Here is a 115,343-nt window from a genome sequence, read left to right on the forward strand (position 1 = left end):
CGGACGATGTACCAGTCCTTTTTCCGGCAGAAGCTGTTCCGCAGGTGTTCGTCAAGCCGGGTGAACGTCTCACCAAAGAAGTGGAGGGCTGCCCGGATAAAGATCCCGGATCCATCATGGATGAATTCTGCAATCTTCGTCGGATCATCGAAGAAACTTTCCTGGATTTGTACCAGTTCAGGAATCCCGCTCTGGCCAAACTGTAGTATACTTTCAAGCATAGGGGGTACCTCTTTTCTGTGCCGGATTGTTGTGTGGTGCATTAATCTTAGCACAAAAGGGGGTATCCCTTTTTATATACTGTATTCCTACGAAAACTTTACACTAGCAGAGAGGAGCGGCATGAAGATCACACAGATGAAAATCAATGGAATAGAACAGCCTGTGGGATATCTGCTGGAGGGGATCCGCGCGTCATGGAAGGTGACGGACACGGTCTCGAAAAAGGCAGTATATGTCGGCCTTTCCGTTTCGGCAGATCCGGATTTCAGAGAACTTCTGTTCCATGCGGAAAAGGATGCCGTATCGTCCATCGAAACCGTGATCCCGCTGGCGCCGGATCCAGGAACGATCTACTACTGGAGGGTTGAGGTGACGGGGGACGCGGGGGACAAGGCGACGGGGATCTCCACCTTCGAAACGGGCAGAATGGGGCGGACATGGGCGGCAGAGTGGATCGCCGCTCCGGACGAAGCCTCCTGTCACCCGATTTTCGCAAAGACGTTTGAGACGGCAGGTTCGGTCAGGCGGGCAAGGCTCTACATCTCGGCGGCCGGTCTTTTTGAGGCCTTTCTGAATGGGGAAAAAATACAGGACGAATATCTGACCCCTTATCTCACGAACTATGAGCGGAGACTGCAGGTTATCACGCTGCCGGCGGAGGACTGTCTGAGGGAGGGAAGCAACCGGCTGGAGATCGTCCTCGGCAGGGGGTGGTTCTCCGGTCTGTTCGGGCTCGAGCTGCAAAGAAACAACTATGGGGATCGCATGGCGGCCATCGCGGAGCTGGAGCTGATCTATGACAACGGCAGCAGGGAGAGCATCCTGACCGATGAGACATGGACGGTCAGGGGCTCCGATATCAGGGATTCCGGCATCTATGACGGCGAAACCATTGATCGCCTGCTCTATGAGGGACGGGAAAACAGGGAGAGGCCGGTGAGCGTGATACGCGAGTACAGGGACGGCACGAGGAACCTGACAAAAGAGCGTCTGCGGGATCGGCTGTCGCTTCCGGTAAGAGTACAGGAAACGCTTCCGGTCAGGGAAATCATTCACACGCCGGCGGGAGAAACGGTTCTGGATTTCGGACAGAATTTGGCCGGATTCGTCTGTTTTCAGGCAGATTTTGAAAGAGGGACGAGGATCCTGCTGGAATTTGGGGAGATCCTGCAGCAGGGCAGCTTTTACCGCGGCAATTACCGGGACGCGGTTTCGGAGTTCCGGTATATCTCAGACGGACGGAAAGAGGAGGTGCGGGCGCATTTTACCTTCTTCGGATTTCGCTATGTCAGGCTGAGCGGCTGGCCGGGGGAGCCAAGGGCCTCGGATTTCACCGGCTGTGTCCTGTATTCCTCCTTATCGAGGAGCGGATGGATCGAGACGGGGCACCCCGGGATCAATCGGCTCTACGAAAATACGCTGTGGAGCCAGAAATCCAACTTTATTGACATTCCCACCGATTGTCCTCAGCGATCCGAGCGCCTTGGCTGGACCGGGGACGCACAGGTCTTTTCTCCGACCGCAGGCTATCATATGGATACGCGGGCCTTCTTTCACAAGTATATCTGCGATCTGCGCGACGAGCAGAGCATCCTGGGAGGCGCCGTACCCAATTATATCCCCAACCTCGGTCATAAGACGGATGCCGGCCCTGTGTGGGGCGACGCGGGAACAATCCTGCCGTGGAATCTGTATCGTTACTACGGCTCTCTGGACGAGCTGGAGCAGCATTTCTCCATGATGCGGGACTGGCTGGACTGGCTTGTCCGTCAGGACGACGCGGATTCCCATAAAGCAAAGCGCCTCTGCGATTTCGGTTTTACATTCGGCGACTGGCTCGCGCTGGACGGTCCGACGGAAACCAGTTTCAAGGGGAGCACGGACGACTGCTATGTCTCCACGGCCTATTACTGTCACTCCGCGGAGCTTGTGAGGGACGCGGCGGGGCTGCTCGCGCAAAAGGCGGAGCGGGAGGGCAGAGCGCAGGCGGCGGAGCGCTATTCCCGGCTTCGGAAGGTCTATGAGAGATTGGCGGAGGAGATTCGGAGCGCTGTCCTGAACGAATATTTCACTCCGTCGGGACGGCTTTCCGTCGATACGCAGACAGGCCTCATCCTTGCGCTGAAATTCGGACTCGGCGCCGATCGGGAAAAGCTTGTCGCGCAGCTCCGGACCAGACTGAAGAAGGATCTGTATCGGATCAAGGGCGGTTTTGTGGGCGCCCCGCTTCTGTGTACTGTGCTGGCCGAGAACGGAATGACGGATATCGCCTATGATTTTCTGTTTCATGAGCAGTTTCCGGGGTGGCTTTATGAGGTGAATCTCGGCGCCACAACCATTTGGGAGCGCTGGAATTCGGTTCTCCCGGACGGGAGCGTCTCGCCCACGGGAATGAACTCTCTGAATCATTATTCCTACGGCTCCGTCATGGAATTTGTCTATGCCTATGCCGCGGGGATCCGTCCTGTGACGCCGGGCTTTGCGGAGGCGCTCATCGCGCCGGAGCCCGACGCGAGACTGCGCTTTGTCAGGGCCGCCTACGATTCGGCGGCAGGAAGGTATGAGAGCGGCTGGACGCTGCATGAGGACGGCACGCTCACGGTGAGCGCCGTCATTCCGTTCGGCGCGAAAGCGACGGTCATCCTGCCCTCTGACCCGGAGCACAGGACGCTGTCTCTGGAAGCCGGCTCCTATTGCTGGAGCTACCGGCCGCAAAAGGATCTGCGGACCATCTTCGGCTGGGATACGCCGATCCGGAAGGCGGCGGAATTCCCTGCCGCGCTGGCGATCCTTGCGAGGCTGACGCCTCCGCTGGCGGGAATGTGTCATGATCCGGAAATGGGCTGCCATTCTTTCCGGGATGTTGCCGAGATGACCTATATCCCGGTGGATCCGGCAGGCCTTAGACAGGCCGTGTCGGAGCTGTCGGAGCTCCGACACGGCGATTTGTGTCGAAACCCAAATGGCCCCTGATTGCAGCCGTAAAACCGCCTGCGCGGATCTCTCAGCAAACGAAAATGCTGTCAGGGAAAGGGACGGCACGAGCCGCAAAGCGGCTCGGCGCCCTGCGCGCCGGCGCAGGGTGCTTTACGGCGCGTGCCTCGCATAAAGCGCTCCGGCAAGGAGGGAAAATGAAATATCTGTGTAATCCGATGAATCTTCCGTACCGGTATCAGATTTTTGAAAGAAAGGGCCGGTGCTTTGCCAGCAGAGAGGCGGCGGACCCGTCGCTGATCGAGTTCAGGGGGGAGCTATTATTTATTCCTCTCTATGACGGGCGGCTTTTACACCAGCGGGGCTCTCAGCGGCTGGGAATATCACAGGCTGCCGGAGGGAATACCGGTCTATGATTATGCGCCGGATGTCTGCGTGATCGGGGAATATCTGTATTTCTGCGCTTCCAGGCGCTTTGAGAACAGCGATTACTATCGGACAAGGGATCCGATCAGCGGCTCCTCCGGGGCCCTTTACTCCCGCAAAAAGCAACCCCTATTCCTACCATCCCGGCGGCTTTATGACCGGCGCGGGACACGGCTCGACGCTGGAGGACCGGCAGGGATGATTCTGGCATATCTCCTCCATGCACATCAGCAGAAATCATGATATGGAGCGCCGTCTGGGCTTGTGGCGGGCAGGCTTCGACGAAGAGGGGGAACTGTTCTGCGATCAGTATCTCAGGGACTGGCCGAGGCGGCTTGACGCAGAGCCGTGGTCTGGACCGGAGTGGATGTTGCTGTCCTACGGCAAGGCGGATACCGATCTTCCTCACGAGCTGATCGTGTCAGAACCGGGCTGGGAGCTTCGATATGTGAAGATCACGGTATGTGGGGTTCCGTTTCATGGACCGGCCTGCATGTCGGGGCTCCGGATCTTCGGAAGCTCCGCCGGGAACGCTCCGGCGGCGCCCGTCTACTCTCTGCGCAGGCTGTCCGAGCTGGACTGCGTGGCGTCATGGGAGCCCGAGGAGGGCGTGAATCATGTCGTAAGCTGGGGACACTCCCCCGATAAGCTGTACCACAGCTACACGATATTCGGAAAGGGAGAGCAGAAAATCGGGGTCCTGATCCGTGGGCAGAGGACTTTTTCCGCGTGGACGCGTTCAACGAATGCGGGATTACCAAGGGGGAGGTAAAAGAGCTATAATAACATGACCGGGGCGCCCTCTCTGAATACGCGGCGCGTGCCCCGCTTTCATCGCGGGCGGCTCATGACGGCCCGCAGCAACCGGCAGAGGGCGGAGCGTTCGCCGCGGCCGGAAAAAGGGAGAGAATATGTACACAGCAGATGAAAAACGATACGACACCATGCAGTACCGGCGCTGCGGGAGGAGCGGCCTTCTTCTGCCCTCAATTTCGCTGGGCTTCTGGCACAACTTCGGGGATACCGGTGTGTATTCCAACATGGAAAAAATCTGCTTCACGGCGTTCGACAACGGCGTCACGCACTTTGATCTGGCCAATAATTACGGGCCGGAGCCGGGGAGCGCGGAGCGGAATTTCGGCCGGATTTTCGATGAGAACTTTCGGGCTTATCGGGATGAGATGATTATTTCGACCAAGGCGGGCTATGATATGTGGCAAGGCCCCTACGGGGACTGGGGGAGCCGGAAGTATCTGCTCGTGAGTCTGGATCAGTCGCTTCGGAGAATGGGGCTGGATTATGTCGATATTTTCTACCATCACAGGATGGATCCGGAGACGCCGCTCGAGGAGACGATGGGCGCGCTGGAGCAGGCCGTGCGGAGCGGAAAGGCTCTGTATGCCGGGCTTTCAAATTACGACGGCGAGACGCTCCGACGCGCGGCGACGATTCTGGAGGAGCGGCATGTGCCCTTTGTCATTAACCAGAACTGCTACAATATTCTGAACCGGACAATCGAAAAGAATGGACTGAAAGAAACCTCGCAGCGGATCGGGAAGGGCCTGATCTGCTTCTCGCCGCTGGCGCAGGGGATGCTGACGGATCGCTATCTGAACGGGATCCCGGCGGACAGCCGCGTCTGCACCGACGGGCGCTTTCTCCGCAGAGAGCAGCTTACGGAGGAGCTCATCGGCAGGCTCCGGGGCCTAAACGCGCTTGCCGCGCAGAGGGGACAGACGCTGGCGGAGATGGCGCTGGCCTGGATTCTTAGGGACGGCGCCGTGACCTCGGTTCTTGTCGGCGCGTCGAGGCCGCAGCAGCTTCTTGACAATATCCGGGCGGCAGAAAATACCTCGTTTACAGACGAGGAGCTCCGGGAGATCGACCGGCTTTCGCTCGATTCAGCCGAGCAGAGGTGAAGCATGGCAGGGACGGGCGAAGGCCCGTCCCTTTTACTTGCAGACGCCCCTGGATTAGTGTAAACTAACAAAAATGAAAGTCCCGCGCGAGGCGGGAGGACGGGAGGACGAGGCAGGGAAAGCTATGGGTGAGAGAGCTATGGATGAAAAACATCTCGGCAAATCGAAGGAAGATTATCTGGAAGCGATTCTGATGCTGAATAAGAAAAAAGGCTGGTGCCGTGAAATTGATGTTGCGGTGCATCTGAGCTTCTCCAAGCCGAGCGTCAGCATTGCTCTCAGCAAGCTGGAGAGCGGGGGCTATATCACGCGGGAGAACTCCGGCGAGATCCGCCTCACGCAGGAGGGACTGCGGATTGCGGAGGCGACGCTGGAGAAGCATGAGTTTTTCAAGTCCGTATTCATGCGTCTTGGCGTGGCGGAGGCCGCGGCGGAGACGGATGCCTGTCTTGTGGAGCATTCGATCAGCGAGGATACGTTCGAAAAAATCCGCCGCTATGTCGAGGAGGCGGAGAAGCGGCGCTCCTCCGACGGCAGCCCGCGCTCTGATTCGGACGCCGATCCGGTTTCTTCCGGCTAACAAAGATTATTTTGTGCTAAGCTCGGAAGCTGGTTATGATAGGACTGTCAATACGGAGGGTGCGGAGCCTGCGGTTCGAATGCGGTTACGGCGCCGGGTTTTGTATACAATGGAGGGAAAATCATGAACGGATGGGGAAAGCTCGGATTATGGGCGGGCGGAGTGCTGTTCGGAACGGCCGGCATCGCCGTTCTCAGCTCGGAGGATGCGAAAAAGCTGTATACGCATGTCACGGCGGCGGCCAAGCGCGGCGGGGACTGTGTGATGAAGACCGTGACAGCGATACGCGAAAATTGCGAGGATATCAGCGCGGCTGCGGATGATATCAACGAGGAGCGGGCAAGAGCAAAGGAGGAGCGCGAGATCGCGGATGCGAGAGCAAAGCTCGAGGAATACGGGGCAAAACAGTCTGCCGGGGCGGATGAGTCTGCTGTGTGATGCGCTATGAAATGCAGAATTATGCATGAATCCCCGGGCCGCATGCGTATTCATGCGGTACAGAGCCGGATGACGCCTGCGCAGGCGGACATTCTGGAATATTATCTGAGAGATCTTCCTTTTGTGAGGGAGGCCAGAGTTTATGACCGTACCGGCGATGCCGTGATCCGCTACGGCGGAACGGAGGCGGGAATCACAGACGCGGGGGCGGAGCGCTGCCGGGAGGAACTGATGGCGGCGCTCGGGCGCTTTTCCTATGAGGATGAACATGCGCGGGCGCTTGTCCCGGAGCATACGGGACGCGGCCTCGAGCGAAAATATGAGGAAAAACTGGTTTTTACCGTAATCGGGCGGGGACTGCGCAGACTGCTCTTTCCTGCGCCGCTTCGTGCGGTATGGGCGGTGTTTAGAAGCGTTCGCTTTATCGCAAGAGGGCTGTCTGCTCTTCGGCGGGGAAAGCTGGATGCTTCGGTGCTTGACGCGGCGGCAGTGGTTGCTTCTTTGCTCCGCGGAGACTTTGCTACGGCGGCCTCTGTTATGTTTCTCCTCGATGTGGGAGAGCTTCTCGAGGAATGGACGCACCGCAAATCAGTGGACGACCTGGCGCGTTCCCTGTCGCTCGGAATCGACAGGGTATGGCTTCTGACGGAGGCGGGAGAGGTTCTGACCGATGTCCGTGACGTCTGCGAGGGAGACCGGATCTGCGTCAGAACGTCGCATGTGATCCCTCTGGACGGCCGGGTAGCGGGCGGCAGCGCGACGGTGAATCAGTCCTCCATGACGGGAGAATCTGTGCCCGTGCCGAAGACGGAGGGCGGCTATGTCTATGCGGGGACGGTCGTAGAGGAGGGTGAGATTGTCGTCTCGGTGACAAAAAAGACGGGCTCCGGAAAATATGATCAGATCGTCCGCATGATCGAGGAGACGGAGAAGCTGAAGTCCGGCGCGGAGACGGATGCGTTCCGTCTCGCCGACCGGCTGACCCCGTGGTCGCTGTTCGGCGCGGCGGCAGCATGGCTTCTTACGCGGAACGTGAACCGGGTTCTCTCTTTCCTGATGGTCGATTTTTCCTGCGCTCTGAAGCTCTCGATGCCGCTCGCCGTGCTGTCGGCGATCCGCGAGGCGCGCAGTCGCGGCATAACGGTCAAGGGCGGCCGGTTTCTGGAAACGGCGGCAGCGGCGGATACCATCGTCTTTGATAAGACGGGAACGCTGACGCATGCCACGCCGTGCGTGGTGCGGATCGATACCTTTGGCGGGCGGAGCGAAACCGAGATGCTGCGGACGGCAGCCTGTCTCGAGGAGCATTATCCGCATTCCATCGCCAATGCGGTTGTGGAAGCGGCGAGAAAGCGCGGCATCATTCATAAAGAGATGCATTCTGAGGTGCAGTATGTCGTGGCGCATGGCATCGTCAGCGCGATCGGCGGCAAGAGGGCTCTGATCGGAAGCCGTCACTTTGTCTTTGAGGACGAGCACTGCTCGGTTCCGCAGGGTGAGGAAGAAAGGCTGGCGGCGCTCCCGGAGGAGTTTTCGCAGCTGTATCTCGCGATCGACGGGGAGCTTGCCGCGGTGCTCCACATTTTTGATCCGCTTCGCGCCGAGGCGGCCGAGGTGATCGGCGAGCTCCGCCGTCTGGGCATCCGCAGGGCGGCGATGATGACCGGTGACAATTTCAGAACCGCCGCGGTGATCGCCCGCAGTCTCTGTATTGATGAGTTCCGTGCGGAGGTCCTGCCGGAGGATAAGGCGGCGTTCATCCGCGCGGAGCATGCGAAGGGGCGCAGGGTGATTATGATCGGCGACGGTGTCAACGATGCGCCGGCATTGTCCGAGGCGGACTGCGGCATAGCGGTCAGTGCGGGCGCGGCGATCGCGCGGGAAATCGCAGACATCACGATCACGGCGGACAGCCTCCGGGAGCTGGTTCTTCTGCGCAGGCTCTCCATGGAGCTCATGCGGAGGATACACCGGAATTACCGTTTTATCATTTCATTCAATGCGGGCCTCATTTTTCTGGGGGCTCTGGGAGTTCTCCCTCCGGCGGCATCGGCGCTTCTGCACAATACGGCGACCGTAGTGACCGGAATGCGGAGCATGACGAACCTGATACATGATGAATCCGGCAGAAAAAACTGATGGAGGGAAATCATGAAGTGGCATAAATTTTTCGCGTGGGTGGCCGTGGTGTGCTTTATCGGCGCAATGATAACAGGCTATCAGAAAAAGTAACGGGGAGAGCCCCGCCCGCGGCTCAGAGCGGGGTGAGCTCCGCAAACAGCTCAGTTTCCGTCATCTCATGCAGCGCACAATCCGCATCCTCGCCGCGGGCCGCAGCGGCGAGGAACGCATTTCCTGCGCGGAGCCAGAACAGGGAAAAGAGCTCCGGCGTTCTTATGCCCCGCGCATCCGGGACCGGGATGCGGTGGATGCCGTTCTCTACGGGGAGGACGTCCGCGGAGGAGGCGCCCATGGAAAAGCCGAGGCCGGTCGCTTTCATGACGGCCTCCTTGGCGGTCCAGAGCGAAAAAAATGCGTCCGCTTCGCTGCCACAGTCCGCGCGGCTCCGGAGCCACTCCTGCTCGCGCGCCGAGCAGATCATGCGGCGGATGTCTTTTTTGAGCGCACGAGGCGTCTCGATGTCAACCCCGATCTCGCATGAGGACGAGACGCCGGCGAGAACGAGACTGCCGGAATGAGAAAGACTGAAAAAAACAGAGCCGCGGGAGGCGGACGGCTTTCCCTGCGGCGAGAAGCGCAGGTCGCTGTCCTCGAGGATTCCGGCATAGCGGCGCAGCATCAGCCCGCCGACAAGGCTTCTGGCCCGGTCGGCGGGATTTTTTATGCGGCGGAGACGCTCCCGGCGGTATGCGGGGAGGAGAGAAATAAGCTCTTCCGACGGAGCCGACAGAAAGGCCGAACTCACATGACACAGATAGAGAAGCATGGTATGATTCTTTCTTATAAAAACAGGCTTTTTTGCACTATCTGCATTGTACGACAGATCGGGTCAGACAGAGAAGAGGGAGAGAACATATGACGGAAAAAGTCGTTCTGGTCGGCATTCCGGCGGCGGAGAAGCGCAGAAAATACTTTGAGGAGCGGGCGGCCGGAGGAAATTTTGCCTGTTCCTTTCGCTATATCCCCGCCTCCGAGGTGACGGAAGCGGATCTGCGGGACGTCAGCGCGGTGATCGGCAATGTCAGTCCGCCGCTCCTCGCGGCGGCGCCGGAGCTCGAATGGGTTCAGCTCAATTCCGCGGGAGCGGATCCCTATGTGAAGCCGGGAATTCTCCGGCAGGAGCAGGCGCTGACCTGCGCTTCGGGTGCCTACGGACTCTCGGTTTCGGAGCATATGCTCGCGCTGACGTTCGGGCTTGTGCGAAAAATGGGCTTTTATCACCACAATCAGGAGCAGCGTCTCTGGAGGACGGAGGGGAGCGTGACCTCGATCGAGGGAGCGACAGTGCTGGTTCTGGGTCTGGGGGACATCGGCGGCAGCTACGCGCGGAAAATCCGTGCGCTAGGTGCGCGCTGTGTCATCGGCGTGCGCCGGACAGAGAGCGCAAAGCCGGACTATCTGGATGAGCAGTATACGATGGAGGCGCTGCATGAGCTTCTGCCGCGGGCGGATATTGTGGCGATGGCGCTGCCCGGCGGCTCCGGAACGACCCATGTCATGAATGACGAAACGCTGCGGCTTATGAAAAAAGGAGCGTATCTCATCAACGCGGGGCGGGGCAGCTCTGTGGATCCGGAGGCCCTGCGGGCAGTTCTGGAGGAGGGGCTGCTCGGCGGCGCGGGGCTTGATGTCACGGAGCCGGAGCCGCTTCCTGCCGATGATCCGCTCTGGGACATGCCGAACGTCCTCATCACGCCGCATGTCGCCGGACAGTTTTTCCTGCAGGAAACCTTTGAGAGAATTGTTCGCATTGCGGGCGGCAATCTGGAGGCGTGGACGCATGGAAAGGAACTGACGCATCAGGTAAACCGTTCCGCGGGATATTGATCGAATGGGCCGAAAGAAAAAAGACAATATTCAGTTTCGATATTATGACCTGCCGCAGAAAGAGCACTGCCTTGCCCTGCTGGGACCGTCATGGGTTCGCCGGTATGGGGAAGGGATCGATTATCTGCATTTTCATAATCTGCTGGAGATCGGTTACTGTCGGCAGGGGACGGGGATTCTTACGCTGAACGACCGGTGTCTTCCGTATGAGCCGGGAATGATCAGCGTGATCCCCAGAAATTATCCGCACAATACGGACAGTGAGGAGGGAACACAGAGCTTCTGGGAATATCTGTTTCTTGATCCGGAGGAGCTGCTCCGTTCGCTGTACCCGGAAAACGAACATTACTGCCAGCACATGCTGTCTCTTATCAATCGGGACGCTGTGCTCGGAAAACAGAATCAGTACCCGCAGCTTACGGCCGTCGCCCTTGCAGCGATGGAGGAAATGCGTCACAAGAGAGAGTTCTATGTTGAAGCGGTTGAGGGACTTCTCCGGGTGCTGCTCTTTGAAATTGCACGGATTGCGGGGCGGCAGCCGGACGAGGGGGATTCCTGTCCCTGCTCCGGGCGGATGTGCGGCATGACGGTGATTCATCCGGCGCTTGAATATATTCAGACGGAGTATGCGGAGCCGGTACGGGTCGAGAAGCTTGCGGGGCTGTGCAGCATGAGCGAGACGCATTTCCGCCGGCTGTTTGTGGAATATATGGGAATGACGCCGGTTGACTATATCAATGCCGTCCGTATCCGTATGGCCTGTGAGCGGATGAAGCGCTCGGATGAGGCGATGAACGATATTGCCGTCCGCTGCGGTTTTCTCACGGTGTCGACGTTCAACCGGAATTTCAAGAAGTTCATCGGTGTTACGCCGTACCAGTGGAAAAAGGATCCGGCGAACTTTGAAAGCACGCTTCTTAAATTTCATATTTCCGCGGAAAAGGGCTGGTGATCCTCCGGCATCGGGGCTTTCTTTTCTTTCGGGTGAAAGCGCGGCACCGGCGCATGGCACCTTTCCTAATTTGGGGCCCGCGTATATAATAAATATGATATATTCATCCACTCAGGGAGGAGATTGGTGGGAAAAATCATGCGGAGGCGCTGATTTTTCCCACAGCGGTTTGTGCCGAAGCCCAAATCGCCTTTGATTGCAGACGCAAAATCGCCTGCGCGGACCTTTCAGCAAACGAAAAATGCTGTCAGGTAAAGGGACGGCATGAGCCGCAAAGCGGCTCGGCACCCTGCGCGCCGGCGCTGGGTGATTGCGTCGCGCGCCTCGCACGAAAGTGCTTCGGCATGGAGGAGTTTTATGCAGAAATTCAAACCGGTCAAAGAGGGCAAGGTGCGTGAGATCTATGATGCCGGCGACCGCTTGATCATGGTCGCGACGGATCGCATTTCCGCGTTTGACGTCATTCTTAAGAATCAGGTCACAGACAAAGGAAAAGTGCTGACGCAGATGTCCCGCTTCTGGTTCGATTATACGAAAGATATTCTGCCGAACCATATGCTGAGCTGCGATGTGGAGGATATGCCGGAGTATTTCCAGAACGAGCGCTTTGCGGGGAGATCCATGCTGTGCCGCAGGCTGACGATGCTGCCGATTGAGTGTATCGTCCGCGGCTACATCACGGGGAGCGGCTGGGAGAGCTACCGGAAGAACGGCACGGTCTGCGGAATCCGCCTGCCGGAGGGACTTCAGGAATGCGGCCGACTGCCGGAACCCATCTATACGCCCAGCACCAAGGCGGAGATCGGCGATCACGATGAGAATATCGACTTTGAAAGTAGCGCCGTGGTTCTTGAAAAGGCGTTTCCGGGACGAGGCAGGGAATATGCGTCCGCGATCCGGGACTGTACGATCGCTCTCTATAAGAAGTGCGCGGATTATGCGCTGACAAAGGGAATCATCATTGCGGACACCAAGTTTGAGTTCGGTCTGGATGAAAACGGGAACGTGGTGCTCGCCGATGAAATGCTGACGCCGGACAGCAGCCGTTTCTGGCCTGTTGAGGGCTATGAGCCGGGAAAGAGCCAGCCGTCCTTTGACAAGCAGTTTGTCCGGGATTGGCTGAAAGCGAATCCGGACAGTGACTATGACCTGCCGCAGGAGATCATAGACCGGACGATTGCGAAGTACAAGGAGGCTTACCGCCTGCTGACGGGAAGGGAGCTGGGGGAGTGATTTCTCCCCCGGCGCCGGGGCGATATGCGGTGCGGAGAACCTCTGCGGCGCGGCTGTCATCGGGGAGGCAGTATGGCTGGCCATTATGTGAGAAATATATGGAGAAAGCTGAATCCGCCCGAGTTCGACGCATACAGGGCGGATTTGGAAAAAGAAAATCTGCAGTGCCTCGCAAGATTTCTTATCTTCGGATGTCTCGCGAGCGCCCTGTCTCTTGCGGCACAGATTCTGTGGCTGCCGCTGCCAGGGTATGGGCACTGCATTGAGATGGCGGTGTATTTTATCCTGTCTCTCGCCGTGTTCTTTGCCTTTTATGAGTCGCTGCGCCGCAACGCGACGCTGGCTCTATATATATGGATTGCCATTACGCTCTTCTGGGAAATCGTCCACGGAGCGATCTTTGCGCCCGAGAGGGAGACATTCCTGTTTTTCTTTCTTCTGCTCGTTCTTCCCTTCCTTCTTCTGGATAAGCCGATCCGCGTGCTTGTGCTGATATTGATGATGTCGGCGGTCTATGCGGCTGTGGATATCCGGACAAAGGAAAACGATATTCTCCGCTATGACATGCAGCATCTTTGCGTATGCTCCGTGTCGTCGCTGTATCTGAACTACACGCTGCTCAGCCGGCGTCTTACCAGTCTGGGGAGAAGCTCTGAGGCACAGGAAAACGCGGAGCACGATCCGCTGACCGGGATCTGCAACCGGCGCGGAGGCGAGCCGCAGATCCGAAAGCTCGTGTCAAGGTCGCAGACAGGAGCGTTCATCCTGCTGGATATCGATGATTTCAAGCAGATCAATGATAATTTCGGCCACGATGTGGGGGACGAGGTTCTGAAGTCTGTCGCGGCCGTGCTGGCGGGCTCGTTCCGCGATTCCGACGTGGTCATGCGGATGGGAGGAGACGAGTTTGCCGTCTATGCCTTGGGAATGGACGACTACCGGGGCGTGCAGAAAAGGCTCGCGTCCCTGCGTGAGGCGCTTCGCTCCGTTACGCCCGACGGGAGAGAGGACCATCCGGTGACGGTCAGTGTGGGCTGCGCCATCAACAACGGCAGCTACCCGGCCTATGATGTGCTGTACCAGATCTGCGACGGCCTGCTCTATGAGACGAAGCGGAACGGTAAGGACGGCTACCGGATACGGAACAGCGAATACCGTGAGGCGGATGCTGGTAAAGCGACGGCGTGAGGAGAGGAGCGATGGTGTGAGAAGCAGAAAGAAACGTGAGAGAACAGCCGGCAGACGGATCCGGAGAATTGCCGCGGTTGTGATTCTGGCGCCGCTCCTTATTCTGGGCGCTGTGCTGGGCTGGCTTACGCTTGCCGAGTACCGCCCGGCGGATGTGGAGGCGCTCGAAATACGATACGGCGGGGAGAATGCCGACGCGGCCGCGCAGACGGCAGCGGGAGCTCCGGTGTCGTCCGGGGATGCCCTGAAGATCATGACATGGAATATCGGTTATGGCTGTCTGGGCGATAATGCCGACTTTTTCATGGACGGCGGCACGCATGTGAAGACGGCCGACCGCCATCGTCTTGCAGAAAATATGGAGGCCATTCTTGAGGAACTCCGGCAGGAGGCCCCGGACGCGGTGCTGCTGCAGGAGGTCGATGCCGGTTCTGCAAGATCGTATAACCTTGACGAGACAGCTCTTCTGCACGCGGCCTTTCCGGAGCAGGCGGGCAGCGTGGCGCCCAATATGCGCGTTCCCTTTATTCCGTATCCCATTCCGCCCATCGGTAAAGTGGATGCGGGCGTTATGACTCTCAGCCGCCTCCGGGTCACGGATGCGGCGCGGCTTCAGCTTCCGGTTCCCTTTACATGGCCGGTGCGGATTGCAAATCTGAAGCGCTGCCTGATGGCGAGCCGGATTCCGGTTGTGGATGAAAACAATGCGGAAACCGGGAAAGAGCTGGTTCTGGTCAATCTTCATCTGGAGGCCTATGACAGCGGCGAGGGGAAAGCGGCGCAGACGGCGATGCTGCGGGATTTTCTCAACGAGGAGGCGGCAAAAGGCAATTACGTGATTGCCGGAGGGGATTTCAACCAGCGTTTTTCCAGTGTTGATCCGTCGCTTTATCCGGAGTTGGAGGGAATGTGGCACTGCGGTGAGCTGGATGTGAGTGAATTCGGCGATGAATGGGACTTTGTGACGGACGCCGGAACGCCGACCTGCCGCTCTCTTGACAAGTCCTATGTGAATGCGGACGGAACCGCGCCGTCTCACGATCCGTCGGCGTTTCAATTCTATGTGATCGACGGCTTTATCATTTCCCGGAACGTGGAGCTTGCCGATGTGAGAACAAAGGATCTGGGCTTTGCGCATTCGGATCATAACCCGGTCGTTATGCAGGTGACGCTGCGCTGAGAAATCTGTGCCATGTATGAAAGACGTGCGGGCCGCCATGCGGAGCTCAAAATGCTACGCATTTTTCGCTCTCGGGCTGCGCCCTATGGACTAAATTTAACAGACATGTCCTTACGTGCAGGCACGACGTACATGTCTGTTAAATTTAGTCCGCATGGCTTTGTTTTGTGATATAATCCATAACCATAAATCATGGCTTGTGGGCTGTCTGTTTATGATGCGGATTCCGCACAGGCGTTTCGGCATGGAGGGGACTATGGTCAATTTGGAGAAAGAGCTCGGCGGAAATGAGTATCCCGGCAGAGGAATCGTGATTGGCCGGACGGCGGACGGAAACCGGGCGGTCATTGCGTATTTTATTATGGGGCGCAGCGCCAACAGCCGCAACCGCGTTTTTGTGACGGACGGAGACGGAATCCGGACGCAGGCGTTTGATCCCTCGAAAATGGAGGATCCCAGTCTCATTATCTATGCGCCGGTCCGTGTCTACGGAAACAAGACCATTGTGACGAACGGCGATCAGACGGACACGATTTACGAGGGACTCGACAGACAGCTTACCTTTGAGGAATCGTTGCGAGAGCGGGAATTCGAGCCGGATGCGCCGAATTACACGCCTCGTATTTCCGGCGTGCTCCACATCGAGGGCGGTCAGTACAATTATGCCATGTCCATTCTGAAGAGCAATCACGGAGACCTCTCCGAGTGTCAGCGCTTTACCTTTGCCTATTCCAATCCGCGCCCGGGTGAGGGACATTTCCTTCATACGTATATGGGAGACGGGAATCCGCTGCCGAGCTTTGAGGGCGAGCCCACGCCGGTGGCTCTGGATGAGGAGCTGCTCTCCTCCATCGATGTCTTTGCAGAGAGAGTATGGAACGCGCTGAATGAGGAGAACCGGGTTTCACTGTTCACTCGCTTTATTGATCTTAAGACCGGTGCCTTTGAGAGCCGCATCGTGAACAAAAATACCTGAAAACCGTGTCGGAGGTTTTATATGAATGAACTGGAACTGAAATATGGCTGCAATCCGAATCAGAAGCCGTCCCGCGTCTGTATGGCGGACGGCGGCGAGCTCCCGTTCCGGGTTCTGAATGGACGCCCGGGCTACATTAATCTGATGGATGCGTTTAACGGCTGGCAGCTTGTACGCGAGCTGAAGCGGGCGACGGGGAAGCCTGCGGCGGCCTCTTTCAAGCATGTTTCCCCGGCGGGTGCGGCAATTGGCCTGCCGCTCACGGATATCGAGCGAAAGATATACTGGGTGGAGGATATGGGCGAGCTGTCCCCGCTGGCCTCGGCCTACGCGCGTGCGCGCGGCGCGGACCGCATGAGCTCGTTCGGCGATTTCATTTCTCTGTCGGACGTCTGTGATCTGGACACGGCAAAGCTCATTCACCGGGAGGTATCCGACGGCGTCATTGCGCCGGGGTACACGGAGGAGGCGCTGGCGCTCCTCTCCTCCAAGAAAAAGGGCGGCTACTGCGTTCTGGAGATCAATCCGGATTATGTTCCCGATTCGCTGGAACGGAGGCAGATTTTCGGCGTTACTTTTGAGCAGGGGAGAAACGATCTGCACATCAGCGATGAGCTGTTTGCGAATATTGTCACGAAGAACCGCGAGCTTCCGCAGAGTGCAAGGGACGATCTCGCCATTGCGCTGATCACGCTGAAATACACGCAGTCCAATTCGGTCTGCTATGTTAAGGGCGGTCAGGCCATCGGCATCGGGGCGGGGCAGCAGTCGAGGATTCACTGCACGCGTCTTGCAGGCTCCAAGGCGGACAACTGGTATCTGCGGCAGAGCCCGCAGGTGCTGTCGCTCCCATTCCGTCCGGACATCCGCAGAGCGGACCGGGACAATGCGATTGACCTCTACATTGGCGAGGACTTCATGGACGTTCTCGCGGACGGACGCTGGGAGGCCGTGTTTACCGAAAGGCCGGAGGTTTTTACCGCGGAGGCGAAGCGGGCGTGGCTTGACGGAAATACGGGCGTCTCGCTGGGCTCGGATGCGTTTTTTCCGTTTGGGGACAACATCGAGAGAGCGTTCCGGAGCGGTGTCCGCTACATCGCGGAGCCGGGCGGCTCGGTGCGCGACGATCATGTGATCGCGGCGGCGGATTCCCACGATATGGTGATGTGCTTCACCGGAATACGGCTGTTCCATCACTGACTGCCGTGCGGGAGAGGGGAGCTGGTGCCGAAGATCTTCGGCACGGCTGCTGATATGTGCGCCGTACAGAAAGAAAAGAACATACGATTATGAGAATTGGAACAGGATATGACGTGCACCGCCTTGTCGAGGGCAGAGAGCTGATTCTCGGAGGCGTTCATGTGCCATATGAAAAAGGTCTGCTCGGCCACTCGGATGCGGACGTCCTCGCCCATGCGGTGATGGACGCGCTTCTCGGGGCGGCGGCGCTGGGCGATATCGGCAAACTCTTCCCCGACAGCGACGAGAGCTACCGGGGAGCGGACTCCCTGAAGCTGATGGAGCGGGTCGCCGGGCTGCTTGGTGAGAACGGCTTTATTATCGAGAACGTCGACGCGACGGTGATTGCGCAGGCGCCCAAGCTCCGGCCCTTTATCGACGCGATGCGCGCTAATATGGCGGCGGCGCTCGGCATCGACGTATCGCAGGTCAGCGTCAAAGCGACGACGGAGGAGCATCTGGGCTTTACCGGGAGCGGCGAGGGGATGGCGTCTCAGGCTGCGGCGCTCCTCAGTACGGCGATGGAGGCCTGTTCGCAGGTGGTCGGTCCGGACGCCCCGGCGGGCGGGAGGTGTCCCGGCTGCGGCGGCTGTGCGGCAGGACAATAAGGATGGCAGAAATGGAAATTTATAACGACCTCTCAAAACAGAAAGAAGAATTTCGGCCGATCACGCCCGGCGAAGTAAAAATGTATGTCTGCGGGCCGACGGTGTACAACCTCATTCATATCGGAAACGCCAGACCGATGATCTTTTTTGACACGGTCCGGCGGTATTTCGAGTACCGGGGCTACCGGGTCCGCTTTGTCTCGAATTTTACGGATATCGACGATAAGATCATCCAGAAAGCCAACGAGGAGGGCGTCGACGCCTCGGTGATTTCCGAGCGCTACATTGCGGAGTGCCGGAAAGATATGGAGACGCTGAACGTCCGCACCGCCACGGTTCATCCGCAGGCGACGCAGGAAATTCAGGGGATGATCGACATGATTCAGAGCCTTGTCGACAAGGGCTTTGCCTATGCGGCGGCGGACGGCACGGTGTACTACCGGACGAGAAAATTCCCGGAGTATGGCAAGCTCTCGCACCGAAACGTCGATGATCTGCGCTCCGGGGCCCGGACTCTTCTGGTTACCGGCGAGGATCAGAAAGAGGATCCGCTGGATTTCGTACTATGGAAGCCGAAAAAGGAGGGGGAGCCCTACTGGACCTCTCCGTGGTGCGACGGGCGCCCCGGCTGGCATATCGAGTGCTCGGTCATGAGCAAGCGGTATCTCGGCGACACGATGGACATTCACGGGGGCGGAGAGGACCTGATTTTCCCGCACCATGAAAATGAAATCGCGCAGTCCGAGGCATCGAACGGGGCGGAATTTGCGCGTTACTGGATGCACAATGCGTTCCTCAACATTGACAATCACAAGATGAGCAAATCTGCGGGAAACTTCTTCACGGTGCGCGATATCACGTCGCAGTACGATCCGAATGTGGTGCGCTATTTCATGCTGACCGTGCACTACCGGAGCCCGCTCAATTTCAGCAGGGAGCTTATGGAGTCGGCAAAGACCTCCTACGAGCGTATCTGCAACTGCGCGGCGAACCTCGCCTATCTCGAGGAGCGCGCGGCAGGAACGGACGCGGGAGCGGAGGGGCGTACAGCACGCACAGCGGCGGAGGCGGCTTCGCTTTTTGCTCCGGCGGCCGGCATGAGCGAGGCGGAGACAGGGCTTCTTTCCGAGGCCGACGCATTCCGTGTCCGCTTTGAAAAGGTCATGGATGATGATTTCAATACGGCAGACGCCATTTCCACCGTGTTTGATCTTGTCCGCTGGATCAATATTCATGCCGATGAAAACAGCTCGCTGCCGTTCCTTACGGCGCTTCACAGCGCGCTGCTGACCTTTGCCGATATCCTCGGGATCCGCATTGAGAAAGAAAACGAGGCGGACGATACTCTGGCTTCCTACGTGGAATCGAAGATTGCCGAGCGGCAGGCGGCGCGGAAAGCGCGCGATTTTGCGCTTGCCGATGCGATCCGCGATGAGCTGCGGGATCGAGGAATTTTTCTCGAGGATACGAAAGACGGCGTAAAATGGAAGAAAGCCTGATCCTCCGGTATTTTCCGGCCCAAAAGCAGGACATCCGGAGCTACTCGCCGCTCGCGCTGGCATTCATCGGCGATGCGGTCTTTTCGCTGGTGATCCGGGCGATTGTGCTGGCAGGGGGAAACCGCCCGCCGGAAAAGCTCCACAGGGAAACGAGCCGCTATGTCTGCGCGGGTGCGCAGGCGGCGATCGGCCGGGCGCTGCAGTCTCTTCTTACGGAGGAGGAGCGCAGCGTCTACCGGCGGGGGCGCAACGCGAACCCGAATCATAAGGCAAAGAACGCCACGGAAGAGGAATATATGGAGGCGACCGCGCTGGAGGCTCTGTGCGGCTGGCTCTATCTGAAAGAAGAACAGGAGCGCCTGCTGGAGCTGATCCGTGAGGGCATGCGTCTGGGAGGATATCTTTGAGAGACAACAGCAGGAAAAAATCGGATGCGGCCTTTTCTTCGCGCCGCGGAGAAAAGGATACGCTCTGCATTGAGGGCCGCAATGCGGTGATCGAGGCGCTGCGGGCGGGACGGCCCGTCGATCGTCTCTATGTGCAGGACGGCTGCCGGGACGGCGCGGTGCTGACGATCCGCCGGGAGGCGGCGAAACGGGATATCGTCACGCGCTTTGTCACAAAGGCACGTCTCGATCAGATGTCGGAGACCGGGCATCATCAGGGTGTGATCGCACATGCGGCGGCGTATCATTACAGCGAGCTTGACGAGCTGTTCCGCAGAGCGGAGGAGCGGGGAGAGGATCCGTTCTTCATTCTTCTTGATAATATCGAGGACCCGCACAATCTGGGGGCGATCATCCGGACGGCGAATACGGTCGGCGCGCAGGGTGTCATCATTCCGAAAGACCGTGCGGCGGGGCTCACGGCCACCGTGGCCAGAACCTCAGCCGGGGCTCTGAATTTTACGCCGGTCGCCCGCGTCACCAATCTGGTGGGTACCATCGAGGAGCTGAAAACGCGCGGGCTTTGGTTTGTCTGCGCGGATATGGACGGGGAGCCCATGACGCGGCTGAAGCTGAAAGGACCGATCGGCCTTGTGATCGGGGCGGAGGGAAGCGGCGTCTCCCATCTGGTGCGGGAAAAGTGCGATATGATCGCCTCGATTCCGATGAGGGGCGAGATCGAGTCGCTGAATGCGTCGGTCGCCTGCGGCGTTCTGGCGTATGAAATTCTTCGCCAGAGAACGGACGGATAAAAGCGGAAACGCCGGGCGGCCGTCAGGGCCGGACGGCAAAACTGCGGTCAGGAGAAGCGAAGAGACGTCGGAGGGAGGCGCAGGCGGCTTGCACAGGGAGCAGTACGGCAGATTTTCCGATGAGGAGCTGATCCGCCTGCACAGGGACGGGGATCCTCACGCGCAGGAGGTTCTGATTGCGCGCTATAAGGAGATGGTCCGCCGCCGGGCGGATTCCATGGCGGCGCCGACGAAAAGGCAGGGCGTTGAAAAGGCGGAGCTGATTCAGGAGGGAATGATCGGCCTGTTCCGCGCCGCGCAGGACTATGACTGCGGGCGGGACGCCTCCTATCGAACCTTTGCCGCGCTGTGTGTGGATCGCCGGATGTATACCTATATCCGGAATCATGTCCGCCTGAAGAACATGCCCCTCAACAGCGCGCTCTCTCTGCAGGCGCAGATCGCAGGCGAGGACGGGAGCGAGGAGAGCGGCGGCACGCTGGAGGATATTCTGAGCGAGCAGAATGTGCGTCATATGCCGTCCGGCGCGCTCGGGAAGAGCCCGGAGGAGCAGCTCATCGCGGAGGAGAGAATGGAAACGCTCCTGCTCCGCATGGAGGAGACGCTGAGCGACTTCGAGACGGACGTCTGCTATCTGATGCAGACCGGAATCGGCTATGCGGAGATCGCGCGGATTCTGAACCGCGACGCCAAGTCCGTCGACAATGCGATTCAGAGGGTACGCGGCAAGCTGCGGCGGATCCTGAAAGAGAGGGAACGGTGAGTGGGGAATATCCGCCAAATAACCCTTGCATTTCCCTGATTTCCTGTGTTATCATGAATGAGCTGTTCTGAGAGACAGACAATTACAACAGGTTTCTGTTGATGGATAGAGAGGTGAGAAGCATGAAGGAAGGAATTCATCCCGAGTATTATCAGGCAACTGTTACCTGCAACTGCGGCAACACGTTTGTGACCGGCTCTACGAAGCCTGAGATTCACGTAGAGGTCTGCTCCAAGTGCCATTCGTTCTACACCGGCCAGCAGAAAGCGGCGGCGGCCAAGGGACGTATCGACAGATTCAATAAGAGATACGGTGTCAAGGCTGACTGATTTTAACAGGGTCGACATGCAGAGAGGTTGGGGCGGCTGTCCCAGCCTTTTTTGTGTTTTGTGACAGGCGGAAACGGACGGGGACGGAAGCGTATGGCAGAGCAGCGGGAAAAACAGAAGCGGCAGAGACAGGAGAAGCGGCCCGGGAGACAAAAGCAGCATTACTCCGGCATCGGCGGACAGGCCGTGCTTGAAGGCGTCATGATGAAGAACGGCAGCATGTACGCGGTGGCGGTGCGCAGGCCCGACGGGCAGATTGAGACGGAGGTCGACGAGTACCACGGGCCTCTCGAAAATACGATCTGGACAAAGCTTCCCTTTGTCCGCGGCGTATTCGTCTTTCTGGATTCTCTGATTCTCGGGATGAAGAGCCTCAGCTTTTCGACCTCCTTTTATGAGGAGGAGACGGAGGAGCCGACAAAACTCGACCGGGCGCTCGACCGGATCTCCGGCGGCAAGGGGGAAAAGCTGATCAAGACCTTTACCATGGTGATGTCGTTTCTCTTTGCCATCGGACTTTTTGTCGTTCTGCCGCTCTGGGTTTCCGAACGGCTGAACGTGTTTATCCGCAGCGCCTCGCTCATGGCGATCATAGAGGGCGTTCTCCGTCTCGTCTTTTTTCTTGTCTACATCGTGGCGATCAGCGCGATGAAAGACATCCGCAGGCTGTACCAGTATCACGGCGCGGAGCATAAGTGCATCAACTGCCTGGAGAGCGGGAAGCCGCTGACCGTCCGCAATGTGCGGCGGAGCACGCGCTTTCACCGGCGCTGCGGGAGCAGCTTTCTGATTCTGGTGGTGCTGGTGAGCATCGTGCTGTTCTTCTTTATCCGCGTGGACAGCCGCGTGCTGCGTCTTCTCCTGCGCTTTGTCCTGATCCCCGTCATTTCGGGAATTTCCTACGAGATTATCCGGCTCGCCGGACGCGGGGACAACTTGTTTCTTCGCGTTCTTTCGGCACCGGGGCTCTGGCTTCAAAGGATCACGACAAAGGAGCCGGACAACGAGATGATACGGGTCGCGATTGCCTCGGTGGAGGCCGTCTGCGACTGGAAGCGCTATCTCCGGGAGGAGTTCGGCTATACAGAGCAGGAGCTCGAGGAGTCTCTATGACGTACAGGGAGCTCTATGAAAGCGGTCTGGCGGCGCTCCGGTCGATGACGCCGCCCGATGAGGACGCGGCGCTGGATGCCCGGCTTTTTCTCGAGGCGGTGTGCGGAACCGATCAGCAGACCCTCCTGTGCCACGGGGAGAGGCCGGTTTCCGCGGAGGAGCGCGGCGCCTATGAGGGGATGATCGCGCGCCGGGCAGCGCATGAGCCGGCGGCCTATATCCTCGGCAAGCAGTATTTTATGGGACTGCGCTTTCACGTGACGGAGGCGGTGCTCATTCCGGAGCAGGATACGGAAATCCTTGCCGAGGAGGCGCTCCGGGAGCTTCACGACGGAATGCGGGTGCTCGATCTCTGCACCGGGAGCGGCTGCATTCTGCTGAGCCTCCTGCACTATTCCAATGATACGAGCGGCGTCGGAACCGATCTCTCGCCGGGAGCCCTTGCTGTGGCAGAGGAAAACGCGCGGGCTCTGGGGCTTTCGGACCGCTGCTCCTTTCTGGAGGGCGATCTCTACGACGCGCTTCCGGCAGAGCGCTCCGGGCGCTTTCACCTTGCGGTGTCCAATCCGCCGTATATCGCGTCATCGGTGATACCGACGCTGATGGAGGAGGTGCGTTGCGCCGAACCGCGCATGGCGCTCGACGGCGGAGCGGACGGACTCGATTTTTACCGGAGGATCCTTGCGGGGATCCGCGGCAGGCTTGCGACCGGAGGGCTGCTTCTTATGGAGATCGGCTATGATCAGGGAGAGGCGGTGTCCTCGCTCATGCGGGAGCAGGGCTTTCGGGAGCTGCGGGTCGTAAAGGATTACGGCGGGAGGGACCGCGTCGTCCGGGGCGAGCTCGGCGGATAAAGGCAGGTGTACCATGCAGGATTCGATGTTGAATAAATTGCAGGCGCTCTCCGTGCGGAGCGAGGATATCACCCGCGAGCTGGCGGAGCTGGGGACGGCGAACGATCAGGGACGCTTCCGCTCGCTGATGAAGGAGCAGAATGAGCTTCGCCCTCTCGTGGAGACGTTTTCGGCGTATCAAAGGGCGCTCCGCGACATGGAGGATTCGCTTTCGCTCATGGAGGGAGAAACGGACCCTGAAATGAAGAGCATGCTCCGGGAGGAGCTGGCGGCGGCGAAAGCGTCGGCGGCGGAGCGGGAGGAGGAGCTGCGGGTTCTCCTCCTGCCCAAGGACCCCAATGATGAGAGAGACGTCATCATCGAGCTTCGGGCCGGGGCGGGCGGCGACGAGGCGGCGCTGTTTGCGGCCGAGCTCTATCGGATGTACGTTCATTATGCGGAAAAACGCGGATGGCGCGTCGCCACGGAGGAGTATGAGGAGATCGGGATCGGGGGAATGAAAAACGTCACCTTTACGGTTTCGGGGCAGGGCGCGTTCTCGCGCTTCAAATATGAGAGCGGGGTGCACCGCGTACAGCGTGTGCCCGAGACGGAATCGGGCGGACGGATCCACACCTCGACCTGTACCGTGGCCGTCATGCCCGAGATTTCCGACGAGATCGGGCTGGATATTCCGGCGTCGGATGTGCGCATGGATATCACCCGCGCCTCGGGGAACGGGGGGCAGGGCGTGAACACCACGGATTCCGCGGTGCGCCTTACGCATCTGCCGACCGGCATCGTGATCTATTCCCAGACGGAGCGCTCCCAGCTTCAGAACAAGGCCAAGGCATGGGCGCTGCTGCGCTCCAAGCTGTATGATCTGGAGCAGCAGAGGCGCCATGACGAGGAGGCCGATCTGCGCCGCAGTCAGGTGGGGACGGGGGACCGCTCCGAGAAGATCCGCACATATAATTTCCCGCAGGGACGTGTTACGGATCACCGGATCAAGCTGACGCTGCACCGGATCGAGGATATTCTGGAGGGCGATCTCGACGAGCTCATTGATGCGCTGACCGCCGCGGATCAGGCGGCGAAGCTGCTCAAAATGAGCGAGCGGGAATCGTCCGTGTTATGATAAAATAAGCGCAGGCATAAACGTGCCGGCCGTTCTCCGTCAGAGTGGCGGGGAGCGGGCCGGCTTTTCCGTATCGTGCGGGGCGCTGCGCGTCTCGCACCAAGGTGCTTCGGCATGGAGGAATCGGATGAGCGATTCACTGGGAGAGCTTGAAAACTGCCGGTCTGAGATCGACGAAATCGACAGGCAGATCGTGGCGCTGTACGAGCGGCGGATGAGCGTGTCCGAGCGGGTCGCCGCGTATAAGATCCGGACGGGGAAGAAGATTCTCGATCCCGCGCGGGAGCAGGAAAAGCTCCGCACTCTGGAAAGTCTTGCGCACGGCGGCTTCAATCAGAGAGGCGTGCGGGAGCTGTTCCAGCAGATCATGTCCATCAGCCGGAAAAAGCAGTATCAGCTCGTGCAGGAGAGCGGCGGCATGAGCCGTCTTCCTTTTATCCCGGTGGATCAGATCGGGGGAGCGGAATGCCGCGTCGTCTATCAAGGGGCGAAAGGCTCGTACTCCGAGGAGGCGCTGCGCCGGTTTTTCGGGAGCGAAAGCGCCAGCCTCGCGGTGGAGAGCTGGCGGGACGCCATGACGGCCATCGAGGAGGGGAGCGCCGATTACGCGGTTCTTCCGATTGAAAACTCCACGGCGGGCATCGTCTCGCAGATATATGATCTGCTTGCGGAATATGAAAACTACATTGTCGGAGAACAGATTCTGCCGGTCCGGCACTGCCTCATGGGGGTTCCGGGAACGACGCTCGATTCGATCCGGACAGTGTATTCCCACGCGCAGTCACTGATGCAGAGCGAGCGTTTTCTTTCGGAGCATGCCTCATGGCAGCAGGTCAGCATGCAGAACAACGCCTTTGCCGCAAAAAAAGTAGCGGAGGACGGCGATATTCATGCCGCGGCGATTGCGGGGGCCTATGCGGCGGAGGCGTACGGGCTCGGGATCCTCGCGGAGGGGATCAATTCCTCCGAGACCAATTCAACCCGCTTTATCATCTGCACCAATCAGAAAGTATTCCGCCGGGACGCGTGCAAGATCAGTCTCTGCCTTGAGATTCCTCACGAGAGCGGGTCCCTGTATCGGATATTGTCGCATTTTATTTATAATGATCTCAGTATGAACAGGATCGAGAGCCGTCCGATCGAGGGGCGGAACTGGGAATACCGTTTTTTTATTGATTTTGAGGGGAACCTCGGGGACAGCGGCGTGCGAAACGCGCTGCGCGGCCTCCGGGACGAGGCGAGAAATCTCAGAATTCTGGGCAATTACTGAGTCCGGCTGCGGCACCGGCAGGCAGTTTGCGGGGCAAGGCCGGATAAAACGAAAGCGGGGGAATCCATGGCAGTCAATACCTTTGGGGCGATCGACGTCGGCTCCGACGAAATCACGCTGACCATCGCGGAATGCTCTGTAAAGAAAGGCATCCGCATCATCGATCAGGTGACGCACCGCATCAATCTGGGGACAGACACGTTCCAGACAGGAAAAATCAGCTACCGGCATGTGGCGGAGCTCAAGCGTTTGCTCGCCGAATACCGGCGGATTATGGACAACTACGGCGTCACGGACTATAAGGCCTACGGCACAAGCGCGATCCGGGAGATGGTGAACCGGACGGTCGTTCTGAGTGAAATCGAGCAGCAGACGGGCATACATATCGATACGCTGTCCAACTCGGAGCAGCGCTTTCTGGATTATAAGTCCATTGCGGCAAAGGGTGAGGGCTTTGCCCGGATCATCGAGAAAGGGACGGCCATCGTCGACATCGGCGGCAGTTCCATCCAGATATCGCTCTTTGACAAGGACCGTCTGGTGACGACGCAGAATATGAAGCTCGGCGTGCTGCGCCTCCACGACCAGATGCACAACATCGACGCGGGGGCGAACCGCCGGGATTATATCATCGAGGAGCTGGTTAATTCGCAGCTTCGGGTGTTTACGAATTTGTACCTGCAGGACGGGCGGATCCCGAACATCATCATTGTCGACGACTATATTTCCCCTGTTGTGCAGAAGCGGGAGATCTCGGGAAAGGAGACGCCGGGTTATATCGGGAGCGCCGAGTTCCTTGCGTTCATGGACATGGCGCACGGCATGAATCCGCAGGATCTGGCGGCGCGTCTCGGGATTCCGGACGACAACATTCCGCTCTTTTATCTGAGCGGTGTGCTGATCCGCTGCATTGTACGGGCGTTCGGTACGGAGCTTCTCTGGGCGCCGGGCGTGACGCTCTGCGACGGAATGATCTACGAGTATGCTGAGGCGCATCGCTTCATTCCCCCCACGCATGATTTTGAGGAGGATATCATCGCCTGCGCGGAAAACATTGCCAGACGCTATATGGGGCTGCGCGAGCGGCGGGAGGCGATGCAGAATATCGCTCTGAAAATCTTTGACAGCACGACGAAGTACCACGGGCTGGGGCGGCGCGAGCGTCTTCTGCTCCGCATTGCTGCCATCCTGCATGACTGCGGGAAGTACATCAGTATGACGGGAGCCGCGGAGTGCGGTTATAACATTATCCTATCGACGGAGATCATCGGCCTCTCGCATGTGGAGCGGGAGATCGTGGCCAATGTCGTCCGCTTCAATCACACGAGCTTCATCTATTACAGCGATCCGAATCTGGTCACGGATCTGGACAGCCGCGCCTATCTCGTCATTGCGAAGCTCACGGCGATTCTTCGCATCGCGAACGGCCTTGACCGCTCGCATACGCAGAAGTTCAACGATGTGCGCATCCGTGTCGCGGACGACCGGATGAATATTCTTGTCGGAAGCGATCAGGATCTGACGATGGAGAAAGGGCTGTTTGATCGGCGGGCGGACTTCTTCGAGGAAATTTTCGGGATACGGCCGGTGATCCGGCAAAGCAAAGGGAAAGTGTAACATGAGGGAGAAGTTTGAAAAATCACGCAGATGCGCTGATTTTTCAAACGGCGATTTGGGCTTCGGCATGGGGAGTATCATGGCAGGGGAAAAGAGCAGGATCGACTATTCCGATCCGAAATACTACATTAACCGGGAGCTGAGCTGGCTGCAGTTCAATCAGCGGGTTCTCAGCGAGGCGAGGCGGCGCGACAACCGCCTCTTCGAAAGGCTGAAATTTTTAAGCATCACTTCGTCGAATCTGGATGAATTTTTTATGGTGCGGGTAGCTTCGCTCAAGGATATGGTGAGCGCGGGCTACCGCAAGCGGGACATTGCAGGCATGACCGCGGGGGAACAGCTCGAGGCGGTGCTCGCCGCGACGCGCGACTTCGTGGATATGCAGTATTTGACGTACAACCGGAGCCTCCTGCCGGCGCTTGCGAGTGAGGTCGGTCTGGAAATCGTGCCTTACGAAAGGCTCACGCCGGAGGAGGAAGAGGCGGTCAGCGGCTACTACGAGGAGGAGGTCTATCCGACGCTCACGCCGATGGCGGTGGACTCGTCTCGTCCGTTTCCGCTGATCCGCAACAAAACACTGAACATCGGGGCACTGCTCCGCCGCAAATCCGCCGGACGCAGCATTCTGTTCCGGGCAGGGCGGGGAAAAAAGAAGATTGCGGAGGGGGATGAGGCACTGGATTTCGCTGTGGTGCAGGTGCCGAGCGGTCTTCCGCGGATCAGGGTGCTTCCGTCCTCTCCGGAGGGCGGAACGCGGATCATTCTGCTGGAGGAGATCATCCGGCACAATATGCCGACGCTCTTCCTCAATTATGACGTGGTCTGCTGCTATCCGTTCCGTCTGATGCGCAACGCCGATCTTTCCATCGATGAGGACGAGGCGGAGGATCTTCTGAAAGAGATCGAGAAGCAGCTCAAGCGCCGGCAGTGGGGCGAGGCGATCCGTCTTGAGGTGGAGGATGGCATGGACGACCGGCTCCTCGCCACGCTGGAGCGCGAGCTTGCGGTGCAGCCCAATGAAATCTTTCGGATCGACGGGCCGCTGGATCTGACCTTTCTTATGAAGATGTACGGCCTCCCCGGCTTTGACGGGCAGCGAGAGCACCGCTACGCGCCGCCGCAGGAGGTGCCGGAGATCCCCGCGGGCGCGGATGTCTTCGAGGCGATCCGCAGACAGGACATCTTCATGCACCACCCTTATGAGAGCTTTCAGCCGGTCGTGAATTTTGTCGCGCAGGCGGCGGTGGACCCGGCAGTGCTCGCCATCAAGCAGACGCTCTACCGGGTGTCCGGAAATTCGCCGATCATCATGGCGCTCGCCAGAGCGGCGGAGAACGGAAAGCAGGTCATGGTGCTGGTCGAGCTCAAGGCACGCTTTGACGAGGAGCACAACATCGGCTGGGCCAAGACACTCGAGAAAGCGGGCTGCCATGTGATCTACGGCCTTGTGGGACTGAAAACCCACTCCAAGATCACGCTGGTCGTGCGCCGGGAAGAGGACGGCATCCGCCGCTACGTCCACCTTGCGACAGGAAATTACAACGATTCCACAGCGAAGCTCTATACGGATGTCGGCCTTTTTACCTGCAAGGAGCCCTACGGCGAGGACGCCACGGCGGTCTTCAACATGCTCTCCGGATATTCGGAGCCGCGGCGCTGGAACCGTCTCAGCATGGCTCCTCTGTGGCTGAAAGACCGTTTTCTCTATCTCATTGGCAGAGAACGGGATCATGCGCGGGCGGGAGAGCCGGCGCATATCATCGCCAAGATGAATTCGCTCTGCGATCCGGCCGTCATGGAGGCGCTGTACGAGGCGAGCGCCGCAGGCGTGAAAATTGAGCTGATTGTACGGGGCATCTGCTGCCTGCGGGTGGGGATTCCCGGTGTGTCGGAGAATATTACGGTGCGTTCCATCGTGGGAAATTATCTGGAGCACAGCCGCATTTTTTACTTCGAGAACGGAGGACGGAGCGAGGTTTACGCGGCCAGCGCAGACTGGATGCCCCGCAACCTTGACCGCCGCGTGGAGCTGATGTTTCCGCTGGAGGATGAGGCGATCCGTGAGAAAGCATACGCGATTCTTTGCCGACAGATCATGGATACCGAGCAGGCTCAGGTCATGACCGACGAGGGCGTATATGAGCGCGTGGATCGTCGGGGCAGAAAATCCTGCAATTCGCAGCTCGAATTTTCTGCGGAGGCGGTCGCGGCGGCGCAGCATGCCGCGGCGGTGAATACCCGTATTTTTGTTCCGGAAATGCGGCCGAACGGCTGAGGCTGAAAGAAACGCGGACGGCGGAAAATTTTGCGGAGGACGGTTATGTATGACAAGGCGGTAATTCAGTGCTTTCTGGAAAAGCAGCTTCAGCTGTTTCCCGAGGAAGTCGCGGGGACGCCCGAGGAGGCGGAGGCGTTTCTGGAGGATTGCCTCGCCGTGGTCGCAGACAGCGCGGAGGAGGTGCTGGAATATTTTGAGGAGGCCGGGGCGGATCTGGACGGCGCGACCGCGGAAACCATCGTCGGGGAGGCGGAGGTGTTTGCGGTGGGCGACGGGCGCTACCTCATCGTGGAGGGCTGAGGCAGGCGGCTCCGGAGCTGTCAGGAGAAAACCATGTACCATTGTGTGATCAATGACGATTTTGATCTGGCGAAAATTGCGGACAGCGGGCAGTGCTTTCGCTGGGAGCGTCAGTCTGCGGAGGGGGAGGAATACCGCATTATAAGCGGGGATCGATCCGTCTATGTGACAAGGATCGGAGAGCGGGAGTTCTCGTTTTCCTGTGATGAGGAAGAATTTCACGCGTTCTGGCGGAGCTATTTTGATCTGGATACCAGCTACCGGGAGATTCGGGCGGGGATTGACAAAAAGAAAGACCCGTTCCTTGCGCAGGCGGCGGAAAAGGAGCAGGGAATACGCATCCTCCGGCAGGACCCGTGGGAGACGCTTGTGAGCTTTATCATCTCGCAGAACCGGAACATCCCGACCATACGCCGCTCGATCGAAAGGCTGTGCGGGCTGGCGGGCGAGAAAAGGATGGATGCTCGGGGCTGCGTGTTTTATGCCTTTCCGGTGCCCGGGGCGGTGGCGGCGCTGGGAGAAGCGGAGCTTGCAGATTGCCGTCTGGGATACCGCGCGTCTTATGTGCACGGCGCGGCGGAGGCCGTGCGGAGCGGGGCGATTGATCTTTCATCTCTTATATCCGCAGCGCCGGAGGAGCAGGAGCGGGCGCTGACATCGCTTCGCGGCGTCGGCATCAAGGTCGCAAGCTGCGTCCGCCTGTTCGGACTGCACAGCCTCGATGCGCTTCCGATTGACGTATGGGTGCGGCGCATTCTCGACAACGAGTACCCGGACGGCTATCCGTTTGAGCGAAACGCACCGTTTAACGGCGTCATGCAGCAGTACATGTTCGCGTATTACCGGTTGCAGGCAATGTCTTGAAAACGTTGCTTTCTCCCGCAAAATATTAAGAAAAAATAAAACTGCAAATTCATACTTGCATTGCAAACGGATTGTGCTATGATATCTCACAGAGTTAGCACTCGTACCGAATGAGTGCTAACAAAAGAAATCGGTCAATACTAAGATTTTCATTATAAGAGGAGGCAGCAGCATGAAGTTAAGACCTTTAGGTGACAGAGTTGTTTTGAAGCAGCTGGAAGCGGAGACCACAACGGCGTCCGGAATTATTCTCGCAGGCGCGGAGAAAGAAAAGCCGCAGCAGGCCGAGGTTATCGCTGTGGGACCCGGCGGTGTGGTTGACGGCAAGGAAATCAAGATGGAAGTGAGCGTCGGCGATAAGGTCATCTATTCCAAGTATGCGGGGACCGAGGTCAAGTTCGGCGAGGACGCCTACATCGTTGTGAAGCAGAACGACATTCTGGCGATCATGGACTGATCTGCCGCTGTCCGCCGCCGGAGATACCGGCGGCGCAGAGACTCTGATTTATCAAAATATTTGAATTTGGAGGCGCTATTATCATGGCAAAGGAACTGAAGCACGGAACAGACGCAAGGGTCGCTCTTGCAGAGGGAATGAACAAGCTGGCGGACACCGTAAAGATTACGCTGGGGCCCAAGGGCCGCAACGTGGTGCTCGATAAGAGCTACGGCGCGCCGATCATCACCAACGACGGCGTGACCATTGCCAAGGAGATTGAGCTGGAGGACGGCTTTGAGAACATGGGCGCGCAGCTCGTCAAGCAGGTCGCAGAGAAGACCAACGACGTTGCGGGCGACGGCACCACGACGGCGACGGTTCTCGCGCAGGCGATGATCAACGAGGGCATGAAGAATCTGGCGGCCGGCGCGAATCCGATTATCCTGCGCAAGGGAATGAAGAAAGCGACGGATGCGGCGGTGGAAGCGATCAAAGAGATGGCGACACCGGTCAACGGCAAGGCTCATATCCAGCAGATCGCAACCGTTTCCTCGAGCAGCGAGGAGGTCGGCGCGATGATCGCGGACGCGATGGAAAAGGTTTCCAAGGACGGTGTTATCACCATCGAGGAATCCAAGACCATGCAGAACGAGCTGGAGCTGGTCGAGGGCATGCAGTTTGACCGCGGCTACATCAGCGCGTATATGTGCACCGACACGGAGAAGATGGAGGCGAATCTTGAGGATCCCTACATTCTGATCACAGACAGAAAGATTTCCAACATTCAGGACATTCTTCCGGTGCTTGAGAACGTTGTGAAGATGGGCGCTCCGCTTCTCATCATTGCGGAGGACGTCGAGGGAGAGGCGCTCACCACGCTGATTCTGAACAAGCTCCGCGGCACGTTCAATGTCGTCGCGATTAAGGCTCCGGGCTATGGTGACAGGAGAAAAGCGATGCTGCAGGATATCGCCATCCTGACCGGCGGCGAGGTTATCAGCTCCGAGCTCGGCCTTGAGCTCAAGGATGCGACTATGGAGCAGCTCGGCCGCGCGAAGTCCGTCAAGGTCAACAAGGAAAATACGGTCATTGTCGACGGCGAGGGTACGAAAAAGGATATCACGGACCGCATCGCGCAGATCAAGAACCAGATCGAGGAGACCACTTCCTCCTTTGATAAGGAGAAGCTGCAGGAACGTCTGGCGAAGCTCGCGGGCGGCGTCGCGGTGATCCGCGTCGGCGCGGCGACCGAGACCGAGATGAAAGAAGAGAAGTACCGCATGGAGGACGCTCTGAACGCGACCCGCGCGGCGGTCGAGGAGGGCGTTATCTTCGGAGGCGGCTCCGCATATATCCACGCTTCCGGCAAGGTCGCTGCTGCGATCGAATCGCTGGAGGGCGATGAGAAGACCGGTGCAAAGCTGGTTCTGAAAGCGCTGGAGTCCCCGCTGTATCAGATTGCAGTCAATGCCGGACTGGACGGCTCGGTGATCGTCAATAAGGTCAAGGAGTCCGAGGTCGGTGTCGGCTTCAACGCCTATACCGAGGAGTATGTCAACATGATCGAGGACGGCATCCTTGATCCCGCAAAGGTCACCCGGACCGCGCTGCAGAACGCCTGCTCCGTGGCTTCCAGCTTCCTGACCACTGAGGCGGCTGTCTCTACCATCAAGGAGCCCGCTCCGGCTGCTCCTGCAGCCCCGGCAGGGATGTACTAATTAAGAGAGCCATACACTAAGCGGCAAGAAGCCCCGCAGGCGCAAGTTTACTTGCACTCAGCGGGGCTTCTTGCCGCTTATGCACGGCGACCGCCGTGTGTAGCGAGCATCGAATGACGCGAGCTACATGTATGGCTCTTTATCGCTTATGCACGGCGACCGCCGTGTGTCCCGGCCGTGTGCAGCGGGCGCGGAGCGGCGCGTGCAAGTTGACGTTTTTTTGAAACAACCGTATGATAAGAATTAAATTTTCTGCGTGAAATCGATTACGGCAGTGCGAGGACAGTCATATTTATGACAGAGCGGAAAGCAGTCGGGAATTTGGAAACCCATATGTCGTCGGAGGCGGCGGTGATGGCGCAGGCCACACCGGCGCTGTTTGCCGCGGCAAAACGCCGGGGAGCGAACGAGAGAAATGAGCTCGACCGCCGCATCCGCACGGCGTCGGGGCGTGCGGGAATCGGCTTTGACGACGGCCGCATCGAGAGCATCGCGGAATTTGTGGGCCCGGAGATCCTGTACCGGGATCTCATTGAGCGCGTCCGCAGGTACCATCCCTCCGACGATATTTCGCTGATCGAGAAAGCCTATCATGTGGCGGACAAGGCCCACGAGGGGCAGCTCCGAAAGTCCGGAGAGCCTTATATCATTCATCCCCTTTATGTCGCGATCATTCTGGCCGATCTGGAAATGGACAAGGAGACGATCGCGGCGGGGCTTCTTCACGATGTGGTGGAGGATACGCTGTTCACGCGGGAGGAGATTGAGGAGGGCTTCGGCCCCGACGTCGCGCTCCTTGTCGACGGCGTCACCAAGCTGTCCAAGCTCGAATTTGCCAAGAACTACAACAGCGCGGCGGACGGCCCCGATACCAAGGAAAAGACGGCGGAGCAGCTCGAATATCAGGCGCTCAATCTGCGCAAGATGTTCCTTGCCATGGCGAAGGACATCCGCGTCATTCTGATTAAGCTGGCCGATCGTCTTCACAATATGCGCACGCTGGTGCATCAGCCCCCGGAGAAGCAGCAGCGCATTGCGCAGGAGACGCTGGATATCTATTCGCCGATTGCGCAGCGCCTCGGCATCAGCCGCATCAAAGTGGAGCTCGACGACCTCTCTCTGAAATATCTCAAGCCGGACGTCTACTACGATCTTGTCGAGAAAGTGCATGAGCGCAAGCAGGAACGGGAGCGCTATGTGCAGGAGATTGCGCAGGAGGTCGAGGACAAGATGCGGGAGTCGAACATCGACGCCCGTGTGGACGGCCGCGTCAAGCACTTTTTCAGCATCTACAAGAAAATGGTCAATCAGGGCAAGACCCTCGATCAGATTTACGACCTGTTTGCCGTCCGCATCATTGTGAGCACGGTCAAGGACTGCTACGCGGCGCTCGGCGTGATTCATGAGATGTATACGCCGATGCCCGGCCGCTTCAAGGACTATATCGCGATGCCGAAGCCGAATAATTACCGCTCGCTTCACACCACGCTGATCGGCTCGACGGGACAGCCCTTTGAAATTCAGATCCGCACCTATGAGATGCACCGTGAGGCCGAATACGGTATCGCGGCGCACTGGAAATATAAGGAGGCCAGCAACGGCGCCCCGGTGGATTCCTCCGAGGAGGAAAAGCTCACATGGCTCCGGCAGATCCTTGAGTGGCAGCAGGACATGCCGGACAACAAGACGTTCATGGACGGCCTCAAGTCCAACCTCGATCTGTTTTCGGACGATGTGTACTGCTTTACGCCGAACGGAGAGGTCAAAACGCTCCGTGCGGGTTCCACGCCCATTGACTTCGCCTATGCCGTGCATTCCGCGGTGGGAAACCGGATGATCGGAGCGCGGGTCAACGGCAAGCTCGTCAACATCGACTATCAGATTCAGAACGGGGACCGTATTGAGATTCTGACCTCGCAGAATTCCCGCGGCCCGAGCCGGGACTGGCTCACGGTGGCGAAGAGCCCTCAGACCCGCAATAAAATCAATCAGTGGTTCAAGCAGGAGTTCAAGGAGGAAAATGTTGACCGGGGCAGGGAGCTGATCGCGGCCTACGGAAAGGCCAAGGGGCTGAACCTCCCGGAGCTTCTTGTCCCTGAATATATCGGTGTGATCCAGCGCAAGTACGGCTTCCGAAACTGGGAGGCGGTGCTGGCGGCCATCGGGCACGGCGGCCTCAAGGAGGGGCAGATCGTCAATAAGCTGCAGGAGCTTTACGACGCGGACCACCCCAAGGTGCTGACCAACGAGGAGATTCTGCGTCAGGTGGAGGAAAGCGCGGCGGCGAATGCGGCCCGCATGGTGCCGCGCGGTGCGAATCCCATCGTGGTCAAGGGCATTCATGATGTCGACGTTCATTTCTCGAAGTGCTGCAATCCGGTGCCGGGGGACGAGATTGTCGGCTTTGTCACGCGCGGGCGGGGAATTTCCATTCACCGCACCGACTGCATCAACATCATTCATATGCCGGAGATCGACCGCGGCCGTTTCATTGAGGCGGAGTGGGAATCCGGTGCGGACACCACGAGCGATAAGCCGTTCGAGGCGAAGCTGGCGGTCTATGCCGACGACCGGAGCGGGCTTCTGAATGACGTTTCCCGCGTATTTACGGAAATGGGGATTAATATCACCTCCCTGTCGACGCGGACGAGCAAGAGCGGGCGGGCGACCATGGAAGTGACGTTCCGTGTCCGCGGCAAGGGCGATCTGACCGTCATCGCGGACAAGCTCCGGCAGGTGCGGAGCGTTGTGGATGTCGAGCGCGGTAAGGGCTGATCACCGCAGAAATGCAGAAGATGAAATGGAGAATGCGTATGATCCGCATTGGCTGCTATGAGGTCGGAATGCTGCCGACGAATACCTATTTTCTGTACCGGGAGGGCGGGACGGACTGCGTCGTCGTGGATCCGGCGGATCACGGCGGGGAAATTTATGCTTCGCTCTGCGGCGAGGGTCTTTCCGTGCGCGCCATTCTCCTGACGCACGGGCATTTTGATCATATCTGGGGCGTGGAGGAGCTGCGGAAGCTCTCCGGGGCGCCGGTCTGCGCGTGGGAAAAGGAAAGACGCCTCCTGTCGGATCCGCAGCTCAACGAATCGGCGTCCTGCGGGCGTCCGTGCACCGTGGCGCCGGACCGCTGGTTCCGGGACGGCGAGAGTTTTACCTTTGCGGGCATCGGCTTTACTCTTCTGGGGACGCCGGGACATACCGAGGGGAGCTGCTGCTATTATGTCAGCGAGGAGGGACTGCTTCTCAGCGGGGACACTCTCTTTCAGCTCTCGGTCGGACGCACGGATCTCCCCACCGGTTCCATGAGCGAGCTGGTCCGGTCGATCCGTAGCAGGCTCTACGGGCTTCCGGAGAAAACCCGTGTTTTCCCGGGACACGGGCCGGAGACCGATATCGGGACGGAGATGAAGTTTAACAGCTATCTGGCGTGACGGCGGATTCGGACAGGGCGGCGGAGGAACATGGTGATAGTGTGAAAATTGCGACGGTGAACAAGGATCTGTACCGCTATGAGATACATGCGCTGATCAAGGCCTTTTATCCGGAGGAGGATGTAAAGGTCTTTGTCTTTGCGGACAGTCCGGAGGGAGAGCTGCCGGGGTCGGCGGACAGCCTGTCGGCAGAGCTCAGGAATTATATCAAAGAGCACGGCGGGGATCCGAAACGGGATGCCGCGCTGTTTCTTTGCGTACATTACGGGGAGAACGGATTGACCGTCCGCGCGGCAGGGCGGTGCTTTGCACCCCTCCCGGAGGAGCTTCCGGAGAGCTTTTCCGGGAGCTTTGACAGGAAGAGCCCGGCGCTCGGAACGGCGCTGAAGCACATGCTGTACCGGCTTCTGTCGGAGCTTACCGGGGCCGTGCTCCCGTGGGGAGAGCTGATCGGAATACGGCCGACCAAGCTCGCGATGGAGGCGCTTTCTGACGGGGCATCCCGGGAGGAGGCGGCCTTTCGCATGATGCGGGAGCACCGCGTCAGCCGGGAAAAGGCGGAGCTCGCCGCGGATATTGCGGTGAGGGAGAGGGAGATTCTCTCCCGCATTCGCTGCGAGGACGGGTACAGCCTCTATATCGGGATCCCGTTCTGCCCGACGACCTGCCTCTACTGCTCTTTTACCAGCTTTCCGCTGGCGGCGTGGAGCGGCGCGGTGGACGACTATTTGGATGCGCTGGAGAGGGAGATCCGCGAGACGTCCCGCATCATGCGTGGGCGGCAGCTCCCGGACACTGTCTACATCGGGGGCGGAACGCCGACCACGCTGGAGCCGGCGCAGATGGACCGGCTTCTCCGGGTGATCCGCGAATGCTTTCCTCTGGAGGGCCTCTTGGAATTTACCTGTGAGGCGGGGCGGCCTGACAGCATCACGCGGGACAAGCTCCGGGTTCTGAAAAATCACGGGGTGAGCCGCATCAGCGTGAATCCGCAGACGATGAACGACCGGACACTCCGCCTGATCGGGCGGCAGCATGACGCGGAGCAGACGGTGCGTGCCTTTTACGAGGCGCGGGAGGCCGGCTTTGACAACATCAATATGGACATTATTCTGGGGCTTCCCGAGGAGACGGAGGGGGACGTCCGCCATACGGTCCGGGAGATCGGGCGGCTCGCTCCGGATGATCTGACGGTGCACTCTCTGGCGCTCAAGCGGAGCTCCAGAATGCAGGAGTGGATCGAGAGAAACGGCTTCCGCGCCATCCGCAACACCGACGAAACCATGCGCATTGCGGCGGAGGGTGCGGCCCGCATGGGCCTCGTTCCCTACTACCTCTACCGCCAGAAGAACATGTCCGGGAATTTTGAGAACGTGGGCTACGCGAAGCCGGGAAACGGGAGAGAACCGGCGCGCTACGGCATCTACAATATCCTCATTATGGAAGAACGGCAGACCATCCTTGCTCTGGGAGCCGGAGCGATCACGAAGCGGGTATTTGCGGACGGACGCATCGAGCGCTGCGAAAATGCCAAGGACGTCACGACCTATATGGAAAACATTGGGGAAATGATCAAAAGAAAGAGGCGGCTTTTCGAGGAGGAATGGATCCGGCCGGAATAAACCGGCTGAAATTGCACAGAAATTTTGTTAAAAATTCAGAAATTACGTAAAACCGCGTTGGAATACTCTTGCCAACGCGGTTTTTTTGTAGTATTGTTCACAAGCGTTGGGGTGCCGCTGTACCGGCGCGCTTTCATTATCGTAAAAAGAAAGATTTCAGAAAAATTTCAGGAAAAGAAATTCAGGAGCAGTATCATTCATGGCAAAAAATCTGATCATAGTGGAGTCTCCGGCCAAGTCCAAGACAATCAAGAAATTTCTCGGCGCAGGCTATGAGGTCGTAGCCAGTCAGGGGCATGTGCGCGATCTTCCGAAGAGCCAGATGGGCATTGACGTTGCGCATGACTACGAGCCGAAATATATTACCATCCGGGGCAAGGGAGAGCTTCTGGCGGCGCTTCGCAGGGAAGTGAAGAAAGCGGATAAGATTTATCTTGCGACGGACCCTGACCGGGAGGGGGAGGCGATCAGCTGGCACCTGCTCTCGGCGCTGGGACTGGACGGGAAAAGCGCGGGGAAAAAGGTCTCTCGCATCACATTCAACGAAATCACCAAAAATGCGGTCCGGGAGGCGATACGGCATCCCCGGGATATCGACATGAATCTTGTGGACGCGCAGCAGGCGCGCCGCGTCATGGACCGTATGGTGGGATATCGGATCAGCCCCCTCCTCTGGGCCAAGGTGAAGCGGGGACTTTCGGCAGGCCGCGTACAGTCGGTGGCGCTTCGCATGATCGGTGACCGCGAGGAGGAGATCGGGAGCTTTATTCCGCAGGAGTACTGGAGCCTTGACGCGGTATTCGGGGTAAAGGGCGAGAAAAAGTCGATCACGGCGCATTACTACGGCGCGGCGGACGCGGGAACCGGGCACAGACAGGATATCCCGGACAGAGCGGCGGCCGAGGCCATTCAGAGCGAGCTTGCGGGAGCCTCGTTCCGCGTGTCGGAGATCCGAAAGAGCGAGCGGACGACGAAAGCGCCCCTGCCGTTCACGACCTCGACGCTGCAGCAGGAGGCCAGCAAGACCCTGAATTTCTCGACGCAGAAGACCATGCGCATCGCGCAGCAGCTCTATGAGGGCGTCGACATCAAGGGACAGGGGACCGTGGGTCTTATCACCTATCTCCGTACCGACAGCGTGAGAATTTCGGAGGAGGCAGGGACCGCGGCGGCGGACTACATCGGCTCCGTCTACGGAAAAGAATATATGGAGGCCTTGCAGGCGGTGAAAAAGAACGGCCCGGTGCGCTCGCAGGACGCCCATGAGGCCATCCGCCCCACGGATATTCTTCGGACGCCCGATTCTGTCCGGGCGGACCTTGGCCGGGATCAGCTCCGTCTGTACCAGCTTATCTGGAAGCGTTTTACGGCCTCCCGCATGAGCGCGGCAAAGTACGAGACCACACAGGTACGCATCGAGGGCAAAGGAAAGAAGCGCAGCCACATCTTCACGCTGTCCGCCTCCCGCGTCGTTTTCGACGGCTTCATGCGGGTCTATACCAACGACGAGGAGAAAGGGCTGAACGCCGGGACGGCGAAAGGGATCGATGAAAATTCCGTCCTTACCCTGCAGGAATTTCTTCCCGAACAGCACTTCACCCAGCCGCAGCCGCATTATACCGAGGCGTCTCTGGTGCGGGCGCTGGAGGAGCAGGGGATCGGACGCCCGTCGACCTATGCGCCGACAATCACGACGATTCTGGGCCGCCGCTACGTGGTAAAGGAGGATAAGAACCTCTACATGACCGAGCTGGGCGAGATCGTGAACAACATGATGAAAGAGGCGTTCCCGCAGATCGTCGATCCGCGCTTCACGGCAAATCTGGAAAGTCTTCTGGACGGCGTGGCGGACGGAGAGGTGAAGTGGAAGACCATCATCGAGAACTTCTATCCTGATTTGGACGAGGCGGTGAACAAGGCGGAGCAGGAGCTGGATCAGGTGCGGATCGCCGATGAGGAATCGGATGAAATCTGCGAAAAATGCGGCCGCCGCATGGTGATCAAGTACGGACCTCACGGGAAATTTCTCGCCTGTCCCGGTTTCCCGGAGTGCCGGAACACCAGACCGTATTTCGAGAAGATCGGCGTTGCCTGTCCGCAGTGCGGCAGGGATATCGTCATCAAGAAGACGCGGAAAGGCCGGAAATATTACGGATGCCTCGGGAACCCGGAGTGTGATTTCATGGTATGGCAGAAGCCCTCGAAGAAGCGCTGTCCGGTCTGCGGAGGTCTTATGCTGGAGAAAGGGCAGAAGCTCGTGTGCAGCAATGAGGAATGCGGGCACATGGAGGAACGGCAGCAGGAGGAGAACGGAAGATGAACAATGTGATTTTACTTGACAGGACCCGGAAGATCGGCAAGCTGCTTCACAACAACAGCACCGGCAAGGTGGTGTTCAGCGATATCTGCATGGTGCTCGCGGAGATTCTGAAATCCAATATCTATATTATTTCGAGAAAGGGCAAGGTGCTCGGCATCGGCCACGGCGGGGACGTGCCGGTTCTCGGAGAGCTGATCGAGGAGAATATCGGCGATTTCATCGACAGCGCGCTCAACGAGCGGCTGCTCGCCGTCCTTTCCACCAAGGAGAACGTCAGCCTCATGACCCTCGGCTTTGAGAGAGAAGAAAACGCGGAGCGGCATGCGACCATTTCTCCCATCGAGATCGCGGGCGAGAGACTCGGCACGGTGTTCATGTACCGGAGCGGCGCGGAGTATGACATCGACGACATCATCCTCTGCGAGTACGGGACAACGGTCGTGAGCCTCGAGATGCTGCGGGCTGTCACGGAGGAAAATGAGGAGGAGAACCGCAGGATCGCCGTGGTGAAGTCGGCCATCGGGACCCTCAGCTATTCCGAGATGGAGGCGATCGTCTGTATTTTTGACGAGCTCTCGGGCAAGGAGGGCATCCTCGTCGCCAGCAAGATCGCGGACAAGGAGGGAATCACGCGCTCGGTGATCGTGAACGCGCTGCGCAAATTCGAGTCGGCGGGCGTTCTGGAATCCCGCTCCTCGGGAATGAAAGGAACCTATATCAAGGTGCTGAACGACGCGGTCTATTCGGAAATCGACAGCATCCGGAAGCAGATCCGGGCGCACTGACGCGCCATGACGGTACGGCGGAATGGGATCTGGGGACAGACGCAAAAACGGATTTCAAAATAGAGTTCAGACCGGCTTTCTGCAAAGACTTACAGAGAACCTTTGGCGCGCGGCACGGGCGGAGTCCGGGGTAGCGGCGCTGATTCTCGTGCTGGCGCTGGCGGTGCTCGCCGCGTTCATCCTCATCGCGGCGCTTCCTGCGTGGAAGAGGCATCTTGAGGATGTCCGCATGACCTACGACGTGCAGAGCGTCGTCACGGCAAAGGACGTGGCGAAGATCACGTATCTGCAGGACGGGGAGAGCGGACTTGTGACCTATTATTACGATGAGCTGACGCACTGCTGCCTGTCTCGGGAGAAGATCGGCACGATTGTGCCCTACGGCCGCTCGTTTGCGGAGCAGAACCGGAACGGGGAAACCGGCGCGGCCGGGATCCCGAATCTGGGCGAAGAGGGAGGCGCGCAGCTTCTTGCCGTTATTGTCGGGGAGGAGAGCGTCCGCGCCCGCTGGACGGGAAAGACGTGGACATATTACGACTATACGCTGATGAGCCGGGAGGAGCGTGCGGCGCTCCGCGGCTCGGAGCTTGCGGAGATGGACCGCGATTCCGCAAGACGCGCCGCCCGTGCTGCCCGCGCGCGCTATGAGGAGGACAATGCCGAGGCGCTGCGCCGGGGCGAGGAGCCCGGGCCAGTGGTCTATCGCTATGATATCTTTTCGGATACGGCGATACCGGAGGAACAGTCGAGCGAGGAACAGGCAGGCGGAGAGCAGCCGGGAGAGGCGCTTCTTTCGCCGGTGCCGGTTCCCTACGGCGTCTTGTTCTCCGGCGTGGTGGAGGTGCGGATTCAGGGAACGCAGATCGAGACGGTCTGGAGGGAGGAGCTGCCATGACGGGAACACTGTTTCCGCCGGAGTTTCTTTTTGCGGACCGTTTTTTCTGCGCGTATGTGGTGGCACTGGCGTTTATTCTGGGCTCCGTGCTTGGGAGCTTTCTCAATTGTATGGCGTGGCGCGCGGTGCACGGCGGGAGCGTCCGGAAAGGGCGAAGCCGCTGCACGCACTGCGGGCATATTTTATCTGCCGCGGAGCTTGTGCCGGTGTTTAGCTATCTGCTTCTTCGCGGCCGCTGCCGCCACTGCGGGGAAAGGGTATCCCCCCGCTACATGCTGACGGAGCTGTCGCTGGGGCTGTTTTTCGCGGCGGCCGTCCTCCGCTTCGGCGTGAGCGCGGAGGCTCTGCGCGCCGCGGGCCTTGCGTGCATTCTGCTGTCGCTGTCTCTCATCGATCTTGATTCTTACCGGATACCGAACCACTTTATTGCGGCGGCGCTGCTCTGGTGGACGGTGTTTCTTTTTTTTGCTCCTGCGGGACGCGGACTTTCTTTCTGGCACCGTGCCGGAGCGGCGCTCTTTGAGGGAGTCGCGGGAGGCGCGGCTGTCGGGGGAGGCATGCTTCTTATTTCGCTGCTCTTTGATCGGCTTACCGGCAAGGAGAGTCTTGGAGGCGGCGACATCAAGCTTTTTTTTGCTGCGGGACTGTATCTTGGCCCGGCGGCGGGGCTTCTCTGCGTCATTCTCTCCTGCGTGTTCGGGCTTGTCTTTGCCCTGCTTCGCAGACAGCAGAGAATTCCTTTCGGCCCGGCTATTTCCTCCGCGCTTCTTCTCTGCCTGTTGTTTGGCCGGCAAGTTGTCATATGGTATATGAATTTGTTATGATTTCGGTAATACATTGCTGTGAGGGCATTCATGACAAATACAGGGATGATTGGGATCGATATCGGTAACTATCGGATGAAGCTCGTGTCTGTCGAGCGGGGTGCGCTCCGGCAGGCAGTCTGCGTGGAGCTTCCCGATGGCATGGTAAGAGACGGGCGCATCGTGGCATATTCGGCCATGACGGATTTTCTGAAAGAGACGCTGCGTGAAAAGCGGCTTCGCTTCCGGCGCGCGGCGGTGGCGCTTCCCCCGGAGACGTACTATATCCGGCGGGTGAGGCTGCCGCGGATGACGGTTCGGCAGCTTGAGGTTAATCTTCCGTATGAATTTCACGACTACATCAGCGGTGATCCGGGCCGCTATGTTTATGATTACGCCGTTCTTTCCATGGACGAGGGCAATATGGATCTGATCGCCTGCGCCGCGCCGAAAGATCTTGTGAACAATTACCGCGTGATGCTGCGCCGCGCGGGGATCCGGCTGGTGAAGCTGGTTCCTGATGTTCTGGCGATCGGCACGATACTGTACCATCCGGAGCGCATGACGGATCCCGCAAAGACAAAGGCGGAGCTCCGGGCGGAGCGCAAAGCCCGCAGGAAAGAGGAGAAGCTTGCACAGTCGGAGCAGAGCCGGATCAAGAGAGAACAGAAAGAAGAGGAGAAGAGAAAGCGGAAAGCCGCTGAGCGGGAGGCGAGAAAGCTCGCGCGGAGCGGCTTCACCGTCACGGAAGAGGATTCCAGAGAGACCGACGCCATACCCGTCACGGGAGCGCTTTCGGCCTCATTCGGCGTGGCGCCAGCGGAAAAAGAGACCACGCAGGGAGCCGGAGCCGCGGGAGCAGATCGGAATCCTCAGCCTGCGCCGGAACGCTCCGGTCAGGATTACGCGGTGCTCGACATCGGCTACCGGAACACACAGCTTCACTTTTTCAGCGACGGAACCTATGAGATCACCCGCACCATGGACGAGGGCGAGCGGTATTTTGCGGAGCTTCTCGCCGCGGACGAGGGGATGGATATTCATATCGCGCTGCTCAAGATCGAGAGCAATCAGGACGACGTTCTCGCCCGGCAGGAAATCGCGGACCGCATCGACGCATTTGCCACGGCGATCATGCGCGTCATGAACTTTTACAGCTACAACAATCCCCGCAACAGCATCGACCGGATCTATTACTTCGGCAGCGGTGCGAGGCTGACCCCGATTCTTTCGGCGGTGAGTCAGGCCTGTGAACTCCCGCTCGTTCCGCTTACAGAGAGGATTCCGGGAACGGACGGAGACGGCGGGGAGCTGCTGTTCGGGCCGCAGGCCTACGGCGCGGTTCTGGGGTAGGGCAAAGGAGGGTGTTTTGTCAGTTTTACAGCGGGAAATCGGCGCGGGAGGAAAACTCCCGAGGAAAACGTCGGTCAATCTTTATATTGTGGAAAGCCATCTGAAAGAGAATATGCTTGCACTGGCGCTGTTTGCGGTCTTTGTGGGCGTTCTCGCCCTGTTTGTCCGTTTCTTTGTGACGGCGCCGTATGCCGAGCTGAGCCGCAGAGAGCGGCATTACCGGGACACACAGGCCATACTCAGCGGGATCCGGGAGCAGAACGAAAATTATGAAGAGGTTCGCGCGCAGTACAGCCGCTACGGAAACGGCTATCTGAATGAGGAAGAGAGCGCGGAGCAGGACCGGATGGTGATACTCGGGATCGTGGAGGAGCAGCTCCTCACGGCTGGCGCGCTGCAGACCATTTCTGTCAGCGGCAATACGGTGGCGCTCACGATCAACAACAGCCGGCTCGGAAACGTAGCGGAGATCGTCTCGGCGCTGGAGGAGAACGAGGCGGTGGAGTACGCGACGGTCATGAATTCTTCGACGGAGGAGGATCCCTATCGGAGACCCGGTGCGGAGGAGGAAAAGCCGGCGGCGGAGAAAAACGTGATTTCCACCATGACGATTACGTTCCGGGACGCGGTTCCGGAGCTGAACTAAGGAGGCGGGACATCATGCTGAGCCGGGAATTTACAAAGAAAGAGATCGCGCTGCTGCTGTTTCTTGTCGCGCTTCTGATGGGGCTTCTGTATTACCAGTTCGTCTATACGGACATCCGGACCCGGGAGCTGTCTCTTGATACCGCCTCTCTGGAGGATGAGATCATGCTGGAGGAGGCAAAGGCGGCGCGGATCGAGGCGATGCAGGCGGAGATTCTCACAAATCAGGGCGGACAGGCTACGGGCGTTGTGGAAACTTACAACAATCTCAAGCGCGAGATCGCCATGCTGAACGATATCTTTTCGGAGGCCGAGACGTTTCAGCTTGCTTTTGACCAGGCGGTTGCAGACGGAGACGCGGTGCGCCGGGGAATACGCTGCAGCTTTACGGCGCGGGACTATACGTCGGCGAAAAAGATGATCGAGGCGCTCCATGACAGCAAATACCGCTGCCTCATCCGTGAGCTGACCATCACATCGCGCAATGATCTGGTCTATAAGGACGGGGCGAGGGGTGTGCTGGACCTTGACGAGGGACCGGTTGCCGTCGATCTCAAGGTGACATTCTTCGAGACGCTGTACGGAGCCTCGACCACAGACGGACTGCTGTTCGAGAAAAAGAAGGGCGCGGCGCCGCAGGAGAGTCTCACCGATCAGCTTGCGGCCTCACGGGAGGCCACAGAGAGTATCGGCCTGCAATAGGCATAGGAAAAGGAGTCCTCTGCCCGCGGCAGGGATATCACTTTGGAGGACGGCAATGAAGCAGAAACGACTTGGCGATATGCTGATCGCCCAGAATCTTATCACCGAGGAGCAGCTTACGGAGGCTCTGGCCAAACAGAAAAAGAGCAGGGAGAGACTCGGTGCGGTTCTCATCGCGGAGGGCTTCATTACCGAGACGCAGCTTATGGAGGCGCTGAAGGATCAGCTCGGCATCGACTATATTGATCTGAACAGCTACAACATCGATCCGGAGATGGCGCGCTTCATTCCCAGGGCGCTCGCGAAATCGGCGGAGATCGTTCCTGTCAAGGCGGTGAAGGACTCTCTGTTCCTCGCCATGGCGGATCCGATGAACTTCATGGCGATCGAACAGGCGGGTGATACCTCGCACCGGCGTGTCGTCCCGATGATCGCTTCGCGGCGTGCGGTAAATCATGCCATCAGCATTCTCTACGAGAATGTCGGCGCGGCCGAGGCCATGGCGCAGATGCGTGAGGAGGCGGGCTTCCGCGAAGGAACCGTGGATGCGGCGGCCGAAAGCCCAGAGGAAGAGGGCCCGACCATTCGCCTTGTGAATTCTATCCTTGAGCGCGCCTATGTGGAAAACTGCTCTGACATCCATATCGAGCCGACCGAGGGGGACATGGTGATCCGCATGCGCATCGACGGCCGGCTCCACAAGGTGCTGACGATTCCTCCGGATCTGAAAGATTCTGTGATTTCCCGCCTCAAGGTCATGGCGCGGCTTGATATCGTCGAGCGCCGAATTCCGCAGGATGGTCGTATCCGGATGAAGCTGAAGGACCATGACACGGACATGCGTGTCAACACGATTCCGACCATTTACGGCGAGAAGCTCTGCATCCGTCTTCTCGGCAGGGATGACCGCCTGCTGAGCCGCTCCGGCATCGGCATGATCTTCCCGGAGGACAATGCGAAAGTGGACCGTCTGCTTTCCAATACCAGCGGCGTGATTATGATTGTCGGTCCCACAGGCTCGGGAAAGACCTCTACCATGTTCACGCTGATCAAGGAGCTTTTGAGCGAGAGTACCAATCTGGTGACGCTTGAGGATCCGGTGGAGTACAACATTCCCGGCGCTACGCAGGTTCAGATCAATGAAAAGGTGGGGCTTACCTTTGCCTCCGGGCTCCGCGCGATCCTGCGTCAGGATCCGGATATTATCTGCGTCGGGGAGATCCGCGACGGAGAAACGGCGGAGATCGCCATGCGTGCCGCCATCACGGGGCATCTCGTGATCACGACCGTACACACGGAGGACGCGGTCACGGCGATCGACCGTCTGAAGGATATGAAGGTTGAGCCCTATCTCATCGCTGCGGGGCTGCGGGGTATCATTTCCCAGCGCCTGCTCCGCCGCGTCTGCGAGAAATGCAGAAAGACCGCCGTGCCGGACGAAAAGACACTGGAGCTGTCCGGGCTTTCCCGCCGGCCGGGGCGCATTTTTTACCGGGGAGAGGGCTGCGACAACTGCTTCAGCACCGGGTACCGCGGGCGGATTGGCGCGTTTGAAATTCTTGTCATGAACGACCGGCTGCGGCGCTGCATCACCTCGGGCGGGGACAAGCAGACGTTCCGCGAGCTGGCCAAGGAGTCGGGAGGGTATATCACCATGCTCGAGAACGCGGACCGCCTCGTGGAGCAGGGAATCACGACCGTCGAGGAGGTCTGCCGCACGATCGCGGCGACAGACTGAGGCCGCGGCAGAAGAAAAAACGTCGAGCACAGAGAGGGGATCCCGCGCAGGCGAATCCTCCGTGCGGATGCCGCGGAGAACGCGGCAATGGGTAACAGATAAATGAACATGGATATCAAAGAGCTGGTGGCGCGGGCCGCGGCGCGGGGAGCGTCCGACATTCATCTGGTCGCGGGGCTCCCGCCCAAGATGAGGGTGGACGGCGCGCTGACAGAGCTTGCGGAGGAGAGCCTCTCCGCGGCGGACTGCGAGGAGCTGGCAGGGACGCTTGCGGGCGAGCGCGCCTTTGAGCGGATGGGGAACATTGGGGAGCTGGATTTTGCCGATACCATCGCGGGCGAGCGCGTCCGCGTCAATCTGTTCCGCCAGCAGGGCAGGGTTTCCGCGGCGCTCCGCATTCTCAGCAGCCGCATTCCGGAGCTGTCCTCGCTGGGGCTTCCCGCTGCGGTGGAGCGTTTTCCCGCCTGTAAAAAGGGCATCATCCTTGTCACGGGGGAAACCGGTTCGGGAAAATCCACGACGCTCGCCGCGATCCTCCAGCGCATCAATGAGACGCGGCCGGTGCATATCATTACGCTTGAGGATCCCATCGAGTATATTTATCAGCCCCGGCGCGCCGTCGTCAATCAGCGGGAGATCGGCACGGACACCCGCAGCTATGCGGACGGACTGCGGGCGGTGCTCCGCGAGGATCCCGACATCATTCTGATCGGCGAGATGCGCGACGCCGAGACCATCGGAATCGCGCTCACCGCGGCGGAAACCGGCCACCTTGTGTTCGCGACGCTTCATACCAACTCGGCGCCGGATTCTGTCGACCGCATTGTCAGCGCGTTTCCGGCAGATCAGCAGCCGCAGATCCGGATGAAGCTCTCGACGACGCTCCGCGGCATCCTGTCGCAGCAGCTCGTGATGCGGCGGGGAGGGAGAGGACGCTGCGCCGCCTGCGAATGTATGATCAATACGCCGGCGATTGCCAATCTGATCCGGGAGGGAAAGACGCCGCAGATGTACACCAGCATGCTCGCCGGAACGGGAGCGGGAAGTCTTACCATGGATAATTGTCTGATTCAGCTCGCGTCCGACGGAAGCATCGAGAGGGAGACGGCGGCGGAGGCGGCGAATGATGCGGAATACGTGCGCAGGAAGCTGCTGATGTAGCCCGGCCGGTGTTTGCAGGAGGTCACAGGATTGCTGACATATAAATACAGAGCGCAGACAACGGAGGGGAAAGAGCTGCGGGGCATCGTGCAGGCGGTGGACGAATATGACGCGGTCCGCAGGATCCGGAGCGACGCGCCGATTATCATTGACCTGCAGCCGGTAAAAGAAAAGGGCGGCAGCATTCTTTCCATGGAGATCGGCGGGAACCGGGTCAGCCAGAAGAATCTTTCGATCGTATGCCGCCAGATCGCCATCGCGCTCCGCGCGGGGATTCCGCTGGCGCGCTGTCTCGCCATGATCGGAGAGCAGACGCCGGACAAAATGCTCCGGCGAATGCTGACGGAGACGGCGGAGGATGTGGCGGCGGGAAACAGCGTCGCCGACTGCATGGCGCGGAACTGCCCGGCGCTTCCCCCGACCTTTATCGAGACGATACGCGCCGGGGAGGACTCGGGAAACATAGAGCGTTCCTTTGCGGAGATGGCGGGCTATTATGAGAAGTCCTACCGGAATGCGGACCGGCTCCGGCAGGCCATGGCCTATCCGATTTTCGTCGTCGCCGTCGCCGTGGTCGTGCTGATCATTGTGATGGTAATGGTGGTGCCCGCGCTGACCCAGACCTTTGAGGATCTGGGCGGCGAGCTGCCGTTTATCACAAGGCTTCTCATTGCCGTTTCGCGCTTCTTCCGGAAATGGTGGGCGCTCATGGCGATTACGGCGCTGTTGCTGTATCTGGGAGTCACGGCGTTTTTCCGGACGGAGAGAGGAAGAGGTGTGCAGGGAAAGCTCCTCCTGCGTCTCCCGGTGCTGGGAAAGATCAACGTTATGAGCGGTTCTGCGCAGTTTGCTGCGACGCTTGGAATGCTCCTTAAATCGGGGCTCACGTTGAACACGGCGATCCCGACGACGGCAAGGACGATGAGCAATTATGTGCTGGGCCGGGATGTGGCCGGCATACAGGAGCGGATCGAGAGCGGACGTCCGCTGGGAGAGTGCATCCGGGACTGCGTATATTTCCCGAAGGTACTGCAGGAAATGTGCGCCATCGGAGAGGAGACCGGAGAGCTGGACGAGACGCTCGACGTGATCGGCGATTTTTATACCAATGAAGCGGATATGGAGACCAAAAAAGCCATCGACAGACTGGAGCCGGCGCTCCTCATTCTGCTGGCCCTTTTCGCCGGCTTCATCGTTCTGGCGGTCTATCTGCCGATGTTCACAATGTACAACCTGATGTAGGCGCTGCGGCCGCTTCGCGGCCTGCTCATGCGTTTTGCTCAGCACCCCTCATTCGCAGCCGCTTCGCGGCCTGCTCATGCGGCGGCCAGAGCGGCTGCGCCGCTTGTCCACCCCGGAGAAAATCGCGCAATCGGTCTGAAATGCAGGCATTTCATCCTCGATTTTGGAATTTCCCCCGGGGTGCTGAGATAATATATCAAATGTCAATGGAAAGGGTATTGGTATTTTCCCCGGACAATGCTATATTAGAGACGGTACAGCAACCTTAAAAAACAAATATCAAATAGTTGCAGGAGAAAGGGAATCAGGTCATGTTCAGGAAAATCAGGGAAAACAGAGAGGGCTTCACACTGGCTGAGCTTCTTATCGTCGTCGCCATCATCGGCGTGCTGGTCGCAGTGTCGATCCCGATCTTTACGGCGCAGCTCGAGAAAGCGAGAGAGGCGACGGATATGGCGAACATGCGAGCGGCCAAGGCGGCTGCGGTCACGGCGTATCTCACCGAGGATACGGCGCTGGCGGTCGGTTCGGCGCAGGCAGGTGCAGTAGATCTTTATTATGATGCGAACAACGGCGTGCTGAAGACCGCGGCGGCGGGCATTGCCAAGTACGGCAAGGGAACGACGGCAGACGGCGGTCAGGCCCCTGCGGACGGCTACATGGGCTATCAGGGAAATACCGACGCAAAGGATAAGATTCTCAAGGTGACGGTAGCACAGGATGGTTCCATTACCGAGGCATGGCAGTAAGCCAGCGGCTGGTTCCGGTTCCTTTTGCGGAGGCCCCTCCCGGAAAGCGTGCTTTCCGGGAGGGGTTTGCTGTATTCCGCTCCGGTTTTCTCTGTGGGGCGTTCGTATCGCTCCCTGTCGGAGATTTGCGGAGAACAGTGGCATGAGAGATAATATTTATATTATGAGGAGGAAAGACGACACACTGCGCGCGCGCGCGAGGACGGCGCGGAAGCTGGAATCCGAGAGCGGGGCGACGCTGCTGATGGCGCTCCTCTTTTTTGTGCTCTGCGCGGCGGTCGGCTCGGTGATACTCACCGCGGCGACGATCGCCTCGGGCAGGATCAGCGCCCTCGCGCAGAGCGATCAGAGATACTACAATACGGCGTCCGCCGCCGATGTTCTGGCCACGCAGATCAGCGGGCAGAGCGTCTCGGTCGGCGAGCGCCGGATCCGCGCGGAGCTCTCGTGGTCGGTGATCCGCAGGGAGAGGGATGAGAACGGTGATCTCCGGGAGGATGAGAACGGGGAGCCCGTGACGACCAGCAACTCCTATGGCTGCGAGTACGAGCTGTTTCTCGGCCCGGAGCTCATGAAGGACGAGGGCTGGGACGACGGGAGCTGGGATTCGCAGATCATTGATGCGCGGACGCCGGTGATGCTCTCGTATCTGGAGCGTGGCTATTATATGCTGTACAACGCGGATCCGAGGATTTATGCCGGCGGGAGCGGCGCGTCAAAGGCGGATATCTATGCTTCGCTTCCGCTTGACGCCTCGGTCCGGGGCGCGCTTCTTTCCTCCTCGGAGGCGGATATGCTTGCGGGCCTTTCCGCACGGATGCGTGAGGACGGTGCGCTGGATTCGGTTCTCTCTTCGGAGGCGGAGAGCGCGTTCGGGACGCTTCTCCCCGCATCTGCAGAGGCAAGGGTGATCGAGGAGCTGATCGTCACACCCGAGACGGGGGAGGCGCAGCTTACGCCCGTCAGCGTCTACGCGGTGATGGATCACGCCGGGGAGATCCGCATGGATGTCTACACGGAGTCCGGGGGTGATGCGATGAGCCGGAGCGCCGGCTCCGTCTATATGCAGCTCCTGTTTGAAAAGGACAGCGAGAGGACGGAGACGCTGCGCGTCTATGACCGGACATGGAACAGTCAGAATGAAGCGGCGCTCGAGGACGATGAATTTTCGGACACGGACGACATCATCATTGTGGGACGGCAGATACACATTTCCCGCTATGACAAGAAGACGACGGCGTCATGGAAATACGCGGGGGCGACGAGGGAGCTCCGTGCGGAGCTGAAAAAGGAAAATGAGGGACGTGCGGAAATCACTTACTGAAAACAAAATCATAAAGAAGCTCCGACAGGAGAGCGGCGAGTCGATTGCCGAGGTGCTGCTTGCCATTCTTGTGATCGCGCTCTCTCTGATGGCCTTTGTCTCGCTGCTTCAGGCCTCGCAGCGCATGATACTCCGGAGCGAGAAGCAGCTTGCCGGGTACTACGAGGGGCTGAGCGGAATGGAGAGCCGGGCGGCTGCGTCGGCGGACGACACGGTCACGGCGGTCATGGTGACGAAGAAGAACAATCCGGCGCAGCAGGTCATGTTCCGCCGCGGCGTCGCGCTGAGCGGGCGCATCGAGGTGGATTCCTTTACGGACAGGCCGGCGGGCGGGGAACCGGATATTTCGGTGCCGGAGGTGTTTTCCTATGCGGGCAGATAAAAAGACGGAGCGGCGCGACGCCGGCTTTTCCCTGATGGAGCTCATGGTGACCGTGCTTCTCGTATCGCTCCTTGCCCTGACGGTCGGAGGCGGCGTGACGGTGGTGCAGAGGGCCTACCGTGCGGTGACGCTGCGGGCGAATGCGCAGACGCTGCTCTCCTCGACTATCACCGCCATGCAGGAGAAGCTCCGCTATGCGGATGTGAAAGCGGGCAGGGACAGTCTCTCGAACGATCCGGAGAAAGGAATCTGCATTGACGGGATCCCGGTTGTCACCGAGGCGACCAGCGGAAAGGAATTTGTGACCGCCTATACGGGCGAGCCGCAGACCGACGAGGCTGCCGGCACGCTGACCGTGGAGATCCGGGTGAGCGAGAAAGAAAGCGGCGAGTCTGCCGCCGGCCCGGTGCAGCTGACGATCCGTTCGCTGCAGCCGGTTCGCTGAGACCTGCGCGGCCCGGGCGCAGAAAAAACACCGGGAATAGAAAAAACATCGGGAACAGAAGCATATCAGACACAGGGAAGACACCGGGAACAGAGAAAACGGAAACAGGAGCTGAGGAACGAAAAGATGCGGCGTATCGCAGTCGAGGAGCCGGGAGAGAGGACTCTCCGGAGCAGGAGGAACAGCAGAAAAACAGCCGGATTTACGCTGACGGAGCTTATCGTGACCGCTCTGATCATCGTGATTCTGGCGGCGATCGGCTTTGTGGCTGTCGCGCGCTATCGCCGTTCTCTGCGCATGATGGAGATGAACAGCATCGCGAAAGAGATCTTCATGGCGGCGCAGAACCATCTCCTCGCCGCAGATTCGCAGGGAATGCTGGACAAGTTCTATGAATCGACCGATGCGGACCGGCATCTCGAGGATCTGGGAACGCCGATCGGCAACCCGGGGGTCCGCATCATCGACGGCGAGGGAAACGAGGTTGCGGACGGGACGTTCTACGCGGCGGTGTACTGCCCCGGGGAGGAGGCCCCGGCAATTCTTTCCTATATGCTGCCCTACGGCGCGGTGGATCCCACGGTGCGGGAGGACGGGAGCTATATCATCGAGTACGAGCGCACCACGGGGACGGTTGTGGGCGTCTTCTATTCGGGCCCCAGTGAGGAGGCAGGCTTTCGTTTCCGCTTTACCGGCTATGCGGCAGACGATCTTGCGAATGCCCGCAGGGACGACCGCTATAAAAAGCATTACGCCACCGGAGAGGCCGGGAGCGGGAAGTACATCATCGGCTACTACAACGGGAACGCGTCGATTGACAGCTCGGACAACCGCGATATCACGGTTCCGACGGAGGTCACCCGCCTGAAAGCGCCGACCATCCGCGTGGTCAATGACGAGACGCTGTATGTCGAGGTGTACGACAACAACGACGCGGCGATGATTGCGGCCGCGGGGGCGAAGCTCCGGCTGTTTGTGAACGATGTCGCTCTGGAGGTCACGGAGGCGGGGCAGCCCTTTGTCCATGGGATCGCCGGCAAAGAGCAGGCATATCGTATCTATCTGGATGATATTACGCATCGCTGCGGGACAAATTTTGCAGCGCTGTTCGCCGGCCGCATCGCGCCGGGAGAGGATCTTGTCATCCGGGCGCAGAGTTACAGCAATACGGTTCTTTCCGATCTGCCGGAATCGGCGGCGGTCACGACGAACAGTCTGTTCGGAAGCCTTGCCGGAGGGAGCGCGGCGATCTCGAACTTCCGGCATCTGGAAAATCTCGACCGGGAGATCTCGGGGATGGACGACCGGCAGATCGAGGCCGTGCTGACCCGCGACCTCACATGGGGAGACGACACGATTTTTGCCGGAACGGAGAGCGCAGAGACGCTGTTCAGACGGACCGCGGAGGGAACGTATCTCTATGGCTGCGGCGGGACCCGCTATGCGGCGAACCGCTTCCGCAGCATCGACAATGCCTCGCTTGCGGTGTTTGACGGGGACGGTCACACGATCCGGGGCATTACGCCGGACGGGGGCGGTCTGTTCCGTGATCTTCATGACATGACGGTGTCGGAGCTGTCGCTCCGGGGCCTTATCGTCACGTCGGACGGCAGCGCGGGCGCACTGGCGGCGTCGGCCTCCGGGGCAGCCTCGGCGGCGGGGGTGTATGTGTACGATGCGGCGGTGAGCGGGAGCACAGCCGGAGGTCTTGTCGGGACGGTGTCCGGCTCCGGGGTCCGGTTTTCCAATGTGCTGGTGCGCGAGGAGACGGAGAGCGGCAAAAAGGCGCTGTTCTCTGCAAAAGTGAACGGCTCCGCCTGCGCCGGCGGACTGGTCGGAGAAATATCCGGTTCGCTCCGCGCGGCAGGCGCGGGGGCTGCGGTCTATGTCGACGGAGGAAATGGCGAAGCGGGCGGCTTTGTCGGAAGAATCGGCGGCAGTGCCGAGCTTGTCGGATGCTATGCAGGAGGACATACCAGAGATAAAAAGTATCAGGCGACCGCAGACGCGTCGGATGCGGGCCGGTGGAATGTCAGCTCCTCCGGTACGGCGGGCGGCTTTGCAGGGAGCGTGGAGGGCGCGGCGTCCTTTACGGCTTCCTATTCGACGTGCTCGGTCAGCGGCGGCACGGCGGGCGGCTTTGCGGGAGCGGGAGGCGGCGCCTCCTACCGTTACTGCTACGCCGGAGGTCTGATCGACGAGACAAGGGCGGGGACGCGGGCCGGCCTGTTTGCGGGAACGCTGGGCTCCGCGTCGGTGTCGGATTCCTATTGCCTCTCGGGGATCAGCGATATGACGCAGGAGCTGTCCGGCGGGACGGATATTCCGGGCGTCAAGGAGGCCGGCCCGGAGGAAACGGCAGTGATTTCCCCGCAGCAGAATGCGGCGCATCCCTATGATCCGGCGCGCGGAAACGCGGCATATCCGCTGCGGACAGTGGCGCAGCTCTTAAAGGATGCCGGTGTGGGCGGAACAGAGCTGTCCGAGGAGCTTGACCGGCACTGCGGCGACTGGCAGTTCCCGGCCCTGACGGAGATCGCGTTCTCGGTGCGGAATGAAGAGAAGCTCTCGGCAGAGATCGTGTTCCCCGCGGGGGACAGCGCGGCGGACGACAGCTATACGCTGTCGGTCACGGGCAGAACGTCAGGAAAGTCCAGGCTTTTCGTCATTCGGAAAAAGACGGATGTGAACGGTCTGGAGCGCCTGTTTGTCACGGCGGAGAACACGGCGGCTGATGAGGAACACAATTTGTCCTATGCCGAGGCGGAGCAGTATGCGTTCCCGTATGCGGCGATCAGACCGTATCAGACGGCGGGTGGTGCGGCGGCAGGAGAGGCGGGAACCGCGTTCTCTCTGTATCTCGACGACGTCACCGCACCGGCGGATCCCTCGGGGCGCTATGCGGGCGGTCACTTTGCGCAGCTTTTCGGACCGGCGGGCCTGCTTGCCGGGGAGGAGATCGAGGTTCGTGCCGCCCGGGGAGAAAAGACGCTTCCGGCGATGCTCCGGCAGAACGAGGAGGGGAAAACGGTCTTTACGGTGAGCAGCCTCTTCGGGGACGGGAGCAATCACGCGCCGGATGGGCTCGGAACGGCATATATGGACAATGCAAGGCACCTCCAGAATCTTGACCCGGCGGTGTCGGGCATCGCGGTATTCGCCTCGGAGAGCAGCGGTGCGCTGCGCGTGGAAAAGGCGCAGCAGAGGCAGGATATCGACTGGGCGGATTTTACCGCGAGGCTCGCTGCGGTCAATGCGCTCGAATTTGCGCCGTTTGCGGCGGCCGATCCCGCGATTTCCGCGGGGGCCGTGATGCTCCGGGCTGTGAGCGCAGGGAGCGGTGAGCTCACGGAGGAGGGCGCGTTTTACGGAATTGAAAACACCGGACTTTCGGAGTACGACGGGCAGAAGCACCGCTTTGTCAATGCCGTGATTCGGCAGGGAAAGAGCGGGGAGACGGCCTCCGGCATGTTCCGCCGGGCGTCGGGGCCCTCGCTCTCCGTCCGCCGTCTTGTGATCGAGAATGCCGATGTGGATGGCGCGGATGCCGGCGCGCTGGCGGGCGCGGTGGAGGTCGGAGGCTGTCTGACGGCGGAGAATGTCATGGTCACGGGGAGCCGGATTACCGGCTCCGGGAATGCGGGCGGCCTCATCGGCGTTTCCCTTGGGGACAGCGCTCTCACAGGAACGGCGTTTTTTGACCGTTCGGCGGACAGTTCCGTTCAGACGGACTCGGTGCCTGCCGTCACGGGCGCACAGAGCGCCGGCGGGATCGCGGGGAGCGTCGCGGGCGGACGCTTTGTGCTGGACAGGGCTCTTGCGGCCTCGGCGTCCGGACAGATCGCCTCCGGCTCGGCGGACGCAGGCGGTCTCATCGGCTCCGTCACGGGCGCGGCGGAGCTCCGCGCCGTCTCGGCGGGGAGTGCGGTGCATGTCGCGGCCGCGGGATCGGCGGGTGGTCTTATCGGACGTCTTGCCGCCTCGGGCAAGGCGGAGATTGCAGATTCCTATGCGTCCGGATACACGAGGGAGGGCGATTATCCGAAAGGAAGCGCCTCGGTGGCGGGCGGCGGTTATACCGGCGGCCTCATTGGCCTGCTTTCCTCCCCGGCGGCGATTTCCGGCAGCTTTTCCACGGCGGCGGTGCGGGCGGCAGACCAGGGCGCGGGCGGCTTCCTCGGCGGAATGACCGGCGGCAGCGCCGAGCTTACGGGGTGCTACGCTACGGGAACCGTGAGCGCGGCGGGGGGAGATATCGGTTCCTTTGCCGGGACGCTGAACGGGAGTGTCAGCTTCTCGGACTGCTCGGTCATGCCCCTGATCAATGACCGGACCATGGCGCTGATCGGGAGCAATCCGGGGAACCGTCAGGTGACGGAGCGCTTTGCCTACGGAAACGCCGCAGTCCTTACGCATAAGTGGGACGCGGATCATCCGGACGGGAATTATCCCTTTGCTATCGGCACGGTCTCGCCGCTTCCGCAGGATAGCGGAAGCGTGGCGTTTTACGGAGACTGGCCGCAGAGCGCGATCAAAGAGATCAACAGCTATAAGGTGGAGTTTCGGGACCGCAGAGCCGGAGCGGAGGAAAAGCTCTTCAAGGGCAGAAATTCAGACCAGAGCATCCAGTATGTCCAGCAGGGCCGGAGCGTTGTCGCCATCCCCCGCTGCAAGGAGAATCCGGTCTATGATCTTCTCGGCTGGACATGGAGCTTTGTCTATAAGGGCGAACGCTACACCGGCGTGTTCCGTTATCTGGACGAGGGAAAAGATTATACCAGCGATCAGGGCGTGTACAGCTTCTACAAGGGGGATCAGGAGGATGAGGACAAAAAGCTCGATCCCGTGCCCGACTGGGTCAGCAGTCCCGAACAGGTATACAGCGATCTTACGGTGTACACGATTTATTCCGCAAAGCCCAATCATTACGTGACATATAAGCTGCGCCGGACGAAAGCGGACGGAACGGACGAGCCGGACAGGGTTCTGCTCCGCGCGCGGGCCACGGACGGCGGCACGGTCGAGACGCCGAAGACGGTGAGCTACGGCGGCTTTAAGTTCCTCGGCTGGTTCCATGCGGATGCGGTGACGCCCTATGCGGACGGACTGATCCCTCCGGAGGGCGGTCCCGTGAGCTACGGCGACGCCGGCGTCATCAGAAAAGAGGGTGCGGACGGAGAGGACACAGTTCTCTACGCCCGGTATTCCGCAGTCACAAAGAGCCGCGTGACGGTGCATTTCCGCTATTACAACGGAGAATTTACTTCTGAGGATCTGGGGAGCGCCGTCTACCGGGATTATTCCTACGACGCGATCAATACCATTCCGTTCCGCGCGGAGCAGGCGCTTCCGTCCGGGATGAGCTATATAAAGCCGGAGCTCTATTATGTGAGAGCGGACGGGACGCTGACAAAGGATATGTCCGCGATGAACGCCGCGGATGTGACGGGGACGGCGGTGCTGGAGGGCGTGACTGCGGCCGATCCGGGGAAGCTCAGAATCGAAATCGAGCCTCTCCGGCAGGACTATGAATTCTATGTCGTCTACCGTGAGCAGAAGAAAGCGCATTATCACTATTATATCCGGCATGTGTTCCGGAATACCGACGGCGCCATAGAAGCGCCTCTTCCTGCGGGCGCGGCGGGGGTGGACACTGACGCGGCGGTTCTGCCGTATTCTGTCAGCGAGGCGGATACTGCCGTCTATACGAGCGGTCCCTATGAGGGAACGGCCGGACAGGTGGAAATTAAGGCGCTGACGGATACTCCGGGCTTCACGGCGGAGAGCGGGGACCAGCAGCGCGTGCTCTCCTCGGAAAATCAGATCATGACGATCTATTACAGCCGCAACCGCTACTGGCTGAGCTACAATCTGGCGGGCGGAGCGAAGAAAACCACCAAGGAGAGCTACGTCGAGCCGCAGAGCTTTGCGTACGGAGAGCCTGTCGTCACGGCGGGCGCCGGGCAGAATATCACCGGAGAGGAGATCGAGAGAGCGGGCTATGCGGCGGGAGATCCGCGCTGGAGCTTCTATGAGGACGCCGTTTACGAGGAGATCCGCGACGCATACCGGACGGCGGTGACGGAGGCCAGAAATAATCCGGACATCGAATATCTTGCCGGGGATTACAACATTCTCGACTATACGGCGGGCAAGCGCGTCTTTGCGCAGTCCGGCGCTGTGTTTACCATGCCTGCGGAGGACCTGTGCGCGATTCATGGCTGGACGATGAATGCCATTACCGTCCGCATTGAGATACAGAAGCAGAGGGTCAGCGACCGCTGGGATACGGCGAGCGAGAACCGCAGCTATGAATTTGATACTACGCTCGCCCAGACCATCACCCTGAGCGGCGCGGAGATCAGCGCGCTCCAGAGCCAGAACCGGAGGGTGCCCGAGCTCACGGCGGCCGGGGTGAACAGCGAGGGCAAAACGGTCTACCGCATCGGCTCCGTGACGCTGCCGTCCTACCTCCATTTTGCGGTCAATACGGATAATTACCAAAAGCGCAATCAGCACAGGCTCCAGAACGGCTCGGTCATTGTCGTGTACTACGACCGGGATGTCATGGAATTCCGCTTCAATTACCAGAACGGCCATCAGCCCCTCTCGACTCCGCTCGCGCATACGGCGGCGGACGGGAGCGTTTCCTACCCGGTATACGGGACGCATGCGTGGTGGCAGAAGCCGGACGGAAGCTGGGTTTTCGGAACCGGAACGCTGGTGCAGGCGGGGAGCGATACGGGATGGAGAATCATTTACTACAATGAATATCGTGCGGCGTATTCCGCATGGCAGAATGGCGATCCCTCCTACCGGTATTCGGGAGGTGTGATCTACCATGATCTTGGCGGCGGAGTGACGGAGATGTTCCGCTCCTCGTGGCGTCAGTATTATAAGCGCGTCGTGACAGAGGAGCGCTATGAATATGAGGAGTTCTTTGCCGGGGATGCGGAGCAGCCGGTGCATGGAACGCACGACTGGTACTGGACCGGCGCCGGCTACGTGTTTGCGGGTCGTCATTCTCTCAATTCCATTAAGGGCCTGTATCAGGCCCCGTTCCCCGCGGACTTCGTCTGGCCGGGAAATTACCGCTGGACGGTATACCCGGGAGGCGTGAAAGGCGCGTCCGGCAGTTCCGGACTCTCCGTCCTCACGAATTTCGAGTTCGACCAGAAGTATTTTGACAGGAATGCGCCGAACCGTTTGAATATTTATGAGGAGAACAGCGCCCTGACATCCGGCAGAAGACTGTCGTTCCATACGGAGCGGATAGAGGCCGGCGTTCCGGCAGACCGGAGGCTGAACGATCCGGCCTCGTATCAGACGGCGTATTCGTACTACACAACGGGCAGCACGTTCACGCTGTCCAATAAATATCCGGGGTATACGCTCTATGCCTATACGCAGGGCAACGCGGGGATTTCTCCGAACGTAACGGTCAGCACCGGCGCATCGGGGACGGAGAGCTTCTATCCGTCGGATATTTCCATCTGGGATACGCATCTCTATTACATCCGCAGAAGCTACGCCATCCGGCTGAACAATGTGAGCTATGGCGGCGCGGATTATTACGAGGACATTCATCTGTACGGCGAGCGCGTCACGAGGCTTCCCGTGCCGGACGAGCTCTCCATCGGCAGACCGGGAAATATTGAGGCGGGCTACGTCTTCCGAGGCTGGTATTCTTCGAGAGATTTCTCCTCGGAGAAGAATCGCGTGACGGATGAGAGCGGGCATGTGATTACGGCGGAGGGATATTATGAGATCCCGGCGAGCAATCAGCAGCTCTTTGCGTACTGGGCGCCTCCGGACTGTACCATTGTGCGCTGGGGCATGGATCCGACGGGGAGCGTCATGGCCGTTACGCCGGCGAACACGGATCGCAGTGTGACCGTGAAGTACACGGAATACGCGCCGGAGGACCCGCCGGCGGCGGCCGGCTTCCGCTTTGAGGGCTGGTACCGGAACTACGATCCGGCGACCGGAAGCTATGCCGATCCGTATCCTGGAGGCGTCGTCTCGGAGGATCTCACGCTGTACGCGAAATGGAGTTCTACGGTGGACGTGGAATACACGATCTGCTGTTATGACGTGGAGGACGCCGAGGATCCCTCCGCCGCGCCGATCGCGGTCTTCACGCGGATCAACTGGAACGGCGCGTGGCAGACGATCGGAAACGGGCAGGTCGGAACGGTGACGGCCCCGGTTGGGAGCGCGGCGAACGATGAATACAAAAAGCTGGTCGGCTATTACCCGGCTGTGCTTGAAAAGGAGGTTCTGGGAACGCCGGGCATGACGGTCGCTTTCTACTATACAAAGGCCAGCTCGTGGAGCTATGCGGTGAAGCACGTCATGCTTTCTGCCGGGCTGAATGTGGACATGGGTACGGAGTTCATCATGGGCACGGAGGAGCAGGCGATTGTCATTCCGAAGAGCCTTGAGGGGCTGAAGCTCGATCACATGGCCCTTGTCAGGGCGGACGGCAGCTCGGAGCAGGTTGACGGAGTCAGCGCGGAGCTCACGGGCGCGACGGACAACGGGGCGGTGCTCTGGATCTATTATGCGGCCGACTTCTCGATCTTTTCGGTCGGAGGACAGGGCTCCGTCTACACAGGGCAGCCGGTTGCGGCCGAGGCGGACGATTTCCTTGCCCTGAACGGGACAGCTTTCGATGCGGCGGGGCAGTATGAGATCAGAACGGCTCTTGCCTATATCGACGGAGCGGGAAATGTTCTGACATCGCCTCCGGTGAACGCGGGTAATTATACCGTCAAGGCCGTCGCCTCGCTCTATGATATGGCGGCGGACAGCAACGCGGTCATCTGGGAGAACGTATATCCCTCCTATATCAATATCTATCCGAGAGAGGTCTATATCCGCTCGGCGGACGGGTATAAGGGAGATACCAAGGAACAGATTCAGACGGTCATTGTGAGCAAAACCGCGGACGGCGGTCCGGAGCCGGATATTTTTGCCGGAACGGAGAATGTCCGCTGTACTTTCTACATCGACAGCATGGATCAGGTTGACAAGGAGATGCCGAACGCGTTTGCCTATGAGCTGACGGGCGGGGCGCGTCCCGAGAATTACAGCATCAGCGTGAAATTCGGGACGCTGTATCCGACGCCTGCGCCGTAAGTTCACGACGATGTTCGCTACGACGTTCGCGACGCCGCAAGATTGCAGTTTTTCTTTGACGGCCCGCCGTCTATATGCTAAAATACTCGCGTTGTGACTATAAATCACGCATTCCTGCGCGGCTGCCGTGTGTTTGCAAGAGGCAAATGGCAGACAAGTCCTTCCGGCGGTACGGCTTTGTGCCGCTGCCCGCGAGCTGGATGCGGAAGACAAACTAATTTTTAGTGGAGGAAACAAAATGAGCGTAGTATCGATGAAGCAGCTTCTGGAAGCCGGTGTGCACTTCGGTCATCAGACCAGAAGATGGAACCCCAAGATGGCGCCGTATATCTTTACGGAGAGAAACGGCATCCACATCATTGACCTGCAGAAGTCCGTCGTAAAGGTGGACGAGGCCTACAAGGCGGTCTTTGAGATCGTCGAGCAGGGCGGAACCATTCTCTTTGTCGGCACCAAGAAGCAGGCGCAGGATGCGATCAAGGCCGAGGCGGAGCGCTGCGGCATGTATTATGTCAATCAGAGATGGCTCGGCGGCATGCTGACCAACTTCAAGACCATCCAGAGCCGCGTGGCGCGTCTCAACAAGATCGATCAGATGGAAGCAGACGGGACGTTCGACGTGCTTCCCAAGAAAGAGGTTGCGCAGCTTCAGAAAGAGCAGGAAAAGCTGCAGAAGAACATCGGCGGCATCCGCAACATGACCCGCATTCCGGACGCAATCTTCGTGGTCGATCCCAAGAAAGAGAAGATCTGCGTGCAGGAGGCGCATGCGCTGGGCATTACGCTGATCGGCATCGGCGACACCAACTGCGATCCGGAGGAGCTGGATTTTGTGATCCCGGGCAACGACGATGCGATTCGCGCCGTCAAGCTTCTGACCGGCAAGATGGCGGATGCCGTCGTTGAGGCGAAGCAGGGAGAAGAGAACGTCGACGACGAGGCGCTCGCGGCTGAGTCCGCAGCGTCTGAGGCGGAGCAGGCGGCTGAGGGAACGCTGTAATTCAAAGGGCGATTTCCTGCCGCAGGATGGGCAGAACGGATATGCAGCCCGTCTGTTTCGGGACGGGCTGTGTGGTACGATATGTAAGGAGGACAGGCAGATGGCAGTAATTACCGCAGCAATGGTGAAAGAGCTGAGAGAGGTCTCCGGTGCAGGCATGATGGACTGCAAAAAGGCGCTGACCGAGTGCGACGGCAACATGGACGAGGCGATGGAGTTTCTCAGAAAGAACGGGCAGGCCAAGGCGGAGAAGAAAGCGAACCGCATCGCGGCCGAGGGACTTACCCGCATCGCGACGGACGGCGATCGGAGAGCTGCGATCGTCGAGGTTAATTCCGAGACGGATTTCGTGGCGAAGAACGAGAAATTTCAGAACTATGTCGGGAAAGTGGCGCAGCAGGCGCTTGCCAGCAATGCCGCCGATCTCGATGCGTTCATGGCGGAGAAGTGGCTTGAGAATCCGGAGGAGACGGTAAGCGAGGCTCTGGTCGAGATGATTGCGGTTATCAGCGAGAAGCTGAGCATCCGCCGTGAGATGAAGATCGAGGAGAATGACGGCGTTCTTGCGACGTACAGTCATGACGGCGGCCGCATCTCTGTCGTGGTCGACGCCTCCACAGCGGTGGTCAACGATGATATCAGAGAGGCCGTCCGCAATATCGCGATGCAGGTCGCGGCTCTTTCCGCGCAGTATGTCTCCGTGGACGAGGTTCCGGAAAGCTTCCGCGAGCATGAGAAAGAAATTATCATGGCGAACATCCGGCAGGAGAACGAGCAGCTTCCCGAGAACAAGAGAAAGCCGGAGCAGATCCTCGAAAAGCAGCTTGTGGGCCGCCTTGCCAAGGAGCTCAAGGAGATCTGCCTGAACGATCAGATCTATGTCAAGGCCGAGGATGGCAAGCAGACCGTGGCGCAGTATCTGGCCGAGGTCGGCAGGAGAAACGGCACCGAGCTTGCGATCCGCAGATTTGTTCGCTGGGAGGTCGGTGAAGGCATGGAGAAGAAGCAGGAGAACTTCGCGGAAGAGGTTATGGCACAGGTGAAAGGCTGATCCTGCGTCCGGAAGCTGAAACAGGAATTTATTCGAGGAGGCGGGAACTTTCCGTCTCCTCTTTTGCACTTTGTGCGGTTTCCCGCAGTACGGGGAGGACCGCCCGGAATGGTGGTGGACTTGAAATTTCGGAAAATCAATGAGACAACCATCAACTGCATCATCACACAGGAGGATATGCGCGCCCACGGACTGCGCATCGACGACCTCTTTGAGAAAAAAGAGGAGGCCATGGAGTTCCTGCATCAGGTTCTGAACGAGGCGGCGCGCCGCGTGGGCTTTCGCGCGACCGGCGGGGGGACGAGCATGCAGATGTCGGTTCTGCCGGATCAGTCGCTCAGCCTCACGATTTCGGAGCAGTCGCACGAGCAGTTCGACAGGATGCTGGGGGAGCTGCAGAAAAAGCTGGGCATTGTCCTCACGGACAAAATGCGGCGGGATCTCTCAAAGCTGTCGGATGACGAACGGATTGAGAAGCTGAAAGAATACGCGGCCCACCTCATGCGGACGGAGCTGGGAGTTCCCGACCCCTCGGCGGGAACCGAGGCGCCTGTGGAAGACGGCGGGGATGAAGAAGCGCGGGAAAAAGAGGACAGCGGCGAAGAGGGGACGGATGCTTCGGCCGGGGAACCCGGCGCAGGGGAAGTGCCGGAGCCCGGGGAGAAGATGCTTTCCGGCGTCCGGGATTCACAGGATTCGCGGGGACCGCATTCCGGCGGCGCTTTGCCGGGCAGCGGCAGAGCAGCGGCCGGACCCGGCCGCAGCACTCCTGCGGAGGAGCCCGCAGAACAGCAGCTTCGGGACCGGGAGTTTCTTTTTGAATTTGACAGCTTCGGCGACGTTCTCCGCTGCGCCCGCTTTATCAGCAGGCAGCCGGTTTATGCGGAGCGGGGGATCGAGGCCGAGCTCTACGCGGGCGGCACAGCCCCCCGCTACTGGCTGATCCTCACCAAGCCCGAGGGGGAAGATTCCCGCTTTGCCAAGACGGTACTGTCGCTCAATGAATACGGCCGGATGCTGACGTCGCGGCCGGAGGTTCTGGCGCATATCCGGGAGCAGGAGCGCTGCATCCGGAAAGACGATACCATCGGAGAGCTTGCAAAAATATGAGAGAACAGCAGAAGAACCGGCCTGCGGCGGGAGGCGCGCCCGCCGGGGCGGATCGAGTGCCTGCAGCGGAGCGCATGCCTGCCGGGGCGGAGCGCGTGCGCCTGAATAAATTCATCGCAGCCTGCGGTTACTGCTCCCGGCGGGATGCGGATGCGTTGATCGCCCGGGGGAGCGTCACGGTGAACGGCCGTTTGGCGGAGACCGGATCCTCCGTGGTGCCCGGCGAGGATATCGTCCGTATCGGAGAAAAGATACTGCGTCCCGCCCCAAAAAAGACGGTCGTCGCCTTTTATAAGCCGGTGGGCGTGACCTGCACGGAGAGAGACCCCCACGCGGAGCGAACGCTGGCGGACGCCTTTCACTATCCGCTGCGCCTTGCCTACGCCGGGCGGCTCGACCGCGACTCGGAGGGGCTGCTTCTCATGACGAACGACGGAGCGCTCATCGATGCGATGATGCGGGGACGGAACGGTCATGAAAAGGAATATATCGTCCGTGTAACGAAGCGGGTCAGCGATGCGGAGCTGAACCGTCTGCGGAAAGGGGTTTTTCTCAGAGAGCTCGGAGTGACGACGCGGCCCTGCGAGGTAACGCGCCTCGGCGACCGCACGCTTCGCTTTGTGCTCACGCAGGGGCTGAACAATCAGATCCGTCGCATGTGCAGGGCGGTGAACAATGAGGTGAAAAGACTGAAGCGCGTCCGCGTGCTGACGGTGGAGCTCGGGGCGATGCAGCCCGGGCAGTGCCGGGAGCTTTCGGGCGGGGAGCTGGAGGAGCTCCGCGCAGCGGCGGGAATGAGAGAGGTGTGACAGGGCTATGACACGGCAGGAGTACGACCGGCTCGCGGAGACGATACGGTATCATATGGACCGTTACTACAATCAGGATGCGCCCGAGATATCGGACTATGAGTACGACGGCCTGATGCAGGAGCTCAAGGCGGCGGAGAGAGAGCATCCCGAATGGGTGACGCAGGAATCGCCCTCGCAGAGAGTGGGCGGAGAGGCGAAGCGCGAGGCGGGGGTCAAGGTGCGCCACGACGTGCCGATGCTGTCCATCGAGGACGTCTTTACCAAGGAGGAGGTGGAGGCATGGATCGGCCGGATCCATGCGCAGTACCCGGAGGCGCACTTTTCGGTCGAGACGAAGATCGACGGGCTCAGCCTTTCCCTGCGCTATGTGAGGGATGAGGAGGCGGGCGCGCTCCGGCTCGCGCTGGCGGAGACCCGGGGGAACGGCTTTGAGGGCGAGGATGTGACGGCAAACGCCCGGATGATCCCGGACATTCTTCAGACCGTGAAGCTCCCGTATGATTCCTTTGAGCTCCGGGGCGAGGTCTACATGAGCCATGAGAGCTTTGACCGCTTCAATGAGGCGCAGGAGGCGCTGGGAAAAAAGACGGCGGCGAATCCGCGGAATCTTGCGGCGGGGACGCTGCGGCAGCTCGATCCGAACGTGACGCGGGAGCGCGGCCTGCATATGCTGGTGTTCAATGTGCAGAGAGGCCCTGCGGAGCTCACGGCGAGTCATGCGGCGGGGCTTTCGGTGCTCGGGGAGGCCGGCATCCCGGTGGTTCGCCACCGTCTCTGCCATACGGCGGCGGAGGTGCTGGCGGCGATCGATGAGATCGGTGAGCTGCGGGAGGAATTGCCCTACGATCTGGACGGCGCGGTGGTCAAGCTGGACGACACCTCTCTCCGGGACGCCTTTCCCGCAGGGAGCAAGTATTCGAGCGGTCACATCGCCTATAAATATCCGCCTGAGGAGCGCGTGGTGGAGATGGAGGAGATCCTTGTGGACGTGGGGAGAACAGGCAGACTTACGTTCACAGGGCGCTTTCATGACGCCGAGACAGGAAAACCGGCGCGGCTCTGCGGGACAGCCGTGTCGCGGGCGACGCTCCACAATCAGGACTACATCAGCGAGATGCACATCGGCGTCGGGGGGCACTACCGCCTCTTCAAATCCGGAGAGATCATCCCGAAGCTGAACGGCTGTGTGAAAGAGCCGGAGACGATATACCGCGCGCCGTCGCACTGCCCGGTCTGCGGTCAGCCTCTCGTCCGGGAGGAGGACACGGCGGACATCCGCTGCGTCAATCCGTCCTGCCCGGCGCAGCTCACCCGGACGCTTGCCTACTTTGTCTCCATCGGCTGCATGAACATCATGGGGCTCGGGGAGACGTTGATCGACGCGCTGATCCGGGAGGGCTATCTTCATAATTACGCCGATATCTACCGGCTCTGCGGCTACCGCGATGAGCTGGTGGAAAAGGGAATCATCGGAAAGGAAAAAAATACGGACAAGGTGCTGGCGGCCATCGAGAGCTCGAAGCGCAATGAACCGGACCGCCTTTTGGCGGCGCTGGGAATCCGGAACGTGGGACGAACGACGGCAAGGACCATCATGCAGCATTACGCCTCGATCCGGGAACTGATGGCGGCCTCTGCGGAGGAGCTCACGGGAATTCCGGATGTGGGAGAGACCACGGCCGTCTGCATCCGCGATTTCTTTGACAACGGGGAAAATCGGAAAATTCTTGCCGATCTCGAGGCGCTCGGCGTCAATATGGAGATGCTCCGGATGGACGAAGAGGCGCAGCCGGGCCGGCTCGCCGGGCTGACGATCGTCGTGACCGGCACGCTGGGGACGCTGGGACGGCGCGAGGCGGAGGAGCTGATCACGGCCGCCGGGGGCCGCTGCACCGGTTCGGTCAGCAGCCGGACGAGCTATGTAGTGGCGGGAGAAAACGCCGGCTCGAAGCTGGACAAGGCGAGACAGCTCGGCATCCCCGTGATTACGGAGGCGGAGCTGCTTGTGATGACGCAGAGAGGAGAGGGGCATGCCGATTAATATTCAGAATGATCTGCCGGTCAGAGAGACGCTGGAGCGCGAGAATCTTTTTATTGTGGACGAAAACCGCGCGCTTCATCAGGACATCCGTCCTTTGCAGTTATGTATTCTGAATCTCATGCCGAAAAAGGAGGACACGGAGCTGCAGCTTCTGCGGATGCTCTCCAATTCGCCGCTGCAGGTCGATATCACGCTCATGCGGGTCGGGAGCCACGAGAGCACGCACACGTCCTCCAGCCATCTGAATTCGTTTTATTACACCTTTGAGGAGCTCCGCGGACGCCGCTTTGACGGCCTTATCATCACGGGCGCGCCGGTGGAGACCATGGAGTACGAGGAGGTCGACTACTGGCCGGAGCTGTGCCGGATCTTTGAGTGGAGCAAAACGCACGTGACCTCCGTTTTTCACATCTGCTGGGGGGCGCAGGCGGGTCTGTACTATCACTACGGTCTGCAGAAAAAGCGTCTGCCCCGCAAGCTCTTCGGTGTCTACCCGCACAGGGTATACCATCGCAGCGAGCCGATTGTACGGGGCTTCGACGACTATTTTCTGATTCCGCACAGCCGTTATACGGAGGTTTCGGGAAAGGATATTTCCGCCTGCCCGGGGCTGACGGTTTTCGCGGAGTCCGAGGCTGCCGGGGTGCTCCTGTGCATGGCAAAGGAGGGGCGGCAGATCTTCATCTTCGGCCACGGGGAGTACGATCGCTACACGCTCCGCGACGAATTTCTGCGCGACAGGGAGAGAGGACTGGATACGGCGCTTCCGGAGAACTACTTCCCGGGCGACGATCCGGAGCAGGAGCCGGCCTTGCAGTGGCGCTCTCACAGCAGCCTCCTGTACGCCAACTGGATCAATTATTACGTATACCAGCTCACGCCGTATGATATCAGCCAAATTCGCTGAAAATATAATGTAAAGACTGCAAGAGCAGAAAAGGAGCTGCCTCCTTAGAGATTTTTATCTCTAAGGAGGCAGTTCCTTTTTCAGTTGTTTCTTTTTTCTGAAATCCTGTATCGGGGAGAAAACGTTGCTGCTGAAAATTTTACTGGAAACTGGGTTCTTTTTATGTTCATTTATCTGATGAAAGTAAAAAGAAAAAATACAGTAAATATGCGGATTTCAGATATATATGCTGTGTTGAGATGAATAATTCGGGGGTAAACTGATACGGGTCAGATGTTGACAAACAGGAGATAGAATATAATAATATCAGTAAAATAATTATTAATTTCACTAAATTATTATCAGGTGTTCACCATGAATAGAAAAAAGAAACTCTGGGAAAACGAATGTCTGCTGGAAGAGGGGCGCAGAGAACCTCATTGCGATTTCTGCAGAACGTGCTGTGCTGATGGAGCCATTACACTAAACGGAGAATGGAAAATTCTGTATTTGAAAGCTCCGGAATATTCTCCCGAAGGGTTTCAGACTATCGAATTTGACGACAGTGCATGGGATTCGATAGAGGTTCCGTCTTGTCTTGAGAGGAGAGGATACGGTGAAGAACATTATGATGATGTGTGGTATCTGTTTCCTATCGAGCCGCCGTATGTGCCATCAGAAAATCCTACGGCAATTTACAGAAGAGAATTTGACTATCATTTTGCTGTGCCGGAACGCAAAACGGTCCTGCGCTTCAACGGGGCTTCGAGTGCATTTCAGCTGTGGTTAAACGGAAAGTATGCCGGGTATAGTAAGGGGAGCCGCTTAGCTTCTGAGTTTGACATCAGCGGAATGATCCAAAACGGGAAGAACCAGATTACAGTGCGTCTTTATAAATGGTCGGACGGTTCTTACCTTGAATGTCAGGATATGTGGTGGTTTTCCGGTATTTTTCGAACGGTGGAGATCGTCCAGGAGCCGGTGATCGGCTTTGCAGACTGGCAGATAAAGGCCGGATATGATTTTTTGAGAGGGATCGGCATCCTTGAACAGAAATTTGTTTTGCCGGAAGGAGATATCGACGCACGGAGCACTGAGATTTCCTGCATTTTGAAGGATGCAGAGGGGAACGAGGTTGCTGCGTGCACAGCGGGGGATGACGGAAGCAGTATTCTGCGTATTCCTTCTGTTCATCCATGGAGTGCCGAAGACCCCTATTTATATAATTTGCATATCAGTCTGCTTATTGAAGGTGTGGCGGCAGATGAGGCCTTTGCGAGAATTGGATTCCGAACGGTTTCGGCAGATAAACACCGGATTCTGATTAACGGCAGGCCGATTCTTATTAACGGGGTCAATATGCATGATTTCAGTCCGGAGGGCGGACTGACGGTTGATCCAAAGCAGGTGGAAGAAGACCTGAGGATGATGAAGCGGTGCAATATCAATGCGATTCGCTGCTCTCATTATCCGAAAGAAAGTTATTTCTATTACCTCTGTGACAAGTATGGGTTCTATGTCATAGACGAAGCGGATCTGGAGCTTCATGGCTTTGAGTGGATTGGGCAGTATGACTGGCTGAATCGTCTTCCGTCCTGGAAAGATGCCTATTGTGACCGTGCAAAGCGCATGGTGATGGAGCACAGAAACCATCCGTGCATCATTATGTGGTCTCTTGGTAATGAATCCAGTACAGGGCCAAACTTTGCTGCGGAAGCAGAAACCATACGCAGTCTTGATGACACGAGGCTGATCCACTATGAGGGAGATTCGGAAGCAGACATCACGGATGTTTATTCGACGATGTACACAAGGCTGGACGGCATGAAGAAGATTGCCGAAGGGCATGACGCGCATGATAAACCGCATATCCTTTGTGAATATGCTCATGCGATGGGAACAGGTCCGGGCAATTTGGAAAAGTATCAGAAGCTGTTCCGCAGCTATGAGCGCCTTCATGGAGGATTTATATGGGAATGGTATGATGAGGCCCTCGCAGAGAGAACAGCGGATGGAAGAACCGTATATCGTTACGGCGGAGATTATGGCGATATTCCGAACAACGGCAATTTTTGTGTTGATGGCCTGCTGAAACCGGATCGCGTTCCATCCTCCGGACTTTTTCATCTGAAGCAGGTTATTGCTCCGGTCCGCGCAGAGCCTGTACAGGACAGCCTGCCGGGGACAGTATGTATATACAATGATAACCTGTTCCGGACGCTTTCTTATCTGAGACTTCGCTATGAGATCGTGAAATGCGGCAAAATTGTCAAGACAGGAGAAAGAAATCTGTGTGCGAAGCCACAGGGGAAAGAAATTTTGGTTGTGCCGGTATCGGAGGAGGACGTAATTGATGACGAGAGTTTTCTGAATCTCCATTTTCTGTACAGGGACAGAACGCTGTTCGCAGAAAAAGGCTATGAAATGAACATGATACAGCTGCCTCTCAGCCATACCGGACGCATCGACAGGGGGCTTAAGAAGCAAACAGCTAAGAGCAATCCTATGCAGAGCTCAGCTGTGATTTTGAAAGAGAGCAGAGGACTATCGAAGATTCTCGTCAACAAATCTGCGGCTGAGCTGGAGCTTACAGCTTCGGGCCCGGAAAGAAGGTGCCTGACCCGATTTAATCTTGTGACAGGACAGCTTATTCATGCCGAAGCGGATGAATTGCCGTGGATACTGGATGGTCCCCGTCTGGTGATGGATCGGGCAGTTATTGACAATGATATGTATAAAGCGCCGGACTGGTATGGCAAATATTTTCTTCAGCGCTGCGTGGAGGAACTGGAGGATATAAGCATTAAAGAAACGGAAAGCGGTGTGGAATTTTTTGCTCAAACATTGTTTGCTCCTGTCAGTCAGTCTTTTGGCTTTCATGCCGCTTACCGGTATTTCTTCCGGAAAGACGGAATCCTGCTTCTTGATCTTACGATGAATGGATATCACCATGGTTCGTTTTATCCGGAATTTATTCCGAGGCTTGGAATTGAGATGCGGCTGCCGGAGTGGTGCAGGAATGTAGCCTGGTATGGAAGAGGTCCGATGGAAAATTATCCGGACATGAAATCCGGTGCATATGTCGGACGCTTTATTAAGACTTTGTCAGAAATGGATGAGGGATACATCAAGCCTCAGGAGAACGGACACAGGTGCGATACGAGGTGGCTTGCCCTCTCGGGCGATATAAACGGCAGGGAAATGGGATTTCTTGCGGTGGCAGAATCTCCAGTCGGATTTGATGCACATGATTATTCCATAGAAGATCTTGCGGGAGCAAAGCACCGGGAGGAGATTCCGCATCGGGATACAGTATTCCTCCATCTGGATGCTATGCATTCCGGACTTGGGACGAATTCCTGCGGAGAAGAGCAGACCTTTGAGAACAAGACAAGGCTCAATGATTATAGAATGCGTCTGGCATTTACAGCATGGAGCGGGCAATTGGAAAAAGCGGTAGAGGCTTGCAGAGAAGCGCTGGGAGGAATGGACGGAAATGAAAAATCATAGGAAAGGGCATCTGATCAATAAAGGAAATGCTCCTTATGTACTGCTCGCGCCGACCATTTTGATTTTTGTTCTGTTTATGATTTATCCGATTATACGATCTTTGTATCTGAGCTTCTTTGAGCTTAAATCGGGCTGCTATCAGTTTGTCGGGCTGCATAATTACATTGTGCTCTTTCACGACAGGACCTTTTACAAGAGCCTGTTTAATACGGTGGTCTATCTGGTCATTCAGGTGCCTGTAATGATATTGCTTGCACTGGCAATAGCGGTTTTGATTGAAGAGAAATTCCTGCGCGGGAAAGCGTTCTTCCGAACCTCTGTTTTTCTGCCGTCAATCACGGCATTAGTGGCGTATGCCCTGGTTTTCAAAGTCCTTTTGAACGGAGACCATGGGCTGATCAATTACGTCATTGAATTGTTTGGAGCTAAGGGCGTCAACTGGTTCTACGGGGAATGGTCGGCAAGAATTGCCATTATTATGGCGATAACCTGGAGATGGACAGGATACAACATGATTATTCTTCTGGCCGGTATTCAGTCTATACCGGATAGTCTTCAGGAAGCGGCAAGGATCGATGGAGCAACAGCGCGGCAGAGGTTTGTATATATCACAGTCCCGATGGTTAAACAGATCATCCTGTTCTGTACGATTACATCTACAATCGGAACGCTGCAGCTTTTCGATGAGCCATTTATCCTGACCTCCGGCGGGCCGAACAATGCGACCATCACCATGGGTGAATACCTGTACGATAATGGTTTCCGTTATCTTAAGTTTGGATATGCCTCTGCGATCGGGTATGTGATGACGATCATCATATTTCTGCTCTCTGCATTACAGTTCAAAGCAACTGCGAAAGGAGATACGGATTGATGAATAAAATAAGCCGTTTTTTCTGTTATGTGGTGCTTATCCTGATTGCGTTTATTTCGTTGTTTCCTTTTTATTTTATGTTTGTGTCCGGAACCAACAGCAACGAACAGATCCTGTCCATTCCGCCAAAGCTTACACCGGGAACGGAGCTGGCTGAGAACTTTGGCATTCTGATTGGAAAGATGGATCTCTTCCACAGCATTCTGAACACGCTCATCATATCCATTGTATATACGCTGTTTGCTGTTTTGTTGTTTTCGGCAGCGGGGTACGCGCTTGCGAAGTTTGAATTCCGCGGAAAGAAATTGATTTATGGTTTCATCATGGGCACCATGATGATCCCTTCCCTGGTTATGTATGTTCCGCTCTTTGAAATGATGATCCGGTTTAATCTGACGGATACATACGCGTCTGTTATTCTGCCGCTTCTGGCCAATGCATTCGGCATTTTTCTGATGCGGCAGAACATGCTGGGGTTCCCGTCGGCGCTTCTGGAAGCAGGAAGAATAGATGGGGTCGGCGAATTAGGACTGTTCTTCCGGATTGTATTGCCGAATGAAAAACCGGCGATCAGTGCATTGGTGATCTACATGTTTACAAGTATGTGGAACAACTTCATGTGGCCCTTGATTGTACTGCAGAGCGAAAACAAATATACGCTTCCTATTGCCCTTGCTATGCTGGACGGAAATCCCACGAATAAAAACTATGCGGTTATCATGCTGGCGACGGCAATTGCGACTCTGCCAATTCTGATAATTTTCATGCTTTTCCAGAAACAATTTGTCGCAGGTGTTATGGGAGGAGCAGTGAAAGAATAAATGGGAGGCTAATCATGGAAAATTATCCATGGCGCATACAATTTAATGAAGGAGGAAATATCACTATGAAAAAGAGCAGAAAAAAACGGTTGCTGGCAACTGCTGTGGCAATTGCGATGACTGGCGGACTGCTGGCCGGCTGCGGAAAAACAGCACAGACGGAAGCCGGACCGGCAGGGGGTTCTTCTTCGGAGAAGAGCGGGGAGGGAGACATTACGCTCGCCGTATGGGCGTGGGATGTGGCTCTTATGCAGCTCAAAGACTGCGCCGCCAAATATCAGGAAGAACATCCGAATGTAAAGTTCGACTTTGTTGAAATGGGAACTGATCAGGTGTACAAGAAGCTTTCTACATCATTGTCTACGGGGAACGGCATTGCTGATATTATTCAGATTGAGGGGGATGTTATCACCGGTTATGAAGACAAATTTCCGGAAGGATTCCTGGATCTGTCGGATATCCTGACGACGGATGATTTTGTCCAGTCTAAGATCAACGAGTGTGTTTACAATGGCAAGACACATGCGTTTCCGTGGGATGCGGGTCCGATGGGATTTTTCTACCGTACCGACTACTTTGAGCAGGCCGGAGTTGAGGCAGGCAGCATCAAAACATGGGACGATCTCATCGAGGCAGGCAAAAAGGTAGAGGCAGTGTGTAAAACACCCGGCGGTGATCCGGTAAAAATGCTTCCGGTGAATCCGCAGAGGACAAATCTTTATACCATGATCCGCAATGAGCTCGGCACAGGCTTATTTGATGCGGACGGGAAGCCGATTGTGAATAATGATAATTCTATAAAGGCAATGGAGAAGGCAAAACAGATTTATGACTCTGGTATCTGTCTCGATTACAACGGATGGGATGAGTATGAGCAGTGCGTTGTCAATGAGTCCGTTGCCTGCATCCCCGAGGCGGTATGGATGATTGGGACGATTAAGGACAAATCGCCAAAGACGGAGGGGAAGTGGGCGTCAATCGCGCTTCCAGCCATAGATGGCGGTAAATATTCCTGCAATAATGGAGGCAGCGATCTTGCAGCGAATGCGAAGACGAAATACCCGGAACAGGTAAAAGATTTTATTAAATTTGCTCTTACAGACAAGGAACTGCAGATTGCGGGATTGGAAAAATACGGATTGTATCCCTCCTATAAGCCCAGCTATGATGCAAAAATTTTTACGGCTGGCGATCCATTCTTTAGCGGCAATGTTTATGCTCCTTTCGTCGAAGCGAGCAATAATATTGCGGATATTCCGGCGTCCCCCAATGTGCTGGAAGCGAATGACGAAGCAGCAGTTTCGTGTACGCAGGTTTATCTGAATGGAGCTGATGTAAAACAGACCTTTGATGCACTGCAGGAAAACTTCGAGAACAAATACGGACATTAATACCTCACGTAAACAAAGGTAATGAACGGAGGGCAATTTCTGCCCTCCGTTTTTCGGGTTATGTTATTATGAAAAAGTATCTTGGTGTGTTTGCACTGATTTTGGTAACGGTAATCTGGGGAGGCGGGTTTGTTGCCAGCGACATGGCACTGGAAACATTTACGCCCTTTCAGATTATGTTCTTCCGCTTTCTGATAGCATCAGTAATTATGGCGCTGCCGGCGAAAACTCAAATAAAGAAAATCAGCAGGAATGATTTAATAAGCGGCGCGGTTCTTGGATCGGCATTATTTGGAGGATTTGCTTTACAGGTTATCGGCCTGCAGTATACTACTCCATCGAAAAATGCCTTTCTGACAGCGACAAATGTTGTTATGGTTCCGATTATTGCCCTGATTTTTGGAAGAAAGAAGATTTTAGTGCAGGGAATTCTTGGCGCGGGGATCGCGCTCGTCGGGGTTGGTGTGTTGTCGATTCAAAGCGGATTTTTAATCGGCAAGGGAGATATGCTTACGCTTTTATGCGCTGTCTGTTTTGCTGCACAAATATATCTCACAGGTTTGCTTGTACACAAAATTGATTTTTCTGTTTTGAATTTCCTTCAGATGCTGACTGCTTTCACACTTTCTTTTGTCGGATTTATTGGCACTGGAGGATTTGCAATGAATCCTTCGGCTAAGAGCATCCTTGCCGTGCTTTATCTTGGAACTGTCAGCACGAGCGTTTGCTATTTCCTGCAGACATGGGCACAGAAATATGTGGATGAGACCGGTTCTGCTATAATTTTATCTATGGAATCTGTTTTTGGAACATTTTTTTCTATTATAATATTGCATGAACGGATCACTTTGAGAATGATTATCGGATCTCTTTTAATTCTTTCTGCGGTACTCATTTCAGAACTCAGGGGAAGAACATCCGGAACAAAAAATAGTGACCTGCACAAACCTTGTGAGGGTGCCTGAAAAAAACTGCAGGTCAGCTGGTGGAGAGAGCATGGCAACAATTAAAGACATTGCGTTGAGGGCAGGGGTTTCTCCTACAACGGTATCCCGGGTGCTGAATCACGATGAGACGATTAACGTACAGGACAGAACCCGCCGGAATATTCTTGAAGCGGCAGAGGAACTGGAATATACACCGAAAGCAAAGCGTAAGGGGAACCAAAACAGAAAGCTGCGGGTTGGACTGGTTTATACTTATTCTCCGGAGGAAGAGCTGGAAGATCCCTATTATCTGTGCATCCGGCTTGCTGTCGAAAAGAGACTTCAGAAAGAAAAGTATACCAGCATCATGCTGCCGGAGAGAGACCTTTCACCTGTGTTGCCCGGTGTGGATGGAATCATTGGATTGGGTACATTCACAAGAAAGAAATTTGAATCTATCGAGGGGTGGCATATTCCGGCTGTATTTATAGACAGTATGCCCGGGAGCTGCAATTTTGACTCGGTTGTCGTGGATTACCGTGGCGCCATGAACTCCGTTGTCGATTATTTGTATGGCTGCGGACACCGCAGAATCGGTCTGATCGGAAGTGATGAATCGTATGAAAGTTCGGAACAGGTAATGGAACCGCGGACAGTATATTTCCGGGAACTTCTGGGGAAAAGAGGATTATACGATGAGCGTTTTGTGAAAACCGGAAAGTTTACGGCCGGCGACGGACACCGACTGTTCATGGAACTGTATGGTGACTTCCATGGTGCGGGCGCGAAATATCCTGCATCGGAGTCCCCGACCGCGCTGTTTGTCGTAAATGATACCATAGCATCAGGTGTATATAAGGCGGCATATGATTTGAAGCTGATGATTCCGGGTGCAGTCAGTATTATTGGGTTTAATGATATTCCGTCTGCAAAGTACATGACGCCTCCGCTGACGACAGTCCGGCTGCCAATGGAATTTATGGGAGATTATGCTGTAAAACTTCTCAGGGAAAGGGTGCTTGGAGAGAGAAAAACAAGCATACGGGTAACGGCAGGGACCGAGATGAAAGTGCGTGGAAGCGTAAGGATGATCGACTGAAAAGCATTCTGTATGTGTTACAATAAAGATCAAAGAAATTTCGACAGGGAGGAAACGATGAGGAAACAGAAGAGATCGTGCTGGCTTGCCCTTGCGCTCGCCGTATTTACGGCGGTGGGAACGATGTCCACGGGCGCTTCCGCCGTGCATGCGGCAGGGATCACCCCGTATTTTCTGACCGTACAGAATGAGGTGGTGAAAACGCCGGACGGGGTTATGTTTCAGCTGCGCCGCGATTTTGCGCATCCCTATGTGATCCGCAGCGAGAATCACGGCAGGGACTACAACCGCGTTCTGGTCGTGGAGCTGACGATTCTGAATAACTCGGGCAGGATGTTCAATTATACGGCCTTCACTTCTGCGGCGGACGCGGCGGGGAAGCCCCTGCAGAACGCGGAGCCTCTGGCCGCCTGCGAATTCGGCACGCTGGAGAACGGAAAGGCGGCGAATATTGTGGCCCGTTTCCTCCTGAAAAAGGAAAATGACGTCTCCTCGTTCCATATCGGCTACCAGCACATGGATTATTCGGCGCAGTATCTCGCGGATATGGATGCGTACAGTCTGGGGCAGCTCCCTCTGGAGGAGATCGCGGCGAAATACGCGGCGGTGCCCGTGAGCTTTACCGTGACCAATCCGAAGCAGTGAGCGGTATCAGGGCTCTTGCCCGAAGTATCTATAAAATAATATGCCCCTGCGGCGAGTGTAGCGGCCCCTCTTTGTCAGACGAAGTATCTGACGACAGGGGCGGACACGTGCCGCAGGGGCATATTTTATCTTTCCGTATTCGATGACAGATGCGGTCACCCTTTCTGCGAGGCGGAGATCACGGCGCGCTTGCGCAGACGGGGATCAAGGATTTTCTTGCGGATGCGGAGCGACTTTGGCGTGACTTCGAGCAGCTCGTCCGCATCGATGAAGTCGATGGCCTGCTCCAGCGAGAGGAGCTTCGGCGGCACGAGGCGGAGCGCCTCGTCCGAGGAGGAGGTTCTTGTGTTGGTCAGGTGCTTCGTCTTGCAGACGTTGCAGAACACATCCTCGCCCTTGCCGGCCTCTCCGATGACCATGCCCTGATAGACCTCCTGCCCGGGGGTGATGAAGAGGCTGCCGCGATCCTGCGCCTGAAACAGTCCGTAGGTGACGGCGGTGCCGTTTTCAAAGGCGATGAGCGAGCCCTGCTTGCGGTAGGAGATATCGCCGCGGTACGGCTCGTAGCCCTTGAAAATGGTGTTCATGATTCCGTTGCCCTTGGTGTCGGTGAGGAAAGAGTCGTGATAGCCGATGAGGCCGCGGGATGGAATATCAAATTCGAGACGGGTGAAGCCGTTGTTCGCGGTCCCCATGCTGACAAGATTTCCCTTGCGCTCCGAGAGCTTTGAAATGACGGAGCCCGAAAATTCATCCGGAACATCGATGTAGCAGATTTCGATGGGCTCAAGGCGCTTCCCGTTTTCGTCCGTCTTATAGATGACCTCCGCCTTGGAAACGGCAAACTCGTAGCCCTCGCGGCGCATCGTCTCGATGAGAACGGACAGATGCAGCTCGCCGCGGCCGGAGACCTTGAATGCATCGGTGGTGTCGGTGTCCTCTACCCGGAGAGAGACATCCGTGTTGAGCTCGCGGTACAGGCGGTCGCGCAGATGCCGCGACGTGACGAATTTGCCCTCGCGGCCGGCCAGCGGAGAGTCGTTGACGTTAAAGGTCATGGCGATGGTGGGCTCCGAGATCTTCTGGAACGGGATGGCCTCCGGCGCGTCGGGCGCGCAGATGGTGTCTCCGATTTTCAGATCCTCGATGCCGGACAGCGCGACGATGGAGCCGATGCCCGCCTCCGTCACCTCGGCCTTGGAGAGCCCCTCAAATTCGTACAGTCTGGTGATCCGGACCTTTCTGTGCCGGTCCGGATCGTGGTGGTTGAGAAGAACGCATTCCTGTCCGACGCGGAGCGTGCCGTTGTCGACGCGGCCTACGCCGATGCGCCCGACGTATTCATTGTAGTCAATGGTGGAAATCAGCATCTGCGTTCCAGCCTCGGGGTCGCCCGTGGGGGCGGGGATGGTGTCGATGATCGTCTCGAAGAGAGGCTTCATCGAGGAACCGACCGAGCCGAGATCCAGCGTCGCGATGCCGGCCTTGGCAGAGGCGAAGACAAAGGGACAGTCGAGCTGCTCGTCATTGGCGCCCAGATCCATGAGGAGCTCGAGCACCTCGTCGATGACCTGTGTGGGACGTGCGCCGGGGCGGTCGATCTTGTTGATGCAGACGATGACGGGAAGATCCAGTTCCATGGCCTTGCTGAGCACGAAGCGGGTCTGGGGCATCGGCCCCTCAAAGGCGTCGACGACGAGAATGACGCCGTTGACCATTTTGAGGATGCGTTCTACCTCTCCGCCGAAATCCGCGTGGCCGGGGGTGTCGATGATATTGATTTTCACGCCGTTGTAATGAACGGCGGTGTTTTTGGAAAGGATCGTGATGCCGCGCTCCCGCTCAAGAGCGTTGGAATCCATGACGCGCTCCTGCACCTCCTGATTCTCGCGGAAGACGCCGCTCTGGCGAAGAAGCCCGTCGACGAGGGTTGTCTTGCCGTGGTCGACGTGGGCGATGATGGCGACATTTCTGATATCTTCTCTTTTCTGGATCATGAAAAACTCCGTTTCTTAATACGATGTATCACGGAAAGGCCCGCTTTCAAAACCGCATTATTATAGCACTGCGGGAGGGGGAGACACAACTGCGGGCAGCAAAAGCTACACGGCGTCCCCCGCGGTCCTGTGTATGCGGGAGCGCCGCCGGAGCGTTTCTCCCGCGGAGACGAGCTTGTCGGCGAGGCAGACGACAAGGGCCTCGCGGCAGTGCGGAACACAGAACAGGTTGAGCGGCCACATGTGGCTGCGGATGATGTCCTTTTCACAGGGCGTGAGGTCTTCAAAATCCCGGACGGCGTTCTGTAGAGCGGTCTCGGCGTGATGGTAGCCGTGAAGAGGGCCGCGGTAGCTGTGCCAGTCATACAGAAAGTAGTCGTGCAGAACCGCTCCGCGGACCAGCTCGCGGTCCCGCATCGGGACAGAGAGGCGGCAGCGGATGCGGTAGCTCATGCGGGCTACCGCGATGCAGTGATCATAGGTCGAGGTGGAACCGTGCTGGATGTATTCTTTCATCCGGAGCGTCCGCCGGTCGGCGTCAATGCCGCCGAGCAGAGCCCGGAATTTCTGTTCCTGCGAAGCGGATATATTCATAAGAAAGAGTCCTCCCGGCGGTGCGCCTCGTCCGGCGTTTCTTTCCGGCCCTCGCCGGACGTCTCATGCCGGACTTCGTCCGGTGCCGCATTACAGCTCTCGCCGGACGCTTCGTTCCCGCTCCTTTCAGGCGCTTCGCGCCGGATCCCGTCCGGTGCTTCCGGCTGCTGCACGCTCTGTGAGCCTGCGCCGGCATCCTTTTCTTTCCTGCTCCGGGAGGAGGGCAGCGCGGAGATCGCCTCTTTCATTCGCTCTGCGGTGCGGGAGAGACGTTCGGTGCTGTAAAACGGAATGCTGCGGAGGCTGTACTGCTGGCGCTGGCTCAGCGTGGAAGCATATTTCCGGAAGCGATCGGTCATGTCCTCGAGGGCCTGTCCGGATTCCTCCAGCTTGCCGCGGAGCAGGGTTGCCGATTCCTCGGCGGCGCTGCGGATGGCCTGCGGCAGCTCCTCCGCCCGCCCCAGAAGCGCGGCGGAGGATTCCTTTGCCTCTCTGGCATAGGCAGAGATCGCCTGCTTCGGTATGCTGGCTTTCTGCACCGCGAGCTCCATGCGTGTGTCGAACTCGGCCGAGATCTGATCGAGCCTTGCCGTGAGAGAGAGGAGCGTGTCCACCGTCAGCGCAAAATCGGCGGCGAAGAGGGCCGCCAGAAAGATCGAGGCGGCCTCCTCGGCGGGAATCGGGAGAGAAAAGGCGTCCGCTGTCCGCTCAAAAAACGGAAGTACCCAGCGCATGAGGACGACGCCGGCGGCGCCGAAGCCGACAGAGGCCGGGAGACAGATACGGCCGTGAATGTTGAGCGGGACATTGCTGTAATCCCACCAGCGGGCGTGAAAATGCCGCTCCAGAACAAAGGAGGTGAGATATTCAAGGACGGCGCTGCCGAGCATACTTATAAGGAAGACGCCCCACAGAGGGAGCAGCGCGAATCCGGAGTCCGGCGCAGTGAATGCGCGCAGAAGCAGGAGAGCGGTGACGCCGCAGCCATAGATCGGGCAGACCGGGCCGTAGAGAAAGCCGCGGTTGTCCCAGTGTCCGGTTCGGACAGCGCAGTAGATACATTCGTATATCCAACCCAGAAAGCTGAACAGGATAAATCGGTTGAATAGCTGGCTTATCAGCATGGCGCAGATACCTCCTTCGTTTTCTGTGGTTTATTCTAGCACATAATAGTTTCCACCGCCGCGCCATTTATGGTATCATGGGAATCGGCATAAGGGCGTGTGTCCCGGTGCGGCGGCTCCCGCGCGCATGCCTCCGGGAACGGCATAAAAATACTTCGGCATGGAGAATTATGAGCAGAATCATTCTTAAGCTGAGCGGCGAGGCACTGGCCGGGGACCGCAGAACAGGCTTCGATGAGGAGACGGTCCGCCGGGTGGCGCGTCAGGTTCGGCGTCTGGTGGAGGCCGGTCACGAGATCGGCGTGGTGACCGGCGGCGGAAACTTCTGGAGAGGGCGCACCGGCAACGAGATCGATCGGGTCAAGGCCGATCAGATCGGTATGCTGGCCACGGTCATGAACTGTATTTACGTGTCGGAGATTTTCCGGACGGAGGGCATGATGACCAGCGTGCTGACGCCTTTTGAGATAGGGGGCTTTACGAAGCTCTTTTCCAAGGACAGGGCCAGCAAATATTTTGCCCACCACATGGTCGTCTTTTTTGCGGGCGGGACGGGGCATCCGTTTTTCTCGACCGACACCGGCGTGGTGCTCCGGGCGATCGAGGTCGATGCGGACTGTATTCTCATGGCGAAGAGCATCGACGGCGTCTATGACAGCGATCCGGCAAAGAACCCGGAGGCAAAGCGCTTTGACACCATTTCCATCGACGAGGTGATCGCGAGGAACCTTCAGGCAGTGGACATGACGGCGTCGATTCTTGCAAAGGAGAACCGGATGCCGATCCGCATCTTTGCCCTGCAGGAGGAGAACAGCATCGTCCGCGCGGCAGAGGGAAATCAGGGCGGAACAACAATCACGGTTGACTGACAAAACAGGAGTGAGGCCATGAATGAAAGACTGAAAGGGTACGATGAGAAGATGATCAAAACAGTGGAGTTTCTCCGGACGGATCTGGCGTCGATCCGCGCGGGGCGTGCGAATCCTCATGTTCTTGATAAGCTTCGTGTGGATTATTACGGCACGCCGTCACCGATTCAGCAGGTCGCGAACGTCTCCGTGCCGGAGGCGCGCATCATTGAGATCAAGCCGTGGGACAAGAGCATGATCAAGGATATCAACCGCGCGATTCTTGCGAGCGATGTCGGGATCACGCCGATCACCGACGCGTCCTCGATCCGCCTTGTGTTTCCTGAGCTTACGGAGGAGCGCCGCCGGGATCTTTCCAAGGAGATCCGCAAGCACGGCGAGGAGGCGAAAATTGCGATCCGCAACGTGCGCCGAGACGGCAATGATGCCTTGAAGAAGCTCACGAAGACCGAGGATGTGTCGGAGGACGAGGTAAAGGATCTGCAGGATGAGCTGCAGAAGCTCACGGATAAGTACGGAAAGGATATTGATGCTGCGATCGAGGCAAAGACCAAGGAGATCATGACGGTCTGACGCCCCGCGGCAGCGGCAGGGATATAGAGGCAGCGACAGTGAGCAGGCAGGTGTTCCGGGGAATTTGCAGGAGCGTCTGCCTGTATGTCGATCAATCGGACGAAAGGAAGCATTTCCGGGGCGTATGGAACAGGAGAGGCAGGAAAGACAGATTCCCAGACATGTGGCGATCATCATGGACGGAAACGGACGTTGGGCGAAAAAGCGGGGGCTCCCCCGCACCATGGGGCATGCGCAGGGCGCGCGGGTGGTCGAGCAGATCCTTGAGGACGCAAAAGACATGGGGATACGGTATCTCACGGTCTATGCGTTTTCGACGGAGAACTGGAGCCGACCGGCCGCAGAGGTAAAGGCGCTGATGAACCTTCTTCGCACATATATGAAGACAAGCCTTGCGAAGTGTGCGAAAAACAACGTCTGCATCCGGGTGATCGGCGACAAGTCAAAGCTCGACGAGGATCTGCAGGCATCAATTGCGGAGCTCGAAAAGGAGACGGCGGACAACGACGGGACAGGCTTCCAGATTGCGATCAACTACGGGGGAAGAGACGAGCTCGTCCGTGCGGCGCGCCGGCTTGCCGCTGCGGCGGCTGAGGGAACGCTCCGCCCCGGGGAAATTTCGGAGCAGAGTATTTCGGATGCTCTGGACACAGCGGGGATTCCGGATCCGGATCTTCTGATCCGCACCTGCGGCGAGCTGCGCATCTCCAATTTCATGATCTGGCAGAGCGCCTACACGGAGTATTACTTCACGGAGACGGCGTGGCCGGATTTCACAAGGGCGGAGCTGGAGAGAGCGGTGGAGGCCTATCAGCGCCGGGAACGCCGCTATGGAGGACTGGTGCAGTGAAAACTCGTGTGCTCAGCGGTGTTGCCATCGCGCTGGTAACGATAGCCGCCGGGTGGTTTGGCGGCTATACCGTCGGATTTATTCTGCTGATCTGCTCTCTGACCGGCTATTTTGAGCTGTGCCGGGCGTGCCGGGTCGTTCCGGAGAAAGGGCAGAGCGGTCTCTCCGCGGCCGGTCTGGCGGCGACGGTAATCTATTATCTCGGCATCATGTTCGGCGGACGCTATATCGGCCCGGACTTTTTTACGCTCACGGTGATCGTGCTTCTGCTCCTTGTGCAGATGGCGGTCTATGTGTTCTGCTATCCGAAGTACTGCGCGGAGCAGGTCATGGCTTCGCTGTTCAGCTTCGTGTACTGTCCCGTCATGATGAGCTTCATCTACCGGGCGCGGCTTCTGCCTCACGGTCTGTATGTGTTCGCGCTGATCTTTTTCTGCACGTGGATCTGTGACTCCTGCGCCTACTTTGCGGGACGCGCGTTCGGCCGCCGGAAGCTCGCCCCGGTGCTCAGCCCGAAAAAGACTGTGGAGGGCTCGATCGGCGGGATCCTCGGCTCTGTCGTGCTGTGCTTCCTGCTGGCTCTGATGCTGCAGCACAATTATCCCGAGGAGGATACGGTGGGCTTCCGGCTGGCGTTTATTGTGATCGGCTTCGTCGGGGCGGCCGTCAGCGAGATCGGGGATCTGGCGGCGTCCGCCATCAAGCGCAACCATGACATCAAGGATTACGGGAGCTGTATTCCCGGACACGGCGGCATCATGGACCGCTTTGACAGCGTAATTTTTACGACGCCGATCATTTATTTTCTGGCCGTGCTTCTTCTGACCTGACGGCAGGGCGGACCGGCAGGACGGGAAAAAGCGGAGCTCTCGCGTGGGCTTGCGCGATTTTTACAGTGCGTGCTCTGCGTTGTCCTGCATAAAGCGCTGCGGCATGAGGATTTATTATTATGAAGCAAATTACGATTATCGGATCGACCGGCTCCATCGGCACGCAGGCGTTGGATATCATACGGAATTACAGGGAGGAACTCGGCGTCGCCGCGCTGGCGGCGGGACGGAATGTGAGCGGCCTTGAGGCGCAGATCCGCGAGTTCCGTCCGAAGCTTGCGGCGCTCTGGGAGGAGCGGGCGGCGGAGGAGCTCCGCGCGCGGGTCAGCGATCTGCCGGTGCGGATCGTTTCCGGCATGGATGGACTGCTTGAAATCGCGTCGATGGACGAGGGTGAGATTTTTCTGAACGCCGTGGTCGGGATGATCGGGATCCGACCGACGCTGGCGGCCATTGCGGCAGGGAAAACCATTGCGCTCGCAAACAAGGAGACGCTGGTGACGGCGGGGCATCTGATCATGCCGGCGGTCCGGGAGGCGGGGGTGACGCTTCTTCCGGTAGACAGCGAGCACAGCGCGATCTTTCAGTGCATGAACGGAGAGCCGGCCGGGAGAGTGCGCCGCATCCTCCTCACCTGCTCGGGCGGCACGTTCCGCGGCAGGACGCGGGAGCAGCTCGTCCATATGACGGCAAAGGATGCGCTGAAGAATCCGAACTGGAGCATGGGCAGCAAGGTCACGATCGATTCGGCTTCATTGGTGAACAAGGGACTGGAGGTGATGGAGGCGAGCTGGCTTTTCGGCGTCCCGGCCGAGAGGATCGAGGTGCTGGTGCAGCCGCAGAGCCTGTGTCATTCCGCCGTGGAATATGTGGACGGTTCGATTATGGCGCAGCTTGCCTATCCGGATATGCACCTGCCGATTCAGTATGCGTTTTTTTATCCTGACCGGAAAGAGCTGGAGATCCCCGTGCTGTCGCTCGAGGAGATCGCTGCCATACGCTTTGAAAAGCCGGATACCGATACGTTCCGCGGACTTCCGCTGGCGTACCGCGCGGCGGCGGCCGGGGGAAGCATGCCCACGGTGTTCAACGCCTCGAACGAGGAGGCGGTCGCATGCTTCATGAGAGATGAAATCGAGTTTCTGGAGATCTATGAGCTGATCGAGGGAGCAATGGAGGCGGTCCCGCTGATCCGGGAGCCGTCACTCGGGGAAATTCTCGAGACGGAGCGTCTCAGCCGGAAGTATGTGCAGGGGCGCATCTCCTCCGAGGGACGCTGAGTACGGTTCCGGCCTTGTTCCGCTTGGTATTGAGGAAAAAATATGTCCATGCTTGTCAGTGTTCTGATTTTTCTTCTCATTTTCGGAGTGATCGTCACAGCGCATGAGCTGGGGCATTTCGCCATCGCCCGCAGAAACGGCATCCGTGTCCGCGCCTTTGATCTCGGCATGGGGCCGACGTTCCTGCACAGGAAGTTCGGGGAGACGGATTTCTGTCTCAAGGCCTTTCCCATCGGCGGTGCCTGCATCTTTGACGGGATGCCAGGGGAGGAGAGCGCGTCGGATGCGCATTCGTTCGCGGGGGCGTCTGTCTGGGCCCGGATTGCGACGGTGCTGGCGGGGCCGGCGGCGAACTTTCTCATCGGCTTTGTTCTGGCAGTGATCATCGCCGCGTTCAGCGGTACGGACCGCCCGGTGGTCGGCTCCGTCATGGAGGGCTCTGCGGCGGAGGCGGCCGGCATCGAGGCTGGCGATGTGATTACGCGGATCAACGGGCGGGCGATTCATCTTTACCGGGAGGTCCGTCTGGAATCCATGATGAATTACGGGGAGACGATGGACATCCGTCTTCTGCGGGACGGAGAGGTGCTGACCGTCACGCTGACGCCGCGCTATGATGAGACGGACGGACGGTATTACATCGGCATCATCGGCAGCGGGGAGTATACGGAGTGCCGCGGCTTTGATGTGTTCCGCTGCGGCTATTACGAGTGTGAATACTGGTTTCGCGCGACATGGCAGTCCATCGGGCTGATCTTCCGCGGGCATTTCTCCAGCAAGGATCTGTCGGGACCGGTGGGCGTGGTCAAGGCGGTGGACGATACGTATCAGGCGACGAGGCCCTACGGGATTCCCACCATGATTCTCAGCTTCATGAATCTGACGCTGCTGCTCACCATCAATCTGGGGATCATGAATTTGCTCCCCATCCCTGCGCTGGACGGCGGGCGGCTCCTCATCTACCTCGTCGAGGCGATCCGCAGAAAGCCGCTGTCCGCAGAGAAAGAGGGCCTTGTGACGATGGCGGGGGCGATCGCGCTGGCGGCGCTGATGGTATTTGTGCTGTTTCAGGACATTACGAGATTTTTTGAATAAAGTTTTTTTGCAGGCGGAGAGAGCTTTTCATATTAGAAGAGGCCGGTTATGACATATCGTGAGCATACAAAAGAAGTAAAGATAGGAAACCGCGTCATCGGAGGAGGAAATCCGATTCTGATTCAGTCGATGACCAACACGCGCACGCAGGACGTCGAGGCGACGGTGGCGCAGATCCTTCGTCTCGAGGAGGCGGGCTGCGACATCATCCGCTGTACCTGCCCGGACGAGGAGTCGGCAAGGGCGATCGGCGAGATACGCCGGCGGATCCATATCCCACTGGTGGCGGATATTCACTTCAATTACCGCATGGCAATCGAGGCCATCCGCAGCGGTGCGGACAAGGTGCGCATCAATCCGGGCAACATCGGCGGAGAGGATAAGCTGGCAAAGGTGGTCGCGGAGGCGAAAGAGCACGGCGTGCCGATCCGCGTCGGTGTTAATTCCGGCTCTCTCGAGCGCGAGATGATCGCGAAGTACGGCGGAGTGACCGCGCAGGGGCTGGTGGACAGCGCGCTCGATAAGGTCCGCATGATCGAGAACTGCGGCTATGACCGCATCGTCATCAGCATCAAGTCCTCGGATGTTCTGATGTGCATCGAGGCGCATGAGCTGCTGGCAAAGCAGACGGATTATCCGCTTCATGTCGGCATTACCGAGGCGGGGACACTGTGGAGCGGCAACATCAAGTCCTCGATCGGCCTCGGGGTGATCCTCCATGCGGGCATCGGCGATACCATCCGCGTGTCCCTGTCGGGCGATCCGGTGGAGGAGGTCCGTACGGCAAAGCTTCTTCTGCGCACGCTGGGACTGCGCAGGGGCGGCATCGAGGTGGTATCCTGTCCTACCTGCGGACGCACGCGCATTGATCTCATCGGCCTTGCGGACCGGGTTGAGGCGATGGTGGAGTCCTACCCGGCGCTGGACATCAAGGTGGCGGTGATGGGCTGCGCCGTGAACGGACCCGGAGAGGCCAGAGAGGCGGACATCGGCATTGCCGGCGGAGACGGAGAGGGAATTCTCATCAAAAAGGGGCAGATTGTGAAAAAGTTTCCGGAGGAGCAGCTTCTCGCAGTGCTGAAAGACGAGCTGGATCACTGGAACGAGTAGAGAACGCCCCGAAGCGCCTGCCGGAGAACCGGAGGCGGGCGGATAAAGGAGATCATGGCAAAACCGTTTTTTGAAGTTTTTCCGAGAATGCAGGTCACGAAGGAGCTGCATGATATGTTTTCCGAGACCGGGGTGGAAAAGCTGGCGACGAACCGCGAGCATACCCGGTACAAGTTGACGGTCCGTTCCGAACATCTGATTCACAGAAAATATATTTCCTCAATGGAGCAGGCTCTCGTCCGTCAGGTGTTCACCCAGCCGGGGACCGAGGTCTATATCCGGGATCTCTACACGCTGTCCTCGCAGTTTGGCCCGGAGTCCCTGATGCGGGCATACCGGGACAGCCTCGCGTTTGAATTCGGTCTCCGCTCTCGCGTGGCGGCGTCGCTGTTCCGTGAGGCCGAGATCCGTTATCCTGAGGAAAATGTGATCCGCATCGATCTGGAGGACTCCTGCTTTGCGCGGGATCACGCGGGCCGCATGCAGGAATTTCTGGAGAGAGTGTTCGGGGAGCGCTGCGGGATCCCTGCGCAGTTTGAGTTCTGCTACCACAGGGCGCCGGAGAAGAAGCTCATTCACGAGGCGCCGGAATGGAAGCCGATGACGGAGGAGGCGCTGCGGGCTGCGTCCGCGGGCGCAGCCCGCAGCGGCGCGGAACGGGAAACGGCCGGGGAGCCGTCCGGCGGACGATCAGAGCAGACAAGGCAGGGTGCCGTTCAGGAGAGAGCGGCGGCGAGAGCGGCAGCAGGAGAGAGCCGGGGCGGCGAAGCGCCGGGAAGCGGCGGACGCGGCACGGTTCCTCCGCGCCGGGAAAAGAGCGCCCCGGGCGGACGCGGCGGGCGATTCCGGAGAGAGGACAGAGGGGGCTTCGGGGGCGGGTACCGCCGCTCGGAGGATCCGTCCTGTCTCTACGGCCGCGATATCGATCCCGAGACGCCGGTCATTCCGATTTCGGATATCATCGGCGAAATCGGGGAGGTCACGATCCGCGGCAGGATCATGAACGCGGAGAGCAGGGATATCCGCAACAACAAGTCCATCGTGAAGTTCTCGGTGACAGACTTCACGGATTCCATCTGGTGCAAGCTGTTCCTCGGCACGGAATATGTCGAGGAGTTTCTGCGTGCCGTAAAGCCGGGCGCTTTCGTCAAGGTGCAGGGAATGACGCAGAACGATTCCTATGATCACGAGGTGGTCATGGGGTCTCTTCGCGGCGTGCAGTCCATTCCGTCCTTTCTGGTAAAGAGAAAGGATAGCAGCGAGGCAAAGCGTGTGGAGCTTCACTGCCACACGAAGATGAGTGATATGGACGGCGTCTCCGAGTGCCGGGATCTGGTGAAGCAGGCCTATGAGTGGGGAATGCCGGCCATCGCCGTCACGGATCACGGGAATGTGCAGGCGTTTCCGGACGCCGGGCATCTGCGGGCGGAGCTTCTCGATGCGGAGAACCGGAGACGGCGGGAGGAGGGGCTTCCTCCCATGGATACGCAGAAGTTCTTCAAGGTGATCTATGGCCTTGAATGCTATCTGGTCGACGATCTGAAGCCGGTCGCGGAGCTGGGGAGCCGCGAGAACGCGGGCACCCGGCTTGATTCCTGTACTTATACGGTGTTTGATATCGAGACGACGGGACTCTCGGCAGACCGGGACCGCATCATCCAGATCGGCGGCTACCGCGTGGAGCTGTTCCGCGAGGAGCCGGAGGCGGCGCAGTCATCCGGCGCGGTGGGGACAGAGCAGGGAAAAGAATCGTGGAAAGATGGAGAAGCGGCCGGAGCGGGCGCTCCCGCCGGGAAAATCACGGGTCGCATCGCGGGGGGATTTTCCGAGCTGATCGACCCGGAAATTCCGATTCCCTATCTTATTCAGAAGCTCACGCAGATCGACGACAATATGGTCATCGGCCGGGATACGATCGACAAGGTTCTGCCGCGCTTTCTGAAATTCGCGGAGGGGACGGTGCTGGTGGGGCATAACGTTGCCTTTGACTGCGGTTTTCTGAGAGCCAAGTGCCGGGAGCAGGGGCTTCCCTTTGATTTCACATGGACGGACACCATGGGCATGGCGCGCGCGGAGCTGCCGGGGCACAACAATTACCGTCTGGAAACCGTGGCCAGAGAGCTGGGGGTCGTGCTGGATCAGCATCACCGGGGTGACGCGGACGCGCTCTGCACGGCGGAGATTTTCTTAAAGCTCCTGCCGCTTCTCGAAAGGGACGGGGCGGTGACGTTCGGCGTGCTGAACAAGCTGAATGAGAGCAATGCGGATGTCGTGAGCCATCTGAAATATTTTCACTGTATCATTCTTGCCAAAAACGTGACGGGGCGGACGAATCTCTATCGTCTTGTGAGCGAATCGCATCTGAAATATTTTGCGCGCAGGCCGCGAATCCCGAAGAGCCTCCTTGTGAAGTACCGGGAGGGGCTGATACTCGGCTCGGCCTGCGCCATGGGCGAGCTGATGAGCGCCATGATCGACAGCCGCTCGGAGCAGGAGCTCGCGGGGATCGCGGACTTTTATGATTATCTGGAAATTCAGCCCATCGCCAACAATCGCTTTCTCATCGAGGCGAGAAACCGGAACGGCGAGAAGCGCTATCCGGAGTTCAACACCGACGAGGATCTCCGGAATCTGAACCGCCGGATCGTGGAGCTGGGGGAGAGGCTCGGAAAGCCCGTCTGCGCTACCTGCGACGTGCATTTCAAGGACCCGCAGGATGAGATTTACCGGAGCATTCTGCAGCGGGCGATCGGTATTTCCGAGGAGGAGCCGGCGCCTCTGTATCTTCGCACGACGGATGAGATGCTCGAGGAGTTTGCCTATCTCGGGCCGAAGAAGTGCGAGGAGGTGGTCGTCACCAATACGCGCCGGATCGCGGATATGATCGACGTGATTTCACCGGTGCGGCCGGACAAGTGTCCGCCGGTCATTCTTCGTTCCGATGAGCTGCTGCGCGAAATCTGCTACCGCAAGGCGCACGAGATGTACGGGGATCCTCTGCCGCAGGTCGTGGAGAGCCGGCTGGAGAGAGAGCTGACCTCGATCATTAAGAATGGCTACTCGGTCATGTACATCATTGCGCAGAAGCTGGTGTGGAAGTCCAACGAGGACGGGTATCTTGTGGGCTCCCGCGGCTCGGTCGGATCTTCCTTTGTGGCGACGATGGCGGGCATCACGGAGGTCAATCCGCTTGCGCCCCATTATCTCTGTCCGAATCCGGAGTGCAAATGCTCGGACTTTGATTCGCCGATTGTGAAAGAGTACGAGCTCCGCACCGGGATCGATCTGCCGGAGAAGATGTGTCCGAAATGCGGGACGAAGATGCAGGGCATCGGCTTCGGCATTCCGTTTGAGACCTTTCTTGGCTTCAAGGGGGACAAGGAGCCGGATATCGACCTGAATTTCTCGGGCGAGTACCAGTCCAAGGCCCACGCCTACACGCGGGTCATTTTCGGAGACAAGCAGACGTTCAAGGCGGGAACCATCGCGACCGTGGCGGACAAGACGGCCTACGGCTATGTGCGCGGCTTCTTTAAGGATCAGGCGGAGGAGGCAAGGGCGCGGGCGGAGCTCTCGGGCGGCAAATCGAATGAGACGGCGGTGGAAAAGCGGCAGTGCGAGATGGAGCGGATCGCCGCGGGGCTTGTCGGCGTGCGCCGTTCGACGGGACAGCATCCCGGCGGCATCGTCGTGCTGCCGGTGGGCGAGGAGATCAACACCTTTACGCCGACGCAGCATCCCGCCAACGACATGACGACGGATATCATCACGACGCATTTTGACTATCATTCCATCGACCACAATCTGCTCAAGCTCGATATTCTGGGGCACGACGATCCGACCATGATCCGCATGCTGCAGGATCTGACCGGCGTGGATCCTATGGGAATTCCTCTGAACGATCCGGCGGTCATGAGCCTGTTTCAGTCCACGGAGGCGCTCGGCGTGCAGCCGGAGGATATCGGCGGCGTCCGGGTCGGAACACTGGGCATCCCAGAATTCGGCACGAAGTTTGTCATGGGGATGCTCGAGGCGACGAAGCCGACCACCATGACGGAGCTCGTCAAGATATCCGGCCTTTCTCATGGGACGGACGTCTATCTGGGCAATGCGGAGCTTCATATTTCGCAGGGGGACTGCACGCTTCTCACCTGCATCGGCTGCCGCGACGATATCATGTCCTATCTGATTGCGCAGGGGCTCGACAATTCCATGTCCTTTAAGATCATGGAGAACGTCCGGAAAGGAAAGGTGGCAAAGGGCGGCTGCAAGGAGTGGCCGGCATGGAAGAAAGAGATGCGGGACAAGGGCGTGCCGGACTGGTACATCGATTCCTGCCAGAAGATCAAATATATGTTCCCGAAAGGCCATGCGGCGGCCTACGTCTGCATGGCGCTCCGGATCGCGTGGTTCAAGGTGTATGATCCGTTGGCCTATTACTGCGCCTATTTCAGCATCCGCGCGACGGATTTTGACTATGAGATCATGGCGCAGGGCAGGAATCACCTGCTCGCGGTGATGGAGGATTATGAGCGGCGCCGGGACACTCTGACGGCCAAGGAGCAGGCGACCGTGGAGGATATGAAGCTGGTGCAGGAGTTCTATGCCCGGGGCTTTGAGTTTCTGCCGATCGACCTTGCGCAGGTGCAGAGCCGGATCTTCCAGATCATAGACGGAAAGCTCATGCCGTCCCTCAGAAGCATCGGCGGCATGGGTGAAAAGGCGGCGGACGCCGTAGTGGAGGCGGTGGCGGCAGGGCCCTTTACCTCCAAGAACGATTTCCGCAGCCGGACCAAGGTCTCACAGACCAATATCGACCAGCTTTCCGCGCTGGGTATTCTGAAAAATCTTCCCGAGACGGATCAGATCAGTCTCTTTGATCTGATGGGCGGGGGCTTTGCGTCGCTTTGACGGAGCGGGCGGCGCTCATGCGGAAGCTGCGGGGCGTCGTTCCGTATTTTTTCTTAAAGACATTCTGAAAATAGGCCTGCGTGGAAAAGCACAGGTACTCGCTGATTTCACTGATGGTTTTATCCGTGTAGCGGAGGAGGCTCCGCGCCTCCTCGAGCTTCCGCCGCATGATGTAGGAGCTGATGTTAAAGCCCAGCTCCCGCTTGAATTTTTTGGAGAGGGTGCTCCGGTTCATATGGAGCGCCGCGGCGGTCTGCTCCACGGACAGCGGCTGATTGATGTGGTTGGAAATGTACTGGATGCACCGGAATATTTCCTGCGACATGCCCTGCGGAATTTTGGATTCCGCGACCCGTCTTGTAAAATCGCAGACAGCAGACTGATTGAGCATCTGCACGGCGTCTGCGTCCGTCATTTTTTCCATTTCCTGAATGTAGGTGTCCGACAGCTGGTATGCAGTCTCGATATCAAGTCCCCCGGCGATGGCGTGTCTTGTATACATCGTGATGGAGGCGACAAAAATATTCTTGGTCTGCCTCACATAGTCCGGACCGACGGAGCCCTCCCGGAGAGGAGGAATGGCTTTGAGAAAACTGTCGAGGCCCGCCACGTCTCCGGCCTCCACCAGCCCGTAGTATTCCTGTTCGAAGTAGAAGGTGTCGTGATAGTTTTCGTTCTCCTTTCTTTCCATCAGCGTATCGGAGTGGACTTTCCCGATTTCCTCGGCGTCCTTTGCCTTTGTCGGCTTGTAGATATCCATCACGCTCCGAAGCTCGCCGCTCAGCTGGTAATGAATCATCGACAGAATACTTAAAAACTGGTGCAGCGAAAACGTGGGAGTTCTCTCGAAAAAAGCCTGCGCCTGCAGCTTCATGTCCGGATTGAGGCCGTAGGAGTCCGTGATGTTCCCGATCATTGCGGGCGTCAGGGGAAAGAGGGAGACCGGTCCGATTACGACATCCTCTCCGCAGTCCTCGTTTCTCACGATGCCGAGGTACAGCAGCTCATCGACGGCAAAATAGTCGAAGAGGAGGCCCTCCATGGCGGCCGCGTTCCGATAGGATGAAAGAGCGCCGTCCGGAAAGGACCACCCGGGCAGCGTGAATACGAGCTCCTGCCCGCGGAAATAATGGACAGGCATAAAGGTCGCATTATATAAGAGGGTCAAAAAATCAGCCGTTGCCGCGGTTCTTTTCATCGTCAGTTCCCCGAAAGTCTCTTTGTTACAATATATTTCACACAGCTACAATAATCCTATCCGCCGGAATGCTACACTGTCAATATCAGAGAGGCTGTATTTCATGGGAAGCCCCATGAACTATGACAGCGGAGCAAAGCAATTGCGGATAAGGAGAAAGAGCGATGGCGGGGAAACCACTCGGAACAGACAAATTCGGCGTTCAGAAAGTGATGCGGAAGAGAGACTATCTCGCGGATTCGCTGGGACAGTTTGCGCTGAACTCCATGTCGGGCCTTGTAGGCCAGCTTACATATTTTTATACGGATAAGGTCGGCATGGCGGCGGGAGCCGTCGCCACGGTGTTCTTTCTCTGCAAGATCATCGATGCCTTTACCGACATCATCATGGGACATATCGTGGATCATACGGCGCCGGGCAGGGAGAAGTACAGGCCGTGGCTTCTCAGGATGTCCGTTCCTGCGGCTGTGATTCTGGTCATGCTGTTCACGGTTCCGTCCGGCTTTTCCGCTCCCGCGAAAATCGCCTATATGTTTATCACGAATATCCTGCTGACCGCCGTCGTCTATACGGCGATCTGCATTCCCTATGCCTCGCTCATGGTTGTGCGGACGAACAGTCAGGAGGAGAGAGGCAACATGGGAATCTGGCGTGCGGCGGCCGGCTATGTGTCGGGCATGATCATTGCGATCGCCATTATTCCGGTCACAAACGCGCTCGGAGGGAATCAGTCCGCGTGGATTAAATTTGGCGTCGGCTTTGCGCTTCTGGTTCTGCTCACACTTCTGATCTGCTATCTGCGGGCCAAGGAGCAGGCTGTTGAAACCGGCTCGGACGCGGCTCCGGAGACCGAAGAGGAGGAAGAGAGCGTTCCGTTCGGGCAGGCGATTGCCAATCTGTTCCGCAATAAATACTGGGTGATGATTCTGGTCATGGGGGTTCTGTCCAACGTGTCATACGGGATCAGCGGGTCCTCGGGCACATTCTACTGCAAGCTGATTTACGGCGACGACAACCTTGTGGGGATCCTCGGCGCCGTCGGCCTGATTCCGACCCTGCTCGGCTTCATTGCCGTCGGCCCCATGGTAAAAAAGCTGGGCGTCACAAAGACGCTCAAGATTTCTTTCTTCATCGGGACAGCGGCGACAGCCGTCCGCATTATCAACCCGACGCACTTCTGGTACAACACGGTCATGGGCTGTTTTGCCAGCTTTGCCAATATTCCCATGATGTGTCTCCTCGGCGTTATGGCAGCCATGGCGATTGATTACAACGAGTATAAATATGACAGGAGAATGGTGGGCACCAGTCAGGCGGCAAGCGGCTTCGGCGGCAAAATCGGTTCGGGCATCGGCGCCTCGCTGGTCGGATGGTGCCTCGGCTTCGCGGATTATGACGGCTTATCAGAAATCGTGACGCCGGCGGTGCGGCAGGCGGTGTACACGTTTGGCATTTATATTCCGCTTGTGCTCTTTGTCATCATGCTTGCGCTCACTCTGCGCTTTGATCTGGAGGCGAAGCTCCCTGCCATGCGGGAGGAAATTGCAGTAAGAAAACAGCAGCGGAGGCCGGAAAATGGAACAGTATGAGAGGGATCACCTTGCACTGGTGACGGACAACGCGGCGGAGTGCACCGTGTTGCTCCGCGCAAACGGAGCTTTTCCGCTGGAAAAGCCGGGAAAGCTGGCGGCGTTCGGCTCCGGCCTGCGCTATACCGTAAAGGGAGGCACGGGCTCCGGCGAGGTAAATTCGCGCTTTCAGTACAGCATAGAGCAGAGCCTTGAGCGCGAGGGCTTTGAGATCACGACGAAGAGCTGGCTCGACGGCTATGACCGGGTGAGGAGTCTTTCGAAGAAAGCGTTTTTCCGGGAGCTCAAAGCGGAAGCCAGAAGAAAGCATGAGAACGTATATCTGTACGCCATGGGAAAGGAGATGAAGGAGCCAGACCATGAGCTGCCGCTGGAAAAGTCCGGGGATGCGGCGATCTATGTGCTGAGCCGCAATTCCGGAGAGGGGAGTGACAGAGAGGCGACGGAGGGCGACGTCATGCTCTCGGCGTCTGAGCTCCGGGATATTTTGGCGCTTCAGAGGATGTATGAGCGCTTCATGCTCGTGCTCAACGTGGGCGGCGTGGTGGATCTCTCGCCGCTTGACGGGGTGGAGAACATTCTGCTGCTCTCACAGCTCGGCGTGGACAGCGGAAAGGTGCTCGCGGACATTCTTACAGGCAGGCAGAATCCCTCCGGAAAGCTGACGACGACATGGGCGGCGTGGGAGGAATACAGCCGGGAGGGGACGTTCGGCGACTGGAATGAAACCAGATATAACGAGGGCATTTATGTAGGCTATCGTTATTTTGACACATTCCGGAAAAAAGCCCTGTTTCCTTTCGGCTACGGCCTTTCCTACACCAGCTTTGCAAGCAGGGTATGCTCCGCGGAGGCAGCGGCAGATACCGTCACTCTCAGGATCCGTGTGAAGAACACGGGGACACGTGCGGGCAAGGAGGTCATTCAGAGCTATGTGTCGCCTCCGTGGAGGAAGCTGGACAAGGCGTATCAGGAGCTCACGGGTTATGCCAAAACCGCCCTGCTGGCTCCGGGCGCGGAGGAAGAGCTGGTCATCCGCTTTGCGCTGTCCGATTTTGCGTCCTATGACGAAGAGGGAGCCGCATACATTCTCGAGGCCGGGGACTACATCGTCCGGGTGGGGAACAGCTCTGTCTCGACGGAGATTGCAGCCGTGATTACTCTCGATGAAACGGCGGTCGTGTTAAAGACAAGAAACTGCCTCGGTACGCCGGATTTTACGGATATCAGACCGAAGAGGCCGCGGCCGGCGGCGGAAACAGCGGAGAAAATCCCTGCGGAGGCGGTCAGGCTGTCCCTCCGTGCGGTCGATATCAAGACGGCGGAGGCTGTTTATGACGCTCCGTATGAAGTCGATGAGCGCGTAAAAGCCCTTTCGGATGAGGAGCTTGCCTGTCTTCAGATCGGCAGCTTTGATCCGGACGCCAGAAGATTCAGCGTCATCGGCAACGGGGCGCTCCATGTCGCGGGCGCGGGAGGAGAGACGACCTCGCAGCTTGCAGGCAGAGGAATCTCACCTCTTGTCATGGCGGACGGTCCTGCCGGCGTGCGGGTGGCGAGGCAGTATTATGAGGACGAAAAGGGCGCCCACGACGCTTCCGGCGGCGGCATGATTCCGGAGAGCATGCTGGGGCTGATGAATCCCTTTGTGAAATTCATTGCAAAAAAAATATGCGGCTCTTCCAAGCCGCCGAAGAATGCCGTCATCAAAGAACATGCAGCCACCATGATTCCGATCGGAACAGCGATTGCGCAGAGCTTTAACACAGAGCTTGCCAGAGCCTTTGGCGATCTGGTCGGACGCGAAATGGAGATGATGGGCATTCACCTCTGGCTTGCCCCGGCGCTCAACATCCACAGAAGCATCCTGTGCGGAAGAAACTTTGAGTACTACTCGGAGGATCCGCTGGTCTCGGGGCTTACCGCAGCGGCTGTCACGGAGGGGGTGCAGGCGCACAAGGGGTGCGGGACCACCATCAAACACTGCGCCGCGAATAATGCCGAGACGAACCGCTACTGCAACAACAGTCAGGTCAGCGAGCGCGCCATGAGGGAAATCTACCTCAGGGGTTTCGGCATCTGCATCAGAAAATCGCAGCCCGCGGCGGTCATGACAAGCTACAACCTGCTGAACGGGACGCATACTTCGGAGCACAGGGGCCTTATCGGGGATATCCTGAGGAGCGAATTCGGCTTCCGGGGCATCGTCATGACGGATTGGGTCATCGCGATGATGACGAGCGCTGCATCCGTTCACAGAAACGCGCTCTCCGACAGGGTCTCGGCCGCCGGAGGCGATCTCTTTATGCCGGGGAGCAGGCAGGATTACAGGAATGTAATGCAGGCGTTAAAGGATGGCAGGCTCACGAGAGAACAGCTCGAAATCAACGCGACAAGGGTACTGCGGGCCGTGGACCGGCTTGCCCGGTAAGGGAAAAGGAAAACGCCGCCGGCTTCGGGGAGGAGCGAATCATGAAAGCGATGCATCTGCGGGTGGAATATTTGACGGATCCCATCGGAATCGATTTTATCCGGCCGAGACTCAGCTGGACCTGCGAAAACGGGGTAAAGCAGACCGCATACCGGATTGTCGCAAAAAGCGATGGAGGAAAGCTGCTCTGGGACTCCGGCCGGGTCGAATCGGATCGGATGCACCTTGTCGAATGGGGCGGCAGCGCGCTTGCAAGCCGCACGGCTGTCGTCTGGACCGTTACGCTCTGGGATGAAAACGGAACGCCGCAGACCAGCGAAGCGGCCTCCTTTGAGATCGGCCTTGTAAGCGCGGGCGACTGGACGGCGAAGTGGATCACGGGGAACTACCGGCCGGAAAAGAAAAAGAGATATCCGGCGGACTGCTTCCGGAAAACGTTCCTTATTTCTCCGGACAGGCGGGTCATGAAAGCGAGAGCGTATATGACGGCCTGCGGCGTTTATGAGGGCAGGCTGAACGGCCGCCGGATCGGACGCTTTGTTCTCGCGCCCGGAATTACGGATTACAGAAAGCGCGTGCAGTATCAGACGGCGGATGTGACGGAGCTTTTGCAGGAGGGCGAAAATTCGCTGCGCTTTATGCTGGCGGACGGCTGGTACCGCGGCTCCGTCGGCGCGTGGGGAATGAAAAACTACTACGGCAGCGAGACGAAGCTTCTGGCGCAGCTTGAAATCACATACGACGACGGAACGACAGATGTCGTCGCGACAGACGGCACATTCGAGTGGTCCGATGCGGGGCCGGTCCGCTTTGCGGATAATAAGGACGGGGAAATCTATGACGCCAGAATGGAAATTCCGGAGGCCTCCTCATGGAAAAAGGCAAAGTGCAGCTCGCATGCGGTGATTCCCTCGGCCTCGGATAATTTCCCGCTGACGGAGCAGGAATACTTCACGAACCCGGAGCTCATCATCACGCCGTCGGGGAAAAAAGTGCTCGATTTCAGGCAGAACATTGCGGGCATTGTTTCCTTTCACCTTGAGGCAAAGGCCGGGCAGAGGATCTTCCTGCGCTTCGGCGAGCTTCTGAAAGACGGAGAATTTACGCAGAAGAATATCCAGTGCGTGAGAAAGCATTACCGGACGCCGCTCCAGCAGGTCGAATATTTCTGTAAGGACGGGGTCAATGAATACAGGACCGCTTTTGCGATCTTCGGCTTTCAGTACATCGAGGCGGAGGCGGATTTCGATATCAATCCGGCGGATTTCACGGCGATATCCGTCTATTCCGATTTTGAGACCACGTTCCGCTTTGAGAGCTCGAATGAGCTGCTGAACCGCTTTGTTGCCAACACGCTCTGGTCGCTGAAGAACAATTCCGCCGACCTGCCGACCGATTGCCCTACGAGGGAGCGGCACGGCTGGACGGGCGATGCGCAGCTTTTTCTGAATACGGCGAGCTATATGGTCAACTATGCCCCCTTTGCGCTCAAATTTGAAAATGATCTGTGCGACTGGCAGGGGGAGGACGGCAATTTCCCGCAGATCGCACCGGAGGGCGGCACGGATTCCTATATGCGGGGAATGAACGGCTCCGTCGGCTGGTCCGACGCGGGCGTGCTGATCCCGTACCGGCTCTGGAAAAAGTACGGAGACAGGAAAATCATTGAGAAATATTATGACAATATGAAGCGCTATGCGGAATACATGATTTCGCGCACGGGGAAAAGCAGCTTCATCATTTCGGAGAAGACGGGACTTTCCCGGGCCGACACAAAATATCTGTACAATACGGGGCAGCATTACGGGGAGTGGGCGGAGCCCGCGGACGTGCACGCCATGAGTTACAGGGATTTTATGACCTCGCGCCCGGAGGAGGCCACTGCGTATCTTTTCTATATCATGGATATCATGGCGGAGATCGCCGGGGCGCTCGGGCGTGAGCAGGATGTCCCGCGCTATGAGGAGTACCGGGACGGTGCGAAAGCGGCCTATCGGAAGCTGCGGAAGCTGAAAAAGTACACCCTTGACACGGACCGGCAGGCGAGGCTTGTGAGGCCGCTCTATTTCGGGCTTTTTGATGAAGAGGATGCGGCCTTTGCAAGGAAGCGGCTGGTGCAGGCTCTCGAGCATTACCGCTGGAGGGTGGGAACCGGCTTTCTCTCCACGCCGTTCATCCTCTATGTGCTGGGGGATATCGATGCGGAGCTTGCGTACCGGCTTCTGGAAAACGAGGAAAAACCGGGCTGGCTGTGTATGCCAAAGGCCGGCGCGACGACCATCTGGGAGGACTGGGACGGCCCTGACTCGGATAATGGAAAGGGCGGCGGGATCGCCTCTCTGAACCACTATTCCAAGGGCGCGGTGTGCGAGTGGGTCTTTGAAAAGATGTGCGGCGTGAAAGTGGACGGGGAGAATCACTTTACGCTGGCTCCGGTCCCCGGCGGGCATTTTACGCATGCCGGCCTGTCCTATGACAGCGTGTACGGTACGGTGCGCTGCGCGTGGAAGAAGAATGCGGATGGAAGCTTCTCATATGATGTCACGGTGCCCGCGAACACGACGGCGCGCTTTCTTTCGGGCGGCCGGACGGAGGAGCTTTTGCCCGGACGTCATCATATAGACGTATAAAACGCGGGAGGAAAAGTAAATGTTAAAAAAGTACTTGCCAAAAAGAAAACGCTGAGATATACTAACATTCGTCCCAAGGACAGGGATACGAACGGGAAACACGGTTCCGTTCGCATGGCTCGTTGGTCAAGGGGTTAAGACGCTGCCCTCTCACGGCAGAAACACCGGTTCGATTCCGATACGAGCTACTGACTGTTTATATAAAACAGTCCAACCCGAAAGTCGCGTTCCGCGAGGAAGCGATGCGCAGGAATGGCGGAATGGCAGACGCGCAGGCTTCAGGTGCCTGTTGTGGCAACACAGTGAGGGTTCAAGTCCCTTTTCCTGCATTCTCCGCAGAGAGCTTCGGCTTTCTCGGAAGAGAAGTCAGATGCGGAAGTGTCGGAATTGGCAGACGAGCAAGACTAAGGATCTTGTGACCGAAAGGCCGTGTGGGTTCAAGTCCCATCTTCCGCAGTTGGACCCGGAAAGCAGGCGCTTGTCCGGGTTTTATCTTAATCGGTGATTGTAGACGGCCGCAAGGGGCCGCCGGGAAACGCCGCAGTTATTGATTCGGGACGGTAGCTCAGCCGGGATGAGCGTTCGCCTCACACGCGAGAGGTCACGGGTTCGATCCCCGTCCGTCCCATTTTTTAGACACAGTCGAAGATCATCGGCTGTGTTTTTTTATAAAATAAAAAGGAAATCGCCCTCCGGCGGAGAATATATAAAATATAGGCGTTGATTCCCCGGGCGGCGGGAATGCCCGGCAGTCCGTCCGGACATCGGAAGTGCGATGGGAGGGTATGGATATTGACGATCCGGGAAGAACTGGAACTGAGAGAAAAAGAAATCCTTGCTCCTTGGGCTGCGTTTTCGCGGCAGAGCCGCGGACGGCGCTTTGCGGAGGAACAGTGCGATATCCGGCCGGTCTTCCAGCGTGACAGGGACCGGATTCTTCACTGCAAGTCGTTCCGCCGGCTGAAGGATAAGACACAGGTCTTCATCACGCCGGACGGCGATCATTACCGGACGAGGCTGACGCACACGCTGGAGGTTTCGCAGAATGCGCGGACCATTGCCAAGGCGCTTCATCTCAACGAGGACCTGACGGAGGCGATTGCCCTCGGGCATGATCTCGGGCACACGCCGTTCGGCCATGCGGGGGAGCGGGTGCTGAACCGCCTGTATGCGGAGGGCTTCGACCACGCGGAGCAGAGCCTCCGGACGGTCGATGTCCTTGAGAAGAACGGGCAGGGACTGAACCTGACGTTCGAGGTGCGGGACGGCATTGTGAATCACCAGACGAAAGGGAATCCCTGCACGCTCGAGGGACAGGTCGTCCGGCTCTCGGATAAGATCGCGTATTTCCATCATGATATGGACGATGCGATCCGCGGCGGCATTCTGACGGAGGATGACGTACCGGAGGAGATCGCGGATGTTCTGGGGCATACGCTGAACGACCGTCTGGATCATTTTATTCATGACATCATCACAGCCAGCGCGGGACGGCAGGAGATCCGGATGTCGGAGGAGACGGGGGCGGCGATGAAGAAGCTCCGTGCGTTCATGTTTGAGCGGGTCTACACGAATCCTGCGGCCAAGGGCGAGGAGAAAAAGGCGGAGCAGCTTGTGGAGACGCTGTTCTATTATTACGTGCAGAGCGATCACACAGATCAGCTTCCGGATTATCTGCGGGAGCTCATGGCCTGCGGAGACAGCCGGGAGCGGGTGGTCTGCGATTATATCAGCTCGATGACGGATCGCTTTGCGATTGCGAGATACAAGGAGCTGTATGTTCCGAACACGTGGCAGTAAGCGCGGAATGGGAGGGTCTGTTTGTATTATCCCGATGAGATACTGGAGCAGGTGCGGGCGGGAAACGACATCGTCGACGTTGTCGGCAGCTATGTGCATCTGAAAAAGCAGGGGGCGAATTACTTTGGCCTTTGCCCCTTTCATAATGAGAAATCCCCCTCGTTCTCCGTATCTGCGGACAAGCAGATTTTTTACTGCTTCGGCTGCGGCGCCGGCGGGAACGTCATCACCTTTCTCATGAAGTATGAAAATTACAGCTTTCAGGAGGCGGTGAAAGCGCTGGCGGAGCGAGCGGGGATCCGTCTTCCGGAGGCGGAATACGGCGAGGAGGCGAAAAAACGGGAGCAGCACCGGCGGGAGCTCTTTGACATCAACCGCGAGGCGGCCACCTATTATTACCGGATGCTGCGTTCTCCGCGAGGCGCGGCCGGCATGCGCTATCTGGAGGGGAGGGGGCTCACGGCGGAGACGATTCACCGCTTCGGTCTCGGCTTTGCCGATGGGAGCGGCTCGGATCTCGTGGCCTTTCTCCGGAAAAAGGGCTTTCCGGACGATTCGATACTGGAATCGGGCGTCGCGGCCTACGACGAAAAGCGAGGGCTTCACGATAAGTTCTGGAACCGGGTCATGTTCCCGATCATGGATGTGAACAGCCGCGTCATCGGCTTCGGCGGCCGCGTCATGGGAGACGGCAAGCCGAAGTATCTGAACTCGCCGGAGACGCCGATCTTTGATAAGGGCCGGAACCTGTACGGCCTCCATCTGGCAAAGAGAAGCCGGACGGAGCAGTTTATCCTCTGCGAGGGCTATATGGATGTGATTGCGATGCATCAGGCCGGTTTTCCGCAGGCGGTCGCCTCGCTGGGGACAGCCTTTACCAGCGGGCAGGCGAGCATCCTGAAGCGCTACGCCAAGGAAATTCTCCTGTCCTATGACAGCGACGAGGCGGGAATGCGCGCGGCTCTCCGGAACAACGGCATTCTCCGTGAGGCGGCGCTGCGGTCGCGGGTTCTGGATCTCCGGCCCTATAAGGATCCGGACGAATTCATGAAAAATCTCGGGGCGGACGAGTTCCGAAAGCGGATCGATGCGGCGGAAAACAGCTTTTTTTACGAGCTGCGGATGCTGGAACGGAATTTTGCGATGGACGATCCCGCGGGACGGACGGATTTTTGCCGTGAGGCGGCGAAGCGTCTCGGCGTCTTCGAGGATGAAATCGAGAGGGATAATTATATCGAGGCGGTAGCCGCCCGGTATTTTATCGATAAGGGCTCGCTCCGGCGCATGGTGGGTTCCTACACGGAGGCGGGCGAGCTGATCCGGGCTCCGGAGCGACCGAAGCCCGCGGCGCCGCGGAAGAAAGAGGGCGGAATCACGCCGGAAACCCGGGCGCAGGCATGGCTCCTTACGTGGATGGCGGAGGACCGGGCGGTATTCGCGCAGGTTTCAAGGTACATTCGGCCGGAGGATTTCGCAGAGGGGATCCCGCGCACGGTGGCGGAGCGGTTTTACGCCGATCCGAAGCCGGGCAGCATTGCCGCGATCATCAGCGTTTTTCCGGAGGAAAGCGAGCAGAACCGGGCGGCAACGCTGTTCAACAGCCGCTTTGAGCTTCCGGAGGGCAGAGAGAATCAGGAGAAAGCGCTGCATGATGTGGTGCTCTCCGTCAAGCAGAGCAGCGGGCGGCGCCGCGCGGCGGAGCTGGCGGGCGATCCGAACGCGCTGCAGGAGATCATACGCAGCAAAAAGGAGCTGGAAGAGCTGAAGACGGCGGTCTTTTGCATTGATACGGAAAAAGGGAGAGAACAGGATGGATGAGCAGATGTTTGAGCAGTTTCTGAAAGCGCTGGACGAGCTTTTGAAGCTCGGAAAGAAAAACAGAAACGTGCTGGATCAAAAGGATATCGACAATGCCTTTGCCGGGATGGATCTGGACGACGATATGTGGGAAAAGGTCAACAACCAGATCGACAAAAACGGTATTGTGATCAGCCTGCCGGACGTGATCGACGAGAGCCCCTCCGATGACGAGCTGATGAACGAGGAGGAAGAAAACGAGGGCGAAAAGGAGCTGGAGATCGATATGGACGCCATGGCAGAGGGCGTCAATATCGAGGATCCGGTCCGGATGTATCTAAAGGAGATCGGCAAGGTGCCGCTCCTCTCCGCGGATGAGGAGATCGATCTGGCAAAGAAGATGGAAGCCGGACGGCTGGCAGAGGAGCTCTCGGCCAAGGGGATCACGGAGACCGCGGGGGGCAGCCCGGAGGGGCTTGAGCTCACGGAGGAGGAGCTCGAGATCGTCCGCGATAAAAGCAGGGAAGAGCTGGCTCTCATGCAGTCCCGCGGAACGGATGCAAAGAACCGGCTGGCAGAGGCGAACCTCCGCCTTGTGGTCAGCATAGCGAAGCGTTATGTCGGCCGCGGCATGCTGTTCCTCGATCTGATTCAGGAGGGGAATCTCGGTCTGATCAAGGCGGTGGAAAAGTTTGATTACCGCAAGGGCTTCAAGTTTTCGACCTATGCGACATGGTGGATCCGGCAAGCCATCACCCGCGCCATCGCGGATCAGGCGCGGACGATCCGGATTCCGGTGCATATGGTGGAAACCATCAACAAGCTGGTGCGCGTGAGCCGTCAGCTCCTGCAGGATCTCGGCCGCGAGCCTACGCCGGCGGAAATTGCGGCCGAAATGGGGATCGGCGAGGAACGGGTCCGCGAAATCATCAAGATCGCGCAGGAGCCGGTTTCCCTTGAGACGCCCATCGGCGAGGAGGAGGACAGCCATCTGGGAGATTTCATTCAGGATGACAACGTGCCGGTTCCGGCCGAGGCGGCGGCCTTTTCGCTGCTTCAGGATCAGCTTCAGGAGGTTCTGGACACACTGACGGACAGGGAGCAGAAGGTGCTGCGCCTGCGCTTCGGGCTCGACGACGGGCGGGCGAGAACGCTGGAGGAGGTCGGCAAGGAATTCAACGTCACGAGAGAGAGAATCCGCCAGATCGAGGCGAAAGCGCTCCGCAAGCTCCGCCACCCGAGCCGCAGCCGGAAGCTGAAAGACTATCTTGACTGATATGACGCAGATGCCAAAGCTGTCAGCCCGTCTGACAGCGATTGCGGAAATGGTGACGCCGGGAAGCCGAATCTGCGATGTGGGCTGCGATCACGCGCTCACGTTGATTTATCTGGTGCTCTCCGGCAGGGCGCGCAGCGCGCTTGCCATGGATGTGGCGGAGGGGCCGCTTTACTCGGCAGAGGGAAATCTTGCGGCCTTTGACTGCTGGGAGGACGTGGAGCTCCGCCTCTCGGACGGCCTTGCCGCATTCCGGGAGGGGGAGGCGGACAGCCTCATTATCTCGGGGATGGGAGGGCTCCTCATGGTATCCATTCTGAGCGCCTTTCCGGAAAAAACGGCCTCGTTCCGGGAGCTGATTCTCGGGCCGCAGCGGGAATTCCGGCGGCTCCGCGAAAAGCTTCGGGAGTTGGGACTGGCAATCCGGGAGGAGAGGATGATCGAGGAGGAGGGGAAGTTCTATCCGCTTCTTCGTGTGAGTCCGGGCGGCCTGAGCGGCGCATGCACTGCGGAGGAGCCTCCTCTCCCGCAGAGGATACGGGATGAGTACGGCCCTTGTCTCCTTGCGGCGCGTGATCCGGCGCTGCGGCGTTATCTTCTGCGGCAGCAGAGGATTTATGAGGAGGTCCGTGCGCGGCTTGACGAGGGAACGCTGCGCAGCGGGCAGGAATCCGGGGCGGCTGCGGCGCGCCGGGAAGAGGTGCAGCGGGAGCTTTCGGATATCGGCCTTGCGCTCGGGTACTGCGGCGGGGCTCTCAGGGAGGACTGATCTATGCGGATGTCGGATATCATAGAGGAGATCGAACGGTTCTGCCCGGTGGATTTTGCCGAGGAATGGGACAATGTGGGACTTCTTGCCGGACGCGGCGACAAGGAGGTGCGGCGTGTTCTGGTGGCGCTTGACGCGACGGGAGGCATCGTGGAGGAGGCCGTGGCGGTGGGCGCGGATGCGCTGATTACGCACCATCCTCTCATTTTTCGCGGCGTGAAGAGGGTGAATGATTCGGACTACGTGGGACGCAGACTCCTGCGCCTTATTCAGAATGACATTTCCTATTATGCCATGCATACTAATTTTGACGTCATGGGCATGGCAGACGCGGCGGCGGACGACCTGCGCCTCTCGGATCGCCGGGTTCTCGAGGTGACCTACGAGGACGACCTGTCGAGAGAGGGCTTCGGACGGGTGGGTACGCTGCCGGAGCATATGACGCTCCGGGACTGCGCCGCCTATGTGCGCGATGTGTTTTCGATTCCTCATGTCCGCTTCTACGGCGATCCGGAGCAGCCGGTTGTGACGACGGCCATTCTGCCCGGCTCCGGGCGCTCGGAGATCGATCTGGCGATCCGGGAGGGCGCGGATGTCATGATCACCGGAGATATCAGTCACCATGACGGGTTGGACGCCGTGGAAAAGGGCATTGCGGTGATCGACGCCGGTCACTACGGGATAGAAAAAATTTTTATTCCGTACATGAAAGCGTTTCTGAACCGGGAACTCCCGGAGCTGGAGGTGCTGGAAACGCAACAGGGCGAGCCGTTTGCCGAGGCATAGCGAACAGGACGGACAGCCGCAGTGGGAAGACAGATCACATAGGAGAGGAGGGACGGCCATGCCGGCACTGATGATTGACGGTTTCACCCGCAGCTATGAGCGCGGAACAAGTTATGAAGCGATTGCCGGGGAGTATCAGGAGGCGTACCAGAACACCATCGCACTGGTATTCGTCAACGGGAAAATGCGGGAGCTGACAAAAAGAGCGGACCGCGACGGGGTTCTCAGCTTCATTACGACAAGAGACCCGATCGGCTACAAGACATTCTGCCGCACGGCGCAGATGATGCTGGTCAAGGCAGTCTGGGATCTGTGCGGTCCGGCGGTGCACGTGAAGATCGAGTTTTCGGTCGGAAACGGGTATTTCTGCTCCCTGCGCGGTCTGGAGAAAGAGGCAGATGAGGCTTTTGCCGCGGCGGTGGAGGAGCGGATGCGCGCGCTCCGCGACAGCAGGCTCCCCATCTCGAAGAAGACCTATCCGATCGACGATGCGATTGCGCTCTTTGACCGTCAGGGAATGCAGGATAAGGTAAAGCTGTTTCACTTCCGCCGCGGTTCCACGGTCAACGTCTACAATATGGATGGCTACTGCGATTATTTTTACGGCTATATGCTGCCGAATACCGGCTTTGTCCGGCGCTTTGCGGTGCAGAGCTACCGGGGCGGGCTGATGCTTGTTCTGCCGACGCAGCAGAATCCCGATGTGCTGGAGCTGTTTGCGGATCAGAGGAATCTGTTTGAATCGCTGATGCTCTCAACGGAGTGGGGCGAGCTGGTGAATATTTCGACGGTCGGCGATCTCAACGAGCAGATCTGCCGCGGCAATATCAGCGACATGATTCTTGTGCAGGAGGCGCTGCAGGAGCGGCGCATCGGCGATATCGCAGAGACGATCTACGGGCGGGAGGACGTGCGCTTTGTGCTGATCGCCGGCCCGAGCTCCTCCGGCAAAACCACGTTTGCGCATCGTCTGTCGATTCAGATGCGCTCGTTCGGCCTCGCGCCGCACATCATCAGTCTCGACGATTATTTTGTGAACCGTGAAAAAACGCCGGTCGATATCGACGGCAATTATAATTTTGAGTGCCTTGAGGCGATCGATCTGGAGCTGTTCAACGCGGATATGATGGATCTGCTCGAGGGAAAAGAGGTCGAGCTGCCGTCCTTTAACTTCAAGACAGGGCGCCGGGAATACAAGGGGAACAGGCTGAAGCTCGGGGACGAGGATATTCTGGTGATTGAGGGAATCCACTGTCTGAACCCCAAGACGACAGCGCTGCTGCCGGACGAATCGAAATTCCGGATTTATACGAGTGCGCTGACGACGCTGAACATCGACGAGCATAACCGGATTCCCACCACGGACGCGCGTCTCCTGCGGCGCATGGTGCGCGACGCGAGGACGCGGAGCCGCGACGCAAGGCAGACCATCGGAGGATGGCAGAGCGTCCGGGAGGGGGAGGAACAGTATATTTTCCCCTATCAGGAAAATGCGGACGCCATTTTCAATTCCGTGCTGATCTATGAGCTCTCCGTGCTGAAGCAGTTCGCGGAGCCGCTGCTGTTCAACGTGCGGCAGGGGGAGCCGGAGTATTACGAGGCGAAGCGCCTTTTGAAATTTCTTGACTATTTTGTGGGTGTGGACACGGCGGCGGTCCCCACAAACTCCCTGTGCCGCGAATTTGTGGGAGGCGGCTGCTTCCCGGTGTAAACGGGGAAATCCGCGGAGCGTCGGGTAGGGGATGAGTGAAGGCGCAGCTTGACAAATGTCAGCTTTCTGACTAAAGTTAATCGCGGTGAGTCGGATGGATGATCGCGGCTGCTGGTCCCGAAAGGGCGCAGGCGAGGAAAGTCCGGGCTTCACAGGGCAGGATGCCGGCTAACGGCCGGCGGAGGCAACTCCCGGGAAAGTGCAGCAGAGAACAGACCGCCGTCATGGGCGGGTTCAAGGCCCGTCCATGGCGGTAAGGGTGAAACGGCAGTGTAAGAGACTACCGGCCGGGTGGCAACACGCGGCGCATTGTAAACCCCATCCGAAGCAAGACCGAACAGAGAGCAACGGCCGGCCCGGCCACGCTTTCAGGTGGGTCGCTTGAGGCGGGCGGCAACGTTCGTCCTAGATAGATGATCATCCTCGACATAACCCGGCTTACAGTCCGGCTCACCGTTTTTATCTGCGGAGAAAGGGAAAGAGGCCCCTGCCGCACGGCCTTTTATAATTCCCTGTCAGCACTGAGGTTTTCGTAAAGAATATAAAGTTTGAAGTTGCGGCGTGAGGTTAGCTATGACAAAGATTGATATTATTTCCGGTTTTCTCGGAGCCGGAAAAACGACACTGATCAGAAAGCTCCTGAAAGAGGCGCTGGCCGGAACCAAGGTTGTTCTGATCGAGAATGAGTTCGGTCAGATCGGCATCGACGGTGGGTTTCTCAGAGAATCCGGAATACAGATCCGCGAGATGAACGCAGGCTGCATCTGCTGCTCTCTGGTGGGTGATTTCGGGGCGTCTCTGAAAGAGGTCATGGAGCAGTATGCCCCGGAGAGAATCCTGATCGAGCCCTCCGGCGTCGGCAAGCTGTCCGACGTGATGAAAGCGGTGAACGAGGTGACGGGTGATGCGGCGATGGAGCTGAACAGCGCCGTCGCGGTGGTCGACGCCACCAAGGCAAAGCTGTACGTCCGCAATTTCGGAGAGTTTTTCATCAACCAGATCCAGCACGCAGGCACTATTCTTCTCACCCGCACGGATAAGGCTTCCGAAGAGGAGATCCGGACGGCGGTCTCCATGCTCCGTGAACACAATCCGGAGGCGGTGATCATCACGACCCCTCTTGACGAGCTGGACGGGAAAATGGTTCTCGACACCATTGAAGGCAACAACGACCTGCAGAAAAGCATGATGGAGGAGGCTCTCGCAAAGCACGCAAAGGATGAGGAGCAGCATCATCACCATCACCACGGCGACGGGGAGGAATGCGGCTGCCATCATCACCACGGGGAAGAGAGCGGGCGCTGCCATCATCACGGCGATGAGGAAGAGCATGACCATCATCACCATGAGGAGGATGAGCGTGGGCACCACCACGATGATGAGGAAGAACACGGTCACCACCATCACCATGAAGAGGGAGAGCACTCTCACCACCACCATCACCGTCATGGGGAGGCGGAAACGGACGGACACGGCGTTCGTCATCACCACTCTGAGCACGATGCGGACGAGGTGTTCGGAAGCTGGGGGATGGAGACACCCGCAAGGTATACCAGAGCGGAGATCGGGAGCTTTCTGGCCGCGCTGGAGGATGGCAGCTATGGCTCTGTTCTCCGTGCCAAGGGGATGCTTCCCGCAGAGGACGGTTCGTGGCTCAGCTTCGATTATGTTCCGGGCGAGAGCAGCGTCCGGGAGAGCCCTGCGGATGTGACCGGAAAGATCTGCGTCATCGGTACGGATCTGAACGACGAGGCGCTGGACAGACTGTTTGAAAAATAATTCACGGGGATATTGCTTTGCCGGCAGAGATCCGGCAAAGCCGGGGCAGCGAATATGAAACCTGTATATGTAATCAACGGCTTTCTGGAGAGCGGAAAAAGCTCCTTTTTTGCCTATACGCTGGGGCAGCCCTATTTCCGGACGCGGGGCACGACGCTTCTTATCACCTGCGAGGAGGGAACCGTAGGCTATGGGCCGAAGCTCCTCGCCGCAACGGATACGGTCCACGAGGAAATACGGAACGAGGAGGACTTCACTCCGGCCGTGCTGATGGCGCTGGATGCGAAATATGATCCGGTCCGGATTCTGATTGAATGGAACGGAATGTGGAATTTCCGCAATTTCAGGCTCCCGAAAAAGTGGACGCTGGAGCAGCAGATGACCACGATCGACGCGCAGACGCTTCCGATGTATCTGAGCAATGGCGATCTGATGTCCTTTCTGACAGAGGAGATCCGGGCGACCGAGCTGATCATGGTGAATCGCTGTGACGGCATTGATAAAAAAACGCTCATCGGCTACAAGCGGAAGCTGAAAGCGGTCAATCCGGAGGCGTCTTTGATTTTTGAGGACAAGGACGGGGAGGTGGACACGGCGGAGGCGGAGGATCTGCCCTACGATGTGCACAGCGATCCGATCCGCCTCGAAGGGCTGGATTATGCCATCTGGTTTCAAGATGTCATGGAGCATCCGGACTGGTATGAGGGAAAGCGGGTGAGCTTCCTCGCACAGGCGATCTTCGGAGGAATGCCGGACGGCTTTTTCCTTGCAGGACGTCCGATCATGGGGTGCTGTATCAACGATATCCGAATTTTCGGCTACCCCTGTCGTTACAGCAGAAAGCCTGCGGTCAAAGAGGGCGACTGGGTGCGTGTCATCGCGGTTGTGAGAGCCGGCGGTCTGTGCGATAGAAAGCCCCGGTCGCTTCGCTTCGGCTACTATGATGCGGTGCCGGGCGAGGGAATCGTTCTTGAGACCGAAGAACTTGCCGTGGTTCCGGCCCCGGCGGATCCGGTTCTGGATTTTACCGCTCCGCAGTGAGTGCGAGAAAGTTTTTTCGGCGGTTTTCCGGGGCGGCTTTTCAGTGATAAAATGGTTTGACAACAGAGGAGCGATACCGTACAATACATCCGTATGTGTCTTCAGGACGAAAAAGCGTGTCTCCGCACCTGAGACCAGAAATATAATCGAAGCATAAGTATGGAGGAAAGTGCGAAATGGCAAATATCAAATCCGCCAAGAAGAGAATTCTGACCAACGCTAAAAAAGCAGAGCAGAATAAAGCCGTGAAGACCGGCGTTAAGACCGCGACGAAGAAAGTGACCGCGGCGCTTGCGGCAGGAGACAAGGATGCGGCGAAAGAGGCGCTTGTCTCTGCAGTGTCCAAGATTGATAAGGCGGCATCCAAGGGTGTTCTGAAGAAAAATACCGCATCCAGAAAGGTTTCCCGCCTCTCTGCGGCAGTTGATAAGCTGAGCTGATTCCGATACCGGACAGAGTGCAAGGCAGGTGATCCCATCCCTCTATGGAATCACCTGCCTTTTTCCGCGTAAGCTACGAGCCACGGACATTTGACCGCACATGCCCCGTGCAGGCTTGCCTGCGGACGGGCGAATGTGCAGTAATGTATCAGCGGCGACAGCCGCGATGAGCAGGAGCGGCTCGCATCTTTGCGCGCCGGCGCAGAGATTTTTCACACGGCTATTTGTGCCGAAGCCCAAATAGCCCCTGATCGCGGCCGCAAAACCGCCTGCGCGGATTTTGCGGTGCGTACCTCGCACAAAGTGCTTCGGCATGGTGATTTTTATGATATCTGATTTCCAAAAGCATATTCGTAATTTCTGCATCGTGGCGCACATTGACCATGGCAAATCCACGCTGGCCGACCGCATGATTGAGATGACCGGCGTGCTGACGCGGCGCGAAATGCAGTCGCAGGTGCTTGACAACATGGATCTGGAGCGTGAGCGCGGCATCACGATCAAGTCTCAGGCCGTCCGTCTCGTCTATCATGCGAAGAACGGTGAGGAGTATATTTTCAATCTGATTGACACGCCTGGCCACGTCGATTTCAATTATGAAGTCAGCCGCTCGCTGGCGGCCTGTGACGGCGCGATTCTGGTTGTAGACGCGACGCAGGGAATACAGGCCCAGACGCTTGCGAACTGTTATCTTGCGATTGATCATGATCTCGAGGTCTTTCCGGTCGTGAACAAAGTGGATCTTCCCTCGGCCCGCCCGGACGAGGTGCGGGAGGAGATTGAGGATGTTATCGGTATCGAGGCTGCGGATGCGCCGCTGATTTCCGCCAAAACAGGGAGCGGCGTGGATGAGGTTCTGGAGGAGATCCTCCGCCGGATTCCCGCGCCGGACGGAGACCCGGAGAAGCCGCTGAAAGCCCTGATTTTTGACTCTCTCTATGACAGCTATAAGGGAGTTGTCGTTTTTGTGCGGGTTCGCGACGGCGTGCTGAAAAAGGGAATGAAAGTTCGCATGATGGCGACCGGCGCACTGCAGGAAATCGTGGAGGTTGGGTATTTCGGCCCCGGGCGCTTTATTCCCTGCGAAGAGCTCCCTGCGGGAATGGTCGGGTATTTTACCGCATCCATCAAAAATATCCGCGATTCCCGGGTCGGCGATACCGTGACGGACGCTTCCCGTCCCTGCGAGACAGCCCTCCCCGGCTACAAGAAAGCGCAGCCGATGGTTTACTGCGGGATGTACCCCTCCGATACGCAGCGCTATCCGGACCTCAAGGATGCGCTGGAAAAGCTTCAGCTTAACGATGCCGCGTTGACCTTTGAGCCGGAGACCTCGCTGGCGCTCGGCTTCGGGTTCCGCTGTGGCTTTCTCGGACTTCTCCATATGGAGGTGGTTCTGGAGCGTCTGGAGAGAGAGTATGATCTCGATATCATTTCCACCGCGCCCGGCGTCGTATATAAAGTATTCCGGACGGACGGAACCATGATCGAGCTCACGAATCCGGCGAATCTCCCCGATCCGTCCCTCATTGAACATATGGAGGAGCCGATCGTCAGTGCGGAGATCATGGTCACGACGGATTATATCGGTCCGATCATGCAGCTCTGTCAGGAGCGCCGCGGCCGCTATCTCGTCACGGATTACATTGAGAAGACCCGGGCGATTCTCAAATATGAGCTGCCGCTCAACGAGATCATCTATGATTTCTTCGACGCGCTGAAATCCCGCTCCAAGGGATATGCGAGCTTTGATTATGAAATCAAGGGTTATGAGACTTCCTCGCTTGTCAAGATGGATATTCTTGTGAATAAGGAGATGGTGGATGCCCTTTCCTTTATCGTGCATGCGGATGGAGCGTATGAGCGCGGCCGGAAAATGTGCGAAAAACTGAAAGAGGAGATTCCGAGGCAGCTCTTCGAGGTGCCGATTCAGGCGGCTGTGGGCGGCCGCGTCATCGCCCGCGAGACAGTAAAGGCGGTTCGGAAAGACGTTCTCGCCAAGTGCTACGGCGGCGATATCTCCCGTAAGAAGAAGCTGCTTGAGAAGCAGAAAGAGGGAAAGAAACGGATGCAGATGGTAGGAAATGTCGAGATTCCCAAGGATGCGTTCATGAACGTTCTGAAGCTGGACAGCGGGGACTAGACGGGGCATGACAGACCGTGAGCTCGAAAGGCTGGAGGAGCGGAGCCGGGGAGGCTTCTGCTCGCTGTATCTTCATATTCCGTTCTGCGTCCGGAAATGCGCGTACTGTGATTTTCTCTCCGGCCCGGCGGACGCGGTGCAGCGGGAGCACTATGTGCGTTCGCTGATCCGTGAGATTCGGGAGACAGAATGCGAGCAGCCGGTGGACAGTGTTTTTTTCGGAGGAGGTACGCCGTCGGTGCTCGCGGCGGAGCAAATGTCACGGATTATGGCGGCGGTTCGGGAACACTTTTCACTGGAGGAAACGGCGGAGATCACGGCGGAGTGCAATCCGGGCACGGCACGGCAGGAGGACTTTTCCGTCTGGCGGGAGGCGGGCATCAACCGGATCTCGCTCGGCATACAGTCACTGGACGACGGTGAGCTCCGTCTGCTTGGACGGATTCATACGGCAGAGGAGGCGCGGGAGAGCTTCCGCGCGGCCAGAGCGGCAGGCTTTGGCAACATCAGCCTTGATTTGATGAGTGCGCTGCCCGGTCAGACGC

At 58.1% G+C, this 115,343-nt stretch carries 89 protein-coding genes, 4 tRNA genes and 1 other RNA gene (1 of these 94 running past the window's edge); 88 read left to right on the forward strand and 6 right to left on the reverse strand.

Annotated features, from left to right (window positions below; all coding sequences use genetic code 11):
- Positions 1–221 (reverse strand): hypothetical protein (locus tag E0E20_RS02430; protein WP_130836508.1); only part of this gene is annotated, 221 nt, incomplete at its 3' end.
- Positions 222–342: 121 nt separating this feature from the next.
- Between E0E20_RS02430 and E0E20_RS02435 the strand changes: the two genes are divergently transcribed.
- From E0E20_RS02435 to E0E20_RS02460, 7 genes are all read left to right on the forward strand, one after another.
- On the forward strand, positions 343–3,195 hold the full coding sequence (locus E0E20_RS02435; RefSeq protein ID WP_130836509.1) for an alpha-L-rhamnosidase: 2,853 nt from the start codon (positions 343–345) through the stop codon (positions 3,193–3,195).
- A 158-nt stretch (positions 3,196–3,353) separates the two neighbouring features.
- Positions 3,354–3,572 (forward strand): hypothetical protein, encoded by a 219-nt coding sequence (locus E0E20_RS14395; protein ID WP_330508742.1) that lies wholly within the window; start codon positions 3,354–3,356, stop codon positions 3,570–3,572.
- 230 nt (positions 3,573–3,802) lie between these two features.
- Positions 3,803–4,354, forward strand: coding sequence for a hypothetical protein (locus E0E20_RS14400; protein WP_330508744.1), 552 nt, complete (start codon positions 3,803–3,805; stop codon positions 4,352–4,354).
- A gap of 139 nt (positions 4,355–4,493) precedes the next feature.
- The gene (locus tag E0E20_RS02445; protein ID WP_130836510.1) at positions 4,494–5,501 is read left to right on the forward strand and encodes an aldo/keto reductase; all 1,008 of its coding nucleotides are present in this window, start codon (positions 4,494–4,496) and stop codon (positions 5,499–5,501) included.
- A 139-nt stretch (positions 5,502–5,640) separates the two neighbouring features.
- Positions 5,641–6,081 (forward strand): metal-dependent transcriptional regulator, encoded by a 441-nt coding sequence (locus E0E20_RS02450; protein ID WP_165443945.1) that lies wholly within the window; start codon positions 5,641–5,643, stop codon positions 6,079–6,081.
- Between the two features lie 123 nt (positions 6,082–6,204).
- The gene (locus E0E20_RS02455; RefSeq protein ID WP_130836512.1) at positions 6,205–6,519 is read left to right on the forward strand and encodes a DUF6110 family protein; all 315 of its coding nucleotides are present in this window, start codon (positions 6,205–6,207) and stop codon (positions 6,517–6,519) included.
- 6 nt (positions 6,520–6,525) lie between these two features.
- Complete coding sequence (locus E0E20_RS02460) at positions 6,526–8,658, forward strand: heavy metal translocating P-type ATPase (protein ID WP_130836513.1); 2,133 nt, start codon at positions 6,526–6,528, stop codon at positions 8,656–8,658.
- A gap of 115 nt (positions 8,659–8,773) precedes the next feature.
- On the opposite strand, the gene E0E20_RS02465 is transcribed toward E0E20_RS02460, so the two are convergent.
- Positions 8,774–9,466, reverse strand: a complete 693-nt coding sequence (locus E0E20_RS02465) for a 4'-phosphopantetheinyl transferase family protein (protein WP_130836514.1) — start codon at positions 9,464–9,466, stop codon at positions 8,774–8,776.
- A gap of 89 nt (positions 9,467–9,555) precedes the next feature.
- Here E0E20_RS02465 and E0E20_RS02470 point away from each other — a divergent pair, with 89 nt between their 5' ends.
- From E0E20_RS02470 to E0E20_RS02735, 54 genes are all read left to right on the forward strand, one after another.
- Positions 9,556–10,527 carry a D-2-hydroxyacid dehydrogenase gene (locus E0E20_RS02470; protein WP_130836515.1) on the forward strand — a complete coding sequence of 324 codons (972 nt, stop codon included), beginning with the start codon at positions 9,556–9,558 and terminating at the stop codon, positions 10,525–10,527.
- A 4-nt stretch (positions 10,528–10,531) separates the two neighbouring features.
- Positions 10,532–11,479 (forward strand): AraC family transcriptional regulator, encoded by a 948-nt coding sequence (locus E0E20_RS02475; protein ID WP_130836516.1) that lies wholly within the window; start codon positions 10,532–10,534, stop codon positions 11,477–11,479.
- A gap of 357 nt (positions 11,480–11,836) precedes the next feature.
- A complete protein-coding gene (locus tag E0E20_RS02480) occupies positions 11,837–12,712 on the forward strand; it encodes a phosphoribosylaminoimidazolesuccinocarboxamide synthase (protein WP_130836517.1) in 876 nt (291 codons plus the stop codon).
- A gap of 72 nt (positions 12,713–12,784) precedes the next feature.
- Complete coding sequence (locus E0E20_RS02485) at positions 12,785–13,900, forward strand: GGDEF domain-containing protein (RefSeq protein ID WP_165443946.1); 1,116 nt, start codon at positions 12,785–12,787, stop codon at positions 13,898–13,900.
- Between the two features lie 16 nt (positions 13,901–13,916).
- Positions 13,917–15,080 (forward strand): endonuclease/exonuclease/phosphatase family protein, encoded by a 1,164-nt coding sequence (locus E0E20_RS02490; protein ID WP_242622624.1) that lies wholly within the window; start codon positions 13,917–13,919, stop codon positions 15,078–15,080.
- Positions 15,081–15,336: 256 nt separating this feature from the next.
- On the forward strand, positions 15,337–16,056 hold the full coding sequence (locus E0E20_RS02495; protein ID WP_330508754.1) for an IMP cyclohydrolase: 720 nt from the start codon (positions 15,337–15,339) through the stop codon (positions 16,054–16,056).
- 21 nt (positions 16,057–16,077) lie between these two features.
- Positions 16,078–17,256 carry a phosphoribosylaminoimidazolecarboxamide formyltransferase gene (locus E0E20_RS02500; protein ID WP_130836520.1) on the forward strand — a complete coding sequence of 393 codons (1,179 nt, stop codon included), beginning with the start codon at positions 16,078–16,080 and terminating at the stop codon, positions 17,254–17,256.
- A gap of 89 nt (positions 17,257–17,345) precedes the next feature.
- On the forward strand, positions 17,346–17,903 hold the full coding sequence (gene ispF, locus E0E20_RS02505; protein ID WP_130836521.1) for a 2-C-methyl-D-erythritol 2,4-cyclodiphosphate synthase: 558 nt from the start codon (positions 17,346–17,348) through the stop codon (positions 17,901–17,903).
- Positions 17,904–17,914: 11 nt separating this feature from the next.
- Positions 17,915–19,402, forward strand: coding sequence for a cysteine--tRNA ligase (gene cysS, locus E0E20_RS02510; RefSeq protein WP_130836935.1), 1,488 nt, complete (start codon positions 17,915–17,917; stop codon positions 19,400–19,402).
- On the forward strand, positions 19,387–19,809 hold the full coding sequence (locus tag E0E20_RS02515) for a Mini-ribonuclease 3 (protein ID WP_130836522.1): 423 nt from the start codon (positions 19,387–19,389) through the stop codon (positions 19,807–19,809). Before cysS ends, E0E20_RS02515 begins: the two co-directional genes overlap by 16 nt.
- Positions 19,810–19,877: 68 nt before the next feature.
- On the forward strand, positions 19,878–20,600 hold the full coding sequence (rlmB, locus tag E0E20_RS02520; RefSeq protein ID WP_242622649.1) for a 23S rRNA (guanosine(2251)-2'-O)-methyltransferase RlmB: 723 nt from the start codon (positions 19,878–19,880) through the stop codon (positions 20,598–20,600).
- 88 nt (positions 20,601–20,688) lie between these two features.
- On the forward strand, positions 20,689–21,363 hold the full coding sequence (locus E0E20_RS02525) for a sigma-70 family RNA polymerase sigma factor (protein ID WP_165443947.1): 675 nt from the start codon (positions 20,689–20,691) through the stop codon (positions 21,361–21,363).
- Positions 21,364–21,485: 122 nt separating this feature from the next.
- Positions 21,486–21,692 (forward strand): 50S ribosomal protein L31, encoded by a 207-nt coding sequence (rpmE, locus tag E0E20_RS02530; RefSeq protein ID WP_130836525.1) that lies wholly within the window; start codon positions 21,486–21,488, stop codon positions 21,690–21,692.
- Positions 21,693–21,785: 93 nt separating this feature from the next.
- A complete protein-coding gene (locus E0E20_RS02535; protein WP_130836526.1) occupies positions 21,786–22,805 on the forward strand; it encodes a DUF1385 domain-containing protein in 1,020 nt (339 codons plus the stop codon).
- Positions 22,802–23,659: a peptide chain release factor N(5)-glutamine methyltransferase gene (gene prmC / locus E0E20_RS02540; RefSeq protein ID WP_130836527.1), complete on the forward strand. Its 858-nt coding sequence runs from the start codon at positions 22,802–22,804 to the stop codon at positions 23,657–23,659. Before E0E20_RS02535 ends, prmC begins: the two co-directional genes overlap by 4 nt.
- Positions 23,660–23,684: 25 nt before the next feature.
- Positions 23,685–24,776 carry a peptide chain release factor 1 gene (gene prfA / locus E0E20_RS02545; RefSeq protein WP_130836528.1) on the forward strand — a complete coding sequence of 364 codons (1,092 nt, stop codon included), beginning with the start codon at positions 23,685–23,687 and terminating at the stop codon, positions 24,774–24,776.
- A gap of 127 nt (positions 24,777–24,903) precedes the next feature.
- Positions 24,904–26,046, forward strand: a complete 1,143-nt coding sequence (gene pheA, locus E0E20_RS02550) for a prephenate dehydratase (protein ID WP_130836529.1) — start codon at positions 24,904–24,906, stop codon at positions 26,044–26,046.
- Between the two features lie 66 nt (positions 26,047–26,112).
- Positions 26,113–27,663, forward strand: coding sequence for a Ppx/GppA phosphatase family protein (locus E0E20_RS02555; protein ID WP_130836530.1), 1,551 nt, complete (start codon positions 26,113–26,115; stop codon positions 27,661–27,663).
- Positions 27,664–27,730: 67 nt separating this feature from the next.
- A complete protein-coding gene (locus E0E20_RS02560) occupies positions 27,731–29,938 on the forward strand; it encodes an RNA degradosome polyphosphate kinase (RefSeq protein ID WP_442911470.1) in 2,208 nt (735 codons plus the stop codon).
- Between the two features lie 45 nt (positions 29,939–29,983).
- Positions 29,984–30,241, forward strand: coding sequence for a glyoxalase (locus E0E20_RS02565; RefSeq protein WP_130836532.1), 258 nt, complete (start codon positions 29,984–29,986; stop codon positions 30,239–30,241).
- 33 nt (positions 30,242–30,274) lie between these two features.
- Complete coding sequence (locus E0E20_RS02570; protein ID WP_130836533.1) at positions 30,275–31,105, forward strand: DNA-3-methyladenine glycosylase family protein; 831 nt, start codon at positions 30,275–30,277, stop codon at positions 31,103–31,105.
- A 172-nt stretch (positions 31,106–31,277) separates the two neighbouring features.
- Positions 31,278–31,562, forward strand: coding sequence for a co-chaperone GroES (locus E0E20_RS02575; RefSeq protein WP_130836534.1), 285 nt, complete (start codon positions 31,278–31,280; stop codon positions 31,560–31,562).
- A gap of 83 nt (positions 31,563–31,645) precedes the next feature.
- Positions 31,646–33,262, forward strand: coding sequence for a chaperonin GroEL (groL, locus tag E0E20_RS02580; protein WP_130836535.1), 1,617 nt, complete (start codon positions 31,646–31,648; stop codon positions 33,260–33,262).
- 354 nt (positions 33,263–33,616) lie between these two features.
- The gene (locus E0E20_RS02585; RefSeq protein ID WP_130836936.1) at positions 33,617–36,037 is read left to right on the forward strand and encodes a RelA/SpoT family protein; all 2,421 of its coding nucleotides are present in this window, start codon (positions 33,617–33,619) and stop codon (positions 36,035–36,037) included.
- Positions 36,038–36,075: 38 nt separating this feature from the next.
- A complete protein-coding gene (locus E0E20_RS02590) occupies positions 36,076–36,702 on the forward strand; it encodes an MBL fold metallo-hydrolase (RefSeq protein ID WP_242622626.1) in 627 nt (208 codons plus the stop codon).
- A gap of 41 nt (positions 36,703–36,743) precedes the next feature.
- A complete protein-coding gene (gene hemZ, locus E0E20_RS02595) occupies positions 36,744–38,324 on the forward strand; it encodes a coproporphyrinogen dehydrogenase HemZ (protein WP_130836536.1) in 1,581 nt (526 codons plus the stop codon).
- Between the two features lie 199 nt (positions 38,325–38,523).
- The gene (gene topA / locus E0E20_RS02600; RefSeq protein ID WP_130836537.1) at positions 38,524–40,644 is read left to right on the forward strand and encodes a type I DNA topoisomerase; all 2,121 of its coding nucleotides are present in this window, start codon (positions 38,524–38,526) and stop codon (positions 40,642–40,644) included.
- On the forward strand, positions 40,641–41,429 hold the full coding sequence (gene codY, locus E0E20_RS02605) for a GTP-sensing pleiotropic transcriptional regulator CodY (RefSeq protein WP_130836538.1): 789 nt from the start codon (positions 40,641–40,643) through the stop codon (positions 41,427–41,429). Before topA ends, codY begins: the two co-directional genes overlap by 4 nt.
- Before the next feature lie 22 nt (positions 41,430–41,451).
- Entirely contained in the window at positions 41,452–42,324 is an 873-nt protein-coding gene (locus E0E20_RS02610; protein ID WP_130836539.1) for a hypothetical protein, read from the forward strand.
- Entirely contained in the window at positions 42,321–43,148 is an 828-nt protein-coding gene (locus E0E20_RS02615; protein ID WP_207302821.1) for a prepilin peptidase, read from the forward strand. Before E0E20_RS02610 ends, E0E20_RS02615 begins: the two co-directional genes overlap by 4 nt.
- Positions 43,149–43,178: 30 nt before the next feature.
- Entirely contained in the window at positions 43,179–44,480 is a 1,302-nt protein-coding gene (gene pilM, locus E0E20_RS02620) for a pilus assembly protein PilM (protein ID WP_130836540.1), read from the forward strand.
- A gap of 16 nt (positions 44,481–44,496) precedes the next feature.
- Positions 44,497–45,126 carry a hypothetical protein gene (locus tag E0E20_RS02625; RefSeq protein ID WP_130836541.1) on the forward strand — a complete coding sequence of 210 codons (630 nt, stop codon included), beginning with the start codon at positions 44,497–44,499 and terminating at the stop codon, positions 45,124–45,126.
- 14 nt (positions 45,127–45,140) lie between these two features.
- Complete coding sequence (locus tag E0E20_RS02630) at positions 45,141–45,827, forward strand: hypothetical protein (RefSeq protein ID WP_130836542.1); 687 nt, start codon at positions 45,141–45,143, stop codon at positions 45,825–45,827.
- A gap of 55 nt (positions 45,828–45,882) precedes the next feature.
- Complete coding sequence (locus tag E0E20_RS02635) at positions 45,883–47,565, forward strand: GspE/PulE family protein (RefSeq protein ID WP_130836543.1); 1,683 nt, start codon at positions 45,883–45,885, stop codon at positions 47,563–47,565.
- A 108-nt stretch (positions 47,566–47,673) separates the two neighbouring features.
- Positions 47,674–48,726, forward strand: coding sequence for a type IV pilus twitching motility protein PilT (locus tag E0E20_RS02640; RefSeq protein WP_130836544.1), 1,053 nt, complete (start codon positions 47,674–47,676; stop codon positions 48,724–48,726).
- Positions 48,727–48,756: 30 nt separating this feature from the next.
- The gene (locus E0E20_RS02645) at positions 48,757–49,968 is read left to right on the forward strand and encodes a type II secretion system F family protein (protein ID WP_130836545.1); all 1,212 of its coding nucleotides are present in this window, start codon (positions 48,757–48,759) and stop codon (positions 49,966–49,968) included.
- Positions 49,969–50,279: 311 nt separating this feature from the next.
- Positions 50,280–50,717: a prepilin-type N-terminal cleavage/methylation domain-containing protein gene (locus tag E0E20_RS02650; RefSeq protein ID WP_130836546.1), complete on the forward strand. Its 438-nt coding sequence runs from the start codon at positions 50,280–50,282 to the stop codon at positions 50,715–50,717.
- 142 nt (positions 50,718–50,859) lie between these two features.
- On the forward strand, positions 50,860–52,041 hold the full coding sequence (locus E0E20_RS02655; protein WP_130836547.1) for a hypothetical protein: 1,182 nt from the start codon (positions 50,860–50,862) through the stop codon (positions 52,039–52,041).
- Positions 52,022–52,423, forward strand: a complete 402-nt coding sequence (locus tag E0E20_RS02660; protein WP_130836548.1) for a hypothetical protein — start codon at positions 52,022–52,024, stop codon at positions 52,421–52,423. The genes E0E20_RS02655 and E0E20_RS02660 overlap by 20 nt, the downstream gene beginning before the upstream one ends.
- Positions 52,410–52,868: a PulJ/GspJ family protein gene (locus tag E0E20_RS02665; protein WP_130836549.1), complete on the forward strand. Its 459-nt coding sequence runs from the start codon at positions 52,410–52,412 to the stop codon at positions 52,866–52,868. Before E0E20_RS02660 ends, E0E20_RS02665 begins: the two co-directional genes overlap by 14 nt.
- 126 nt (positions 52,869–52,994) lie before the next feature.
- On the forward strand, positions 52,995–62,009 hold the full coding sequence (locus E0E20_RS02670; protein WP_130836550.1) for an InlB B-repeat-containing protein: 9,015 nt from the start codon (positions 52,995–52,997) through the stop codon (positions 62,007–62,009).
- Between the two features lie 238 nt (positions 62,010–62,247).
- Positions 62,248–63,009 carry a 30S ribosomal protein S2 gene (gene rpsB / locus E0E20_RS02675; RefSeq protein ID WP_130836551.1) on the forward strand — a complete coding sequence of 254 codons (762 nt, stop codon included), beginning with the start codon at positions 62,248–62,250 and terminating at the stop codon, positions 63,007–63,009.
- Between the two features lie 100 nt (positions 63,010–63,109).
- Positions 63,110–64,060, forward strand: coding sequence for a translation elongation factor Ts (gene tsf, locus E0E20_RS02680; protein ID WP_130836552.1), 951 nt, complete (start codon positions 63,110–63,112; stop codon positions 64,058–64,060).
- A 108-nt stretch (positions 64,061–64,168) separates the two neighbouring features.
- The gene (locus E0E20_RS02685) at positions 64,169–65,170 is read left to right on the forward strand and encodes an adaptor protein MecA (RefSeq protein WP_130836553.1); all 1,002 of its coding nucleotides are present in this window, start codon (positions 64,169–64,171) and stop codon (positions 65,168–65,170) included.
- Complete coding sequence (locus E0E20_RS02690; RefSeq protein ID WP_242622627.1) at positions 65,167–65,979, forward strand: pseudouridine synthase; 813 nt, start codon at positions 65,167–65,169, stop codon at positions 65,977–65,979. The genes E0E20_RS02685 and E0E20_RS02690 overlap by 4 nt, the downstream gene beginning before the upstream one ends.
- A gap of 7 nt (positions 65,980–65,986) precedes the next feature.
- Positions 65,987–68,023 carry an NAD-dependent DNA ligase LigA gene (gene ligA / locus E0E20_RS02695; protein WP_130836554.1) on the forward strand — a complete coding sequence of 679 codons (2,037 nt, stop codon included), beginning with the start codon at positions 65,987–65,989 and terminating at the stop codon, positions 68,021–68,023.
- A complete protein-coding gene (gene metA, locus E0E20_RS02700) occupies positions 68,013–68,930 on the forward strand; it encodes a homoserine O-acetyltransferase MetA (protein WP_130836555.1) in 918 nt (305 codons plus the stop codon). Before ligA ends, metA begins: the two co-directional genes overlap by 11 nt.
- A gap of 354 nt (positions 68,931–69,284) precedes the next feature.
- The gene (locus tag E0E20_RS02705; protein ID WP_130836556.1) at positions 69,285–72,419 is read left to right on the forward strand and encodes a glycoside hydrolase family 2 TIM barrel-domain containing protein; all 3,135 of its coding nucleotides are present in this window, start codon (positions 69,285–69,287) and stop codon (positions 72,417–72,419) included.
- Positions 72,406–73,293 (forward strand): carbohydrate ABC transporter permease, encoded by an 888-nt coding sequence (locus tag E0E20_RS02710; protein ID WP_130836557.1) that lies wholly within the window; start codon positions 72,406–72,408, stop codon positions 73,291–73,293. Before E0E20_RS02705 ends, E0E20_RS02710 begins: the two co-directional genes overlap by 14 nt.
- Positions 73,293–74,114 (forward strand): carbohydrate ABC transporter permease, encoded by an 822-nt coding sequence (locus tag E0E20_RS02715; protein ID WP_130836940.1) that lies wholly within the window; start codon positions 73,293–73,295, stop codon positions 74,112–74,114. The genes E0E20_RS02710 and E0E20_RS02715 overlap by 1 nt, the downstream gene beginning before the upstream one ends.
- A 65-nt stretch (positions 74,115–74,179) precedes the next feature.
- Entirely contained in the window at positions 74,180–75,505 is a 1,326-nt protein-coding gene (locus tag E0E20_RS02720) for an ABC transporter substrate-binding protein (RefSeq protein ID WP_242622629.1), read from the forward strand.
- Between the two features lie 68 nt (positions 75,506–75,573).
- A complete protein-coding gene (locus E0E20_RS02725; protein WP_130836558.1) occupies positions 75,574–76,470 on the forward strand; it encodes a DMT family transporter in 897 nt (298 codons plus the stop codon).
- A gap of 31 nt (positions 76,471–76,501) precedes the next feature.
- Positions 76,502–77,530: a LacI family DNA-binding transcriptional regulator gene (locus E0E20_RS02730; protein WP_130836559.1), complete on the forward strand. Its 1,029-nt coding sequence runs from the start codon at positions 76,502–76,504 to the stop codon at positions 77,528–77,530.
- Positions 77,531–77,587: 57 nt separating this feature from the next.
- Positions 77,588–78,175, forward strand: coding sequence for a hypothetical protein (locus tag E0E20_RS02735; RefSeq protein ID WP_130836560.1), 588 nt, complete (start codon positions 77,588–77,590; stop codon positions 78,173–78,175).
- Positions 78,176–78,330: 155 nt separating this feature from the next.
- Here the strand turns inward: E0E20_RS02735 and typA are convergent, their stop codons facing one another.
- From typA to E0E20_RS02750, 3 genes are all read right to left on the reverse strand, one after another.
- A complete protein-coding gene (gene typA, locus E0E20_RS02740; protein WP_130836561.1) occupies positions 78,331–80,172 on the reverse strand; it encodes a translational GTPase TypA in 1,842 nt (613 codons plus the stop codon).
- Positions 80,173–80,277: 105 nt separating this feature from the next.
- The gene (locus tag E0E20_RS02745) at positions 80,278–80,766 is read right to left on the reverse strand and encodes an HD domain-containing protein (RefSeq protein ID WP_130836562.1); all 489 of its coding nucleotides are present in this window, start codon (positions 80,764–80,766) and stop codon (positions 80,278–80,280) included.
- Positions 80,763–81,890 (reverse strand): putative ABC transporter permease, encoded by a 1,128-nt coding sequence (locus tag E0E20_RS02750; protein ID WP_130836563.1) that lies wholly within the window; start codon positions 81,888–81,890, stop codon positions 80,763–80,765. The genes E0E20_RS02745 and E0E20_RS02750 overlap by 4 nt, the downstream gene beginning before the upstream one ends.
- Before the next feature lie 170 nt (positions 81,891–82,060).
- On the opposite strand from E0E20_RS02750, the gene pyrH reads away from it, so the two are divergent.
- The 8 genes from pyrH (at position 82,061) to E0E20_RS02790 (ending at position 93,408) form a co-directional block, all read left to right on the forward strand.
- The gene (gene pyrH / locus E0E20_RS02755; protein WP_130836564.1) at positions 82,061–82,759 is read left to right on the forward strand and encodes a UMP kinase; all 699 of its coding nucleotides are present in this window, start codon (positions 82,061–82,063) and stop codon (positions 82,757–82,759) included.
- Between the two features lie 18 nt (positions 82,760–82,777).
- Positions 82,778–83,332 (forward strand): ribosome recycling factor, encoded by a 555-nt coding sequence (frr, locus tag E0E20_RS02760; RefSeq protein ID WP_130836565.1) that lies wholly within the window; start codon positions 82,778–82,780, stop codon positions 83,330–83,332.
- Positions 83,333–83,456: 124 nt separating this feature from the next.
- Positions 83,457–84,182 carry an isoprenyl transferase gene (locus E0E20_RS02765; protein ID WP_130836566.1) on the forward strand — a complete coding sequence of 242 codons (726 nt, stop codon included), beginning with the start codon at positions 83,457–83,459 and terminating at the stop codon, positions 84,180–84,182.
- Positions 84,179–85,012 (forward strand): phosphatidate cytidylyltransferase, encoded by an 834-nt coding sequence (locus tag E0E20_RS02770; RefSeq protein ID WP_130836567.1) that lies wholly within the window; start codon positions 84,179–84,181, stop codon positions 85,010–85,012. Before E0E20_RS02765 ends, E0E20_RS02770 begins: the two co-directional genes overlap by 4 nt.
- 119 nt (positions 85,013–85,131) lie before the next feature.
- A complete protein-coding gene (locus E0E20_RS02775) occupies positions 85,132–86,292 on the forward strand; it encodes a 1-deoxy-D-xylulose-5-phosphate reductoisomerase (RefSeq protein ID WP_130836568.1) in 1,161 nt (386 codons plus the stop codon).
- A gap of 42 nt (positions 86,293–86,334) precedes the next feature.
- Positions 86,335–87,387: a M50 family metallopeptidase gene (locus E0E20_RS02780; RefSeq protein WP_242622630.1), complete on the forward strand. Its 1,053-nt coding sequence runs from the start codon at positions 86,335–86,337 to the stop codon at positions 87,385–87,387.
- 48 nt (positions 87,388–87,435) lie between these two features.
- Entirely contained in the window at positions 87,436–88,497 is a 1,062-nt protein-coding gene (ispG, locus tag E0E20_RS02785; RefSeq protein WP_130836570.1) for a flavodoxin-dependent (E)-4-hydroxy-3-methylbut-2-enyl-diphosphate synthase, read from the forward strand.
- Between the two features lie 54 nt (positions 88,498–88,551).
- Positions 88,552–93,408 (forward strand): PolC-type DNA polymerase III, encoded by a 4,857-nt coding sequence (locus E0E20_RS02790; RefSeq protein ID WP_130836571.1) that lies wholly within the window; start codon positions 88,552–88,554, stop codon positions 93,406–93,408.
- On the opposite strand, the gene E0E20_RS02795 is transcribed toward E0E20_RS02790, so the two are convergent.
- Positions 93,365–94,606: a helix-turn-helix domain-containing protein gene (locus tag E0E20_RS02795; protein ID WP_130836572.1), complete on the reverse strand. Its 1,242-nt coding sequence runs from the start codon at positions 94,604–94,606 to the stop codon at positions 93,365–93,367. The genes E0E20_RS02790 and E0E20_RS02795 overlap by 44 nt on opposite strands.
- 164 nt (positions 94,607–94,770) lie before the next feature.
- Between E0E20_RS02795 and E0E20_RS02800 the strand changes: the two genes are divergently transcribed.
- From E0E20_RS02800 to hemW, 19 genes are all read left to right on the forward strand, one after another.
- Positions 94,771–96,195, forward strand: coding sequence for an MFS transporter (locus tag E0E20_RS02800; protein ID WP_130836573.1), 1,425 nt, complete (start codon positions 94,771–94,773; stop codon positions 96,193–96,195).
- Positions 96,182–98,626, forward strand: a complete 2,445-nt coding sequence (locus E0E20_RS02805; RefSeq protein ID WP_130836574.1) for a beta-glucosidase — start codon at positions 96,182–96,184, stop codon at positions 98,624–98,626. The genes E0E20_RS02800 and E0E20_RS02805 overlap by 14 nt, the downstream gene beginning before the upstream one ends.
- 41 nt (positions 98,627–98,667) lie before the next feature.
- Complete coding sequence (locus E0E20_RS02810) at positions 98,668–101,256, forward strand: family 78 glycoside hydrolase catalytic domain (RefSeq protein WP_130836575.1); 2,589 nt, start codon at positions 98,668–98,670, stop codon at positions 101,254–101,256.
- A gap of 116 nt (positions 101,257–101,372) precedes the next feature.
- Positions 101,373–101,444: transfer RNA gene (locus E0E20_RS02815), tRNA-Glu, on the forward strand.
- A 58-nt stretch (positions 101,445–101,502) separates the two neighbouring features.
- Positions 101,503–101,585 (forward strand) — tRNA-Leu (locus E0E20_RS02820).
- A 43-nt stretch (positions 101,586–101,628) separates the two neighbouring features.
- Positions 101,629–101,712, forward strand: a tRNA-Leu gene (locus E0E20_RS02825).
- Between the two features lie 98 nt (positions 101,713–101,810).
- Positions 101,811–101,884: transfer RNA gene (locus E0E20_RS02830), tRNA-Val, on the forward strand.
- A gap of 164 nt (positions 101,885–102,048) precedes the next feature.
- A complete protein-coding gene (locus E0E20_RS02835) occupies positions 102,049–103,056 on the forward strand; it encodes a deoxyguanosinetriphosphate triphosphohydrolase (RefSeq protein WP_130836576.1) in 1,008 nt (335 codons plus the stop codon).
- A gap of 21 nt (positions 103,057–103,077) precedes the next feature.
- Positions 103,078–104,874, forward strand: coding sequence for a DNA primase (dnaG, locus tag E0E20_RS02840; RefSeq protein ID WP_130836577.1), 1,797 nt, complete (start codon positions 103,078–103,080; stop codon positions 104,872–104,874).
- Positions 104,867–106,129, forward strand: a complete 1,263-nt coding sequence (gene rpoD, locus E0E20_RS02845) for an RNA polymerase sigma factor RpoD (protein ID WP_242622631.1) — start codon at positions 104,867–104,869, stop codon at positions 106,127–106,129. Before dnaG ends, rpoD begins: the two co-directional genes overlap by 8 nt.
- 1 nt (position 106,130) lies before the next feature.
- Positions 106,131–106,898 carry a tRNA (adenine(22)-N(1))-methyltransferase gene (locus tag E0E20_RS02850; protein WP_242622651.1) on the forward strand — a complete coding sequence of 256 codons (768 nt, stop codon included), beginning with the start codon at positions 106,131–106,133 and terminating at the stop codon, positions 106,896–106,898.
- Between the two features lie 3 nt (positions 106,899–106,901).
- Positions 106,902–107,684 carry a Nif3-like dinuclear metal center hexameric protein gene (locus E0E20_RS02855; protein WP_130836580.1) on the forward strand — a complete coding sequence of 261 codons (783 nt, stop codon included), beginning with the start codon at positions 106,902–106,904 and terminating at the stop codon, positions 107,682–107,684.
- A gap of 58 nt (positions 107,685–107,742) precedes the next feature.
- Positions 107,743–109,395, forward strand: coding sequence for a nucleoside kinase (locus E0E20_RS02860; protein ID WP_130836581.1), 1,653 nt, complete (start codon positions 107,743–107,745; stop codon positions 109,393–109,395).
- 86 nt (positions 109,396–109,481) lie between these two features.
- Positions 109,482–109,852: RNase P RNA component class A (gene rnpB, locus E0E20_RS02865), an RNA gene on the forward strand.
- Between the two features lie 116 nt (positions 109,853–109,968).
- Positions 109,969–111,174: a CobW family GTP-binding protein gene (locus tag E0E20_RS02870; protein ID WP_130836582.1), complete on the forward strand. Its 1,206-nt coding sequence runs from the start codon at positions 109,969–109,971 to the stop codon at positions 111,172–111,174.
- A gap of 54 nt (positions 111,175–111,228) precedes the next feature.
- Positions 111,229–112,215: a TIGR03943 family putative permease subunit gene (locus E0E20_RS02875; RefSeq protein WP_130836583.1), complete on the forward strand. Its 987-nt coding sequence runs from the start codon at positions 111,229–111,231 to the stop codon at positions 112,213–112,215.
- 176 nt (positions 112,216–112,391) lie between these two features.
- The gene (gene rpsT, locus E0E20_RS02880) at positions 112,392–112,655 is read left to right on the forward strand and encodes a 30S ribosomal protein S20 (protein WP_130836584.1); all 264 of its coding nucleotides are present in this window, start codon (positions 112,392–112,394) and stop codon (positions 112,653–112,655) included.
- A gap of 325 nt (positions 112,656–112,980) precedes the next feature.
- Positions 112,981–114,798, forward strand: a complete 1,818-nt coding sequence (gene lepA / locus E0E20_RS02885) for a translation elongation factor 4 (protein ID WP_130836585.1) — start codon at positions 112,981–112,983, stop codon at positions 114,796–114,798.
- Between the two features lie 7 nt (positions 114,799–114,805).
- Positions 114,806–115,343, forward strand: the 5' portion of a protein-coding gene (gene hemW / locus E0E20_RS02890; RefSeq protein ID WP_130836586.1) for a radical SAM family heme chaperone HemW. It continues 701 nt past the right edge of the window; the window shows 538 of its 1,239 coding nt (coding positions 1–538); its start codon is at positions 114,806–114,808; the stop codon falls past the right edge of the window.

Origin of the sequence: Lachnoclostridium sp. Marseille-P6806 (genome assembly GCF_900625025.1) — a bacterium.
GTDB lineage: Bacteria > Bacillota > Clostridia > Lachnospirales > Lachnospiraceae > CAG-791.

Excerpts from the sequence above, each read along its gene's own strand:
- rpoD (WP_242622631.1), top strand. The coding sequence starts at position 104,867 with ATGGATGAGCAGATGTTTGAGCAGTTTCTGAAAGCGCTGGACGAGCTT.
- E0E20_RS02665 (WP_130836549.1), top strand. The coding sequence starts at position 52,410 with ATGCGGGCAGATAAAAAGACGGAGCGGCGCGACGCCGGCTTTTCCCTG.
- frr (WP_130836565.1), top strand. The coding sequence starts at position 82,778 with ATGAATGAAAGACTGAAAGGGTACGATGAGAAGATGATCAAAACAGTG.
- E0E20_RS02765 (WP_130836566.1), top strand. The coding sequence starts at position 83,457 with ATGGAACAGGAGAGGCAGGAAAGACAGATTCCCAGACATGTGGCGATC.
- E0E20_RS02485 (WP_165443946.1), top strand. The coding sequence starts at position 12,785 with ATGGCTGGCCATTATGTGAGAAATATATGGAGAAAGCTGAATCCGCCC.
- E0E20_RS02635 (WP_130836543.1), top strand. The coding sequence starts at position 45,883 with ATGAAGCAGAAACGACTTGGCGATATGCTGATCGCCCAGAATCTTATC.
- E0E20_RS02685 (WP_130836553.1), top strand. The coding sequence starts at position 64,169 with ATGGTGGTGGACTTGAAATTTCGGAAAATCAATGAGACAACCATCAAC.
- ispG (WP_130836570.1), top strand. The coding sequence starts at position 87,436 with ATGACATATCGTGAGCATACAAAAGAAGTAAAGATAGGAAACCGCGTC.
- prmC (WP_130836527.1), top strand. The coding sequence starts at position 22,802 with ATGACGTACAGGGAGCTCTATGAAAGCGGTCTGGCGGCGCTCCGGTCG.
- E0E20_RS02475 (WP_130836516.1), top strand. The coding sequence starts at position 10,532 with ATGGGCCGAAAGAAAAAAGACAATATTCAGTTTCGATATTATGACCTG.
- E0E20_RS02470 (WP_130836515.1), top strand. The coding sequence starts at position 9,556 with ATGACGGAAAAAGTCGTTCTGGTCGGCATTCCGGCGGCGGAGAAGCGC.
- E0E20_RS02590 (WP_242622626.1), top strand. The coding sequence starts at position 36,076 with ATGATCCGCATTGGCTGCTATGAGGTCGGAATGCTGCCGACGAATACC.
- E0E20_RS02855 (WP_130836580.1), top strand. The coding sequence starts at position 106,902 with ATGCGGATGTCGGATATCATAGAGGAGATCGAACGGTTCTGCCCGGTG.
- metA (WP_130836555.1), top strand. The coding sequence starts at position 68,013 with ATGCCGATTAATATTCAGAATGATCTGCCGGTCAGAGAGACGCTGGAG.
- rpsT (WP_130836584.1), top strand. The coding sequence starts at position 112,392 with ATGGCAAATATCAAATCCGCCAAGAAGAGAATTCTGACCAACGCTAAA.
- E0E20_RS02870 (WP_130836582.1), top strand. The coding sequence starts at position 109,969 with ATGACAAAGATTGATATTATTTCCGGTTTTCTCGGAGCCGGAAAAACG.
- E0E20_RS02775 (WP_130836568.1), top strand. The coding sequence starts at position 85,132 with ATGAAGCAAATTACGATTATCGGATCGACCGGCTCCATCGGCACGCAG.
- E0E20_RS02850 (WP_242622651.1), top strand. The coding sequence starts at position 106,131 with ATGACGCAGATGCCAAAGCTGTCAGCCCGTCTGACAGCGATTGCGGAA.
- E0E20_RS02715 (WP_130836940.1), top strand. The coding sequence starts at position 73,293 with ATGAATAAAATAAGCCGTTTTTTCTGTTATGTGGTGCTTATCCTGATT.
- E0E20_RS02795 (WP_130836572.1), bottom strand. The coding sequence starts at position 94,606 with ATGAAAAGAACCGCGGCAACGGCTGATTTTTTGACCCTCTTATATAAT.
- E0E20_RS02745 (WP_130836562.1), bottom strand. The coding sequence starts at position 80,766 with ATGAATATATCCGCTTCGCAGGAACAGAAATTCCGGGCTCTGCTCGGC.
- pyrH (WP_130836564.1), top strand. The coding sequence starts at position 82,061 with ATGAGCAGAATCATTCTTAAGCTGAGCGGCGAGGCACTGGCCGGGGAC.
- E0E20_RS02690 (WP_242622627.1), top strand. The coding sequence starts at position 65,167 with ATGAGAGAACAGCAGAAGAACCGGCCTGCGGCGGGAGGCGCGCCCGCC.
- E0E20_RS02515 (WP_130836522.1), top strand. The coding sequence starts at position 19,387 with ATGGAAGAAAGCCTGATCCTCCGGTATTTTCCGGCCCAAAAGCAGGAC.
- rpmE (WP_130836525.1), top strand. The coding sequence starts at position 21,486 with ATGAAGGAAGGAATTCATCCCGAGTATTATCAGGCAACTGTTACCTGC.
- cysS (WP_130836935.1), top strand. The coding sequence starts at position 17,915 with ATGGAAATTTATAACGACCTCTCAAAACAGAAAGAAGAATTTCGGCCG.
- pheA (WP_130836529.1), top strand. The coding sequence starts at position 24,904 with ATGAGCGATTCACTGGGAGAGCTTGAAAACTGCCGGTCTGAGATCGAC.
- tsf (WP_130836552.1), top strand. The coding sequence starts at position 63,110 with ATGGCAGTAATTACCGCAGCAATGGTGAAAGAGCTGAGAGAGGTCTCC.
- E0E20_RS02450 (WP_165443945.1), top strand. The coding sequence starts at position 5,641 with ATGGATGAAAAACATCTCGGCAAATCGAAGGAAGATTATCTGGAAGCG.
- typA (WP_130836561.1), bottom strand. The coding sequence starts at position 80,172 with ATGATCCAGAAAAGAGAAGATATCAGAAATGTCGCCATCATCGCCCAC.
- E0E20_RS02575 (WP_130836534.1), top strand. The coding sequence starts at position 31,278 with ATGAAGTTAAGACCTTTAGGTGACAGAGTTGTTTTGAAGCAGCTGGAA.
- E0E20_RS02640 (WP_130836544.1), top strand. The coding sequence starts at position 47,674 with ATGGATATCAAAGAGCTGGTGGCGCGGGCCGCGGCGCGGGGAGCGTCC.
- E0E20_RS02560 (WP_442911470.1), top strand. The coding sequence starts at position 27,731 with ATGGGGAGTATCATGGCAGGGGAAAAGAGCAGGATCGACTATTCCGAT.
- E0E20_RS02495 (WP_330508754.1), top strand. The coding sequence starts at position 15,337 with ATGGTCAATTTGGAGAAAGAGCTCGGCGGAAATGAGTATCCCGGCAGA.
- E0E20_RS02735 (WP_130836560.1), top strand. The coding sequence starts at position 77,588 with ATGAGGAAACAGAAGAGATCGTGCTGGCTTGCCCTTGCGCTCGCCGTA.
- E0E20_RS02570 (WP_130836533.1), top strand. The coding sequence starts at position 30,275 with ATGTACCATTGTGTGATCAATGACGATTTTGATCTGGCGAAAATTGCG.
- E0E20_RS02460 (WP_130836513.1), top strand. The coding sequence starts at position 6,526 with ATGAAATGCAGAATTATGCATGAATCCCCGGGCCGCATGCGTATTCAT.
- lepA (WP_130836585.1), top strand. The coding sequence starts at position 112,981 with ATGATATCTGATTTCCAAAAGCATATTCGTAATTTCTGCATCGTGGCG.
- E0E20_RS02805 (WP_130836574.1), top strand. The coding sequence starts at position 96,182 with ATGGAACAGTATGAGAGGGATCACCTTGCACTGGTGACGGACAACGCG.
- E0E20_RS02655 (WP_130836547.1), top strand. The coding sequence starts at position 50,860 with ATGAGAGATAATATTTATATTATGAGGAGGAAAGACGACACACTGCGC.
- E0E20_RS02705 (WP_130836556.1), top strand. The coding sequence starts at position 69,285 with ATGAATAGAAAAAAGAAACTCTGGGAAAACGAATGTCTGCTGGAAGAG.
- E0E20_RS02565 (WP_130836532.1), top strand. The coding sequence starts at position 29,984 with ATGTATGACAAGGCGGTAATTCAGTGCTTTCTGGAAAAGCAGCTTCAG.
- E0E20_RS02780 (WP_242622630.1), top strand. The coding sequence starts at position 86,335 with ATGTCCATGCTTGTCAGTGTTCTGATTTTTCTTCTCATTTTCGGAGTG.
- E0E20_RS02555 (WP_130836530.1), top strand. The coding sequence starts at position 26,113 with ATGGCAGTCAATACCTTTGGGGCGATCGACGTCGGCTCCGACGAAATC.
- ligA (WP_130836554.1), top strand. The coding sequence starts at position 65,987 with ATGACACGGCAGGAGTACGACCGGCTCGCGGAGACGATACGGTATCAT.
- E0E20_RS02630 (WP_130836542.1), top strand. The coding sequence starts at position 45,141 with ATGCTGAGCCGGGAATTTACAAAGAAAGAGATCGCGCTGCTGCTGTTT.
- E0E20_RS02710 (WP_130836557.1), top strand. The coding sequence starts at position 72,406 with ATGAAAAATCATAGGAAAGGGCATCTGATCAATAAAGGAAATGCTCCT.
- E0E20_RS02445 (WP_130836510.1), top strand. The coding sequence starts at position 4,494 with ATGTACACAGCAGATGAAAAACGATACGACACCATGCAGTACCGGCGC.
- E0E20_RS14400 (WP_330508744.1), top strand. The coding sequence starts at position 3,803 with ATGCACATCAGCAGAAATCATGATATGGAGCGCCGTCTGGGCTTGTGG.
- E0E20_RS14395 (WP_330508742.1), top strand. The coding sequence starts at position 3,354 with ATGAAATATCTGTGTAATCCGATGAATCTTCCGTACCGGTATCAGATT.
- codY (WP_130836538.1), top strand. The coding sequence starts at position 40,641 with ATGAACAATGTGATTTTACTTGACAGGACCCGGAAGATCGGCAAGCTG.
- E0E20_RS02875 (WP_130836583.1), top strand. The coding sequence starts at position 111,229 with ATGAAACCTGTATATGTAATCAACGGCTTTCTGGAGAGCGGAAAAAGC.
- pilM (WP_130836540.1), top strand. The coding sequence starts at position 43,179 with ATGACAAATACAGGGATGATTGGGATCGATATCGGTAACTATCGGATG.
- E0E20_RS02810 (WP_130836575.1), top strand. The coding sequence starts at position 98,668 with ATGAAAGCGATGCATCTGCGGGTGGAATATTTGACGGATCCCATCGGA.
- E0E20_RS02435 (WP_130836509.1), top strand. The coding sequence starts at position 343 with ATGAAGATCACACAGATGAAAATCAATGGAATAGAACAGCCTGTGGGA.
- ispF (WP_130836521.1), top strand. The coding sequence starts at position 17,346 with ATGAGAATTGGAACAGGATATGACGTGCACCGCCTTGTCGAGGGCAGA.
- E0E20_RS02730 (WP_130836559.1), top strand. The coding sequence starts at position 76,502 with ATGGCAACAATTAAAGACATTGCGTTGAGGGCAGGGGTTTCTCCTACA.
- E0E20_RS02465 (WP_130836514.1), bottom strand. The coding sequence starts at position 9,466 with ATGCTTCTCTATCTGTGTCATGTGAGTTCGGCCTTTCTGTCGGCTCCG.
- E0E20_RS02650 (WP_130836546.1), top strand. The coding sequence starts at position 50,280 with ATGTTCAGGAAAATCAGGGAAAACAGAGAGGGCTTCACACTGGCTGAG.
- E0E20_RS02720 (WP_242622629.1), top strand. The coding sequence starts at position 74,180 with ATGAAAAAGAGCAGAAAAAAACGGTTGCTGGCAACTGCTGTGGCAATT.
- E0E20_RS02610 (WP_130836539.1), top strand. The coding sequence starts at position 41,452 with ATGGGATCTGGGGACAGACGCAAAAACGGATTTCAAAATAGAGTTCAG.
- rpsB (WP_130836551.1), top strand. The coding sequence starts at position 62,248 with ATGAGCGTAGTATCGATGAAGCAGCTTCTGGAAGCCGGTGTGCACTTC.
- prfA (WP_130836528.1), top strand. The coding sequence starts at position 23,685 with ATGTTGAATAAATTGCAGGCGCTCTCCGTGCGGAGCGAGGATATCACC.
- E0E20_RS02860 (WP_130836581.1), top strand. The coding sequence starts at position 107,743 with ATGCCGGCACTGATGATTGACGGTTTCACCCGCAGCTATGAGCGCGGA.
- topA (WP_130836537.1), top strand. The coding sequence starts at position 38,524 with ATGGCAAAAAATCTGATCATAGTGGAGTCTCCGGCCAAGTCCAAGACA.
- E0E20_RS02615 (WP_207302821.1), top strand. The coding sequence starts at position 42,321 with ATGACGGGAACACTGTTTCCGCCGGAGTTTCTTTTTGCGGACCGTTTT.
- E0E20_RS02480 (WP_130836517.1), top strand. The coding sequence starts at position 11,837 with ATGCAGAAATTCAAACCGGTCAAAGAGGGCAAGGTGCGTGAGATCTAT.
- E0E20_RS02800 (WP_130836573.1), top strand. The coding sequence starts at position 94,771 with ATGGCGGGGAAACCACTCGGAACAGACAAATTCGGCGTTCAGAAAGTG.
- E0E20_RS02725 (WP_130836558.1), top strand. The coding sequence starts at position 75,574 with ATGAAAAAGTATCTTGGTGTGTTTGCACTGATTTTGGTAACGGTAATC.
- E0E20_RS02500 (WP_130836520.1), top strand. The coding sequence starts at position 16,078 with ATGAATGAACTGGAACTGAAATATGGCTGCAATCCGAATCAGAAGCCG.
- groL (WP_130836535.1), top strand. The coding sequence starts at position 31,646 with ATGGCAAAGGAACTGAAGCACGGAACAGACGCAAGGGTCGCTCTTGCA.
- E0E20_RS02535 (WP_130836526.1), top strand. The coding sequence starts at position 21,786 with ATGGCAGAGCAGCGGGAAAAACAGAAGCGGCAGAGACAGGAGAAGCGG.
- E0E20_RS02790 (WP_130836571.1), top strand. The coding sequence starts at position 88,552 with ATGGCAAAACCGTTTTTTGAAGTTTTTCCGAGAATGCAGGTCACGAAG.
- E0E20_RS02670 (WP_130836550.1), top strand. The coding sequence starts at position 52,995 with ATGCGGCGTATCGCAGTCGAGGAGCCGGGAGAGAGGACTCTCCGGAGC.
- E0E20_RS02455 (WP_130836512.1), top strand. The coding sequence starts at position 6,205 with ATGAACGGATGGGGAAAGCTCGGATTATGGGCGGGCGGAGTGCTGTTC.
- E0E20_RS02750 (WP_130836563.1), bottom strand. The coding sequence starts at position 81,890 with ATGCTGATAAGCCAGCTATTCAACCGATTTATCCTGTTCAGCTTTCTG.
- E0E20_RS02585 (WP_130836936.1), top strand. The coding sequence starts at position 33,617 with ATGGCGCAGGCCACACCGGCGCTGTTTGCCGCGGCAAAACGCCGGGGA.